The sequence below is a fragment of the Lebetimonas sp. JS085 genome (assembly GCF_000523295.1).
GTDB lineage: Bacteria > Campylobacterota > Campylobacteria > Campylobacterales > Nautiliaceae > Lebetimonas.
Genome location: NZ_ATHR01000001.1, coordinates 1,135,917 through 1,251,259, shown reverse-complemented (window position 1 = coordinate 1,251,259; position 115,343 = coordinate 1,135,917). Strand labels below are relative to the sequence as shown.

Genomic DNA, 115,343 nt, shown 5'->3' with positions numbered 1-115,343 from the left:
CTTTTACAGGTTCGGCCAGTCTTCTGTCGGAATTCCCCTGTCTTAATACCGGATTTACATTACTCCCTATACATTTAGCGTATTTGAGTTTAATTTTTTCTTCTTCGGCATCTTTAGGCTCTTCAGGATAATCAGGCAAAGGATAGCCTTGTGATTGAAGTTCTTTTACGGCATTTTTAAGCTGAACCACCGAAGCTGAAATATTAGGCAGTTTTATTACATTCGCTTCCGGTTTGTTTACAAGCTCTCCCAAATAAGCCAAATCGTTAGACTGCTTTAGGTTATCAGGTAAAATATCGGAAAACTCCGCTATTATTCTGCCAGCCAGTGATATGTCTCTGAGCTTTATATTCACATCTGCATCTTTGGTAAATGCTTCAACAATAGGTAACAGGCTAAACGTGGCAAGATACGGGGCCTCGTCAACTTTTGTCCATACAATCGTAGGTTTCATATATTCTCCTTTTTTTTATTTTAAATTTTAACCAAGTTTATACGAAAAGTAACAGTTTTTATTCAGTTTTAAAAACCATTGTAACATTAAGTAACAAACAAAGTTTAAACTGAAAAGTGAAAAGTGAAAAATTTTTGTTAATTTTACATTTTACATTTTTTAATTTTTCATTTATTTTTGCATTTTCCGATATTCCTTAAATGTGCTTTATAATTTGTAGCAAAAAGATGGTGTTTTCCGCATTTTACAAAATAAAGATAATTGACTTTTGCAGGAAAAATTGCAGCAATCACAGCCTCGGTTGAAGGAATACATACAGCAACTTTAGGAAGACCGTAAAATTTATAAGTATTAAATGAAGATTTGTCGTTTTTAATCATTTCAGGGGTAACTTTCATATGAGAATATTTTCCGTAATTTAATGCTCCGTCCATTTGAAGTTTCATATGTTTAAAAAGCCTGTTATATATTACAGCGGAAATATATTTCATTTCATTTGCATTTGCGGCTTCTTTTTGTATTATTGACGCAACAATCAAATATTTTTTATATTTGCTGTATTCAAATTTTCCGAAAATTTTATCTGAAATCTGTTTATGATAAGTTAAAGAAACATTATATAAATAATCACAAACCTTTTCAGGACTCATCCCAATAGGTAAAAAATAGGTATCAGGTTTTAAAAAGCCCTCGTCAATATTACAGTAAAAATTTTTTAAATGCAGTTTATTTTCTATCTGTTTGAATATAAAATAATTTGTTTCACCGGGAATAATTGTTATTTTTACAAGAGCCGCTTTAGATGTCGTTAATTTATATAAAAAATCTAATTTACTCATTTTTGTTTTTTTTAAATCTATCCAGCCTGCTTGCGGTTTACCCAAAAGATAAAGTATAATTTTATCTATTATTCCGGTATTAAAATTATTTTTTTCTAAATAATCGATTGTATGATTTACACTGCCTTTTGGAATATATACAACTCTATCGGAATGTAAAGGCAGGGCCAGATAAAAAAGGGTAAATATAATGAATATTATCAAAACTTCAATCCAGGCTGCAATTCTTACAATTTTTTTATTTTTATTCATATTCTTCATATCCTTATTCAAAGGTATAACATTATATAATATTAATTTTCAAAATATGCATATTAAAAAAATTTTTTTAAAAATAGAACATAACAGACTTCAAAGTAATATCGACATTTCATCTATTCCTAAAAATGAAAAAATAAAATTATATAAAATTATCGGATTTGTAAAATTTTTAAAATATATAAAAAAACTGAAAATTTCCGCCCCTTATCTTAACATTGTTTACAATAATCATTTTTTAAATATAAAATACAATAATTTAAACCTAAAAGCATATATAAAAAACATATTTCCAAAATCAAAAATTGTTGTTTATTCACTGAAATATAACGATATTGAAATAAAAAATATAAACCTGAGTTTAAGAAATTATTTAAAATATTTTTTTATAAAAGGTTTTTTTAATTATAAAAATTCATTAATCTATTTTAAAGGTAAACTTTACCCGATATCAAACAGAATAAAACTTGTTTTAAATTCCGATAATTTATTAATAACACAAAAAAATTTTATTATCTCTTTAAATGATTTAAATTCCAAAATAAGTATAAATTTAAATAAAAATAAAATTTTTTCCACAACCTATATTAAAAATTCTAAAATAAAATATAACAATATATCAATAGATACCAATTCTTCAACAATATCCCAAAACAATGAAAATTTTCAGTTTTCTATAAAACAACTGCATATTAAAAAGTTTAAAACATTAAAAAATATTTATGCCTATAATATCGAAATAAATACAAACTTTCTAAATTATTATACACAGATAACATCCAAAGCTTTAAAAGCAGATTATAAAAACTTATCAATAGCTTTAAAAAATATTCAAATAAAAATTCCTGATAAAACCTCCGCTTTAATAAATATTCAAAAAGGAGATATTAAAAACAGCGTTTTTTCTTTTTTATTAAATAAAATATACATTATAAAAAACAGTGATAAAATTTCTTATGATATAAATTCTACAAATTTTGTTTCAAAAAGAATAAAAGCGGTTTCTTCAAGCATAAAAGGGGATAAAAAAACAGTTTTAAACAAAATAATTTCAGGTATAGCGGATAATTTTGACTTTAAAATAGAAAATAACAAATTCGATATTACAAATAAAACTTTCACTTCCGAAAAAATCGTTTTTAACGGAGTAAAAATTAATAATCTGAAAATAGATTTTAATAAAAAATATGCACTTTTCAGCTCTAAAGAATATTTCAATAACAAGATAAACAATGTTTTAAAAAAAGAATTAAATATATCTATTCCTCTAAAACAGACAGGAGGGGAAAACAATATAAGAGGGATTGTCAAGTTTGATAAAAACATTTCATTCAATATAGATGTAATTTCTAAAAATCCTATTTTAAAGCTTGATTCTCTTCCCCTTCAGGCCCAAGAAGCCAATATAACCGTTACGCCGGATTATACCTCCTTTAAAATAAAAAAATCATTTTTGGAAATAGCGAGAGGAATTGATCTGTTTTTTACGGGTGTCGGCAAAATCAGTTATGAACCTCTTATTTTGACATTAAAAGGTGTAATAAACAATTTTGTTGTTTATCCTATTTTAGATGTTAAGAATTTCAAAGAAGAAGCAACAATGGATTTGAATTCACTTGAGCTGTTTTTAAAAAATTCTCATGTTTATATAAATTTGGATAAAGACAATATTATTATCAATAATTTAAAGCCGTTACTGCATTACACCCCTTTTAAAAATATGATTGACAACGGTATATTATTTATCTCTTTTGCAAAAAACATTAAAGCTTTAACCTATATAAAACCAAAACTTGCTATTCTTTACAGACACAGCAACCTTCCCGTGGAAAACAATTTATCAAAATTCGCTTTTAATAAAATCACGTTAAATCTGGAACTTAACAAAAATAAAATTATACTTTATAATAATTTCATACAGTTTTTTATGAATAATAACGATTTGTTTTTAAGCTTAAAAAATATAGATATAAATCTTTTCCCTTTGGAAAAATTTTATTATAAAAATTTTAATCAAAAAAACACTGAAAATAAAAATATAATAATTAATTTGAAAAATTCCAATATTTTATATAAAACACATAAGTTTCTCTCCCAAAAAGCATCATTAAAAGAGATTAACAATTCCGTTTCGCTTAATTCAACATATAAAAATTCAAAATTAACAGGCTATACAAAAAACGGTTATTTTTTATTGGAAGGTAAAAATTTTTCAAAAGAGGAATTCGGGGCATTTTTACCTAAATTTAACTTTTTTAAAAAAATAAATCTTGATTTTACGCTGGTTAAATCCCCGGATGATTATTATATAGGAAATGTTTATATAAACAATGCAATAATTACAAAATTAAAGGCACTAAACAATGTATTGGCTTTTTTAAACACAATTCCTTCAATACTTTCCCTTTCAAATCCCGGTTTTTCTTCAAAAGGATATAAAATAAAAAAAGGAAATATCCAATATCTTCTTTTCAATAAAATTTTATATATCAAAAAATCAGATATTGAAGGGGAAAATATAGATTTTTTTTCAAAAGGATATATAGATTTCAATAAAAATTATATCAATTTAAAAACTAAGGCAAAATTAAAATTAAAACTTAAAAAAATACCTGTTATAGGAAAAGGGTTAAGTTATCTGCTACTTGGCAAAGACGGCAGTATAGAAGTTAAAATGATAATAAAAGGAGATTTATACAATCCTAAAATCACAAAAGATATAGGAAAAGCACTTCTTCCTAATCCGTTTAATCTGTTTAAAAGAGTGTTAACCCTGCCGTTTAATATATTTTAAATCTCTTTATCGGGAACCAAAATAAGCTGATAGGTATCTTTTTTTATAACAACGCTTCTGTTTCTCGGAATCTGTCCCTGAGCTTTTTTTAATGCTTCCATTTCTTCTTGCAGGGCTTCTATCTCTTCTTTTAACTGAAGCACTATTTCAACACCGGCCAGATTAACCCCCAAATCCCTGACCAATGATAATATCAGTTTCAACCTGTCTATGTCTCTTTGAGAATAAAGTCTCATTTTACCTTCCGTTCTGTTAGGTTTAATTAAACCTTCCCTTTCATATTGTCTAAGGGTCTGCGGATGGATGTTTAACATTTTACTGACAACACTTATTAAATATACCGGTTCATCATAACTGTGCATTTTACACCTCCTTTTATAATTTTTCCTGCATCATTTTAGCAAGTTCCGGGTCCAGTTCTTCAATTTTAGGCAGTTTTGGAATAAGTTCTATATATAAATTACCGTTATTCACACCATAACCTTTAACCCTTAATTTTTGACAGCATTTGGAATTTTCGGGAACTTTTACATTAATATGCCCTTTAAATGTATCTACACCCACTTTTCCGCCAAAAATCATAGTTTTTAAAGGAACCTCAACTTTTGTATATAAATCGTCACCTTTTCTTTCCCAGTTAGGATTTGGGGTAACTTCCACTTCTAAAATCAAATCCCCTCTTTTACCCTTATGAGATTTACCTTTTCCTCTGATTCTTAATTTTTGCCCGGATTTAAGCCCTGAGGGAATTTTTACTTTTATAGCCTCTCCATTGTAATTAATGGTATAAACACCGCCTTTAATGGCTAAATCAAAAGGAATCTGAATTCTTGCATGAACATCCAAATCCGGCTCAAACCCTCCGCCGAAACCTTCGAATCCAAAACCGCCGAAGCCTCCAAAACCTCGACTTGCACCAAAACCTCCTCCGAAAATTTGTGAAAGAATTTCTTCCAAATCAACATCTTTATGCTGTCTGTAAAAATCCTGGAAGTTTTGACCGTTAAACATATTATCGCCCATTGCGTCATACTGCTTTCTTTTTTGGGCATCACCCAAAATTTCATAAGCTGTATTTATTTCTTTAAATTTTTCTTCACATTCGGGCTTTTTACAAATATCAGGATGATATTTTCGCGCCAATTTTCTATACGCTTTTTTAATTTCATCCTGAGAGGCGCTTTCAGAGACACCTAAAACTTCGTATAAACTTTTTGCCATATCCCCTCCTTTAAAAGTGAAAAATTAAAAGTTTAAAATTAAAAAAACAGTTTATTTTTATAATATTTTATAATAAATTTGAGTCAATGTCAATCAATTATTTTTAAAAAACCTAATATAATTTTTCATCATGGCCACTTTTGATAGCCAGATGAGCTTAATTCGCTTTGCTTATTTTCGCTCATTTTTCATTATTTTGAAGCCACCAAAGAAAGGCAAATTTAAGCCCAGGGGTTGTTGTAAATTTATCATTAAAAATTATTTTTTCAGCATCATCTACTTTTATAAAAACAGGCTCAATATCTTCATCATCTATTCCGCCGCCCTCACTTATTTTCATATTTTCGTCAATTACGGCATAATAAAGTATCTGTTTAGAGCCGCTGCTTCCCACACTGCTGTAAAATTCTGTAATTTTTTTAATATTTTTTATATCTACATCATATCCGCATTCTTCCAAAATCTCTTCTTTTGCAATTTCTACAGGGGATTTTTCTTTATCTATTAATCCAGCACAAAGTTCATAGGTACAACCGTCGCCGTTTTTTAAAAAAACCGGCATTCTAAACTGTTTGACTATTAAAAAAGAGTCAAAACTTTTATGATACAAAAGTATTGCCACACTGTTATTTCCCACACAGACTTCCCAAAATCTGTCTCTGTTTTTATATTTAAAGAAAACTTTTTTCAAAGATAAAAACCTGCCGGAGCAGAGATTTTCTATTTTTTCTATTTCAATCAAAAAGTTTCCTTTCTTTTTCTTTTGTTTTCATTTCAATTTCCATATCCACCAGCATTGCAAAATTAAAATATCCGTTTAAAATTTTTTTATTATATTTACCTACAATTATAGTTTTGGCATATTTAGTGTTTTCTATTAAGTAATTTAGTTCATTAAAAAAATTTTCATCATTTTCAATACCTAAAATCAATACTTTATCACTTTGCCCATATTCTACTTTTTCTAAAAATTTATTTACAAAAACGGGTTTAAACCTCTCCAGTTCAAAATCAAGGGAATATTTTAAATTTTTATTTTCAAAAAACATAAGCGCTTTTGCAAAATTTTTTTTATATACAAAAGGCAGATTTATATCTATCTGATTATATCTGGATTTAAACAGAGAAATTTGTTCTAACTTAATATTTACAGGTTTTAATTCTTCAGAATTTATAAAAATTTTTTTAAATTCTGGATTAGAACTTATTAAAAAACTTTCATTTTTATTAAGTGCCGTTAAAAAAGATTTTTCATTTTCCAAAACAACAACTTTTTTATCTATATTCATTTTTTTTATAATATGGGCGGTAATTTTATCAGTAAAATAAATTTTAGTTTTTATATTTTCATATTTGAATATGTCAAAAACGGCCTTTTTTATAGAAGAGACTAAAATCCAGGCTATCTCTTTATCTATTATTTCAAATTCTTTTTCACTTATTATGGCATAAGCCCCGTTTTTAACAGCTTTTTTTATATCATCAAAATTATTCGAAAAAAAACAGCTTCCTCTCAAAACTTCTTTGGGATTTTCTGTAAAAGAAGTAACTTCACTGATAAAGGGACGGTTTAGAAGTTCCCCTTTTATTAAATTAACTAATGTTTCTATTTTCATTTATTTTTACTTTCACTACTCACCGTTTTCACTATTTTCACTATTTTATCTGCGTTCCGACTTTTTTAGGTTTTTCAGGTCTGATAAGGGAAAAACCGTTTTCATCTTTAGCCCCGAGAAGCATTCCCTCACTAATCATTCCCATAAGTTTAGCGGGTTTTAAATTACTTACAACACACACATAAGTATCAATCAGCTCTTCTGGCGTGTAATATTCTTTAATTCCGGCAATAATCTGACGAGGTTTACCTTCTCCCAAATCAACTTCCAGCCTAAGCAGTTTTTTGGATTTTTTAACCTCTTCAGCCTGAACAACTTTTCCAATTCTTAGCTCGGTTTTAAAAAATTCGTCTATTGTTACCAAATTTTGGGGTTTTTGCTTAATTTCAGATTTTTTCATTAAAGGTTTTTCTATTTTAGGAAAAAGTGGAGGAATTTTTTCTATAATAAAATCTCCAATCAATTTCCCGTCCATTATTTCTTTAAAACTTTTTTCATTTATTTCAAATCCGAGTGTTGAGGCAATTTTTTGAGTGGTTTTTGGCATAAATGCATGCAGATTTACCGCCACAAGCGCCAATAAATTGGCAATAAGCCCAAGAAGTGCGCCTGCTTTTTCATTTTCTCCCGTTTTCATCAAATCCCAAGGTTTGTATGTATCTATTGCTTTATTTCCGATACTTAAAACTTTCCATAACTCTTCTAAAAATTTATGTATCTGCATTTTCCACAAATATGTTTTTTCCAAATCTTTGAGTATATTTCTCGCTTCATTTAATTCCCCTGAAAAATATTTTTCGACATTTTGGGAAGTTATTTTCCCGTCAAAATATTTATATGCCATTCCTATAATTCTATTTAGCAAATTTCCGAGATCATTTCCGAGGTCGTTATTGATTCTGTCTATTAACGCTTTTTCACTAAAATCACCGTCTGCCCCGAACGGCACTTCTCTTAGCATAAAATATCTGAAATTTTCAATTCCGTATGCATCGGCGACTTCTTTGGGGTTAATTACATTTCCTTTACTTTTGCTCATTTTTTCTCCGTCTCTTGTCCACCATCCGTGAGCAGCTATTACTTTCGGAAGGGAGTATCCTATACTCATCAGAAACGCCGGCCAGTAAACAGCATGAAATTTAAGTATATCTTTTCCCACTATATGAAGCTTTGCAGGCCAGTATTTTTTCATCAAACTTTCATCCCCGCTGCCGTATCCAAGTGCCGTTAAGTAATTAAACAATGCATCAAGCCATACATAAACAACATGTTTTGGGTCATTAATCTCTTTTGGAAGTTTAATTCCCCATTCAAAGGAAGTTCTTGTAATGGAGAGGTCTTTTAAACCGTCTTCGACAAATCTTATAATTTCATTCGCTTTTGCTTCAGGCAAAATAGGTTTTTTTGTTTTCAGCCAGTTTAGAATTTTATCCTGATACTTAGAGAGTCTGAAAAAATAACTTTCTTCTTTTATAATTCTTGTAGGCCTGCCGCAATCCGGGCACAATTCATCATTAACAAGCTGGCTAGGGGCCACAAAACTTTCACACCCCACACAATAATGCCCTTCATAATAATCTTTATAAATATCCCCGTTTTCATACATTGTTAAAAAAGCTTTTTGAACACCTTTAATATGCCCGGGGTCTGTGGTACGAATAAATTTATCATAGCTTATTTCAAATTCATCCCACAACTTTTTAAATTTTGCACTTATTTCATCTGCATATTCTTTTGGGCTCTTGCCTCTTTTTCTGGCGGCTTCCTCAATTTTTTGGCCATGCTCGTCAGTACCCGTTAAAAAAAAGGTATCAATTCCCTTAAGTCTTGCATATCTTGCAATGGAATCAGCGATTATAGTCGTATACGCATGCCCTATATGCGGAACATCGTTTACATAATAAATAGGCGTTGTTAAATAATATGTACTGCAGTCGCTCATTTTTTTCCTTTATAAGTATTTAAAACTTTTTCTATTTCATAATTACTTCCGAGAAAGCAGGAAGTAGTGTCATGATAATGCTCATATCCCAGAGTTAAAATATTATTTTCCCCGTCTATTGCAAGGCCTCCCGCACGTTCAAACACATATGCAAAAGGAAACACTTCAAAAAGCTTTCTGAGTTTGCCTTTCGGTTTATCGGTTGCGGCAGGATAAGCAAAAAGACCTCCACCTTTTAATAAAATCTGATGTAAATCCGGCACCATTCCTCCGGAATATCTGAGTCTGTAACCTTCTTTAAAAAAATTATCAATCATTTTTTTATGATACGGGTACCAGCATTTTTGAGTGCCCCCGGGCCCCAATATTTTTCCCTTTTCAGAAAGTCTTAATTCTTTTATATATTCAAATTCTTTTTTTTCTTCATTAAATCTGAAAAGTTCCACCGTATCCCTGGCTACAACAAGCTCCAATCTCGGACCGTATACAACATATGCGGCAGCAACAATATTTTCCCCTGCATAATCCCCTTTATAAATTCCGAAAATACTTCCGACACTTAAATTGACATCTATTAAACTGCTCCCGTCAAGCGGGTCATAAGCAACAAAATATTTACCGTTTTCATTTAACGTAAGGGCATCTTCTTTTTCTTCGCTTATTATCTGTGCCACACTTGAAACACAGCCTAAATGTTTTTCAACAATTTCATCGCTTATTACATCAAGTTTTGCCTGAACATCCCCGCTTATATTACATGTGTCCGCTTTACCGGTATCCTGTGTTTTAATAGCACTGCTTATTTCAATGGCTATATTTTTTATTCTATCCATTATTTCGGTCATACCCGCTCCTTTTTAATATTTTCACTACTCACCATTCACCTTTCACTACTTACTATTTTTACACTTCTTTTGCATTATTCAATACCCATTCGATTATCTGATCCGTATCATTTAAATTCAGTATTTCTATATTTTGGGGTATTTTACTTTTATCCACACTCTCATCAACGGCCACGGCTTTTATATATCTGAAATAACTTTCATCAACATCACCCCTGAATATCCCAATTCTCGGAAGAGGCAGATATTTAAGCCCTTCAACAAGCAAAATATCAAAATCGTTTATCATATTTATAATTTCATCAAGTGATTTTTGCCTGTGAGAAAAATAAGTGGTTCTGGTGGGGGATGTTACAACAACCTCCGCTCCTGTTGAATAAAATCTGTAACTGTCTTTACCCTCTTTGTCAAACTGCGCCTTGTCGGCCGGATCGTTTTTAATAATCGCTATTTTGTATGAACTGATAAGCCTTTTGGCAATTTTTTCAATCAATGTTGTTTTTCCCGAATTGCTCGGACCTGTAAATGCAACCGCTTTTCTCAAAACATGCCTTTTTTTTTATAATTTTAGCAAAATTTTAATATAATAATAAAAAAGGCTTAATTTTGGATTTGAAATTTTTAAAACTTTTATTAATTTCCATTATTATAGGTTTCAGCATAGGGCTTGAAAGGAGTATCAGATTTAATTCCAAAAACATAAATTCATTTGCAGGAAGCAGAACTTTTGCCCTTATTTCCCTTGCAGGATTTATAAGCGCATGGTTAAATGACAGATATCCTTATTTTTTATATATCAGTTTAATTATTATAGGAAGCCTTACTGTAAGTGCTTATTTATTAAAAGTTATTCATTATAAAAAACAGGGTTCAACCACACATTTTGCCGCCATTATTTCTTATTTTCTGGGAATTCTGGTTTATGCTGGAAAAGCGGAATACGCCATTTTTATAGGTGTTATAATAATTGTTGTTTTGTCTTTAAAACCAAAATTGGAAGAATTAGAAGCAAAAATTTCCGTAAATGATATCAATGCGGCGGTTTTACTTTTGGTTATGACATTTTTAATACTTCCCATATTGCCAAATAAAACAATAGACCCTTATAATTTATTCAATCCGTATAAAACCTGGCTTATGGCCGTATTAATATCTGCTTTATCATTTTTAGGCTACATTTCCCTTAAAATTTTAGGAAACAAAGGAATTTTAATTACTGCAACGGCGGGAGGCCTTTTCAGCTCAACCGCTGTTACTTTCGCACTTAGCAGAATGTTTAGAGAAAATAAAAAAAACCATTACCTTTATGCGGCAGGTATTTCAATAGCAAACGCTATAATGTTTGCAAGGGTTTATATTGAGACATTAATTGTAAATCAGGATATATCAAAAAAAATCTTAATTCCCTATCTTCTTGCCACGCTTTTCGGACTTTTTTATTCATATTATTTATATAAAAAATCAATTTCTGAAAAACTGACAATGCAGCTGAAATCAAAAAATCCTCTTGAAATTGACGAAGCTATTAAATTTGCAATTATTTTTGCGGTTATTTACGCAGCCGCGGAACTGGTCAGTAATAAATACGGAAATATAGGAATTTATATTTTATCGTTTTTTTCCGGAATTACCGATGTAGATGCAATAACTCTTTCGTTAAGTTCTCTTGCCCATAATAAAATTTCTTCCATCAGTGCTCTAAACGGTATTATTATCGCAAGTATCACAAATTCTATAGTAAAATTTTTTATTGCCGTTTTTATAGCAAGAAAATTAACAAAGGAGCTTTTTTTCTTTTTTTTATTATCTTTTGCAGGACTTGGGATAGGATATTTAATAGCAATTTAAACTCAGATTTGGTAAAATTTTGAAAAAAAGGGATTTTTATGAATGTAATAACTGGAAGAGTATGGAAATTCGGAGACAATATAGATACAGATTTGATTATTCCGGCAAGATATCTCAATACGTCAGACCCTCATGAACTTGCCAAACATGTAATGGAAGACGCCGATCCTGAATTTCCGGCTAAAGTAAGACCGGGCGATATAATTGTGGCAGGATGGAATTTCGGAAGCGGAAGCAGCAGGGAACACGCCCCAATAGCATTAAAAGCGGCAGGAATTGCGGCAGTGATAGCCAAAAGTTTTGCAAGAATATTTTATAGAAACAGTTTTAATATGGGGCTTCCTATTTTTGAACTGCTTGAAAGTGATGAAATAAACGAAGGCGATTTAATCAAAATAGAAATGGATAAGGGAATAATAAGCGACATTGATACAGGTAAGGTTTATAAATTTACACCAATTCCAGATTTTATGCAAAATTTAATTGCCGCGGGGGGACTTATCAATTATGCAAGGGAAATAAAGGAAAATAATGAAAACATATAATATTGCAGTTATCAAAGGCGACGGAATCGGCCCTGAAATAGTGGATGAAGCCATAAAAGTATTAAATGCGCTCGGTGAAGCGGAAAATATAAAATTTAATTATAAAGAATATCTGCTCGGTGGAAGTGCGTATGACGCCACCGGAACCCCCTGCCCTGAAGAAACAATAAAAGGAAGCCTTGAAAGCGACGCCGTTTTATTCGGTTCTATCGGAGGATATAAATGGGAAAATCTTCCTAAAGAAAAAAGACCGGAAAGCGGACTGCTAAGACTCAGAAAAGAACTGGGACTTTTTGCCAATATACGCCCTGCCATGATTTTTGACGAACTGATAAACGCTTCAACCCTGAAAAGTGAAATTGTCAAAGGTGTCGATTTTGTAGTTGTAAGGGAACTTACCGGCGGAATTTATTTTGGCCAGCCGAGATATAAAGATAATGAAAAAGCCTATAATACAATGATTTATACAAGAGGAGAGGTTGAAAGAATAGCACACGTTGCATTTAAAGAAGCAATGAAAAGAAACAAAAGGGTAACCTCTATCGATAAAGCAAACGTCCTCGAAGTAAGCGAATTTTGGAGAGAAATTGTTGAAGAAATTGCAAAAGAATATCCTGAAGTCAGTTTAAACCATATGTATGTGGACAATGCGGCAATGCAGATTGTAAGAAACCCTAAACAGTTTGATATAATCTTAACAGGAAATATTTTCGGAGATATTTTAAGCGATGAATCAAGTATGATTATAGGAAGCATCGGACTTCTTCCAAGTGCAAGCATTGGAGGAAAAGTCGGACTTTTCGAACCTATACACGGAAGTGCCCCTGATATTGCGGGAAAAGGGATAGCAAATCCTATTGCTACAATTTTAAGTGCCGCTATGATGATGGAATATTTAAACGAATTAAATGCCGCCGGAAGAATTAAAAAAGCAATAAAAAAAGTATTGGCCTTAGGTTACAGAACACCGGATTTAGCCGAATTTGACGCAAAAGAAGTGGTAAATACATCAAAAATGGGGGATTTAATTGCCGAATACGTTAAAGATTAAAACAAAAACATATGCAAAAATACTTGAATCACAGGGTTTTAAAAAAGAAGCCCTGGAGATTTATGAAAGCTTAGAAAAAAAAGACCAGGAAATAATAGAAGCCATTAAAAGACTGAAAAAAAGAAAAAAATTTAAAGGTGTAAATATTTTGAAATTAAAAGAATTTAACGAAATAAATCAAAAAAACAGATTCGAATTTGAAAAATGGCTTATATTTTAATTTTAAATGTTAAATCTTGAATGTTGGATTAAACAAGGTAAAAAAAATGGATATAAAAGAAACAATACTTGAAACATTGCAGGAACTTGAAGAAAATTCAATAGTTGTGGAAGATAATGCAAATAAAAACAGTTGCGAAGATAAAAAATTTCTTTCACATATTAAAGAAAGACTGCTTATTCTATTTGAAGGGCTTCAATCTCCAAACACCCAAAATCTTGATGTCAAACTTGATGTAACATTAAATTTTCTGGAATATTTATTGGTAAAAATCGATGAAAAACTGAAATAGTGAAAATAGTGAGCAGTAAGTAGTGAGGAGTGAAGATTTATATAAGGATTTAGAATTTTTAAAAAAATTTTTTGCACCTTACACTAAAAGAGTTTACATTGTAGGCGGCGCCGTAAGGGATGAGATTCTGGGCAAAGCTCCAAAAGAATTTGATTTAGAAGTTTATGATATAAAACCTCTTGAATTTGATAAATTAATGCAAAAACTCGGGGCAAAAGGAGTAGGTAAAAGTTTTTTTGTATACAAATGGAAAAATTTCGATATTGCCCTGCCCCGCATGGAAACGAAAACATCACCAGGCCACAGGGGTTTTGAAGTAAATTTAATCCAAAATGAAAAAGAAGCAAGTTCAAGACGCGATTTCACTATGAATGCATTGATGAAAAATATTTTCAGCGGAAAAATTTTGGATTTCTGGGGCGGAATTGAAGATATTAAAAACAAAACAATAAGACACATAAATAATGAAAAATTCAAAGAAGATTCCTTGAGGGTTTTAAGAGCCATGCAGTTTGCCTCAAGATTAAAATTTAAAGTGGCTTTTGAAACTGTAAAACTGTGTCAAGAAATAAAATTAAACGATTTGAGCAAAGAAAGAATATACAGAGAATTTGAAAAAATGTTTAATTCAAAATTTTTATACTACGGATTTTATTATTTTATAATATTAAAAATTGCAAAAAAATTATTTAATTTAGATTTTTCAAAAAAAGAATTTTTCCATTTGGCAAAAATTTATAAATCAAACCCCCTTGAAGGATATTTTTTGTATCATCTTCTTTATTATAAACATTTAAATAATAAATTTATAATAAAACAGCTAAATCCGCCAAATAAATTAAAAAGGGAAATAAAAATCAAAAAGTGTCCAAAAACCGTTACCAACAGGTTTTTATACGCCCTGGCTTTGAAATATCCGCTAAATACATTCAGCATATTAAACTTTAACTGCTGTGAAAAATGGTTGAAAAAAGAAAATTTATGGAATAAAAAATACAAACCAAAAAACATAAACCCGGACAATCCGAGATTTTCAATATTAAACGAAATAAGAAGTTATGATAAAATAATTATAAAAAAAGGTTAAAAATGCAATATACATTATTAATTGACTGTAATGATGAAAAAGGTCTTATTTATAAAATATCAAAAATTTTATATAAAAATGATTTCAATATCGAATCGCAACAGGAATTTGTGGATAAAGAAAACAACAAATTTTTCTTTAGGGCTGTAATAACCGGAAAAATAGACAAAGAAAATTTAAAAGAAGAAATTTTAAAAGAAGTTTCCTGTGCCAATGTCAGAATATATAAAAAAAGAAAAAAAAGAGTTTTCCTACTGGCTACTAAAGAGGCACATGCGTTGGGGGATATTTTAATAAAACAGTATTCAGGGGATTTGGATATAGAAATTATCGGGGTTATCGCAAACAGAAACAATTTAAAAGATTTGGTTGAAAAATTCAATATTCCTTTTTATTATGTACCTGCGGAAAATTTAAACAGAACCGAGCATGAAAATAAAATGCTTGAAATTATTATGCCAACAAATCCGGATTATATAATTTTGGCAAAATTTATGAGAATACTGACTCCAAATTTTGTTGAAAAATTTCCAAACAAAATAATAAACATTCACCATTCGTTTTTACCTGCATTTATAGGTGCAAACCCTTACAAACAGGCTTACGACAGAGGTGTGAAAATTATAGGGGCAACGGCACATTTCGTAAATAACAATCTTGACGACGGTCCGATAATAGAACAGGACGTCATAAGGGTAGACCATGAAATGAGCTGGGAAGAGATGAGAATCCAGGGAAGAGATATTGAAAAAATAGTTCTCTCACGTGCAATAAAAAAAGCTATAGAAGATAGAATTTTTGTTTATGCAAACAAAACAATAATATTATAGTGATTAGTGAGCTTGCCCGGCCGCTTGCAAAGCGGCGGGGTGGTGAGTGGTGAGTAGCCAAGAAGCCAAGTTCCAAGTTAGCAAGAAAGATAAAAAAAGAAGTAGGAAATGAAAAAAAATGTAGAAGAAATTAAAAAACAAATTATAAAAGAGAGGTTAAAAAACATTTTTTCAAAAAAACCAAAAGCTGTAGCAAAAATTTTAAGTTATTTAATCAAAAGGCAAAAAAATGTTTAATGTTGTACTTTTTAATCCTCAAATTCCGCCCAATACGGGAAATATAGGAAGACTTTGTGTAAATGCCGGGGCAAAGCTTCATATAGTAAAACCTATTGGATTTGATATCGGGGAAAAAGCCGTAAAAAGAGCCGGGCTTGATTACTGGTACAAATTAGATTTAACCGTATGGGAAAACACAGATGATTTTTTAAAAAATATTAATATTGACAAATGCCATTTTGCCACTACTAAAACAGATAAACCATATTTTAAGGCAAAATTTAATATGGGAGATTATATCATTTTCGGAAGCGAGACAAAAGGAATTGACGAAAATATATTAAATAAATATAAAAGCAGATGTATTACCATTCCAATGACAAAAGAAGGCAGAAGCTTAAATTTGGCCGTCAGCAGTGGAATTGTACTTTATGAAGCCATAAGGCAAAATTTTATTAATGGAAAATTGAGAATGGAAAATGGAAAATTGACTGGTATCAATGAATAAAACAGACTCTTTTTATATAATAAATAAAAAGGGTTCTTATGACTGAAGAAAAATTTAAAAGTGAGGTCGAAACATTAAAAAAATTTTTTCCTATTTACTGTAATGATAAACATACCGGCCAGTTTATAAAAAAATATAATGTAAATTATAAAAATTTAGAATTAAATTTTGAAATAAATTTATGTGAAGAATGTCATAATTTATTCTCTTATGCAATAGAAAGATTAACTGAATGCCCTCATAATCCAAAGCCGAGATGCAGAAAATGCCCCAATCCCTGCTATGAAAAAGAAAAATACAGACAAATGGCAAAAATGATGAGATATGCAGGAATGAAACTGGGGCTTACAAAAGCTGCTAAAAAATTTAAAAACTTATTTAAAAAGAGTGGTAATTCTTAAGCCAAATCATTGCTTCCCAAAAAAGAGCTTCTTTTTCTTTATCAGAGTTTCTCATTAACAATTCTTTATTTAACAGATAATCAAATAAATTTTTATAATCGTTTTCTTTTAGTTTAATTGCTATATTGACCCGCTTCTTTTCAATATCAAAAGGGAGCTGATAACCCAAAAAGTTTTTCAGGTTTGAAGAGCCTGTTTTTTTTATATAAAGATTGTACTGATAAAGATTGGTGATATAGTTTACAAAAGCCGGTATTATTCTTTTAAAATCTGTGGTTTCCAATATGATTTTCAAATCATCAAAAAAATCAGCTCCGCTCAAAATTTTTACAAACAAATCTTCAAAAGATTCCTCTTTGTATAAAAACACCAAATCAGTTACGTCATTTAAAGATATCTCATTTTTAAATGAGGCTAGTTTTTTTATTTCCTGGGCTAAAAACAGAGGTTCAATACTTTTGGCCAAAAAATTTTTTGCTTCATTTGAAAGAAGAACATTTTCTTTTTTTGATAACAAATTAATATATTCTATAATTTCTTTATAAGAAGGTGAAAAAAACCTTACAAAGTCGTTTTTAGAGAGTTTTATTTTTTTATTTACCGTATAAAAGATAAAACAGTAGTTGTTTTTTGAATAATTTTTAAGCTCTTCTATTTCTTTATTCCATTTATTTGTTTTTACAAATAAAATATTTTTACCGCCGAATAAAGAATTTTCCAATAAATGTGTTTTTGCAGTATTTTTATCAAATTCATCAAAATAGAGTTTTAATATATTTTCATCTTTAAATTTTTCTTCCAACTGTTTTTGATACATATCCAGATAAAATTCGTTACCGTAAAACACAACAAAATTTGGAATCTCTTTTAATAAATCAAACTCTTTTTTATTCATATAAACCTTTTTGTTAAAATTATACAATAACTTAAAAGGAGATTAAATGAAAAAAATTATAGCATTCTCATTAATTTCATCTGTTTTACTTTTGGCAAACGGTTATAAAATACCGGAACAATCCATTGACGGTATGGCTTTAAGTGCTGCAAACGTGGCTGACGCAAACGGGGCTGATGCCAATTATTACAATCCTGCCAATATGGCATTTAATGACAATAAAAATCATTATGAATTTTTAATGAGTTATATTCATTTATACCAGATAGAATTTGACAACAATAACGGAGACGTTTATAAATCAAGAAAAGAAGATTATTTTATTCCTCTGTTTCATTTCAGCTCAAAAGATTATAACAGTTTCAGATGGGGTATTTCAATAACAACCCCGGCCGGACTTTCAAAAAAATGGGATGATACAGTTCCAGAATTAGGAGCAAAAGAATTTACACTGAAAACACTTGAAATTAATCCAAATATTGCCTATAAAATAAATAACAACTTAGCAGTTGCGTTTGGTGTAAGGGCACTCAGAAGTGAAGGGACGACAAATGCTTTTAAAGCCGGATTATATTCCCAGTATTTAAACGGGGATTCTGTGGATTTTGGATGGAACAGTGCCGTTTCTTATCAAAACGACAGCAGAGATATTAAACTTGCACTTACTTACCGTTCCAAAATAGACATGAGCCTAAACGGAGATGCAAGCGGGTATTACAGTAAATATTTATTAACCAAAAATCCGTCCGACGCTTCCACTTTGATAACCTTTAATACCAAGGGAAGGGTAAAAATACCTCTGCCGGCAGCCTTAAATATTGCATTTGCAAAAACTTTTAACAATACAACAGTGGAATTTGTACTTGAGAGAACATTCTGGTCTAAATATAAAAATTTAGACTTTAATTTTGACGATCCGTATGTAGAAGCCATTTTCGGTACGCCAATTCCTAAAAATTGGAAAAATACAAACACTTACAGAATAGGACTTACACATAAATGCAGTGAAAAACTGACGGCAATGCTCGGTTATACTTATGATAAAACTCCGGTACCGGACTCTACATTGGATTTTTCTCTGCCTGACAGTGATAAAAATATTTTTTCAGGAGGCTTTAAATATAAAATGGATGAGAGAATGAGTTTGGGCTTTTCTATGCTTTACGCCAAACAAAAACAAAGAAGTGGAACTGTAAAAAACAATATTCAAACAGTTCAAGGAACATTTAAAAAAGGAGGGGCTTTACTTATGGCTTTTGGATTGGATTACGATTTTTAATCCAATACTTTTCCTTTTATTTTTGCTGTTGCAATATTTGAATCAATTATTTCAATATTGACTTTTTGCAGTAAATTAAATTTCTTTTTATCTTTCAAAAACACCCTTGCCCCAAGCAGTTTATCTTCCAAAATTTTTGCGATAGGAGGAATTTCGGTGTCTTCGATTATTCCTTTGTAAACTTTTCCGATATTAATTTTAGCAACTCTGGCATATTTTCTGTCATAAAAATCCCATTCGACTTTCATTGCCTCTCTTTCCAATTCGCTGATTTTTACGACCAGCGCCTCAATATTTCTTAAAATAAAATCTTTTATTTTTTCCTCTTTTTTCAAAACCGCTTTTAGCAGCCTGTGAAGGGTGAGATCGGAATATCTTCTTATAGGTGATGTAAAATGAGTATATTTATCAAAACCGAGTGCATAATGCCCTACATTCTCAGCATCGTAACGAGCCTGTTTTTGCGATTTTATTATTAATTTATCAATCTCTTTTTTTATGCCCATTTCTTTTGCCTGTTTTTGTATATCTTTTACATTTTTTACAAAATCTTCATTTTCATTTATTTCAATTCCAAGGGATAATAAATTATTATAAAGCTCATCTATTGAAGTACGTGAGGGTTTTTCATGAATTCTAAAAATACCGTAATCAATCATTTTTGCGGCTGCTTTATTTGCAAGAAGCATACAATCTTCTATCAAGGAATGCGAAGGTGTTTCTTTTTCTATTGTAACATCTTCAATCATTCCTTCTTCATCCAAATTCATTTTGATTTCATCACTTTCAAAATCGAGTCCGGTTTTTAATCTCTCACTTCTTATTTTCTGAATTTTATTCCACAAAGGCATCAGCCAGGATAAAATTTTTTTATCTGTTTCATCACTGTTTTCAATATTACCCTCTAAAAATTCATCTACTTTTTCATAAGAATATTTTCTTTTGGAGTTAATAATTCCCTCGAATAATTCTTCTTTAATTACATTATTGTTTTTATCTAAGGTTATTTTAAAAATAAATGCCAGCCTGTCTTCATTCTCTTTAAGGGAACATATATTTTCACTCAGCTCTCTTGGGAGCATCGGAACTGATTTATGGGGAAAATATATGCTAAAACCTCTTTCCTTTGCCTCTTTGTCAATATTTGAGTTTAAATAAACATATTCGCTCACATCTGCAATTGCAACATATAAAGCATTTTCCCCAATATCAAAATAAACAGCGTCATCGTGGTCTTTTGCACTTACCGGGTCTATCGTACAAAAATATTTTTCCGTTAAATCAATCCTTTGCGGATACATACTTTTATCTATAAAATTTCCAAAAGCTTTTGCCTCTAATATAGCGCTTTTTGAAAACTCTTCTTTTTTATTATAAAGAGCCAAAGATATTTTTTCATCCACCCACGCATCATCCAATACCCCCAAAACCTCCTCAATCGTAGAAGTATAATTATTTATTTTAAACACCGCATTTGGAGGAAGTTTTTTTAAGGCTTTCTTAGTAACATTTACACAAATCGGCAGATTGGTTTTAATGTTTTTTATAAGAAGAATTTTTTTAGCATTTTTAATTTCAAAAGTTAAATATCCCACACTGTAAGCAAAAGCTTTTTCAATAATGTAAATTACTTTTGCTTTAGGCCGGCCTTTTTTCTTAAAAAGCCTCTCCGCTATTACCAAATCGCCTTTAGAGGCCGAATTTAAATGATAAGATTCTATTAATAAATCTTTACCCTTTGAAAGGGGAATTAAAAAACCGTAACCTTTTTGTGTGATATCAACCTTGCCAGGTATATATTTGGACTTTAATTTTATTGTTTTTTTGTTTGTCACTATTTTTAAAGTTAGTAAATCATTAACTATATCTCTTTTATCCCTTGGAATATCTTTTCTGTCAATTCCTTTTATAAGTTTGTATATAAATTCCCTCAATCATTTCCTTTTAAAATTAAAGCAATAGCAACATTTAAAGAATCTGTATCTAAATTATATTTGTTGGCGATTTCTATCGCTTTTTTTTCATTTTCTTCATTAAATCCGTTTAAGAGATTTATTAATGTTTTTAAGCTCAGGAGTGATGCACTTTCTTTTTCATAAGTGCCGTTTGGAGCATCAATATTTTTCATAGAAAGGGTTAAATCTTCACTAAATCCCCAATGAGTAAAAATTTTTGCGTTTACTTCCGCTGTTGTCATTCCAACAAATTCTTTTTCTATTTCATTTCTGTTGTCAATAGTTAATTTTGATTTGAATTCATTATCTTTTCCAAGTTTTTTTAATACCAAAGATATAACAACGGCACCCAGGTCTATTAAAAATGAATTAGTAGCCAATATATCCAGATATTTTCTGTTTTTTTTATACCAGTAAAGAACCAGGGCGTTTCTTTTTGTTGAAACATCATGAAATCTATTTTCATCCACTCCGTATGCACTCAAATCAAATTTAAGCGTATTTTTTATTGCAAAAGAAACGGCGAAGCCTTTAACTGTTGCCATACCAAATAACGAAACAGCCTGATCAACACTTTTTATCTGTTTTGTAAATCCGTAAAGCGGAGAATTTGCGGCTTTAAGCAAATTTGCCGTAAGCATAGGGTCTTCTTTTACAACTTTTACCAAATCAGAAATTGAAGAATTTGCGTCATTTGTGATTCTCTGAATTTCCATTATACTTTTTGGCAAAGGCGGAAGTGATTTTATCTCTTTAAAAATATGTTCATTCATCAATACTCCTTAATAATTTTTCAATTTTCTCGTTATCCCCGTAATCATTTAAATATGTTTTTAACACTTCTTTTGCTTTTTGCTTTTGATTCTTCTTTAACAAAATAATAGCAAATATTTTCCAGCTTTCATATTTGGAAGGGCTCAAATTATTTGCTTTCAATGCCCATAATTTAGCCAAATCCAACATATTTTTATTTAAATATAAATTCGAAATCTGTATTGCAATATCATAATCCGGATTTTGATTATAAGATTTAATTAAATCGTTGATATTTACTTTTTCTTCGATTATTAAAGGTTTTTCTTTTATTTTCGCTTTTATTTCATTTTTAAGTTTCTTTTTATCATTTTTTTTCACTTTTGATTCAGTTTGTTTTTGTTTTGTTGTAATATTGTTTTCATTAAGATTTACTTTTGGGACTATAAAAGAGAGGACTTCTTTTTTAGTATTGGTATTATTTGTTTTTAATGTTGTGTTTTTGTCTTTTTTTTCTTTCTTAAGAGTTAGATTCTTTTCATAAAAAAGCGTTTTTTTATTAGTTAAATTTTTTTCTGTTATATTTTTATGACCATGAGTATTGTTTTCTTCTTTTTTTAAAACATTTATATTAAATATTGGCGATTTTTCCGGTTTTTTGTTTCTTTTTAGAAAAAATATAAAAATTAACAAAATAATTAATATAAAGAAAAAAATAAAAAAAATTTTTACATATTTTTTTTTATAATATAATTTTTCAAGTCTTTCATATTTATGCATTAAATGCCTTTTAAATCCATATGCGTTATTTCTATATATTTATTTATATTTTTAAAAATCTCATCATTATATTTATTATAAAAAAATTCCATTACATCAAATAATTTAAACATAAACTGATTAACGCCTCTTAAAGAGCCTTTTGTATATTTATAAATCATTTTATAATGTTTTGTATTGAATTTCTCGGCGAGTGGTATTAAATTTGTTCTTATCAATTTTGTATTAATAAAATATTCTATTTCATCTACATTAATAGGAACAGTTTTAAACAGGTAATTAATTCTCGTTTTAAAATGTTTTTTTTGCAGTAGTTTATTCAAATCTGTATCGTGTGTGGCAAAAACAACTGTTAAATTGCCTTTATCAGCATAAATTCTTAAATTTTCCAATACAGAATCTTCCAATAACTGCGCTTCGTCTATAAACAAAAAATAATGTTCATTTATATCCAACGTTTTAAGGATATTTAAAATAGCATTTATTTCCAAATAAGGATTCGATATATAAAAAAGATTTTTATCATTTTTCAATTCTTCATATATCGATTTTAAGACCATACTTTTACCGCTGCCTGCCTGCCCTGAGAGAAAAATCATCTTCTCTTTCTGATTAACGGCATTCAATAAATCAATTTTTAATTTTTCAATACTTGCCAAAGGAATATAATTATTTACATCAACCACATCTCTGAATAACTCTTTTGCTTCACTTAATTTGGCCAAAACCTAAATCCCTGAGCGTTTTTTTCTTACTAAAGTCAATTATATGAGGGGTTATCACAAATACAAGCTCTTTTCTGTTGGTAATTTTTTCTCTTGAAGAAAACAGATATTTAATTAATGGTATTTCTTTTAAAACAGGTACCCCGTTTACGTTTAATGTATCATCTTTTGTAATTAAACCTCCAAGAACCAATGTATCATTGTCTTTTAATTTTACAATGCTAAGCATTGTGTTGTCTCTTGTGTCCGGAGGCATGTCTCTATTAGGATTAGTCAACTGATTAGGATTTTTAAAAGAGCTGATTCTCGGTGCAATACTGAGAATAATATCTCCGTTGTCATTAATCTGAGGTGTAATATCAAGTACAACACCTACAAATTTTGAATCTATTGTATATTGAATAGATGGAGAGGCATTAGGATTGTTTACTACACTCGAAGCATATTTATAGTTTATTGTATCCCCTACGCTGATAATTGCTTTTTGATTGTTTAGTGTTACTATTTTAGGATTTGAGAGTGAATTTACGTTTCCGTTTTGAGCAAGGAAATTTAATAATCCATCTAAATTAAAAGTTGCAGAATTAAAAATAGATTCTTTTCCAACAAGTTGGCTAGCAAAATGATTCATAGGCACTGCTGCATTATTTAATGATATATTTAGTTTTGACCAATCAATACCAGTTTTATGAGAACGGGAAAGTTCAACAGTATAAATTTTCACATCTATTAAAACCTCTTTTGTAAGTCTGCTCATAAGATTATCAACATATTTGTCAATCTCTTTAATTTGTTTTTTTGTACCTGTTACAGTTATAAGACCGGCGGATTTATCTATTACCGGAGGTTTAAAATCTATAGATGTATTTTTTAAAATTGTTTTTATGTTATCTTCTATTTTATCCCAGAAATCAAAACTGTATGTATTTTTTACCTTGCTGTCTGTTGCGTCCAAATTAGATTCACCTGTTCTTGATGATGTGAGAAAATCCAGTTTGTAAGTTTTTGTTTTATAAAAACTTACTTCCAATATGTCATTGTCCACTGTATAAAACAAATCCCTTTTTGAAAGAAGCAAATCCAGTATTTGCTTTAATGTATAATGTTTTATTTTAACAAAAGGCATTTTCTCTGAAACAATTTTTTTGGCTTCCTCATCATCATACACAATATTTATACCACATTTTTGGGTGGCCAATAAATTTAAAAAATCTTTTATACTCATTCTTTCATTTTGATTAATGCTATTTGAATATGAAAAAAATTTATTATTACATTCATTTGCATTTGCAAAAATACTTAAAGCAATAAACACTATAATTATTAATTTTTTCATTTTTCAATCCTTATTTTTAATGTTTTCTCATTTAATTTTTTTACAAGTTTTTTATTATTACAGTTTAAAATGATTTTATCACTGTAAATATTTTCTACATTACAGTTTTCAACTTTACTGTTTTTTTTCACCCATTTTTTATATTCTTTTATCTTTTCATCACCCATAAATTCTTCTATTTTTATAAATGCACTGTTATTCAGTAAAGAAAGCAAAGTAATATGCACTATTTTTTTAACATTTTTGTTTATTTTTTTATTCATAAATAATAATTTTTTAGGTTTAAAAAACGGTGATTTTACGTCACCTATTTTGGTTAGTTCAAAATTATATGTAACCAATTTATTCGCATATTCCAAATATTCCTGCCTTGAGGCAAACGCTAAAACCGCTATTGTCAATAATAATACCTTTTTCATTTTCCGTATCCATACAATGTATATTTTATCATATATTCACCTTTATCGGTTGCATTTAATTCATTAACCCTTAAAAGTTCTTTTGTATTTTCATATTTGTAAATATAGTAAATCAAATTTTTATATTCGCCTTTTACATTCACTATAATATCCATCTTTTTATTAATATAACTGTGTTTTGTGTCTTTATATAAACTATTTGCAAAATTCATCAGTTTAAGACCTTCATTTTTTGCATCATATACAATATTTCTGACATATTCTGCCCATTTGTATTTATTAAATTCTGCAAAATCCAGCAATGAAATTAAATCATCGAAAAAAGTCTTTTGTTTATGTAAAGAATTTTTGCTTAATTCCAGTTTTTTTATTGTTTTACGCAAATTTGCAATTTGGGTAATATAAACATTTTTTTGTATTTTTAAATGATTTAAAGTCTGGACATTGTTTTGATAGTTTTTTTCCTCTTTTTTCTTAAAAGAAGAAGCCAACGGATAAATAAAATAATAAATTATAAATCCAAGCAGAAATATAGTAATTATATGAATATACAAAACATCTTTTTTTGTTTTGTTTTCAAAAAATTTGTCTAAAAAATTTTTATTTTTCATTCTTTTATCCTAATTTCAGAAATATATTTTTTATTTTTCAAAACAATACCCCCTGTATAAACATTAAATCCGTTGTTTGTCAAATCGTTTATCAAATTGGCGATATTGGAATCTTTATCGGCAAAAACATTAAAAATAAATTCATTTTCTTTATATGATAAATTTTTTATATATACTTTATTTTTATTTATAAACAGTGTTATATCTGTTAATTCCTGAGATTTAGGGATATAGGAGTATTTGAATTTATAAACTTCGTTTATTAATTTTTTATCTTCTTTTATATCATAGCTTAATTTTTTTATTACGGTTTCAATGGATTTCTTTTTATTATCCAATCCGTTTTTTTGTACTATAAGGACAGAAATTTCCTTGTTTAATTTATTAATCTGTAAATTTAACATATTGTTTTTATGATTATAAACCAGACCGTCGATATAGAGATATAACGGGGCGGCTGCAAAAATAACGGTAGCAACGCTTACACTCAATACAAATTGACCGCTAGGTCTGTAAAAAAATGTAGGTTCTCTCAAAAATAAAGAAAAATTATACGTAAAATCATTATATTTATAAGCATAATGTGTTTCAAGCATTCCCAAAAATAAAAGGGGATCAATTGGCAGTCTGTCAAGATTGTAATTTTCATAAAATTCAAAATCGAATGTATCTATATTGATATATTTTGAAAAATATGTGTTTAAACCTTCGACATTACCATATTTGGTAGTAATAAAAAGTCTGTCAATATTATCTATATTATATATATCTATCAGTTTTTTTATCTGATCCTCAATTATGCCTGCAAATATATTAAATTCTTTAATAAGCTCATTGTAAACCACAAATTCTTTTGAATTATATTTACTCTGGTCTACCCCTTTTTGTTTTAAAAGTTTTTGAAAAACAACAATATCAAAATTTGCAATATTTAATTTTGATATTTTTTCATATATTTTATCCAGTCCGCCGGAAATTGTAACAATTTTTACAATTTTACCTTCCGAATAGAATGTAATAAATATTTTGTCATCAAGAATTACGACAAACATATCATTTGCCAATGTAAGAATTTTTTCCTCATATAAAGATTTATAGGAAAACGCAGGAAAAGAAATATAATCTATATAACCTACTTTATTTAAAATTTGTTCAAAATGATTTTCTATAAAAGTCTGGGAAACAATTACCGTTTCAACCATTACTCTTTTTTCATCTTTTAACAAATCTACAATTTTATATTTAATTACATATTTTTCTGTTTCGTCAATACCTGTTTCTTCATATACTTTGGTTTCAATAAATTTGTCAAGTTCTATTTTTTCCAAAATATTTTTATCAATTTCAAAATTATAAAATATGGCATTTTCAATCGGAATATATGTATTTAATAAAGGGGTGGATTTTAAGCTGTCTCTATATATTCTTAATAATTTTTTATCTGCATATAAAATATAAGCTTCTTCGCCTTTTATACCGATAATTTTATCAACATCATAATTGTATTTTTTTAAAAACTTAACATTAGATGTAAAATTTTTTATTTTTTCTTTTAATTTCATGTTTCTACCTCATATCCAAGTTCTTCAAGCATTTTTTTATTTTTACTCCATCCTCTCACAACTTTTACAAAAAGCTCTAAATAAATCTTTTTAGAGCTGAATTCTTCTAAAAGATTTCGGGCGTAAATTCCGATTTCTTTTATCTTTTTCCCTCTTTTCCCAATAACCATTCCTTTTTGGGATTCTCTTTCAACAATAATTGTAGCATAAATTTTATCAAAATTTTCATATTCGTCTAATTTTTCTATTAAAATATCTGTTTCATAAGGAATTTCATCACCCAATTTTTCAAAAAGTGCTTCTCTTATCAGTTCTTTATATATATCCCTGATATTTTCTGTTGAAATAATTTCCGGGTCGTAATAATAAGGATGTTCCGGTAAATATTCAACAATATCGTCTAATAATTCCTCTCTTCCATTTCCAAGAGCGGCACTTACAGGGATAATTTTAAGAGCTTTTGAAATTTTTTCATAATCTTTTATTTTTTTTGCAATATCTTCTTTTGAAACTAAATCTGTTTTTGTAAGCACCAAAATATGCGGTATATTTTTTTTATTTAAGTCCAAAAACCATTCATAACCTTTTATATCGTCTCTGATGTCGGCTAAAAAAAGTATTAAATCACTGTCGCTTAAAGCTTTAAGCGCTTCATTTAACATAAATTTATTAAGGAGTTTTTCTTTTTCATGAAGTCCGGGTGTATCAAGAAGAATTATCTGATTGTCTTTATACATGACAATTGCATTTACTCTTTTTCTCGAAGCATTCGCCTTAGGGGAAACCAAAGCTATTTTTTCCCCTAAAAGCCAATTAAGCAATGTTGATTTTCCGGCATTCGGTTTTCCTATAATACCTACGAAGCCACTTTTTGGCATAAAATTCCTTATAAAATATATTTTGTTATTTCTTCATTTTCTACTATATCGTCCAATTTACTTTTAACATAAGCTTCATCTACAATAAATTCCCTTCCATTGTATTCATCGGCGCTGAAATTAATCTCTTCTAAGACTTTTTCAACTACGGTATGTAGCCTTCTGGCACCTATGTCTTCCGTTTTTTCATTTGCCAAAAAGGCATATTTTGCAATTTCTCTTAAAGCACTTTCAGTAAATTTAAGAGTAACACCTTCAACTTCAAGAAGCTTTTCATACTGTTTAATTAATGAATGTTTAGGCTTCGTCAGAATCTGATATAAAGCTTCTTCATCAAGACTTTGAAGTTCAACCCTCAGAGGAAATCTTCCCTGAAGTTCCGGAATCAAATCGCTCGGTTTACTTACATGAAAAGCCCCGGCCGCAATAAATAAAATATGGTCTGTTTTAACATATCCGTATTTTGTATTTACGGTTGAACCTTCTACTATCGGAAGCAAATCCCTCTGGACACCTTCTTTGCTGGGGTCCTGCCTCTGGTTTCCGGTGGCTGCAATTTTATCAATTTCATCTATAAAGATAATTCCGTTTTCCGCTCTTTTTAGAGCTTCTTTTTTAAGTTCTTCTTTACTTATTACTTTTTCGGCAGCCTCTTTTTTTAAAAGCTCTTTTGCCTCTTTAACCGTTACTTCCTTTTTTTCTTTATTCTTATTAAAAATTCCTATAATTTTTACAATGCTTTCCTGTGCCTTAACCATCTCCGGAGGCAGATTGTCATCCCCGTCAATACCTTCTTCAACCTCGATAGTTATTTTTAAATGATCGACATCACCGTTTTTTACTTTCTGTTTCATTTTTTCAAATGTGTTTTGATATTCCATCTGTTTGGATTCGGGCGCATTTTTGGGAAGTGGGGGCAAAAGTTTTTTTGTAATTTCTTCAATTATATTTTCTTCTATCAGTTCCTTGGAAGCCTCCTGCATTTCTTCTCTTACCAAATTAAAAGAATTATTAACCAAATCCCTGATCATACTCTCGACATCACGTCCTACAAATCCGACTTCTGTATATTTGCTCGCTTCCACTTTTACAAACGGGAGTTTCATCATCTTTGCCATTCTTCTCGCTATTTCTGTTTTACCGACGCCTGTCGGTCCTATCATCATTATGTTTTTAGGCATAATATCGTCTTGCCATTCTTTTGTAAGCTGTATTCGTCTGTATCTGTTTCTAAGAGCGATTGCTATTGTTTTTTTGGCGTCTTTTTGTCCTACAATATATTCGTCAAGGTATTTTACTGTCTCTTTTGGTGTCAAATTCATTTTTGCCCTTCTATTTTTAATATTTTAATATTATGGTTTGTATAAATACATATGTCCGCCGCAATACTCAGAGATTCTTTTACAAGCTCTTCAGGGGACAATTTTGAGTGTTTTGTCAGAGCCCTTGCAGCAGAGAGGGCGTAATTGCCCCCGCTTCCTATAGCTGCGAGTTCCCCGTCTTCAGGCTCAACCACGTCTCCGTTTCCGCTTAAAATAAAAATATGTTCGGGGTTAAGCACTATCATCATGGCTTCAAGACGCCTTAGGTATTTATCTTTTCTCCAGGCTTTTCCAAAATCTATTACCGATTTTACCAAATCACCTTTTCTGTTTTGAAGGTTGTTTTCAAACATATCGAATAAAATAAAAGCGTCAGCCGTACTTCCGGCAAAACCTGCCAGAATTTTACCGTTGTAAAGCGTTCTTATTTTTGTTGCGTTTCCTTTTAATACCGTATGTCCAAATGTAACCTGTCCGTCTCCGCCTATTACGGCCACACCGTTTTTTTTGTACCCGAGTATTGTTGTAGCTTTTAAGTTTATTTCCATTATTCGCCTTCAACAATAAGTTTTAAATTGGCATTTATACCGTGTCCCAATTTTATTTTAACATTAAATTCCCCCACGCTTTTAATCTGTTTGGCTTCTATATCTTTTTTATCCACATCTATTCCTTTTTCTTTTAAAACTTCAGAAATTTCTTTATTTGTTATAGCCCCGTAAAGCTGCCCGTTAGCCCCTAATTTATGTTTAATAACAACAGGTGTGTTTTCTATTTTTTTCTTTAATTCTCTTAATTTTTCAAGCTCCGTTTTTAAAGCTTCTTCTTTTATTTTCTGCTCTTCTTCCCACTCTTTTATAACTTCCGGGGTTGCAAGTTTTGCAAAACCTTTTGGAATTAAAAAATTTCTTGCATATCCGTCTTTCGCATTTTTAATTTCTCCTGCTTTTCCAAGTCCTCTTACATCTTTGATTAATAACACTTTCATTAAAAAACCTTTTTTTTTATTTGCATTTTACTAAATTTTAGTTAAAATAGCAAAAATAAAATTAACAAAGGTTTAATTATGAAACCTACCCCTATTGATGAAGAAGTCACATTCGAAGATGTTGGAGTATTTGGAAGACCTATAATAAGTAAAACAGATTTAAAAGGTATAATTACATATGCAAATACTGCTTTTTGTAAACTCTCAGGTTATTCAAAACAGGAATTGATAGGTCAGCCCCACAACATTATAAGACATCCTGATATGCCAAAAACCGTTTTTAAACAGATGTGGGATGCGCTGGAGAGAAATGAAAAATTCAGGGGATTTGTTAAAAATTTGAGAAAAGACGGCAAATATTACTGGGTGGAAGCTTTCATTGAACCGGTATTTGATGAAAACGGTATAAAAACGGGTTATATTGCCGCAAGAAGACCTGTTTCAAAAGAAGATAAAGAAAAATATGAAAAAATTTATAAAGAAATGAAAGAAAAGGAAAAATAATGCTAATTGTCTATGAAAACGGAAAAATAATTGCTCTTGGCAAAAATTTGTTAAACACATTAAATATAGCTTTGGAAGAAATGTCACAGGTTATAACGCAGCTGGAACTTGAAATGGCCGTTTTAAATAAAAATTCAATACAGATAAAAAACAATATTTTCAAAATTACAAAAGAAAATCTGATAACATTAAAAAATTTGGATATATTTCATCTGAAAAAAATAGAAGAATTTTCCTATAATGAAGAAAAAGAACTTTCCCATGCGACAATGGATAACGAATTAAACGAATTGAAAGTGCTTCCAAAAGAAGAAATAATGGAGGCTTTACAAACGCCGGAAGTAAACATTATCGAAGAAGAAGAGGAAGAAAAACCGATTGAACTTAATTTTGAAGACAACATAAGCGAATGCGAAAAAATATTTGCAAAAAAAGAAAACATTAAAGAAATAATTGAAAAAGAATTAAATACCGCTATGGAAGATTTGGGCATAGACCAAAACATGACCGATGAACTGTTTAACGATTTGCTAAAACAGTTTAAAGAAAAAAAAGACGCCTTATATAAAGCCATTGAAAAACATGATTATAAAGAAATACACGAAATAGCCCATTTTTTAAAAGGGGCCTCTTTAAATCTACGACTTTCAAATCTTGCCTTAATTTTTAAAACTATCGATGAAGAAGCTAAAAAAGAAACAGATATCAGCATTATTAAAAATCTGGCAGATAAATTTTATGATTTTATTTCACCCTTGACAAACAAGAAAAATACAGAAAAAGAAAATAAAAAATCAGAAAATAAAAATATTGAAATAGACCCGAAAATTAAAAATATAGTCTTAAACACCATAAGAGTTTATCTGGAAACACAGGACGAACAAAAATTTCAAAAAGATAAAAAATTTATCGAAAAACTGCTAAATACAAAAATTGATTCATTAAATGATTTGCAGTATATATTAAAGGAAAATAAATGAAAAAAATCATATTATTGATTTTAATTACTTTTGTCTTTTCTCAAAATTTATATTTTATTGCATTTAAAGATATTCAAAAAGCAAAACATCTGCTAAATTCAGACCCGCAAAAAGCAAATACGTTATTTATTGAAGCAGGCAGCTATTTAAAACAGATAATTAATTCATCCATAAATTCTAACAAACCTTCTTCGCAGGCGCTGAATTTACTCGGTGAATTATATTTAAACGGCTGGGGTGTTGAGAAAGACATAAAAAAAGCAAGACTTTTATTATGTGCGGCAAAAAATTTAGGCAATTTCAGAGCACAAATGTTAATTAAAAAAAACAGTTTAAAATGTCCCGCAAAAATCAATCTTAAGGAGTTAAAACAATGAAACTATCATTATCAAAACTACTGGCAATTGCAATATGGCTGCCGTCTTTAATTTTAATAGGTTGGAGCGGCTATAACCTCTATAATCAATTTCAAACATATAAATCAAACACATTAAACATTAAATATCTGCAACTGGGTAATAAACTTGAAAATTTACTTGTTTATCTTGGTCAGGAAAGAGGTATCAGCTCAATTTATGCTGTATCAAAGGGAAATTATCCCGAATCAAAAAAACTTTTAATGCAAAAAAGAAAACTTTTTGATACGGCAATATATGATTTGAAGAAATTTTTAAATAAAAATCCCGAATTTTACAGTGACAGCAAAAATATTTTGAATTTATTAAACAATTTACCAAACATAAGAAAAAAAATAGATTCGTTTTCAACTGATTATATTCACACATATTTTTTTACATATTATACAAATCTTGAAAATCAGATATTGAACACTGAAGCTAAAATATTTCAACATTTCCCTCAAACGGTAAAACTGAATTTTGCTTTAAAACTCGAACTTGACAAAATGATTGCATATTCAGGTATTACAAGAGGTTTCGGTTCATATTATATTACAGCGGACAAGCCTATGAGTGACAAGGATTATGAAAACATTTTAATGAAATATTATCATGATTCAAATATATTAATTACCAATTTGAGCAAAAATCCAAAGGCAAAAGAATTTTTTAAAGATAAACAGTTTAAAAGAATAGAAAAAGCCATTAAAGATACTATTTTTTACATTCAGCAAACAAATATGGGTTATTATTTAAATAATGACTTTGAAGGTTATCCTATTGACGCAATTGACTATTTCAATATTTTCACAAAAAGAATTTCTTATTTTAAAAACAGCGTAAATATGATAAACGGTGATATTAATAAACAAATTGACAATCTGATTTCAAATTCTATAAAAAAAAGGAATATTGCAATAGTGATTTTTATTATTGCCATATTGATTTTAATTTTAGGTTTTTATATCGATAAAACTATAAGGTCACATATTAAAGCATTATCAAACACATTAAACAAATTGGCACCTATTACAGGTGAAAATGTTCAAATAGATATCAATACCCCTAAAGGTATGAATGAAGCTTTGAAAATTACAGAAGAAGCCATCGCCATTACACAAGAAGCCGTTAAAAAATCCGAAGAAGCTTCAAAAGCAAAATCTTTATTCCTTGCAAATATGTCTCATGAGATCAGAACACCTCTTAACGGTATTTTGGGATTTTTGGAACTTCTTAAAACAACAGAACTCACACCCGAACAACAGGATTATATAAACACTATCGCTCAAAGTGCCGAAAACCTATTGCAAATAGTAAATAACATTCTGGATGTTTCAAAAATCGAAAGTAATAAATTAACATTAGAAGAAATAGATTTTAAAATAGAAGATGAAATAGAAAATACATTGGAAGTATTTACGACCCCTTGCGCACAAAAAGAAATCGAATACGTGTCATATATTTCGCCTGACATTCCTTCTGTTGTAAGAGGAGACGTATTAAAAATAAAAGAAATTTTAACCAACTTAATAAACAACGCCATTAAATTTACACATAAAAACGGAACTATAGAAGTAAATGTCAGACTCCAGGAAATCAGGGAAAACAGGGCAAATATTTATTTTGAAGTAAAAGACACCGGTATAGGAATGAGCGAAGAGCAGAAAAACAAAATATTTGAAGCATTTGCCCAGGCTGACGAAAGCGTAACAAGAAAATACGGAGGAACAGGACTCGGTCTTACCATCGTTAAATCCTATATTGAAATGATGGGAGGAGAAATAAAGGTTGAGAGTGAAATAAACAGAGGAAGTAAATTTTATTTTGATTTATGGTTTAATATTGCCGATGCAACACCTAAATACAGAAAAAATATATTCTCAAATTTAACATTTGCTATTCTTAACACTTTTAAAGACACAAAAAGAAAAGATTTAAGCCTTGAATATTTAAACTTCTTCGGAATTAATAAAATCGGCTTCAATGATGTCAATGAACTGAACAAATTGTCAAAAAACGAAATTATTGACGCTGTAACAATCTTTTATGAAGAAAGTGAAAAAGATAAAATTAAAGAATTGGAACATGTAAATTATCCCGTAATTTTAATTTCTTCCCTGGCTTATAAAAAAGAAATAGACAATCTTGATTTTAAACAGTTTAATATTTATGACCCGAACGTTCCTTCAAAATTCTATAATGCAGCATTGTTTACAAAAGAAAAAATACAAAGAGAAGTAAAAAAAGCTGAAATTGAAAAACCTATTTATGAACTTCATGCATTAATTGCAGAAGATAATCCGATTAATATGAAATTATTGGAAACTACTTTAAAAGGGCTTGGCGTAAAAACAGATTTAGCCCATAACGGATTGGAAGCGTTTAATAAATATTCTTCAAATTCTGATAAATACGACGTTATATTTATGGATGCACAAATGCCTGTAATGGACGGTATTGAGGCGACTCAGGAAATACTTGAATTTGAAGAAGAAGAAGAAATACCTCATACTCCTGTTATTGCCGTTACGGCCAATGTATTAAAAGGAGACAGGGAAAGATTTTTAGGCGCCGGTATGGATGATTATATTTCAAAACCGATAAAAAAAGAAGAACTCTTAAGAGTGATTGAAAATGTCTCCAAAAACAAATATTCAAAAACTTTTGAAAAAGAAGAAAATTTACAAAATTATAAAGGTTTGGAAACAGAAAAAACAAATGAAAAAAATATTGAGGAAAATCCACAAAACATTCAAAAAGAAGAAAATATTATAATTGCTTCGGATACAGATTTACTTGCCCAGTATTTAAAAAGCATAATTCCTGAAGCTAAAATTGCAAAAAGTATTAAAGAATTGTCAAATTTACTTAATTCAAATGCTAAAAATATTGTATTGATAGAAAACGGGTTCAATAATTCTGATATTAAAAAATTAATATCAACCTTAAAAAACAACAATACAAAAATCATTGCTTTAAGCGATACAGATATAGAAGCAGACGTAATAATAAAAGATTTGTTACCTGAAAATATTCTAAATTCTATTAAAAAGGTTAAATAATGGCAAAAAAAATTCTTATAGTGGATGATGACGCCACAAACAGAAAATTATTGGAAGCTATATTAAAAAAAGGAGATTATGAAATTATCGAAGCAGAAAACGGGATAGATGCATTAAATAAATTAACCCCGGACATAGATATCATCCTTTTAGATTTGGTAATGCCGTTAATGGGAGGATTGGATTTTTTGGAAATTCTTCCTTCCAAAAAACCGGAATACATGAACATACCGGTTATTGTTTTAACTACAGACGATTCAAAAAGAGTTGAAGCATTAAACAAAGGTGCAAAGGAAGTAATAATAAAGCCTATCAATCCGTCTATTCTTTTAGATAAAATCGCCTCTTATTTATAAATTTTCAATTCGTTATATAAACTATCCCTCTCTACGGGGATATATCCGCTGTCTTTTATAAGATGCACAAGTTCGTCAAGTTTCAAACCGTTTGCCGAATTAGCGCCGGCCGCTGAATTAATTGATTCTTTTTCAATCGTTCCGTCAATATCGTTTGCCCCGTAATTTTGCGCCACAAGAGACAAATTAAGCGTCGTAGTGACCCAATACGCTTTAATATTAGGAACATTTTCAAGTAAAATTCTGCTTATTGCCATAGTTTTTAAAATTTCCACCCCGCTTAAAAATTTTTTTACATTTAAATAATTGTTTTTTCGCTGATAAACAAGAGGTATAAATGCGTTAAAACCGCCTGTTTTTTCCTGTAAATCCCTTATTCTTAATATATGATCAATCCTGTGGGCTCTGTTTTCAATATGTCCGAACAGCATGGTTGCATTTGATTTTTTCCCGCGTTTATGCCAAAGTTCATGAATTTTAAGCCAGTTTTCACTGCTCACTTTGTCTTTGCAGATTTTAGCCCTAATTTTTTCATCAAATATTTCAGCCCCGCCCCCGGGCATGGAATCAACGCCGGCTTCAATCATATCATCAAGCACTTTTTCATAACTTTTTCCACTTAGTCCGCTAAAAAAATTAACCTCAGCGGCCGTAAACGCTTTTATATGAATATCTGGAAGTTCCCCTCTTATGGCTTTTACTATATTCATATAATACTCATACCCCACATACGGATTATGCGCCGATACTATATGAACCTCTTTTGCCCCTTTGGCATAAGCGTTTTTAGCAATTTCAACACATTCTTCAATACTTAACGTATAGGGATTGGGATTTTTTCTATGGGCGGAAAAAGCACAGAATTTACAGACATCTTTACAAATATTGCTCGGATTTATATGCCTGTTGATATTAAAATATGTTTTTTTGCCAAATTTTTTTTCCCTTATTGTATTAGCCGTTTCCCCTAAGGTAAAAAGGTCCATATCATATAATTTAGCCGCTTCTTTTAAAGACAATTTTTCACGATTTTTCAATTTTTTCAAAATCAACACCAATCCTTTTTATTTTTTTGTTAAAATATCACAAAAAAGGCAAAAATGCAACTGGAAGAGCTGATTTATTCAAGTAACGATGATTTTGAAATATCAAAAATTTTAAAAAAAGAGATAAAAAATTATCTTCAAAATATAAAAATTGAAGGCGGGAAAGATTTCTTTGTAAAACACACAAAAAAAATGGATTATTATATCTCGCTGATTTATAAATATTTAATGAAAAAAACTTTCGATGATTATTCACCCCCTGTGAATTCAATTCCTATTACCGTTATAGCGCTCGGAAGTTACGGAAGGGAACAGCTCTCCATTTATTCCGATATAGATATAATGATAGTTTATAAGAATATCAAAGGCTACAATATAAATTCAATAATAGAAAATTTCATTATAATGCTTTGGGATTTGGGGCTAAAAATAGGACACAGGGTTCATGAAATAAAAGATTTATTTCCTGCAAGCAACGAAGATATAACCATTAAAACCGCAATGCTTGAGAGCAGATTTATAACAGGTAGCAAATTTTTATGGGTTGAAACCCAAAATGAATTAAACAAAATAAGAAATTACAACAAAAAAGATTATATTCTGGCCAAATACGAGGAAATGCTGGAACGCCATAAAAAATATCCTGTTACAATGGAGCCTAATATAAAAGACGGATTCGGTGGAATAAGGGATTCAAATACCCTTCTATGGATAACCAAAGTACTTTTTAATTATCCCAACACATCATATTTAATACCGAAATATATTAATGAAAACGATTTCAAAGAATACAGAAGCTCACTTGAATTTTTATTTAAAACAAGAGTATACCTTCATTTAACAGCCAGGAAAAAAACTGATAATGTTATTTTGGAATATCAAAGGGAAATAGCCCTGAATTTAGGATACACCGATTCCCCAAGGTTAAAAGCGGAAAGAAAATTTATAAAAGATTTGTTAAAAGCTTTATGGAAAATAAATCTTATTACAAATATAACAATAAAAAGACTGATAAAGCCTTATTTATATAAATATCCTGTTTCGAAAATCAAAGAAACAAGAATTAAAAAAAATTTTTATTTATGTGAGGAAACCTTATATACAAGGTTTAATGTAAAAATAAAATTTAACGATTTAATAAAAACACTGATTGATACGGATTTTAAAAAATGGGATATTTCTTTAATTTCACTTTTAAAAGAAACAAAATTTCAAAAAATAAATGTTAAAAAACTTTTTTACAAAGAAAATTTATATCCTCTGTTTTTTGCACTTTATAAAGCGGAAAAACTGAGAAAACTTTTTCCGCCTTTTGAAAAAGTAAAATTTTTAGCACAGTTTGACGGATATCATCACTATCCTGTGGATATCCATTCATTATATACGTTAAAAGAAATAGAATGTCTGGACGAATTTAAAAGGCTATCAAATAAAGATAAAGCGATTCTTAGATTCAGTGCATTTTTTCACGACCTCGGAAAAGGAAGAAGCGGAGACCACTGCATAATAGGTGCCAAAATAGCAAAAAATTTTGCCCAAAATTTAGGGTTTGAATCCGACACTGTTTTTAAACTTGTAAAATATCATACATTAATGTCAAATGTGGCCCAAAGAGAAGACATATATAACGACAAAGTAATCCTTTCTTTTGCCCAAACAATGGAAAACGAACGTTTTTTAAAACTTTTATATATTTTAACCATTGCCGACATCAAGGCCGTGGGTAAAGACGTATACACCCCTTTTAAAGCAAGCCTGCTTAAAAGCCTTTATGAAAATACATTAACGGCACTAAAGCATAAAGAATTAATTAATGAAATAGCCATAAGAAAAAGAAAAGAAAATATTCTTAAAAATAAAGAAGAATTTAAAAAACTCCCAAAATCTTTTCAAATTCAGCTTTTGACTTCCCCGTCCAATCAGCTGTTTTTACAAAATGGCATTAATGAAATTTTATTAACAGCCCTGTGGCTCAAAGATACACAGAATTTTAAGTATAAAATCGAAAACAAAACACATTTGACAATTCATTTGGCAAAAGAAGACAAATTAAATTTTTCCATCGGATGGTTTTTGGAAAAAATAAAACTGCCGCTTAATCACCTTAGCATATATAAGATAGGGGAAATTAAATATTTCAAAATAGAATTTAACGATAATGTGGAAGATTTTGATATCCCTTTAATTGAAAATTACATAAAAAAAGCTTTTGAAGAAAATCAGCAAATTAAAACAAAAGTAAAATTTAAAAAAAGGGAAATAAAAATAGACTGCTTTCACTCCCCCAATTACGCTTCGATGAAAATAAAAACAGAAGATAAAAAAGGAATAGTCTCTACAATTTTACAGGTTTTGGACGATTTTAAAATAAGAGTCGAAGATGTTAAAATATCCACACAAAAAAATATAGCAAGAGATTTGTTTATCATTTCCAAAGAAAACGGCTTTTGCGAAAAAAAAGAAAATATATTAAAGGCGTTAACATGAAAAAAAGAATTTTACTTATTATTGCCTTAATTATGATTATTACCACCACTTTAAGAACCGTTGCAATTACCTACTCGTTTTTAAATTTTTCAAATACCGTAATTCAAAATGAAAATAACTTTATAAAAAGTCTTTTTCTAAATTCAAAACCCCAGGATTATAATAAACTTATAAATATAATAAACAATTCATCGCATATAAAAAACATAGCAATATTAAAAACATATAAGAATTTAAAGACAATTTACGATAAAAAAGATAAAACAATAATTTCTTACATTAAATTAAACAAAAAAAATATTATAAAAATTACATACGATGCAAAAGAATATTATGAAAAATTATTTATTGCCTTAATAAAATTAATTACAATAGGTCTAATTTCTTTAGTAATTATTATATTGACGGTAAATTATTATTTAAATCCCTATCTGGAAATTTTTGAAAATATAAATAAAAGCACAAAAGAAATTTTAAAAGGTAAATTTGACCAGCAGATATCGACTAAATTAAAAGGAGAAGCAAAAGATTTTGTAAATTCGTATAATTATTTTTTAAATAAACTCAAAGAAAGTTTCGGCGTTATAGAAAACAAATATACAACCCTTATAGAAAAAGAAAAAAGTTCCGACCCTTTAAACGATGCAAAAGAGACAATTGAACAGTTGAGTGAAATTTTTAAATTCAAAAGACTTATAGAGGAAGATTTAAATATCGAAAGTGTATTAAACAGATTAATTAATGTAATTAAAAATCAAGGAATTAATAATTTTATCTTAATAGGAATAGACAGCAATAAAAAAGAAATAATATATGAAAAAACAGAAGAAGAAGAATGCTGCGATGTAAAAGAGAATTTTCTTTTATGCAGAGCCTACAGAACTAAAAATGAAATAAATTCTTTAAAATATCCGGGTATCTGCCAAAGACATTTTTGTGAAAATAATTATATCTGCATTCCTTTTTCAAACAGCGGCAATTTTAACGGAATATTAAAAATAATGATAAATAATGAAAATGAAAAAAATAGCATAAAAAACATGCTGCCGTTTTTAAAGGCGTATTTAAATGAAATTTCATCTATTTTAGAATCTAAATATACACTTGAACTCCTCCATCAGCAGACCATCAAAGATCCCCTTACAGGACTTTTTAACAGGAGATATTTAGAAAATACGCTTCCTATTTTAATAGCTTCTGCAAACAGGGAAAATAAAAAGCTTGGATTCTTAATGATAGACATAGACCATTTCAAACAGGTAAACGATACTTACGGACATAAATCAGGAGATATAACATTGGAAAAGTTATCAGAAATTTTAAAAAAATCAATCAGAAAAAGTGATATAGCCGTACGTTACGGAGGTGAAGAATTTTTAATTATTTTACAAAACATAAAATCTATCGATGATGCAAAAAAAGTTGCCGAAAAAATAAAAAACACTATGGAAAAAACAGAAATTGAACTTGACAACGGAAAAAGTATCATAAAAACCGTAAGCATAGGTATCAGCATTTATCCTGACCAATGCAAAAAAGGGTGGGAGTGTATAAAACTGGCAGATATAGCCCTTTATGAAGCTAAAAACACAGGAAGAAACAAAGTGGTATTATTCAACAAAGAAATAAAAGAATATCAAAATTATATCAGTTCTTAAGCTTATTTTTATTTTTTCTTGGTTTTGCAAATTCAATCAAATCTTCCGCACTGAGTATCTCTTCTGGCAGATTTTCCAGACATTTTAAAAACACCCTCGCAGTTGTCCTGGCATCTCCAAGAGCCCTGTGATGGGTTTCTTCAGGCAAATCAAGCTCTTCCATCAAATATTTAAGACCGTAACGGCTGGCTTTAATGGTTTTTTGAGACAGAGTTAACGTACATACACATCTGTTGAGAAGTTTGCCTAAATTCTCTTTTTCAAACTGATAAACCAAAAAATTAAAATCAAAATCCGCAGGATGAGCCACAAAAACAGAATCTCCCAAAAAAAGCCTGAATTTTTTAAGTATTTCTTTTTGAGACATCTCATTTTCCAGCATTTTTTGGCTGATTCCAGTCACTCTTTCCACAAAAACAGGAACATCATCTGCATAAATTAAAAAATCAAAACTGTCGGTTATTTTTAAATTTTTAATTTTAACCGCTCCTATTTCAATAACCTGCCCTCTTTGGGGCTTTGAATTGTTTACTTCAATGTCAACAACCACATATTCAGTATCTTTAAAAGAAATTAAAGCTGTTTTTAAAAAAACTTTTTCATCTTTTATTATTAAGGGGAGACCCTGAAACTTTAAAACATCAAACATACTCTCAAAATCAAACCCCGGATAATCTTTTTGAAAAATTCTTAAAAATTTTTCTTTACTCACTCCGTTTTTTAACAATTTAATTTTATCCATTTTTATCTTTTTTATGAAATTATATCAATTAAAATATTAAAATAACACTAATTTGGAAAAAAATTATTAATTAATAGTTTTTTTTATTGACAATACTGAAAAACTTCATTATAATTGCAAAAATTATTTTTAAAGGAATATTTATGGTATTGGTAATGAGGGTGGGAGCCAGTGAAGAAGAGATTAATAAAACAATTGAACAGATTAAAAACTGGGGTCATGAGGTAAGCGTAGCCCCGGGTGAAAAACAGGTGGTTATAGGAATTATAGGGGATAAAACAAATCTCTCCGGAAAACCTCTTAACACACTTCCGGGTGTTGCAAAAGTTTTGGAAGTATCGGCACCTTTTAAAAGGGCAAGCAGACAATTCCATCCTGAAGACAGCGTATTTGACATTGAAGGCGTAAAAGTCGGCGGAGGAAACAAAGTAATTATAGCCGGGCCTTGCAGCGTTGATACGGTAGAAAATGTGGTATATTTGGCAAAAGTTGCAAAAGAAAACGGAGCCCATATGCTAAGAGGAGGAGCGTATAAACCGAGAACTTCGCCTTATTCGTTCCAGGGACACGGCGAAGATGGTCTTAAAATGCTTATGGAAGCAAAACAGCAGACAGGACTTCCAATTGTAACTGAGCTTATGAGCATAGAAGATATCGATGTTGTATATAAATATGCCAATGTTATCCAAATAGGGGCTAGAAATATGCAAAATTTCCCGCTTCTTAAAGCAATTGGGAAACTTGATAAACCTGTTATTCTTAAAAACGGTATTGCATCGACTCTAAAAGAGCATTTAATGAGTGCCGAATACATTATGAGTGAGGGTAATGAAAAAGTAATCCTCTGTCTAAGGGGCACAAGAACATACGAACCGAGTGTTAGAAACACCATTGATGTAACACTGGTCCCTATAATGCAAAAAATGACACATTTGCCTATAATAGTAGACCCGAGTCATGCGGCCGGAAAAAGGGAATTCGTAAGCGCACTTGCTTATGCGGGTATGGCTGTCGGAGCCGACGGACTTATTGTTGAGATGCACAACTGTCCGAAAGAAGCCCTAAGCGACGGAGACCAGGCTTTATTACCAAGGGATTTTGAATTTTTAATGAAAAAACTAAAAACCCTTATTCCTTGGAGCCAAAAAGAGTGGTGGGAATTTGACGCACAAAAAGAAACAGACTGCATAAAAGTAAAATAACCTTTTTTTCTTCTTTTTTTTCATAAATTTTTGATATCAATCTGTTAAAATTTTTTGTTATAATATCTGTTATGTAAAGGAGTCTGTGATGGAAAAGGAAATTTTAACAGATTCAATAATCACCGCAAAAGAAGCACTGAAAAAAGCTCCTGAACCAAAGAAATACTTATTAAAGAAATTAAAGAATATCTGCAAATGAAAGGCCTTTAATGAAAAAAGCAAAGATAGTAGCGACACTCGGCCCTGCTTCGATAGATAAAATCGGAGATTTAATAAAAGAGGGGGTTGATGTTTTCAGACTTAATTTTTCCCATGCCGACCATAAAACCCATAAAAATTCCATTTTAAAAATAAGGGAAACTGCAAAAAAACTAAATTCTAAAACAGCCATACTTCAGGACATAAGCGGCCCCAAAATAAGAATAGGCGAAATTAACGGTTTGCTTGAGCTTAAAAGAGGCGATAAAATAAGACTTGTCAAAAAAAACCCAAAAACAGTTTATGATTTAACAATCAGCTATCCTCAAATAATCGATGACGTAAAAACAGGAGAATATGTATTTTTTGCGGACGGAAGCATCCGTACAAAAGTAATAGATAAAGATAAAAATTCCATTACTCTGGAAGTAAAAAATGAAGGAGTGCTTTCAAGCAGAAAAGGGGTTAATTTTCCTCATTCCGACCTTAAAATTTCAGCTATTACCGAAAAAGATAAAAAAGATTTGATTTTTGGTGCAAGAAATAAAGTAGATATTGTCGCCATTTCATTTGTAAACTCTAAAGATGATATATTAAAAGCAAAACAGATTTTAAAACAAAACAATGCCTCTCCTTGGGTTTTTGCAAAAATTGAAACAAAAAAAGGTGTTGAAAACATAGATGAAATAATCGAAGTCGCAGACGGAGTTATGGTGGCAAGAGGCGATTTGGGAATTGAAGTGGGACTTGAAAAAGTCCCCGTTATCCAAAAGAAAATAATAAGACGTGCAAATAAATTAAAAAAACCTGTAATAACGGCAACGCAAATGCTTTTATCGATGGTAAATTCCCCTTTTCCGACAAGAGCCGAGGTTAGTGATGTGGCAAATGCGGTAATGGACGGAAGCGATGCGGTAATGCTCAGTGATGAAACCACAGTCGGGAAATATCCTGTTAATGCGGTTGAAACATTGAAAAAAGTAATAATTGAAACCCAATATATTTATCCGTATAATAAAAGATACGAAATCCAAGACATCGACGCCATTGCGGCAAGTATTTCTGATTTAGACAAAGGTATAAACCCCAAGGCTATTGTATGTTTCACAAGTTCAGGAACAACTGTAAAAAGTATTGCAAAATACAGGCCGAAATCCCCTATTATCGCTGTAACGCACAGTAGAGTTACAAGCAGAAAATTAAAAGTTGTCTGGGGGGTTGAAAATATAATTGAAGTCCCTAAAATAAAAAATCCTGAAAGATTGATTGGTAAATTCCGTGAAATTGCCTTACAAGACAACATTCTAAAACCCAAAGACAAAATTATTGTCACAATGGGAAGTATTGTAGGAAAAGAAGGAACTACAAATATGATAAGGATTATTGAAATTTAAATAATTTCAATATCAAAATAAAATTCTATTTCCGGAAAATTTTTATATAAAAACTCTTCTATTGTTTTTCTGATTTCTCCGGCTAATTTTTCATTATGGGAAGCATAAACAATTGCAAAAGCTTTATTTATTTTTCATTTCTTTTTTGCATTCTTCACAAATACCGTAAATATAAAGCTCTTTTTGTGTATCAGGGAATTTTTCCTCTATATCGTTTATAATACTTTTATTCAAAGGCACATCTATAACTCTGCCGCAGTTTTTACATATAAAATGAGCATGGTCTTCTTTGCTTAATTCGTATTTTGGCTTTTGATGCAGGCAAACTTCGCTTATAATACCCTCTTCTTTTAAAGAGGTAATATTTTTATAAATAGTTGCAAGAGAAATGCTTGGAAACATCTCTTTTATTTTTTCATAAATTTCCTCAATACTTGCATGTCCCTGATTTTCAAGTTCTTTTAAAATAGCGAGTCTTTGAGGTGTTGTCTTGAGAGTGGAATTATCAAGAATATTTTTTATATTTTTCATATTAACCTTTCTTTCTGTTTTTTAAAAAACATATAAAGAAATATTTTTTAAAAAACAGAAAAAGAAGAAATTAAGCGTTTTTAAACGTTTTTACCATTTCTTCCATTTCTTTTACATCATTTTCATCTATTAAATCTTCTAGTGTTACATAACCTCCGACATTTCCTGTCATTGGTTCTACATCAGTGTTAACAGGAAGTGTTTTTTTACCGGGTTTCCAGTTTGCAGGGCAAACTTCGCCGGTTTTATATGCATGCTGATGAGCAATAATTTGTCTTAAAAATTCTTTTACGCTTCTACCTACAGGTGGAGCTTGAACTTCTTCAGCTACAATTTGTCCATCTGGATTGATTAAGAATCTACCTCTAAGTGCAAGTCCCGCACCTTCAATCATTACACCGAATTTTCTTGTAATTTCACCGGTTGGGTCCTGAGCAATTGTAAGTTTAAGATCTTTCAAAAGTGGTTCAGTTTCCACAAATCTTTTATGTGAAAATTTAGTATCTGTTGAAACAGCCAATACCTCTACCCCAAGTTCTTTTAAAAACGGAAGTGCTGCATTCATTGCTGCAATTTCAGTTGGACATACAAATGTAAAATCTGCCGGATAAAAACATACTACTGTCCATTTTCCTTTGTAATCTTCGCTGCTGACTTCTGTATAATGACCTGATTGTGCATTATAAGCTTCTGCTTTAAATTCAGGCATTTCTTTTAATACCAATACTCCACTTTGTGTTTGAACATTTTCCATGTTTATCTCCTCTTTTTGTGTTTTATTTTCAGCTTCTTTAGCCAATTGTTTTGTATCTTTTTCACATGCCATTTGGCACTCCTTTATTACTTTTTCTTACATTGCAATTATAATTAAAAAATATTTATTTGTCAAGGAAAAAATAAAAAAAAGGAAAAATTTTTTCTTTTAGAAGATATTATCTACATTTATATCATAAAACAAATTCGGATGTTCTGTTTTTATTTTTCTAACAACATCATTAATATTTTTATCTGGATATTCTTTCATCTCTTCCAAAACCACTGCTTTTACATCGTCATAATCAATCGGAAACTCGCTAAGAATTGCTTTTTCAAGTTTTAAATCAAAATTTTCTTTTAACAGTTTTTTCATTCCCTCTATTAATGATATATATTCTTCAAAATTCAGGGCCACTTTTATTTTATCGTCTATTTCTATAATCCAAAGAGAACTTTTTTTATCCCCTTCTTTTAATTCATAATCCATACATTTTATTATTGCCGGATTGGGAGAAATTTTTTTTATTTTTTCAACCATACCATTAAACCTTTTTGTGCATGAAGTCTGTTTTCCGCTTCATTAAATATTGCTTCTTCATATTTTTCAAACACCTTTTCGCTTACTTCATATCCCCTGTATGCCGGAAGACAATGTAAAAATATTGCGTCTTTTTTAGCCATAGTCATTAATTCATTATTTACCTCATATCCTTTAAAATCTTTTATTCTTTTTTCTTTTTGCTGTTCCTGACCCATACTGACCCATGTATCGGTGGTTACCACATCTGCGTTTTTTACGGCAAGTTTAGGGTCATTATAAAAATTAATCAAGGCACCGCTGACTTTGGCGAATTCAAGCGCTTTATTTTTAATAAAATTATCCACTTCATAGCCTTTTGGTGTCGCTATATTCAAATTAAATCCTAAAATACCCGCTAAAATTACCCAGGAATGTGCCATATTGTTACCGTCCCCCACATAAGAAACCAACATTTTTTCAGGACTGCGAAAATCAAATTTTTCAAATTCAATCACAGTCATTAAATCAGCAAGTAACTGCACAGGGTGACATAAGTCCGTAAGCCCGTTTATTACAGGCACACGTGAGTATTTTGCAAATTCGCTAAGCCTTTCCTGTCCGAAAGTTCTTATCATCACCAGATCGACCATTCTTGAAATAACCCTTGCAGTATCTTTTATAGGCTCTCCCCGTCCAAGCTGAATATCGCGGCTGCTTAAAAATAATCCGTTTCCGCCGAGCTGGTTTATTCCCGCTTCAAAAGAAACCCTTGTTCTGGTTGAACTTTTTTCAAAAATCATGGCAAGCTGGGTATTTTTTAAATAAGGTTTAAAAATTTTGGCTTTTGTCTCTTTTTTTATCTGAAACGCCAGTTTTATTATTTCTTCTATTTCCTCTTTTTTATAATCTATAAACCACAAAAAATGTCTCATTTTTATCCTTTATCTGAATTAAGATATAATTTTATCAAAAAAAGGAGTTTTTTTGAAAATTTCGCAAACAGCCAATCTCCCGACAAAATACGGAAAATTTAAAATACGTTCATTCATAGAAAACGATAAAGAACATCTGATTATTTTTACCCAGAATTTACCCGAAATACCTATTGTAAGGATTCACAGCGAATGTTTAACAGGCGATGCGTTGGGAAGCCTTAAGTGCGACTGCGGGGAACAGCTTGAAGAGGCTCTCAAAACAATAAATAAAAAAGGGGGAATGGTAATATACCTAAGACAGGAAGGAAGAGGAATAGGGTTATTTAACAAAGTAAACGCCTATGCCCTGCAAGACAGGGGGCTTGACACCGTGGAGGCCAATCATCAGTTGGGATTTGAGGCGGATATGAGAGATTTTGGTATAGTGGAAAAAATCCTAAAAGATTTCGGTATTAATAAAATAAGGCTTTTAACAAACAATCCAAAAAAAGAATTTGCTTTTAAAGAAATAGAGGTGGTTGAAAGAATTCCTATAATTGTAAAACCAAACCCTTACAACGAATTTTATTTAAAAACAAAAAAAGAAAAACTCGGACACAAACTGTGAAATAGTGAGTGGTGATAATGGAAAATGAAAAATGAAAAAATGGAGAATAAAAAATGAATAAAAAATACGAAATATTTGCAAATGAGCTGTTAAAATGGAACAAAACACATAAATTTACCAATTACACCACAAAAGAAGAAATTTTTGCCCAAATCGAAGATTCCCTTTTTCCACTAGAATATATCAAAAATGCAAAAACCGCTGCTGATGTGGGCACGGGAGCCGGATTTCCCGGACTTGTCTTAGCAATTGCCTTGCCTCAAACAAAATGGTATTTAATTGAACCTTTAAAAAAAAGATACAGTTTTTTAAATTATATAAAAATACTCTTAGATTTAAACAACGTTGAAATAATTCCAAAAAGAGTGGAAAAATCGGATATCGGCAAAGCGGATTTAATCACAAGTCGGGCGGTTATGAAAACAGACGATTTTTTAAATTTAATAAATCCTTTTTTGGATAAAAATGGTACAATACTTTTATATAAAGGTTCCAATGCTTTAGAAGAACTGGGGGGAATAAATGCTAAAATTATTAATAAAAAAAACAGAAATTATGTTTTTATAAAGGCAAACCAATGGGAAAAATAATAATATTTTTAATTATAATAGGTGTAATTTATTATATGTTTAGACCAAATAAAAAAATTAAAAAAGACAATAATGATGAAAATGAATTTGTCCAGTGTGAAAAGTGTAAAACATTTGTATTAAAAAAAGACGCAAAATTTAAAAACGGAAAATATTACTGCAGGGAATGCGATGCTGATTCTTGAAAAACCGTTTAGCAATGAAAATTTTATAAAAGTAAACTTAATTGAAGAAATAAAAAACACCCCTTCAAACACAACAATAATTTTTGAATATAACGATAAATTAATTGACACATTTATTTTTTGCAAAAATAATAATATTCCTTATGGCGTTATAATCAATTCGGTAAAAGAGCTGATTTTTATTACCAATTTAAATGCAAAATACGCATTTACAGACAGTTTGCAAAAAGCTAAAATTTTTCAGAAAACCGCTGAAAATTATTTATTGGATACAAAGATAATTTTTTTGGCAGATTCTTTTGAAAAAATAGAAGTTTTGGTAAAATACCGAATAGACGGAATTAAACTAAAGGATGAAAAATGAAAAAGCCAAGAATTACCCCTATAGAAAAAGAGTATATCTTAAAAGAAGAGGATTTTATTGTAAGTAAAACAGATTTAAAAAGCAGAATTTTATACGGTAATGAAATATTTATAAAACTGTCCGAATATGGCGAAAACGAATTATTGGGCTCACCCCATAATATACTGAGACATCCGGATATGCCGAGATGTGCATTTAAAATTTTGTATGAGCATATTCAAAACGGAAAAGAATGGTTCGGATATGTCAAAAATTTAAGAAAAGACGGCGCATATTACTGGGTAATGGCAAATATTTCCCCGACATTTGACGATAACGGAAACCATATAGGATATTATTCCGTAAGAAGAAAGCCAAGAGATGGATTTAAAAATATAATTGAACCGCTGTATCAAAATCTGCTCTCCATAGAAGCTGCTTCCGGGATGGAAGCCGGAGTCGATGCCGTAAATGAACTTTTGAGCTCAAAAAATATGAATTTCAATGAATTAATGATAAAAATTCAAAAAGGAATAATAAATGAACTCTAAAATATTAAATTATCTGGCCGCATTGTTATTTTTGATAATGGGAATAATAGGATATGTTTATCATGACTACATAAACACTGGTATCGCCGTTGTGGGAATAATTATTGCAATTTACATTACAACCTTAAATAAAGAAAAAACCGACCCGTTAAAAGAAAAAATTAAATCAGTTTTGAAAGAAGCCGAAAACGGGAACTTTCAGCCGAGAATCACCAATATAAACAAAGAATCCGGTTTTTTTGAAGAGGCATGGGCACTAAACAATCTGCTTGACCAGCTTGAGGCGTTTGAAAAAGATCTTTCATATTCCATAGAAGCGGCGGAAAACGGAATCGATTACAGGGATATTCCGATTGAAGGATATAAGGGAAAATTCAAATTTACCGTTGAAAAGGTAAACAAAGCGATTAAATCCATCTCAACGGCAATAAAAGAAACCAAAAGAAACGAACTTGCAATAGAACTTAACAATTTAGGGGGAGGAATAAATAAACAGTTAAACGAAATTAAACTCTCTCTTGATGAAAAACTGAAAGAATTTATGCAAAAAATAGATTCCCTTTCAACCGAAATTTATGAAGGAGCGGATAAATCCTCTCAAAAAACAATTAACCTTTCAAATGTATTAAATGAATTAATTGATTTTATTTCCCATACAAACGAAGCCATTAATATGCTTTATAACAGAACGGAAGAAATAGGCAAAATTGTTGAACTAATTACCGACATTGCCGACCAGACAAATTTACTTGCGCTCAATGCGGCAATAGAAGCGGCAAGAGCCGGTGAACACGGAAGAGGTTTTGCGGTAGTTGCCGACGAAGTCAGAAAACTGGCGGAAAAAACCCAAAAGGCAACAAGTGAAATATCCATAACAATCAAAACCCTTCAACAGGAAACCAGCGAAATTCAGTCAAATTCCGAAAAAATAACATCTATGGCAATAGAGTCAAAAGACGATGTGGATGAAGTTTCTGCAATGATTGAAGGATTCAGGGATAAATCGCTTGAAAACAAAAAATATGTGGATTTGGCAAGTTTGAGATTATTAATGGATTTAGCCAAATTATCACATTTGATATATAAGTTAAATGCCCATGATTCAATTATAGAAGAGAAAGAGATTCCTTTAATAAAAGATAATGAATGTGAATTTGGAAGATGGCTGCTAATGCAAGGCACTGTAAACAAAATAGGCTGTTATCCTGAATATAAACAGATTAAAGACACACTGCATAAAAAAATCCACAATTTAACAAACAAAGCTTTGGAATGTATTCCTGAACACTTATGCATAAACCAAAAAGACAAAATTATAGAAATTTTCAAAGAAATAGAGTATGCCTCCAAATCACTCGAAAAAACAATGGATATATTGTTTGAAAAATATTCCGAAAAACCATGCAATACTTAAAAAAATTCGATTTTTTTCTTCTTTTTTTAATACTACCTTTTATAATAATAAGCCTCGTTTTAATAAACGAAATTTCGCATAAACTTTTTTATAAAGAGCTTATTTATATAGGCATAGGTTTTTTGGTGTTCGTAACGGTATATCTGATACCGATAAGAAAACTTTTATGGCTTATTCCGGTAATATACTGGCTAAATGTAGTGTTGCTTATTACCGTTGATATTTTCGGCGTAAAAATTCTGGGAGCCAAAAGATGGCTGAGAATACCACTGGTAAATGTAACAATTCAACCTGCAGAATTTATGAAAACAACACTTTTGCTTATGCTGGGGTACTTAATTTACAAATACCCTCCCAGAGCTTTTTATTCATTTAAAGAATTTTTAAGGCTGTCCGTTTACATAATAATACCTTTTATTTTAATTGTAAAAGAGCCTGATTTGGGAACCGCTCTTATTACTTTAATAATAGGTTTCGGTGTTCTTTTTATAATAGGGGTAGATAAAAAAGTGTGGCTCGGCATTGGAATTTTCAGTATTTTATTTGTACCTGTTTATTATAAGTTTTTTATGAAGGATTATCAAAAAGAAAGAATTGAACATTTTCTAAATAAACCCGGTTACCATGTAAAACAGTCGATTATTGCCATCGGAAGCGGAGGGCTTAAAGGCAAAAGCAAAAAAAACGCCTCGCAGGCAAATTTAAAATTCCTACCCATTGTAAGCAGCGATTTTATTTTTGCTTATCTTGTTGAAAGATTCGGATTTTTAGGCGCACTGTTTGTAATATGCTTGTATTTTCTGCTTATAGCTTATCTAATTGACAAAGCGGAAAAATTAAAAGACGATTATTTTGCGAAAGTAATGTACGGAGGGGTTGGAATAATGATTTTTACCTATGCTTTTATTAATATGGGAATGACTATGGACCTGGCTCCCGTGGTAGGGGTCCCTCTTCCGCTTATAAGTCACGGTGGAACAAGTTTTATTAATTTTATGATACTTTTTGCTATACTTGAAAATTTAGTTTCAAGAAAAGAATTTATTCACACATACGGGGTGAAATAATTAATGGAAAATGGATAATGAAAAATGTAAAATTGAATCTATTAACTAATGTAAAAATAAAATTATTATACTTTACAAATTAAAAATATTAAATATCCATACAACCATAAAAATTATTAATCATTATTAATTATACAGTGCCAGACACTATATTGACACTAATTCTATTTATATTATTCATTTTCCATTATTAATTATTTATTATTCAATATACAGTGCCAGATACTATATTAAATAATAATTTTACATTTTTCACTTTTCATTTTACATTATAATGATGGTGCCCAGGGACGGAATCGAACCGCCGACACAGGGATTTTCAGTCCCTTGCTCTACCGACTGAGCTACCTGGGCAAAATGGTGGGCTCGGCAGGACTCGAACCTGCGACCAACCGGTTATGAGCCGGTTGCTCTAACCAACTGAGCTACGAGCCCAAACGGATTGAAATTATATCGATTTTTTTTTTTAAATGCAAGGGTAAAAATAGTATAATTTTAAAAAAAGGAAGTTTATGAAATTTTATTCTTATGAAGAGATGAAAATTGATTTGCAAAAAAATCAAATCCCAAAACCGGATGCAATAGTGGCAATAATCAGGGGCGGAATGACTTTGGCTCATCATTTGGCTGAAATTTTCAATCTTAAAGAAGTTTTTACAATAAATGCAAGTTCTTACGATAAAACTACAAAACTTTCAAAACCAAAAGTCTGGAATATTCCAAATTTGGAAAATTACAAAAATATTTTAGTGGTGGATGACATAAGCGACAGCGGCGATACTTTTTTGGAAGTTATGAATAAATTAAAAACAAAATATCCCGATAAAATTTTCAAATCTGTTTCTATTTTTTATAAACCTGCATCAAAATTCAAACCTGACTTTTATTTTCATGAAACAAAAGAGTGGATAGAATTTTTCTGGGAAAAATATTAAGGCTTATATTTTCTGACAAATTCAGCAGTTTTTTTTATATTTTCATCTAAATCGTAATATTTTTCATATTTTTCAAAATTTTTCCAAACCAGCTTATATCCGTCTCTTTTTCTCTTTTTAAGCTCCATCGCCACGGCCGCGTTTATTAAGCCTTTTAAAGCCCATTTTAAATCATTGTCCATTTTTCTAATTTTATGCCACTCTGCTTCTAATATTTCATGTGCTTCGAAATATTTTTCTTTAATTATCAGTTCTTTAAAAATTTCAAGTTTTTCCATATAATTCCTTTAAAAAGGTTTTTTAATGCTAAACATCATAACCGCTCTTTACATAGAAGCAAAAGAGATTATAAAACATTTCAGTTTAAAGCCTGATTCCTCTTTGTTTCGAAACGGTTACATCAATCTTGCCGTCACAGGAAGCGGCAAAATAAATTCCGCTGTTTCCACAGCACTTGTTTTACAAAAAAATCGTTATCCCAGCATTAATTTCGGTATTGCGGGAAGTAATTGTTACGAAATAAACCGCGGGTTTTTTATTTATAAAATCAAAGATTTATGTTCTCAAAAAGAATATTATCCGGATTTCTTTTCAGAACCCTCCTCTGAAATAATATGTGTGGATAAAACAGGAAATTATTATAATCTTGTGGATATGGAAAGCAGCGGTTTTTTCGAAGCGGCTTACAAATTTTTAAATGTTGAGGAAATAATGCTTTACAAAATCGTAAGCGACACGCCGTTAAAACAACCTGATGAAAAAGAAATACCGTTTTTAATAAAAAACCATCTGATTACAATAGAAAAAATTCTTGATACGCTTCCCAAAAAAGAAGATTTTTTTAAAGATATTTATACAGCGCTCAGCGAAGCGGAAAAAAAAATGAAACTTACAAAATCACAAAAAGAAAAATTAAAACAGATTTTAACCTTTTATAAAATCAAAGAAAAAAATTTCCCTGATTTTCCGGTATTAAAAAACAAAAAAGAGGTTCAGGAATTTATTACCAGTTTAATTTTTTAACCTCTTTTTTAGAAACATTTTTCTCTGATGTGCCGACTTTTGAGGTTCTGTTTGACTCATTGAATTTATTTCCCACAGCATTGGAACTTATTCCTCCCCATCCGGTAGAATTAGTTAAAAAGTTAACTTTCATACAAGGATGTGTTAAACACTCAAGATTTGAAGAACTTGGATCTTTATACGGTTTGGCCAACGGATGATACCATAGCCAGCTTGGTATTGATAAATGTATTTTAGCACCATAAGGTAAAGAGTGAGTAGTTAAAAATGTTATGTTCTGCTCACCGTTTACAATATTATGTTCATTAGCAGAAATTTTAGAATCAGAGAGTTTTGTTGTATTTATATAACTTTTATCAAAATAAACTTTTCCAAAAGTATCATTATGCTCTTTATTTTCAACCCATCCTTTGTTTTTATCCCAATATTCATATTTAAATGTTGTATTTATTTCTCTACCTATTCCTGTAGCATCATTAACTTTTATTCTTCCGTATAAAAATTTAATAGTTTTATTTATATCTTTTCCTATAAATTTATTTGTAGCTCCCGGATTATTCATCCAAGAAGTGGATGTGTTTATGTCATTTATTGTAATATTTATTTCATTCACAGGAATTTTATAATTTTTGTTTATATTAAAATATACCTTCGCATTACCCTCCCCGTTTTCAAAATTAGTTGCGCCAATCCACTCTTGTAATGAATTATTACCGTCTGTTAAATTAATTTTTTTATTAGGTGTCCATACAGCAGTGTCATAATTATCTGCTGTATAAGCTGAAATAGTTGCATTTTTTGTAATATTTAAATCAGAATCTAAAAATAAATCAAATGTTGTATTCAATTTTAAACCGTTTCTTCTTGGAGCATTAGCTTCATCAACATCCGGAAAACATGTTTTTGTATAATTTTTAACAACATCACCGTTTTTATTTTCAGCTTTTATAATATATTTAATATAAGCTGCCATTTTCGGTATTTGATAAGTAGTATTTGATTTATTGACTTCATTTGACATATAAACCCAGTTATTTGGATTACCCGGAATTGTTAAATATTCCCCGTCAGTTACAAATTTATAAGGAATAAACATCAATAAATCTGTTTTATTTATATCATTTATATCATAAATTATTGTAGCAGAATTAATATATCTTTGAGAATCAGGAGTGTCTTTTTCATCTACTTTAGCAAATTCATTTCCCGGTTTTTCGCTTACATTAATTTCTAAAATTCCTGATTCAGAAAATTGAAGTGTCGCATTTACTTCACCATTATTAAATGATGGATTTCCTACAACACTAAATACCCCCGGGTCTGGACAATAAGCCACTCTACTTTTATTTGTATCGTCAATTCCATAAACATCTACATTCATTTGGCGTGTTTCTTCATCAGTAGGGATATAAAATTTAGAATTTATATTTAAATCATTTAAAGAAACATTATAATCTTTAACTCCTTTAACATCATCAACTGTACCAGAATTAATAGAATTATTATTTTCATCAACCGCTTTTATTGTAATATTAAAATCTTCCCCCGCTCTTTTATACTGGTTGTTTCCAAAAACTCTGAATGCATATGGACGTATAGCAAAATTGTCAGAACTAAAAGTAGAAGTGTTATATTCATAATTCTTAGAATCATTAACACAATTAGACAAAGGCTCAATTACAACAGGATATTGTCCTTTTTTCTGACAAAATTTAAACTGAACCCTTACATTTCTTACAGCTTTTGAAACATTAAATTTATCTTGTTTTGTAGATAAATTTGAAGCATTAAATTCTCTCCAAGAAGTTATAGGCTTATTATTATTCATATCATAAAGTCTATAATAACATTCTTTACCTTCTTTACCTTTTTCTGTAGCATTATTATCAGGATTAATAGATGCAATTGTCAAATTAAATTTTTGATTTACAATTTTAGTAGTAATATTTCTATCATTTATATTTCCATTTACATCCCATGCATCAAAATAACCTGTTTCGTAGTGTTCTTCATTATTTGTTGCACAGGCTCCAACCAATGAATCATAATGTTTTCCGTCTTTTTCATAATGTGCCACATATGTTAAACTTTGATACCATTTACAAAAATCAAAGCCAAATAATGTATAAGTATATAACTGCTGATAATTACCATCATTAGTAGGACCGTAATTTCCATTATTATCTCCTAATTGATAACTGACTACCTTATCATCAAACAAAGATGTATCAAGTCCTAAAGCACTTACATTAAGAAGACCGTTATCATTTTGATTTGCATCTCTCACATCATTTCCGTCTTGATCTTTGACTTTATTTGTATTAAACATACTAAAAGAAAAAATAGATTTTTTATGTGCTTCGTCTATTACCACATTTTCTAAACTGTCACTTGATTGTATAGGAACATAAATACTTGAACCCATATTTATAGAAAATCCTGGACAAGAACCTAAATTAAAAGACATTCCATTTACTTTAGGAGTATCATAACACATTGAACATTCACCATAACCTAAATCATCGGCATCGCTTCCACCGATAAAATCTGGATTATTTCCTTCAATTGTAATAGTTCCTTCTGTTGTTAAACTTCCGTAAATTTTCCAATTATTTGAATTATTCTTAAGATATGTGTTTCCTTTTACATAAATAAACCCTTTAAGAGTTGTTGTTCCTCCCCCATTTCCTAAAGAATTGAAATCGCCTCCGACATATATAAACAAATTACTTGCATTTCCATCACTTCCATCACTGTTTAAACTGTTTAAATGGAAATTATTAAGACTTACATTAAAATCTTTTTTTATAAATATTCTTACAGGTCCACCGTTTAAAACTATATTATTATTGTTATTTTCAATTGTAAGTGAATCAAAATAATAATCACCTGGTTCAAACTGTAATGTTGATTTTTCAACTTTTACATTTCCTAAAACCATAACTTTAATATGGTTATTGTTATCATATGTATATTGAGGGTTAAAACGAACTATTTTTTGATTAAATTTATCAAAATTACCGTAATATTCATCTTGTAATTCAGTTATAGAAGTATCCTCATTTATACCTGAATGTTTATTAATTGGAAAAGTATAAGTATATTTATTAAGAGGAGGATTTTCTCTCTCGCAGGTATTCCCTCCATTATCACACTCCTGCGGGTTACATTTTATATTACCGTCCAATTCACCTTCAGGATAAGCTATTTTAGTGGTAAAACAGGCTCTTGGATTATTCCCGTTTGCTGTAATATGTGTATAAGAATTAAGAGGAGTAGGGAAAATTCCGCAGACATAGTGATTTTGATAATTTACACATTTTCCATAATCGCTAAAATCAATTCTATCATCCCAATAAAATTTAGAACCATCACCAATTGTTATATCATCATAGCTTGAAATAGCTCCTCTTACATAAGTAGAAGAACCAATATCAACTTCACCTGTAACATAAACCAATGCATTTATAGTTGTACCGCTATTAGAATTCCCATTACCAATACTCATATCTCCATGTACAAAAATTCTGAAATTCGCAGGATTATAATCTCCAAAATCTCCTCCTGTCCCGTTGGAATTTATTCCATAATTACTTCCTATTTCAAAATCGTGATTTTCACTTGCAGGGTCTAAAATAAGATTAATTACTTGATTTTCATCACTTGCTTTAAATAAGACATCATTATCTCCGCTATCTGGTATATCCACATCTTTTATATGATAATCTCCGCTGTCCATTATAATTGAAGAACTTGAAGAAAAATTAATTTGCCTTATATGTACATCTACTTTATGCCCAGGTGTAAAAGGATGGATCACTAAAGTATTATTCTGACCAAAATCAATTTCTCCAATATACAATTCATCAGCATATATTACAATGTGATTATTATTATTTTGCAAATTCATTTTGTTATTATTTTCTTTTGTAATTCTAACTATAGGAGCTTTTAAAGTAACAGTATCATTTACACTGCTTGTTACATCAAATTCTGTAATATCTATAGCATCATTTGCTTCAAAATTGCTACTAAAACTATTGCTACCGGTTACACTTAATTTTCCTATTTCAATTTTATTTGGAGTTTCATTAAAAATCAATTTTGTATCATCATAACTTGCTGTAATAAATTGGCCTATTTTTACATCTTTTCCTGAAACATTAGCAATAGTTACTGTGCCTATTATAGAATCAAATTTATAAACTCCTATATTATTACCGTTTGGTGACCAAGTAAAGTCATAATGATTAGAGTCTTGTGAAACTACATTATATTTATTTTTAGTTAAAACTTCATTATTTTGTGTAATTTCATAAGAATCTCCACCACCAACATTTTTAGTAGCTTGTGAATTATGAAATTCCCATGTAAAAATTTCACTATCATTTAAACCTTTGGCAGTTGTTCCGCTTGCTTTTGCCTTTTCTTCGCTGCCATCTTCTTTTTCGCATCTTAAAGCATTTGAGCTCCAAAAATTACCATTTTTTATTTCAGGAGTAATTAAAGTGCAAGATGGCGAATTATAAATATAACTGCTGCCAGATGATGAATCAATTTTACTTCCATCTTTTCTTGTCTGAAGCACATTTGTAAAAATTCCACATTCACTTGCAAAAATAAAATTAAAAAATATCAATAAATAAACAATTCTTTTCATAACACACCCCTTTTAAGTTATGCTATTATTATAACATAAATTATTAATATATATTTAAGGAAAAGGATGATTGTTTATCTTGAAAAAAGAGCGGAAAATTATAAAATAACGAAGCATATAATCAAAAAATACAATCCGAAAATTATAACAATCACACATTATAAAGATATTTTCAACAGAAGCCGTCAGAATTTTAACTGGCAAAAATCCCAAAACAGGCTGATTCTGGCAGTAAAAGAGAATGTTTCCTTTTATAAAGGAAGCAAATTCTGCAATTCAAAAGGTTATGAGAATTTTTATTACTCCACCCAGATTCTCGGATGCGTTTATAACTGCGAATACTGCTATATAGGGGGAATGTATCCGAGCGGTTATCCTGTAATTTTTGTAAACGAGGAAGATTTTATAAAAGAAGCCAAAAAACTAAAAAACGCATTTATCCCCATAAGTTATGAAAGCGATTTGGCGGCATTTGAAGGAATATACCCGTTTCATAAAAAATGGGTTGAACTTGCAAGAAAAAGAAACGATTTACTGATAGAAAGCCGCACAAAATCGGCAAATGTTTCAAAACTTCCTGACAATCCGCCAAAAAATTTTATTTTGACGTTTTCACTTTCTCCGAATGAAATAACAAAATTTGAAAAAAAAGCACCGAATCTTGAAAAAAGGATAAAAGCCCTGAATGCAGCCCTTAACAAAGGGTATAATGTGGAAATTGCAATAGACCCTGTCGTAAAAACAGAAAACTTCAAAGAAATTTACAAAAATTTTATAAAATATCTGAGCTCAAATATAAATTTAAATAAAATAAACAATATAGAAACAGGCACCTTCAGGATAAATAAAGATTTTTTAAAACGTCTTAAAAAGATTCATTTAAGCGAGATAACATGGTATCCGTATGAAATAAAAAACAATGAAGCAAGATACAAAGACGAAAAAGAGCTGGTTGAATATGTAAAAAACCTGATTTTATCATTTAATTAAATTTTTTATTCATTAATTATATCAAGCCATTCTTTTGCTTTGTTTCTCAGACCCTCCGGGTCGTCGCTTGCAAGAAGGTTTATTGAAGAGGATTTTTTAGGGGTAAGATTATATTCATTTTTTAAAAGCTCAACTATTGCCTGACCAGAATGAATCAGTTTTGCATTAGGGAAATATTTTTGAAGAGAATATGACAAAAATGGATAATGTGTGCAGCCAAGGATTACAATATCTATTTTTTCCCTGTCGATATTTTTGAAATAAAGCTCAAACACATCATTTACTATTTTTCCATCCGTTATACCCTCTTCTACCAAGGGCACAAAAAGTGACGTTGCAATTGAAGTTATGTTTTTAAAACCTTTCTTTTTAAGCAGTTTTTCATATTTTCCGGAACTGACGGTTCTTTTTGTACCTATAAGCAGAATGTTTGAATTTCTGTTTTTATTCTCCAGAGCCTTTACACCGGCTTCTATTACACCCACCACAGGGAAAGAAGCCTCTTTTTTAAGCTCTTCCACAGCAGTAGCGCTTGCAGTATTACATGCCACAACTAAAAAATCAATATCAAAATTTTTAAGAAATTCCATGGCTTCAAGGGAATAGCGGATTATTGTAGATTCGTTTTTGTTTCCGTAAGGAACCCTTGCAGTATCACCATAATATATTATTTCATCGAAAAGTTTTGCTTTCAAAATAGAAGAGGCAACGCTTAAGCCACCTATTCCGCTGTCAAATATACCGCATTTACTCATTAATTACGCTTAAAAATTCCCGATTGTTTTTAGTTTTTAACATTTTTGAATACATAAGCTTAAGCGCCTCAATCTCATCCATTTCGCTTATAATATTTCTTATAGCCCAGACTTTTGCAAGCTCTTCCGGAGTTAATAAAAGTTCTTCTTTTCTTGTTCCGGATTTAAGTAAATCAATTGCAGGATATATTCTTCTGTCGGCAATTCTGCGGCTTAATACCGCTTCCATATTACCGGTACCTTTAAATTCTTCAAAAATAACCTCATCCATTTTACTTCCGGTATCAATTAAAGCAGTTGCAATTATTGTTAAACTTCCGCCCTCTTCTATGTTTCTTGCGGCTCCAAAAAATCTTTTTGGTTTATGAAGTGCATTTGCATCAACCCCACCGCTTAATACTTTACCACTTGCCGGTGTAACGGTATTGTAAGCCCTTGCAAGTCTTGTGATTGAATCAAGTAAAATTACAACATCTTTTCCCATCTCAACCATTCTTTTGGCTTTTTCAATCACAAGCTCAGCAACCCTTACATGATTTTGTGCTGGTTTATCAAATGTTGAGCTGAACACTTCACCTTTTACACTTCTTTGCATATCTGTAACTTCTTCGGGTCTTTCATCCACCAAAAGCACCATAAGAGTCACTTCTGGGTGGTTTTTTGTAATTCCGTGGGCAATTTCCTTTAAAAACACTGTTTTACCGCTTCTGGGCGGTGCCACTATAAGTCCCCTCTGACCTTTTCCAATAGGTGCAAACAAATCAAGCACTCTTCCTGTCAGTTTTGTGGGCTCATATTCGAGTTTTAGTTTTTCGTTTGGATAAAGAGGTGTTAAATTGTCAAAAAGAGGTCTTTTTTTTGCATCTTCCGGAGGCAAATAATTAATCGCCTCTATTTTTAAAAGGGCGTAATATTTTTCCTGATCTTTCGGAGGCCTTACCTGACCTGTTACAATATCCCCGGTTCTAAGCGCAAATCTTCTAATTTGTGTTTGAGAAACATAAACATCATTTACAGAATTTTCAAAATTACCACCAATACTTCTTAAAAAGCCGTATCCGTCGGGCATTACTTCCAAAATACCGGTAAAAAGCAGATATCCGCCTTTTGCAACCTGTGTTTTAAGTATTTCGAACATTAAATCTTGTCTTTTGAATTCCTGAGGATTTTCCACCTCCAAATCGTTTGCAATTTTTATAAGCTCGCTTGTAGGCATACTTCTAAGCTCTTCAATCGTATAACCTTCAACAGGTATATGGGTTCTTTGTTTATTACCGTTATGATTGGTAACATTGTTCTGATTGCTCATTAATATCCTTGCATGGTAGTAGTAATGTAGTTTTTCAGGATTTTAATTAAAATTAATTTTTTTGTCAAGTTTTGGTAAAATTAAAAAAAAGTGGGTAATGAAAATGGTAAGTAGTGAAAATGAAAAATTATTACATTTCACAGCAGATAAAATTGAAAGGCTTGATAAATTCTTAAGTGAAAAATTAGATGTTTCAAGAAACCAGGTTGAGGGTTTAATAAAAAAAGAACTTGTTAAAATAAATAAAAAAACAGCAAAAAAAGGCGGCATTAAATTAAAACAAAACGACAAAATAGAAGTAACTATTCCTAATTTAAAAGAAAAAAAAACAAAAAAAGCCGATTTTGACATACCGGTTCTTTATGAAGATGATGATTTGATTGTTATAAACAAGCCTCCGGGAATTGTGGTCCATCCGGCACCGAGCGTAAAAGAGGCGACTCTTGTAGACTGGCTGAAACAAAATAATTATTCGCTTTCAACCATAGCCGGGGAAGAGAGATTCGGAATAGTCCACAGAATCGATAAAGAAACAAGCGGAGCTTTGGTGATAGCAAAAAACAATAAAACACACGCATTTTTAAGCGCCCAGTTAAAAGACAAATCAATGGGAAGATATTATCTTATGCTTCTAAACGCCCCTTTAAAAGAAGCAAAATGCATTGACGCCCCGATTGGAAGAAATCCAAAAAACAGAATAAAAATGGCTGTGGTAAACAACGGAAAAAACGCCAAAACGCTTTTTGTGCCTTTTTTTGAAAATTTAACCGCCGCAAAACTTTTTACGGGAAGGACACACCAGATAAGGGTTCATCTGAGCCGAATTGGACGATATATAATAGGAGACACGACATACGGGGCAAAAAATCAAAACTCAAGGGTTATGCTTCACGCATATGAATTATACCTGACTCATCCAAACGGTAAAAAACTTAGTATAATTGCACCTATATTTGATGATTTTAAACAAAACCTACCAAAAGGATTTAATTATGAAAAAATGGGCTCTGTTGCTGATATCTTTAATGATTATAACCGGATGTGCAGTAAATAAACCAGCACCAAAATCAAATCCTAATTTACCAAAAGTCACAAATTTCAAAGCTTATCCGGACAGAAACGCCATGGCTTTAAAATGGAATACGGTTAAAGGAATAAAAGGATATTTTTTACAAAAATTTAATTTCAAAACAAAAAAATGGGGAAAAATTATCACTGTAAAAGACCCTTATCAAACGCTGTATGTAGATACCAATTTAAAACCAAATACTCTTTATAGATACAGAATTGCAACATTTGACAAAAACAAAATTCCTTCTTTAGCAATAGAAACTGAACAAAAAACACTTCCGAGCGTAGCTCCTGTAATTCCTCTTGAAATCAGGCCTTTAACAAAAGGGGAAGTAAAAATCATATTCAGACCGCACCCTAATGAAAGAGTGAATTCTTATATAATACAGCGATTTAACGATACAAACGGAAAATGGGAAAATATCGCGACACTCAAACCGAGATATAATGTGGAATATATAGACAAAGGCCTAAAAGACGGTAAAATTTACAAATACAGAATTATTGCGGTAACTTTCGATGATTTAAAATCTTCTCCTTCAAAAGAGCTCATAATTTCAACATATCCCAAACCACCGATAGTCATGAATATAAAAGCAACAGTCGATTTACCTAAAAAAATTCAGCTTTCATGGTCACCGGTAAAAGGTGCAGCATATTATAAAATATATAAGAAAAAATTTTTAATTTTTGTGCCAATCGCAAAAACAAAAAATACTTTTTATATCGATAAAATCGATAAAGACGGAGATACGGAATATTATAAAGTAACGGCGCTAACCATTCATCAGACAGAATCCCTGCTTAAAAAAACCCCGGAAGTTATGGGCCAAACCCTGGATATACCGGCAAAACCGCTTGTTTCGACAAATATTACAAACAGCGGGGTGGAATTTATTTTTAGCTCACCCGACAACAGGGCGGAGAAATATCTGGTAGTTAAAGAACTCGGAAATTTACTTAACAAAAAAGAAAAAAAATATATAGTAAATGGCAACAGATTTACAGACACCCAAATAGATAAAAACAAGACACTAACGTACTATATTTATGCAATAGACAAATACGGGCTTATTTCAAAACCGTCCAAAGTGGAGGTTTCTTTTTAATGCCCCATATCGTAGTTGAAAGTTTAAAAGAGATAAAATACCCTCAAAAAACCGGTGATACGGAATTTTTGTTTCAGGCTGAAAATTTAATAGGGGTAAAAACAAAAAATGCCCAGTTTTTGATAAAAATTTCAAAAAAAGAAAACGGCTTTTTAATAAAATACGATAAAATCACAAGACCACTTATAAAAGAAATAAAAAAAGCGTATTTAGCATTTGTAAAATTACATAATTCAAATATAATTTTTGAAAATATAACAGGAATAAAAGAAAAACTCCCCAATATTAATCTTTTAAAAATTACGGATGATTTAAGCGGTATTGATATTGTGGAAGTGGGATTCGGAAGCGGCAGACACCTGCTTTATTTAGCAAAAGAAAATCCGGATAAAACAATACTTGGAATTGAAATTCACAAACCCTCAATCGAGCAGGCTTTAAAAAGACTGACATTGGAAAATATACAAAATGTGAAAATTTTAAACCACGACGCAAGAATAATCCTAAGTAAAATCCCTTCAAACAGACTTGATGCAATATATGTCCATTTTCCTGTTCCGTGGGACAAAAAACCCCTTAGACGCGTAATAAACAAAAATTTTATAAACGAATCTGTAAGAACTCTAAAACCGCATGGATTTTTACATCTGAGAACAGACAGCGGAAATTATTTTAATTATTCTTTGAATGAATTTTTAAATTTTGAAAAAACCGAACTAAAAGTTAAAAAAAACATACCTTATTTCATATCAAGCAAATATGAAGACAGGTGGATTAAACAGGGAAAAAATATTTATGATATTTATATGTATTCTTTGGAAAATTCCCCGAAGCTCAACGAAAATTTTGATTTCAGTTTCGAAAAAAAACTCAGAAATATCGATTTTACCCCAAAAATATACAATAATACAGTTATTCATATAGAAAAAGAATTTAAAATAGATAAAAATTCATCCCTGCTGAGGGCAACCATAGGAAATTTCAATAAACCCGAACATTTATATATCCTGAATAAAGAAAAACCTGAGTATTTTAAACTTCCCGCCCCCATAAAAGACAATTATATCGCACATTTAAAATTAAAAAGGCTGTTTCATGGGTAAACTTGTTCTTGCAAAAAATCTTACTCTCGGATATAAAAACGAAATTGTTATAAAAAACGCCTCTTTTTCAATAAGAAGCGGGGAGTTTGTATTTTTAACGGGGGTTAGCGGAAGCGGAAAAAGTACTTTAATTAAATCAATGTACGGGGAAATTAAACCGATAAGCGGATTTTTAAACATAGGGGGGTTTGAGCTTCATAAAATAAGAAAATCAAAACTCTCCCAGCTCAGAAGATATATAGGAGTTGTTTTTCAGGATTTCAGATTAATACCGGAATGGAACATCCTAAAAAATGTCTCCCTGCCCCTTTTGATAGCCGGTTTTTCAAAAGAAGACGCAGAAGAGAAAGCCATGCATCTGCTCTCGAAAGTAAAACTCTCCCACAAAGCCGACAGATATCCGCTTGAACTCAGCGGAGGTGAACAACAGCGTGCGGCAATTGCAAGGGCGATAATACACGAGCCTGTTATGATTCTGGCGGATGAGCCTATCTCTGGACTTGATGAATATTCGGCAAATTTAGTAATGGAACTTTTCATAATGGCAAACAAACTGGGAATTACCGTTATAATAGCATCCCATTCGCTTCCCCAGACATTCAATATAGAATATAAACATATCCATCTGGAAAAAGGAAACGTTTATGAACTCTCTTAAAAGCCATATAAGCCTGATTTTAGCTTTAATTTCAATACTGCTGAGTATATTTTTTTATGTGACATTTTCCGAAATTTTAAAAAAATACCAAAAAAGCATAGTAAATAATTATTCCATTGCAATAGTAACCGACAGTCCCGTCGAGTCCTTAAAAATAAAAGAAATTGAGAAAATAGAGCCTATAAATATAAACTCCTATATTCAAAAACTTAAAAAAAATTTTACAAACATAGATTTTGACAGCATTAAATTCCCGTATTTTTATTCTCTAAAACTAAAAACGCTTCCAAGCCCTAAAAGGCTTGAGGAAATTGAAAATTATTTATCCCGTCAGCCGTTTATAAAAAGAGTGCTTACATACCGTTCCGCCCAAACAAAAATATACAATCTTCTGTTTTTGTTAAAAATTGTTTCAAATGTTTTTATGATAATAGTCGGTATTTTGGGATTTTTACTTATTATCAAGCAGCTTGAAGTATGGAAATTCGAGCACAGTGAGAGAATGTATATAATGGAGCTTTTCGGTGCTCCATTTTGGTTTAAAGGTGCGGCGCTTTTTAAAATAGCTTTTGTAGATTCGTTTATTTCATTTTTAATAAGTGCCGGAATAATTTATTATTTCACAAATTCGGCACTTTTTAATGAAATAATAAAAGATTTGTCCATAAATTACAATATTGGTTTTACAGATATTTTATTAAAGCTGTTTGCAGTGTCTTTATTAATTTCAGTTTTATCATCCATTATAGTGATTATCGGAAGGAAAAAATGAGATTTTTATTAATTTTTCTTTTTATATTTTTACAGGCAACAAATCTGAGCCAGACCAAAAAAGCCCTTAACCATACAAAATACACAATAAAAAAAATGAATCTCAAACTGGATTCACTCGCAAAGGCTATTATAAACACACAAAAAAAACTAAATAATATAAATAAAAAAATATCTTCTTTAAACATACAGATAGGAACTTTGCAAAATTCTCTTAAAAATTCCTCCAAAACTTTAAATGAACTTAATGACCTGAAAAAAGGGCTGTTGGAAAAACAGAAAAATATAAATAACGAAATAACCTCTTTTATAAGCCAGAATTATTATATAGATTCAAAAAAAATAAATACGCTAAACGATTTGATTTACACTTCGCTTACGTTAAAAATTCTGAAAAAATATTCAAAAAAAATTAATAACTTAATAAAAGAAAACAGAGACATCCAGAAAAACATCAATATGATTAATAAACAAATCAGTGACATTTCGGCAAAGAAAAAAGAGCTAGAGCAGAAAAAGCAAAAACTGCTTGTTTTAAAAAAAACACAGTTAAAAATTCTTTTCTCTTTGAAAAAACAAAAAAAATTGTATTGGACAAAACTCCAGAATATGTTTAAAAAACAAAAATTTTTACAAAAAAAACTGGCCGAACTCAAAATTATAAAAAAAACGAGAATTATACCTGAAAAAATACCGCTAAACACCAATATTGAAATTTCAAAACCTTTAAACGTTAAAAAAGTGGGAAGTGCCTATTTCAGACCAAAACTTACAAGATATAGAGGCCCTAAAACAATCCCCCCTGTAAAAGGCAGAATAATTAAGAAATTCGGTTCATACATAGACCCTATTTACAAAATAAAAATTTACAACGATTCAATAACCATAAAAACACAGCCAAATTCCCTTGTAAGGACTATTTTCCCGGGTAAAGTGATATATGTCGGGAAAGACGGCGACAAAAAAATAATTTTTATTAAGCACAAAGGAAATTTATTCAGTATTTATGCAAATTTAACAAAAATATCCCCGCTTATAAAAAAAGGGAGTTATGTGAAAAAAGGCGAAGTCATAGCAAGGGTCAAAAATTCACTTGAATTTGAAGTCACATACAAAGACAGAGCTATTAATCCGCTGCAGGTAATAAATTTAAGATAAAAAAATGTAAAATTATGATAAAATACACTTTTAAAAAGGGCCCCCGATGAAAAGAATAACAAAAAGAATTTTAATAAAATTTTCAGGTGAAGCATTGGCCGGAATTGACGGCTTTGGTATAAACACAAAAATACTGAAATATCTTGCAGATGAAATAAAAAGCGTAATAAACGAAGGCTTTGAGGTTGCTATTGTTATAGGCGGAGGTAATTTTATACGCGGGGTAAGTGCGGCAAAAGACGGTATTATAAGAAGAACATCCGGCGATTATATGGGTATGCTTGCCACTGTAATTAATGCTGTTGCAATGCAGGAAGCCCTTGAAAACAATAGACTTGAAGTCAGGGTTCAAAGTGCCATTAAAATGGAGGAAATTGCAGAAAATTTTATAGTAAGACGCGCTATCAGACACCTTGAAAAAGGAAGAGTGGTAATTTTTGCCGCAGGTACGGGAAACCCTTTTTTCACAACGGACACGGCCGGGGTTTTAAGGGCCAGTGAAATAGGGGCAAGTGCAATTATAAAAGCCACAAAAGTTGACGGCATTTACGATAAAGACCCCAATAAATTTTCCGATGCCAGACTTCTAAAAGAGATAAATTACGAAGAAGCCCTAAAAGAAAACATCAGGGTAATGGACGATACGGCAATCGCCCTTGCAAGGGAAAACTCCCTTCCTATTATCGTATGCGATATGTTTAAAAAAGGAAATCTCTTAAAGATATTAAAACATGATAATGACGCAAAATATTCTATAGTAAAACAGTAAAAGGAGAAAAAAATGAGAATAGAAAAAATAAACGCCGAGGCGCTTGAGAAAGTAAATTATGACAGATTTTTATTATCACAGGCTATTGCAAAAAGAGTAAAAGAACTCATCAACGGTGCAAAACCGCTTGTAAATTTACCTAAAAAAAATATACAATACACAGAAATAGCTATACTTGAAATAGCCAAAGGCGCTTTAAAGGTTAAAGAAATTTGAAAGAAGATTTCCTAAACCTTGTTGAAAATGCAAAAAATATAAAAGATGTAAACAGAGCAAAAAAACTTTTATTATCCAAAAAAGACACACCGCTAATAAGAAAAGCCCTTGATTTCGCAATAAAAGCGCATTCAGGGCAGAAAAGAAAAAGCGGTGAGGATTATGTTGTACACCCTATACTGGTGGCTACTTTGGTTGCTTACTTTATAAATGAAGAAGTGCCTATTATCGCTGCGATTTTACATGACGTTGTAGAAGATACAGATTATACCATTTATTATATAAAAGATGAATTCGGTAACGAAATTGCTAAACTTGTGGAAGGATTAACCAAAATAGTTGAAATCAGGGGAAACTCCCTTGCCCCTTCCACTTCAAATGAAAAACTTGCAAAATCCGCCCTGACATTTAGAAAAATGATTTTAACTTCTGTTAACGATATAAGGGTTCTGATTATCAAACTCTGCGACAGACTCCACAATATGCTAACCCTCTCGGCCCTGCCACACCATAAACAAAAAAGAATAGCGGAAGAAACACTCGTGGTTTACGCTCCGATTGCCCACAGACTCGGAATTGCCACTATTAAAAACCTCATAGAGGATTTGTCTTTTAAATATTTACTACCCGAAGAATATAATAAAATAGACGAATATATAAAAAAACACAAAGAAGAGTTTCACGAAAAACTTAACTCTTTTACATTTAAAATTAGAGAATTAATGTATAAAAAAGGGTTTTTAAAAACGGATTTCGAAATTAAAAGCAGAATAAAGCATTATTATTCAATATTTTTAAAAATGCAGAGAAAAGGCATTTCCATTGAAGAAGTTCTTGATTTACTGGCTGTGAGGGTTATTGTAAAAGAGCCTATTGAATGCTATGAGACACTCGGAATTATCCATCTTAATTTCAGACCTTTAATTTCAAGATTCAAAGATTATATTGCAATTCCAAAAGAAAACGGATACCAAACCCTTCATACCACCGTATATGACGGCACATCTATAATAGAAGTTCAGATAAGAACCCAAAAAATGGACAAAAAAGCGGAATTTGGGATTGCGGCACACTGGAAATATAAACTGAACACCGATTTGCCGAATGTAAAATGGCTTGAGGATTTGAAATTCAACGAAAACATAGAAGATTTTTACGAACTCGCCAAAAACGACCTGTTCAGCGAAGACATTGTTGTTTATTCCCCGAAATTTGACACATTCACCCTTCCAAGGGGGGCCACGGCACTTGATTTTGCGTATGCCGTACACACGGATATAGGCAACAAGGCTCTTGAAGCCTATATAAATAAAAAAAGGGTTTCTTTGTTAACAGAGCTTAAAACCGGCGACATTGTAAATATAAAAACAGCCGATAACCCGATTCCAAGATGCAGCTGGATAAATTCGCTTAAAACAAGCAAGGCAAAATACGAACAAAAAAGACTTTGCAATGCCAAAGAAAAAGAGATAGACAGAAAGCTTGCCATTGCCATGCTAAAAGGCATATTTGATTTAGACACTATTAAAATAAGGGCTTTGATAAAAGCAAACGGCTTATGCGAAAATATAGGAAAAATTGTAGATGACGAAAGTTTTTTAAAAGACGTAAGTAAAAAAATATATAAAACAATAAGAAAAAGAAATATGCTTTATTTTAAAAATATTACATTAAAAGAATATATTTTCGGCAATATACGTATTCTTTCAAACAAACATATAAACGAAATTTCTTTTAATTACTGCTGCCATCCGAAATACGGTGATAAAATTTTAGGCCTACTTAACAAGAAAGAAGTTGAAATTCATCACAGATTTTGTAATAATGCCGAAAAAAAACTGGATAAAGCCGTTTTTACGGAATGGATACAAAAAGAACAAAACAGATATATTTTGGTTGTAAATTTACAAAATAAAAAAGGGGAACTTGCAAAATTTATAAATTTTTTAACAAGTTTCGGGATATTTATTCATTCCATCCATCTTGGAAATGAATCAAATAACTGTAAAGTCGAAATAGTGTTTGACGAAAAAAATTTTGATACAATAAAAGAAAAATTAAGCAAATATTACAATATAATAGAATTTGTTTCAAAAAAGGATGCCTATAATAAATAGTGAAAATGGTGAAAGTCTGCCCGGCCGATTGCAAAGCGGCGGGGTGGTGAGCGGCCATGATGACAAATGCAAAGTGAAAAAAGGAGAGATTAAATAATGAATATTGATAAAAAAGTGGAAAACGCCATAAAAGAAATACAAAGAGGAAGTGACGAAATAATAGGACTTGAAAGAATAAAAGAACATCTTAAAAACTATTTTGAAAAAGGTGAAAATTACACCATAAAAGCCGGATTTGACCCGACTGCCCCGGATTTGCATCTTGGACACACGGTACTCCTGCAAAAACTGAGGGTTTTTCAAAATTACGGCGCTATCGTTCAATTTTTAATTGGTGATTTTACAGCCCAGATAGGAGACCCGAGCGGAAAAAACAAAACAAGAAAAATGCTGACACCCGAAGAGGTTAAAAAAAATGCCGAAACATACAAAGAACAGGTATTTAAAATCTTGGATAAAGACAAAACCAAAGTTGTTTTTAACTCAGTTTGGCTCAACGGACTCGGTGCAAAAGGATTAGTCGAACTTACCACAACATACACGGTCGCAAGAATGCTTGAGCGTGATGATTTTGAAAAAAGATTTAAAAACAATGCCCCTATCGCCATAAGCGAATTTATTTATCCACTGCTCCAGGGATATGACAGCGTTGCACTTAAAAGCGATATTGAAATAGGCGGGACAGACCAGAAATTCAACCTTCTTATGGGAAGAGGGCTTCAAAAAGTATACAATGTAGGCAAAGAGCAAAGCGTAATAATGATGCCTCTTTTGGTAGGACTTGACGGAATTAATAAAATGAGTAAATCTCTTGGAAATTATATAGGAATAACCGAAGATGCAAATACAATTTTTGCAAAAGTTCTTTCAATAAGCGATGAGTTGATGTGGGATTGGTATGAGCTGTTAAGCAACAAATCAATTGAAGAAATTGAAAACTTAAAAAACGAAGTAAAAAACGGAAGAAACCCAAAAGAAATTAAAGAAATGCTTGCAATTGAAATAGTTGACAGATTTCACGGAAACGGAGCCGGAACCAAGGCAAAAGAGCATTTTGACAAAGTTCACAAAAAAGGTGAAATTCCCGAAGACATACCGACATTTGAATTAGATCCTACTGATGTGGTCGGTGCACTTACACAAACAAAACTGGCCTCTTCAAAAAGTGAGGCGAGAAGACATATAAAAGGCGGCGGAGTCAGAGTAAATTCTGAAAAAATAAATGACAATATAAATTTACAAAACGGGGAATTTATACTTCAGATAGGAAAAAGAAAATTTGCAAAAGTGAGAATCAAATGAAATTAAAGCCTCTTAAAATAGGTAAATGGGAAATAAAACATCCTATTATCCAAGGCGGTATGGGACTTGGTATCAGCTGGGACAAACTTGCCGGAAATGTAAGCAAAGAAGGCGCTCTTGGGGTTATAAGCACTGTCGGTACAGGATATTATGAAAACAAAAAATATGCAAAAGAACTGGTTGAAGGAAGGCCTTTAAATGAAAAAAATTTTTATTCCAAAGAAGGTCTGATTAAAATTTTTGAAAACGCAAGAAAAATATGTGGGAGTAATCCGCTTGGGGCAAATGTGCTTTATGCTATTAACAATTATGGAAGAGTTGTAACCGATTCATGCATTGCCGGGGCCAATATAATAATAACAGGGGCGGGGCTTCCGACAGATATGCCAGAATTTACAAAAGATTTTCCTGATGTTGCGCTTGTGCCTATAGTTTCCACTGGAAGGGCATTCAGACTGATAGCCAAAAGATGGGAAAAAAGATATAAAAGAATCCCTGATGCGGTAATTGTGGAAGGGCCTCTGAGCGGAGGACACCAGGGATTCAAATATGAAGACTGCTTTAAAGAAGAATACCAGCTTGAAAATCTGGTTCCGGATGTTAGGGAAGAAGTCGACAAATGGGATAAGAATATTCCTATTATTGCGGCCGGGGGCATATGGGATAAAAAAGATATTGAAAAATTTTTAAATTTAGGTGCAAACGGCGTTCAGATGGGGACTAGATTTGCCCTCACGTATGAATGTGACGCAAGTGAAAACTGGAAAAAAATACTTTTGAATGCAAAAAAAGAAGATATTGTTTTAATGAAATCACCTGTCGGATACCCGGCAAGGGGAATCAGAACAAAACTTATTGAACTGGTTGAAAAACAAAAAGGGCCAAAAATTAAATGTATATCAAACTGTGTTTTTCCGTGCCACAGAGGTGAAGAGGCAAAAAAAGTGGGGTACTGTATTGCAGACAGACTTGCGGACGGATACCTCGGTGATGAAAATTTAGGACTTTTTTTCAGCGGTGCTTACGCATATAAAACCGATAAATTAATTCATGTAAAAGATTTGATAAAAGAGCTCACTCAAGAATGAAATTTATTTTGATATTTCTTTTTTCTTTTCTTTTCGCCTGTAACACCTCTTCTGTAAACAGCGCATACAAAGATTATTACAAATATCAGCAGCTTTATATTTCCTCTATACTTGATAATAATAAAAAACAGGAAATCAAAGCCCTTAAAAACTTGATTGAATGCGGAAAATATTTGAATTTTGACGTAAAAGAATATGAAAACAAATATAAAAGACTCTACCAAAAGCCAAAAGTTATTAAAAAATCAAAAAAAGAAGATATTACACCAAATAACAGACCAAAAAAAAATTATATAAAAATTATATCTTCAAATCCTTTTATAATTACTTTACCGGCCAATAAGGTAAAACATTTTATTTTAAAAAAATATATTAATGTTTTCGATATCCCAAATGCTGTTATTTCAAAACCTTTTTCAAAAAAAATAAAAAATATAAAAATAAAAACGGCGCAGTTCAATAAAATTACGGTAAGAGTGGTCATTTATTCAAAAAAAATCAAATATAAAATAGAAAATAAAAAATTAATTATCTATTTAACAGACAATAAAAAGCAAAAAATGAAAACACTTGTTATGCCAAAAGCATTCAGACAAAAAATTATAGTAATTGACCCGGGACACGGGGGGAAAGACAGCGGGGGAATAGGAATCGGCCACAGAATGGAAAAAATTGCGGTTTTGAAAATAGCAAAGTATTTATATAATGATTTAAAAAAAATGGGTTACATTGTATATCTGACCAGACACGGAGATTATTTTATCCCTTTAAGAGACAGAACACATTTTGCAAACACCCATCACGCGGATTTATTTATTTCCATTCACTGTAATATTACGCCTGATCATTCTTTAAGCACAAAAGGGGTGACAACGTATTTTCTCTCCCCTACCCGTGACAAACGTTCTATTTCGGTGGCAAAAATAGAAAACAAAGGGGTAAAAGGTCTTAATTATCTTGACCAAAATGTAATTTTGGGGTTTTTAAATCATGACAGAATAATAGCGTCTCAAAAGTTTGCCATAGACGTTCAGGCGGGGGTTTTATATTCATTAAGAAAAAAATACAAAGACGTTATAGATAGAGGCGTAAGGCCCGCACCTTTTTGGGTGTTAGTCGGAACCCAAATGCCTGCTATTCTCATAGAAACAGGTTTTTTAACAAACCCCTTGGAAGCCAAAAGACTTTTTGATCCTACTTATGAACAGTATCTTGCAAAAGGAATCGCAATGGGGATATATAATTATTTCAGAAAAAACCCTTAAACTATGAGCTCAAATTCTTCTTTTTCAAAATTATAATTGTAAACTTCACCTGTCTCAATTATATAATACCAGCCAAAAATTTTGAGTTTTCCCTCTTTAAACCGTTTTTCAACAAACGGATAGGTTGTTAAATTGTCTATCTGTTTTAAAATATTCAAATGCTCTATTTCCCATTCCCTAAAAGCTGTATCTTCAATATGTTCCACACTTTTTTTCACATCATCAAGCAGACTCAGCCATTTTTTAACAATAGGAAGTTTGTTTAATTTTTCCTCATCATAAAAGAGAGCCTTTAAACCTCCGCAGTTACTGTGCCCGCAAACCACAATATTTCTGACTTCCAGATACTCTACCGCATATTCAAGTGCACTTGCCGTACATTTGTAAGCAGTTTCACCGCTTGCCTTATAGGGGGGAATAACATTTGCAATATTTCTTACTACAAAAAGCTCACCGGGAAGCGTTTTAGTAATTACATTCGGCACTACCCTGCTGTCGCTGCACCCGACAAAAAAAGTATGGGGATTCTGGCCTTTTTTTAATTCATTAAAAAGTTTTTTATGGGATTCAAAATCCTCTTTTTTAAATTCTTTTACCCCCTGAAAAAGTTTAGTTGCCATTTTTTCTCCTTTTTTTAATTTTATTCTCCAAGAACGTATTCAAGCTCATAAATATTATTTATGATATATTCAAAATCTTCCAGATTTTCATTATCGGAAGCAATCAGCAGTTTGTCGTTTTCCTGAATTTCCGTATCGGGGCTCGGCATAAGAATAATATTCTCACCCCTTTTCAAAAGCAGATAAACAATATGTAAAAGTTCGTTTCTGTTTTCCCTTGATTTTCTAATATCGCCTAATGTAATTTTTCTTTTTTGAAGTTTTAACATAAGGGCGTATGCATTCTCTTTATTTATTGTGATTTCGTAATAAAGAGGGTCGTCCCCCGCTATGTTTCTTAACATATTAACTATTACCTCGGCCCAGCTGTTTTCTTTTTTTCTTATTTCATTAATAAAAGAGTCCACCAAAGGCCTGGAAATATTTGTAATTGTATATTCGGCCGTAATTTTTTCCAAAACATAGATTCTGTCAATTTTAGCAGCCTGAAAAATAGTAATATCATCCAGGGAATTTTCCCTTGCAATAGTATATATGGACGGATTTAATTTTTTTGCTTTGTTAATAATAGTTAAATTCAATAAATCGTTATTGGTAGCGGCGATTATAGCCTGTGTATTTTTAATATCTAATTTTTCAAGTAATTTTCTGTCTTCTTCATCTCCAAAAATTACCGTTCCTTTTTCTTTTTCATAATTTTCTGTTTCTATTTTTAAAATATCAAACTGCATATTCGCTCTTTTTAATCCGTTTTCCAAAGCCTGTCCCATCCTTCCGTATCCGCAAATCAGATATTTGCCTTTGGGTAAAAAATCATTTTTTTCCAACATTAATTTATGCCCGAAAGCCCAAAGTTCCAAAAGCCATATATACGGTTTGGTGAGATTCAGAAAAATCCTTTCTGAAATTATTTTAAAAGGATTTTTAATATATTTAATCCCAAGTGATTTATAATAATCCTCCTGACTTTTTGAAGTGGCTTTTACAATTAAATCAACATTTGGATTTAATAGTTTACATATTGTGGCTATTTGCATATTTTTTGCATCATTTTCAAAAAGAGATATAACGCCCCTGCAGTATTTTGACTCTATTCCTGCATATTTTAAAATAATTTCATTTGTAGCGTCTCCGGCAATAGCAGGCACAATCGGATTGAAATTTTCCAAATTCAGTTCATCTGTTTTAACTTCACTTTTGTCTATAACAACAAATCTAAAATCTGAATTGTTTATAATCTCTTTTGTAATTCTGTTATATCCCAAAACAATAAAAAACTCTTCCCTTAAAGATTTTACCTGTTTAATAAATTTTCCTATATTAATAGCCTTTTTAAGTGATTCGTCCTGAATCAGCGCCACAATGGTTCCTATTGCATAAAACCATCCAATAACCGTTAAATATATTGAAAAAGTCACCCACAGTTTCTGAGGATATGTAAAAGCATACGGACCTTCCCCGAATCCTATGGTAGTAGCCATATAACTTACAAAATAAAACGCATCGAAAAAATTAAGATGATAAATATGCCCCTGATTATCCACCGCAGGAATTAACATAAGCCCTGCTATAGAAATGGAAAAGGTAAGCAGTAAAACCAGAAAAGGAGCCCTTAATTTTTTTAAAATAATCCAGATTGCCTGATTATTCATTTTTATCTTTTTGATTTAATGGTATCAGCCATAAATAAAATAACAGAAACAATATTTGCAAGCAGTGCTCCTCCTGATAGTGACACTATTGTAACTGCAGTCGTGACATCAAAATTTTTAAAACCGTAAAGTGATACAGCCCAAACCACGGATGAAAGTATAAGCTGTAAATCAGCAACCAGACTTGTTGCAAGCAAAACAGCTCCTAGCTGAGTTTTATCACCCAGTTTCATTGTCGTGGCGACTAAATTTACAATAATTGCAAAAAAAAGCTCCCAGGCGCTGTGCTGCTCAATTACAGTGGGGTCACCGTAAAAAAACCCGAAATTGATGGTCATGGCAAGAATAAAGAAAAATCCGGAAATAATTTTATACATATTCATTTGCAACCTTTTTTATTTTCTATTATTATCATACTCTTTCAGATAAAAAAGGTCGTTTTTTATTAATTTTTATTTAATTTTTTGTAACTTTTTGTAACAGTTTTTCTACCGTAGCCACAGTTTTTTGAATTGATTTTATATTTACCCTTTCTCTTACTGAATGCGGATTTTCTATGACAGGACCTATTGATGCCATGGAAACGTCTGGAAATTTATTTTTAAGCACGGCACATTCAAGCCCGGCGTGTATAACCTTAAAATCAAAATTTGTAAGTTCTTTTAGCATTTCGGCAAGCTTGCTGATTTCAGGTTTCCATGCAGGATATTCTCCTTCAAATTTAATTTCAGCCCCTCCTGCTTTGGATTTTAAATATTCTTTTACCTCATCTAAAGCTTCATTTGAATTGGCACGCAGGGAGAGGTTTATTTTTTCATTTTCAACTGTTGCTAAATTAATTGATTTATTTACGACATTAAATTCAAAGTCATATTCCAAAACCCCGTGAGGCAGATTTTTTAAAAATTTTATATAATCCCCGTCAAAAATTTCTGTTTCTCTGCCGTAACTGTTTTCAAAAAATTCTTTTGCCTTCGCGCTTTTGGCAATGGAGTTTCTCCTTTCCCCTCCCCTAATTTCCGCAACTTCATTTACATCAAAAGCCAGCTCTTTAATGGCGTTGGGTATATTTTTGTGTATATCAACCCCGCTGTGACCACCTGGGAGATTATCTATACTGATATCGGCTAAAAAGCCTTTCTTTTTTACCCTCTTTAAAGGATAGTTTATAACAGCGTCAACCCCTCCGGCACATCCTATATAAATATTTTCATCTTCGCTGTCAAAATTAAGAAGATATGGGGAATTTATTTTAAGTTCTAAATTAAACGCCCCGATAAGTCCTATTTCCTCGTCATTAGTAAAAAGATATTCGATATTTTTATATTTTTTCATTAAATAAAGCATAATTGCCACACCTATTCCGTTATCAGCCCCGAGTGATGAGTTTTTAGCACATATCCATTCTCCGTCACTTTCAATTTCAATATCCGGAGCTTTTCCAACACATACCATATCTATATGGGACTGTAGACAAATAACAGGTTTTTCACTGAAAGCCAAAATATTTCCCGCTTTATCCACTTTTACACAATAACCCTGTGTTTTTGCATATTCAATAATAAATTCTCTTAATTTTTCTGTTTTACCGCTGCAATGGGGAATTTTTGTTATTTTTTCAAATATTTTAAGCACTTCCATTTTTATCCTTTGGTATAATTTAAAAAAAGGTTTTTTTATGAAATATCTATTGATTATATTACCATTTTTTTTCCTTGGATGTGTAAATAAAGAGGGAGTTTCTTTGAATTATTATCCTCAGTGTCACGAAAATTATGATTTATATGGAGTATATTATAAAAAATGCGATAACAATATATATAATTTCAAACATAAAAAGAAAAAAATATGTCTAAACTGCAATTAATGGAGAATGTATAATGGATAATAAATTAAATATTGAAGATATACTAAAAGAAAGGCAAAAATGGTTTGAATGGAAAAATATAAAACCGATTTATGAAAAAGTAGCCAAGTTTCAAGTTCCAAGCTCCAAGTATATATTAGATGATGTAATTAAAATTGAAACTGAAAAAGATGATAAAGAAATTTTAGAAATAGCAAAGATGCTAAAGCCCTGGAGAAAAGGGCCGTTTAAAATAAACGATATTTTTATAGATACAGAATGGAAAAGTTATATAAAATGGAATATTATTAAACCTTATCTACATTTAGAAAATAAGGACATTTTAGACGTTGGGGGAAACAACGGATATTATGCTTTTAGAATGCTTGAAATGAATCCTAAAAGTATAGAAATATTTGACCCAAGTGCTTTATTTAATCTTCAATTTGAATTTATAAACAAATTTATAAAAAGCGATATTTCATATAAACTATTAGGAGTGGAACATATCCCATTATATAATAAAAAATTTGACACTATATTTTGTATGGGTGTTTTGTATCACAGACCCGACCCTATTACAATGCTAAAAGAATTAAAAAAAGGACTAAAGGAAAAAGGAGAGGTTATTTTGGATACCCTTATTATTGAAGGAGAAGAAGAAATCGCCCTAAGTCCCGTAAGATATGCAAAAATGAAAAATGTTTATTTTATACCTACTTTAAAAACGCTTTATAACTGGCTAAAAAAAGCAAAATTTAAAAATATAGAATTTTTAGGGAAAAGATACACAACTACTAAAGAACAGCGTAAAACTGAATGGATTGAAGGTGAAAGTTTAAATCATTTTTTGAGTATTGATCAAAGTAAAACAATAGAGGGGTATCCACCCCCCTTGCGCGTATATTTAAAACTGAAAAATTAATTTTCTGGCGAACTTTTAAAAAGTAAAACATACATTATAACAACAAAAGCTAAAGCTGTAATAAATGCACTTGATAAAACTGTTCCAAAACCCATAACTTCTCCTTTTTTTAAAGATATAGTAAAATTATACAAAAAAGGAATTAAATGTCAAAACATTTAACTCATACAAAAGATTTAAAAAAAGATGAAATATTACAAATATTCACATATGCGAAAAATTTTTTAGATGAAAAAAAAAGAGACGATTTAAAAGGCAAACTGATTATAAATATTTTTTTTGAAAATTCCACCCGTACAAGAAGTAGCTTTGAAATTGCAGCAAAAAGATTAGGTGCTGATGTGGTTAACCTGGATGTGGCAAGAAGTTCAACTGCAAAAGGAGAAACTTTATACGATACCGCTGCAAACCTTGATGCTATGGGACCAGATGCAATTGTGGTAAGACACAACCGATCAGGTGTTCCAAAAATTCTCTCACGTTATGTTAAATGCTCCATTATCAATGCGGGCGACGGAGCCCACCAGCATCCCACCCAGGGGCTTCTTGATTTGTTTACATTGCTTCAAAGATGGAATTCACTTGAAGGCAAAACAATATCAATCGTAGGGGATATCAGAAATTCAAGGGTTGCAAATTCCGATATTGAACTCTTTAGTAGGTTTGGGGCAAATGTTATTTTAGTGGGTCCCCCTCAGTTTTTACCAAAAACACATTTAAAAACTACATATAATTTAAAAGAGGCAATTGAAAAAAGTGATGCAATAATCAGTCTTAGAACCCAGACTGAAAGACATCAAAACGCCACATTTGCTTCTCTTGAAGATTATGCCCAGAATTTTAAAATTACAAAAGAATTAATTAAAGATAAAAATATCTTTATAATGCATCCGGGGCCTGTTCACAGAAATATAGATATTGATGATGAAGTGTTGAGAGATAAAAGATGTTTGGTGCTTGAGCAGGTAAAAAACGGTGTTGCGGTGAGAATGGGAATACTTAAATATTTGTTAAGTTAAATAAAAAATGAAATTTTTTTTAATAGATTTTGACGGAAATATTTTTATTGATGAAGTTAAAAATTTAAAAAATATCTATTTTACTTTTCCTAATTTTAAATTACTGCCTAAAAAACCTGAAAAAAAAGAACTTATTTTTAAAAAATATCCGATAAGTTTTGATAGATACAAAAAAGCTTTCAATGAAGTAATTGAAGAAATTAAAAACGGAAACACATATCTTTTAAACCTTACATTTCCTACAAAAATTCAGACAAACTGGGATTTATTAAGCATATTTTACTGGGCAAAAGCCCCTTTTAAATTATATTTTAAAAATAAATTTGTATGTTTTTCTCCTGAAAGATTTATAAAAATAAAAAATAACAAAATATATACATACCCTATGAAAGGTACAATTGAAGCCCATATTCCACAGGCAAAAAAACTTATATTAAATAATGAAAAAGAGATGGCCGAACATACCATGGTTGTAGATTTATTAAGAAATGATTTAGGTATTATTGGAAAAAATATAAAAGTAAATAAATTCCGCTTTATCGATAAAATAAAAGCAGGAGATAAAGAACTCTTGCAGGTTAGCAGCGAAATCGAAGCGACATTAAATAACTGGCAGAAAAACTGGCTTGAAATGATTTTAAAAATACTTCCTGCCGGCAGTATAAGCGGCACACCAAAGAAAAAAACCGTTGAAATTATAAAAAGGATTGAAGGTTACGAAAGAGGTTTTTATACCGGAATTTTTGGGATTACTGATGAAAAAACATTTCTTGAGAGCGCCGTAATAATTCGTTATATTGAAAAACCAAGCTCACAACCCACTACTCACAACTCACAACTCACCACTCACTATTCACTACTCACTACTCACTATATATATAAAAGCGGCGGCGGAATAACAATAGACAGCAATATAAAACAAGAATATGAAGAGATGATTAATAAAGTTTACATTCCGCTTTAAAAAAGAAAAAAAGGAGAAAATTAGCATGAGTATGAAGTTATAAATTCATACGGATGCGGTCTTCCTTCAATTGGAATAATTTCTGTTTCGTATTTGTAATCAATATATGTTTTTATAAATTCGTCGCTGAATACCTGTGTTCCGTCTTTTAGTTTTGCTTTTAAAAAGCTATCGGGATTTTTAAGTTCGTCTTCAACGGCATAAATAGCTTCTCTTAAAGTCGCTGGAAGCGTTCTTATTCCCCTCTCTTTGATTTCATCAAGACTAAGTTCAAACAAATCTTCATTTAAAGGTTCTTTTGCCGCATCATAAATTTCAAGATTATTTTTAATTCCGTCAAGTCCGGCCAACATCATTACCGTAAATGCCAAATAAGGGTTTGAGGTACTGTCAGGGAATCTGAATTCTGTTCTTACAGATTTTTCACCTGCACCCCACGGAATTCTGCAGCTTGCGCTTCTGTTTTTTGCACTGAAAGCCAAAATATTAGGCGTTTCAAATCCAGGTTGAAGTCTTTTGTATGAATTCATAGAAGCGTTTGTAAACGCAGCAACCGCATTCGCATGTTCGAACACACCCGCTATATATTTTTTAGCCACATCGCTTAAATGTGCATATCCGTTGGCGTCATAGAAAAGATTTTTACCGTTTTTCCATAAAGACTGGTGCGTATGCATTCCGTTACCGTTATCTCCGTATAAAGGTTTTGGCATAAATGTGGCTGTTTTTCCGTTTAAATGGGCAACCATTTTTACAACATATTTAAGTTTTTGAACATTGTCCCCAGCTTCTACCAATGTTCCGAATTTAACACCTATTTCTCCCTGAGCCTGTCCGACTTCATGGTGAACAACGAATGTTTCAAGTCCTACTTCTTTTAAAACTTTCACCATTTCAGCTCTTAAATCCATCATGGAATCAACCGGTGGCACCGGAAAGTATCCTCCTTTTGTTCTCGGTCTGTGACCAATATTCAGTTCATCTCCAAAATCTGCATAGTCATTCCATACACCCTCACTGCTATCAACTTCGTAGCACTGGGAGTTGATTTCATCTCTGATAATTACATTATCAAACACAAAAAATTCATTTTCAGGGCCGAAATAAGCCGCATCCGCAATACCCTGCTCTTCCATATATTTTAATGCGTTTTTTGCAATGCTTCTAGGACATTTTTCATATGGAGTCCCGTCTGTATTTAAAACATCACAAAAAACAACCATTGTAGGGTCAGCTGTGAAAGGATCCACAAAATGTGTTCCTATTTCAAAATCCGGTTTTAAAATCATATCTGAATTGTTAATAGGCTGCCATGCAGGAATTGAACTTCCGTCAAAAGGAATACCGTGTGTCAACACTTCAGCATCAATGCTGTCTATGTCATAAGCCACATGATGCAACACCCCTTTTATATCTGTAAATCTGAAATCGATAAATTCTATCTCTTTTTCTTTGCATTCTTGTAAAAATTTTTTTGCGTTTTCCATTTGCTCTCCTTTTTTGTTTTTAGTATTATACTTTAAATAAAATTTAAAGTGAAAAATTTTTTGTATAAATTTTAATCAATGGAGAAAAAATGGAATTTATTGAAACAGTTTTAGTTAAAAACGGAAAAATTCAAAATTTAAATTATCATCTAAAAAGAATGGAAAAAACACTTAAACATTTTTTTAATAGTGAAAAATTAAAAATTAAAAGTGAAAAGTTAAATTTTAATGATTTAGATAATGCAAGAGTAAGAATAACATATTCATATGATGGAATAAGAAATATTGAAGTTTTTCCAATAAAAAAAAGAAATTTTAGAAAATTTAAAATTGTAGAAATTGGTTTTAATTATCCTTTTAAATATAAAAACAGAAAAGCATTTTCCATTCTCCACTCTACATTTTCCATTGATTTTGATGAATTTATTTTAGTAAAAAACTCTCTTATAACCGATACCACCATTTCAAATCTCGCTTTTTTTACGGGAAGTGAATGGATAACACCAAAATATCCTTTGCTAAAAGGCACAAAAAGGCAAGAGCTGCTTGAAAAAGGATTAATAAAAAAAGAAAATATTCATATTTACGATTTGCTTTATTTTAAAAAAATGGCAATGATCAATGCAATTTTGGGATTTAAGGAAATAGAGGAATTTGATATAATTAGATAAAAAAGGATAAAAATGAACTGGGATTTAAGTGCACTATTTAATTCAATACCCGAAGCCGAAGAATTTTTAAAAGAGGCTTCTTTCAGGGCGGCGGATTTTGAAAAAAAATATAAAAACAGACTTTATACATTATCCGCCGATGAATTTATTGAGGTCTTAAAGGAATACGAAGATATTCTGGAAAATATAGGAAGAAGTTTAACTTATATATATCTTATATTTGCAACCGATACAAGTAAAGGGAGTTTTTTATCAAAATTTCAGGAAATTGCCACAAAAGCACAGGAACATCTGGTTTTTTTTGAGCTTGAATTTATTCATCTCCCTATTGATAAACAGCAAAAATTTATTGATAATTCGGGAATTTACAAATATTATTTAATTCATTTGCAAGAAGAAAGTTATTATAAACTAAGTGAAAAAGAAGAAAAAATATTAATGAAAAAAGATTTGACAAGCTCTTCGGCGTTTTCCAGGCTATTTGATGAGCATTTAAGCAAACTTAAATTCTTTTTTGACGGCAAATATCTGAGCGAAGAAGAAATATTAAGCAAACTCTATTCACCTGAGAGAAATGAAAGAAAAAAGGCACAAATCGCCCTTACACTCGGACTCAAACCCCATCAGCATATTTTAGCCTATATTTACAATCAGATAAAAAAAGACTGGAAAATAGAATATGTGGAAATCAGGGGATATGAAAACATCGAAGCTCCGAGACATTTAAGTAACAGAGTTTCTAAAAAAAGTGTTGACGCTTTGGTTAATACGGTTAATGAAAACACATGGATTGTGGAAAAATATTACAGTATTAAAAAACAGCTCCTCGGTTTAGATAAACTTTACGATTATGACAGATACGCCCCTTTGAATATAAAAGAAAAAGAAATTACTTTTGATGAAGCCAAAAATTTGGTGCTTGAGAGTTTCAAAGATTTTTCGGACACTTTTTATGAAATTGCCAAAAAAGCGTTCGAAGAAAAATGGATTGACGTATATCCAAAAGAAGGCAAAAGAGGAGGTGCGTTTTCCCACTCGGCCACACCAAAAGCGCATCCGTATGTACTTCTTAATTTCACTTCCCAAAGAAGGGATGTATTTACGCTTGCTCACGAATTAGGCCATGCAATTCATCAATATCTCTCACGGGAAGTCGGATATATCAATCAGGACACACCCCTTACAACGGCGGAGACTGCAAGCATTTTTTCTGAAATGCTTTTATTTGAAAAAATTAAAAATTCACTCACAAAAGAAGAGTTAATCGGGGTTTATGCAGGTAAACTCGAAGATATTTTTGCCACACTTTTTAGACAGATTGTATTTACAAATTTCGAAAGAAAAGTACATGAAGCCGATGAATTATCCGAAGAAGAATATAATAAATTATGGATGGAAGAAAATAAAAAAATGTTTAAAGAGAGCGTAACACTTACCAAAAATTATGAAATCTGGTGGAGTTATATCCCTCATTTTATTCATTCCCCGTTTTACTGCTATGCTTATTCATATGCCCAGCTGCTTGTTCTTACACTGTTTAAATTAAATAAAGAGGGATTTAATAATTTTGAAGAAAAATATATTAAATTCCTCTCCCAGGGGGGAAGCATACCTCCGAAAAAACAGCTGGAAATGTTTGATCTGAATATAGAAGATGAAAGTTTCTGGCAAAACGGAATTGAATTCGTAAAAGATATGTTAAACGAATTTGAAAGGCTTATAGATGATAATTGAAACACGGGAATTTAGAAATTTAAAAACAAAACATGCAAAAGAAATTTTATCTCTTTTGCTTGAAATAAACAGACCTTTTAATATCTTATGCTCTTTAAACGGCATAAACTTTAATCCTGCCCTTCCGGAACATATCTCAAGTGTATTTAAAGAGGTAATAATATTTACTTTGGCAAATTATACACTCGAAAGTTCATATATCGAAAATGAAAAATTAATTTTCGAAGCCGGATTCGGAGAAGAGAATTTCGGAAGTGTTGTAAGCGTTCCTGTTGAAAATATTATTCAAATAACCGAAGGGGAATCTCCTTTATTTATAAATATTGCCGCCACGCTTCCAAAACCGCAAAAGCCGAAAAATCCGTTTGCAATAAATCCGAGAAATAAAAAATTTATTGATGAATAAAATTTAAAATAGCTTCTATTTCTTTTGTTTTTTCCCTGTATGCAACATATGTTTTTCTTTTTAGATTCATATCTTTTATTTTTGAAGCAAACAATTTTTTATTTTTAAGCTCCCCTTTGATAACCGATTTCGAAATAATGGAAACTACCTGCTCGGATGAATTTAAAACCGTGTATTTTAAAGCTGTGGAATTATGAACAACGCTTATAATATTTAACATATCGCACTCAAATTCCTTAGCTTCAAACATTTTTTTCACAAACTCCCTCGTAGAGGAATTTGGCTCCCTGCATATCATTTTATATTTTTTAAGTTCATCAATACTTATTTTGGGAGGAAGCGGTTTATTGGAAAAAACAACCAGTTCATCTTCTATCCATTCTTCATAAAAAAGAGAGTTTTTATTCTTTTTGGTAACAAACGCCAAATCCAGAGCTTTTTTTTCCACATCTTCCAATAATTCATTATTGCTTTTAATAATCAGATTAATATCTTTGTTTATTAAAGACTGAAAATATTTAATACATTCAGGCAGATTATAATTACCAACAGTAGGGGACGCACCTATCAAAAAAGGTGTATCCATTTTTTTGAATTCTTTAATTTTTTTTTCAAAATTATTTAAAAATTTTTCAAAATCCCTGGCATATTTTAAAAATTCCTGACCTTCTTTTGTAAGCAGAACGCCAGTTTTTTTTCTTTCAAAAAGACTCACACCCAAAAAATCTTCCAAAATTCTTATCTGCTGTGTAACCGCCGGCTGGGAAATCCCCAAAACCCTGCTTGCTTTTGAAAACGAAGACTCTTTGTAAATAACCAAAAAAGTATATATTTTGTCCAAATATTTAATGCTCATACTTTTCCTTTAAATATAATAAAAAATTATAACATAATAAAAATTAAATTATAAATTAATTTTTTATTTTTTTATAAAAATTTGTTATAATTAATAAAAAAAGGCAAATTTTGTATTTTTTAGAAGAATTAAACGAAGAACAGAAAAAAGCCGCAACACATATCGACGGGGCATTACTGATACTTGCGGGTGCCGGAAGCGGAAAAACAAAAACGCTTACAACGCGCCTTGCTTATCTGCTCTCTTTGGGAATAGACCCCGCAAACACACTCACACTCACTTTTACAAACAAAGCCGCCGCGGAAATGAGAGAGAGGGCTTTAAACATGGTCGGAGAAAACATAGCACATCCGCCGCTGCTCGTAACTTTTCATAAATTCGGACTGATGTTTTTAAGACTGTATATATATTTATTAAACAGAGACAATAATTTTGTAATAATAGACACAGACGACCAGAAAAAAATAATAAAATCCATCTCCAACGATCTGCCGGCAAATTTTATCAGTAAAGAAATAAGTAAATATAAAAATTCCTTTCTTAATCCGGATGAGGTTTTTTCGCTTGCAAACGACACCACTTATAAAAAACTCGCTTATATTTATGATAAATATCAAAAATATTTGCTTGAAAACAATCTGGTTGATTTTGACGATTTACTGCTTTTACCTTTTGACATTTTACATAACAATGAAGATTTATGCTCCGAAATTTCAGACAAATATCAGTATATAATGGTGGATGAATATCAGGATACAAATGAAATACAGCTTCTTTTATTAAAAAAACTCTGCATTAATCACAATAATATCTGTGTGGTTGGAGACGACGACCAGTCAATTTACGGATTCAGGGGGGCAAACCACAAAAATATTTTAAATTTCGAAAAAGACTTCAGGGCAAAAGTCGTCAAACTTCAGATAAATTACCGCTCAACCAATCAAATACTCGAAGCAGCCAATAATTTAATAAGCTACAATAAACAAAGATACGGTAAAAAACTTATTTCGGCAAACGGAGACGGAGACGGTGTTGAAATAATTGCCAGCTACAATGAAATCGCCGAAGGAGAAGAAATAGCGAAAAGAATAAAAAAGTTGATTGAAAACGGGGTAAGCCCAAGGGAAATAGCCGTTCTTTACAGAATTAACGCACTTTCACGCTCAATTGAAGACGCTCTTAGAAGTTACGGCATAGTTTACAAACTTGTGGGAGGTATGAAATTTTATGAAAGAGAAGAAATAAAAGATTTAATAAGCTATTTAAGACTTATAGTAAATTCCCATGATGAATACTCTTTTAAAAGAGTGGTAAACAAGCCCAAAAGGGGTATAGGAAAAGCTACAATACTTAAAATTGAACAAAGAAAGGGCGATAAAAGCTATATTGAATTTATAAAAGAGGACAATCTGGAATTTTTGAGTAAAAAAACAGCCAAATCATTAAAAGATTTCGCATCTTTTCTTGAAATGCTTTCAAAACAAAATATTGATGAAATTCCTGAGATTCTGGAAGAAATTATTGATTTTAGCAATTCTTACAAAGATGAAGACAAAAAAAGAAATGTTGAAGAATTTTACGGAACAATGAGGGATAAAAAAGATTTGAATATAAGAGAATTTTTAAACGAACTTTCCCTTGAAAGCGACCAGGATAAAATTACCAATGAAATGATAAACGTAATGACTATCCATGCAAGTAAAGGATTGGAGTTTGACCATATTTTTGTTATAGGTTTGGAAGAAGGATTTTTCCCGCTTAGCGATGCTGATATAGAAGAAGAAAGAAGACTTGCTTATGTAGCATTCACAAGAGCCAGAAAAAAACTGACATTATCTTACACCCAAAGCAGATATGTAAGAGGTTCAAGAAGCCATGTCCAAAAAAGCAGATTTTTAACTGAAGCAGGCTTGATTAAAGGAGAAAGGGTAAATTTAAAAGAAAGCAGCGGAATAAAAAACGGCACCCTTGTCAAACATAAAGTATTCGGAACCGGAAGAATCATAGGAATAAATAAAGCGGGAAACAAAACAAAACTTAAAATAGATTTTGGTGGAAGTGTCAGGGAAATATTAAGCGACTTTGTGGAAAAAGCGTAAAAAATAGTAAGTAGTGAAAATGGTGAGTAGTGAGTGCAATAATTTGTTGTTTGTGGCTAAAAAACCAAGTTTCATAAGTTCAAACAAATTTTTAAATCAATTAAAAAGAAAATACGGCATTAAAAAAATGGGATTTTCCGGAACGCTTGACCCGTTTGCATGCGGCAGCCTTATTATTGCCACGGGTCAGTATACAAAACTGTTCAGATTCCTAAAAAAAACTCCAAAAACATATATTGCTTCGTTATTGCTCGGAGCCTATTCCCCCTCCCTTGATATAGAAAAAATTGAAAAAATTGAAAATGTTGAAAAATTAGAAATTGAGAAAATAAAACAAGTTTTAAATTCATTCAAAGGCAGGCAATTTCAGTCTCCGCCCCGTTACTCAGCAAAAAAAATAAACGGGATTAGGGCATATAAACTAATGGAAAATGAAAAATGGAAAATGAAAAATGATGAATTTTTGGATAAAGAAATTCAAATAAAAATTTTTGACATAGAGCTAATTAATTATTCACATCCGTTTATTACGTTTAAAGCAAGTGTAAGTGAGGGGACGTATATCCGAACGTTAGGATATGATATTGCCGAAAAATTAGGAACTGTTGGAAGCTTAACATATCTTGAAAGAGTAAATGAGGGTAAATTTTTTTATGAATGCGAAAAAAAATTAAATCCTCTTGAATATTTAAATGTAGAAGAAAATTTTTATTTAAATGATATAAATAATTTGTTACTTGGTAAAAAATTAAATAAAAATGATTTTAAAATTCAAAAAAACGGTATTTATTTTGTGACATATGATAAATATTTTGCTATTATTGAAATTAACGAAGAAGTAAAATATATCTTAAACAGGATTGAATTATGTTAGTAATATCAAGAAAAGAAAACGAAAGAATAAAAATAGGAGACGATATTGAAATTGTAATAGTTTCAATAGATAAAAATCAGGTTAAAATAGGAATCCAGGCTCCGAGAAATAAAACTATATTAAGAAGCGAACTGATTGAAGAGGTGAAAGAGCAGAATTTAAAAGCGGCAGGTAATAAATTAGAAGATATTAAAAATCTTTCAAAGGTTATTAATGAAAATTAAAGCATATGCAAAAGTAAATATTTTTTTAAAAATAGTGGGATTTGACGGATATTATCATTTATTAAAATCAAGATTTATGAGAGTAAAAAATCTATATGATGAAATAGAAATAATTGAAGCTGATAAATTTAATATTGTGGGGGATATAAACTGCGTTTTAAGAGACAACAGTGTATTCAAAGCCTATGTTGAATTAACAAAAACCTATCCCGAGATTAAAAAATTTTTTATTGGAAAAGAGATCAGAATCCATAAAAAAATTCCAGAAATGGCGGGACTAGGAGGAGGCAGCAGCGATGCGGCCGCATTTTTACTTTTGGCAAACAAAGCTTTTAATTTAAACCTCTCCACCAAAGAACTGGTTGAAATTGGTAAAAAAATAGGAAGCGATGTCGCTTTCTTTTTATATGATGTGGACACGGCAAATGTTTACGGAAGGGGCGAAACAGTTGAACCGGTTGAAGAAAAAAGTTTTGACATAGAAGTTTTTACACCTCCCGTTGAATGTTCAACCCCAAAAGTCTATAAAATCTATAAAGAAAATTTTTTCAATCCCAAAGACAGCGACTTTGACAAAATTTCCACACAGAAATTATTATCATCAAAACACCCTGCTGAGCTTAATGATTTATTAATGCCGGCTCTTACAATTTACCCTGAACTTAACAAATATAAAGATTTTGGATTTTTCAGCGGAAGCGGCAGCAGTTTTTTTAAAATTCCCGGAGAAGGGAATTAATTAAAACTGGTCTAAAATAACAGGTTCTTTTACTTTTCCTGCTTTCTTCAAACCTTTGAATCCTCCAAACTCTGTAACTTTGTTAACAACTGAATATCCTGAATTAAGCCATCCGTTGATACCGCCTCTTAAAACATAAATGTTCTTTTTAGGAAAATTAAACCATTTAACAAGTTCCGCTCCGGCCAATACCGCCCTGTGGCCTGTTGCACATACAAAAACATAAACATTATTTTTTTTCAAACCGCCCATTGCTGCATAAATGGCAACATCCCCTCTTGGATATTCGTCATAATCCGGCCAGTCTATTTCTCCGCCTTTCATTTCGTCAACGCTTCTTACATCAACAATTGTAAAATCTTTGTCTTCATCAATCCATTTTTTAAGCTCATCAGGCGTAATGTAATTTATATATTTTTCATAATAATGGCATTCAGCATTGAATTCTTTAACCATAGGGCCTGCACCTTTTATAGTGTCGGCAAGTTTAAAAGTGTGTGCAAACATAAAAGAAGCTGCAATTAATGATAATCCTAAAATTCTTCCAAGTTTCATTTTATTCTCCTTAATTTGATTTTTATTTCATAATGAATTATAATTCATAATGAATTTTAAAAATGTCAGGAGTCTGACAAAAAAGGAATTTTATGCCAAATTGCAGAATATTGATAGAATCAAAAGATATAGAAAAAATTTTGAAATCAGACTATTTTGACAATATTCCCAAAAGATATCTTAAAAAAAATGAAATATGTTTTCCAAATAGCGAACGTATTTTAATTATTAAAAAAGGTAAAATCAAAGTAACATATTATAATAATGAAAAAGAAATAACGCTATATTATCTATGCAAAAACAATATGGCCTACTGTAATCAAAACAATATAATAAAAGCAAAAGAAAACAGTGAATTTTATTTTTTAAAAGCAGATGAATATTATGAATTATTCAAAGACCCTAATTTTTGTAATTTATTATTAAATTCTTTAACCAAAAACATAAATATAGAAAGGGAGCTTATATTTGATTTGGCATTTAAACCCTGTTCCCAAAGGGCAATTGAATTTTTAACATCCGCCGCAATAGCCGCTGGGGAAAAAACACCTAAAGGTTTAAAAATAAATTTAAACTGTACAATCGATGAATTCGCCACTTTCTTGGGAACTTCCAGACAGACATTATCGATGTTTTTAAATATGCTTATAAAAAATAATATCATGGAAAAAAAAGGTCAAAAAACATTTTTTATAAAAGATATAAAAGCTCTAAGAAATTTCAAATTTTAAAATTAAACAAATCGTTTTTCTTTTGAATATTAAATTTTTGAAGTTTTTTAATTTTTTGCATTTCATGTGAAAGTTTTTCTTTTTCTTTTTTCAGAATTTTTACCGCTTTTTTAATATATGCATTAATCTCTTCAGCCTCTTCAATGGAAGAAAATGTAATATCTTCTTTTACTAATTTTTTTAATTTATCAAAATCTTCATTAATTACAGCAATTTTCAGCTCATTCAAATAATTTTCCATCTACTCCCACTTTCACAATTCACAACTCACCTTCCTAACTTATCCCAGTTTCTTCTTTCCAGGCTTCAATTAAACCTTTTAACACCCTTATTACGTCTTCAAGATATTTTTCGTCATTTTCCAAATTTGCTTTTGCCAATAACTCCAGCTGATATCCGTAAAGCCCGTTTAAATAATATGCGATATCTCCTCCGTTTTCATAGTCAAGAGAATTAATAAGTTCTATAAATATATTTGACACTTTTATAATATATTTAACTTTTTTCTCTATATCTCCCTCTTTTATGGCTTTTTTTGCAAAATTAACAAATCTTAATGCTCCTTCATAAAGCATAAGAACCAGTTTTTCAGGCTTGTCAATTTGAACATTCATTTGATTATAGCTTTCAAGGGCTTTATTATATGTCATTATTTATCCTTTATTTTTTTGCATTTATTGCCTGTTGAATCATCATTGTAAGACTCTGGCTTTTTGCATTAAATTCATTTATCATCTCATCATAGGCGGCAAACTGTTTAGACATTATTTCGTATTTTGTTTCAAGAAACTGATTCATGGCATCCATTCTTTGTTCGTAACTTTTTTCATCTGTTTTAAGCTCCTGGCTTAAAAGATTCAAAGAGCTGTTATCACCGGTGATTTTGGAATCAAAATCCACTTTAAGGTTTGTAAAAGCGGTAGTGGTAAATCTTTCAACCAGATCAGGATTTTTATTATAGGCGTCTTTAAATTTATCTGCATCAAAGCTTATCATGCCTGTTCTGTTGTAATCAAATCCCAAATCAGTGGCACTAAAAGTTATATCGGTTGTGTATTTGTTTCCGTTTCTGTCACTTGCCTCACCCTTATCGCTTAAAACCACACCGAAAATATCGGAATAAAAACTGCTCCCAAGAGAGGTAAATTCGCTTTCGCCCTGAAACAACCCCACGTTACCGGTATCTTTATCAAATGCCGTAAGACTTTGAAGATTTGAAATCATTTTATTGTAATCTGCTACAAATTTTTGAATAGATTTTGTAATTTCATCAATATTTGATGTTATATTAACCGTTGAATTTCCGGTAGAACTAAGATTTATTGTAACCCCCGGGATTAAATCGTCTATTTTATTGGAACTTCTGTTTATTTCCACACCATTATATATAAAATCGGCATCTCCGGCTTTTTGTATCCTGTTTGAATTTGTAAAAGCAGTATTACTGTTAAAATCGCTCAGTAAATTCGTATCGTCTATGGAAATATCACCGACAGCCTCCATTTTAAATTTTATCTGCCCGTTATCATAAGTCGCATTTATTCCTAAAGAATTCCCGTCACTGTCTTTAAGATTACCGTTATTCAAAGCATTTATAAAATCACCAACACTCTCCCCGTCAGCCACATTCATTGTATATTCATCCCCGTTAACGGTAATTTTAAATGTCTGGGCAGTCCCGCTGTTATTTATGCTGTCTGTATCTGAATTAAACGAAGCGGATGTATAATTTATGGCATTTAAGCCCAAATCTTCTATTCCTGAATAATTGAATTTAATAATATTCTCAGCCCCCGTATCATTGGCTTTTAAAATAAGTTTATAAGGATTATTGCCTATTCCCGTATCTATAATAGAAGCGGTAATTCCGATATTTGCATTATTGATGGTGTCTTTTAAATCATTAAGCGTTGAGCCGGCTTTCAGGGTTATGGTGGAAGAAACACCTCCTACGCCTATATTTAAAACCTGGTCTTTTCCGCTTGTGTTAATCACTTCGTCGCTTCCGCTAAAACCGTTTGATTCATATATGTCGTTTTGAGCCAAATTATTGACATTTATATCAAAAGTTTGGGGCTTAACCCCGTCACTGGCGCTTACGCTGACACTGCTTCCGCTCACAGACGTATTTACTTTTGCAAAAACAGAGCCGCTTGCAAGGTCTATCATATCAGTTTTTACAATAGCGCCGATTGCCTGAAATTCACTTAAAGCCTTTTCCTTTTTTTTCGCCAGCTCAAGTTTGCTTTCAATCGGTTTAACCATTATTTCCTTATCTGCATTTTTTAATTTATCGATTACATTTGATGTTAAAACACCGCTTCCTATTCCAAGGGAACTTAAGCTTCCGAAATCACTGCCCATTTTTATCCTTTTTTATCAAATAATATTCCCACCACTTCTTTCATTTTTTCCATAAGTCTCAATGCTTCGTCACTCGGGAATTTTCTTATTACATCGTTTTTTTTGGTATCAACCACTTCGACCGTTAAAAAATCAATTTTATCATTAAATTTAAATTTTAAAGAGGTATTTAAAGGATTTATAGCCCTGTTCAGCTCTTCTGTCAATTTTTGCAGCTCTTTTTTTAAATGCTCTTTATCCATTTTATTATCGGTTTGAGTGGCTTTTTGGGTTAATGTTTTTTTATTTTCATAATCATTTGTCTGATTTAGTTTTTGCATTTCAATTTTATTCTGATTTATATTTTTATTTATATTGTCATAATTTTGTGTTTTTTGAATATTGTTTTTAACTGAAGAGAAAACATCCATTTTTTACCCCTTTAAATTAACTGTAATTATATCGTCAAATTTTTAAAAAATTTTATGTTAAAATTATAAAAAAGGTTTTAATTGAAAGTAAAAGTCGAATGTGATTCTCCTCTTTTACAATATACGCTTGAATATTTTTTAAAAGATTACATAGATAACAGCGGTATTTTAATAACAGACAACCCCGAAAAAAACGGGATAACAATAGGAAAAGAAATAAAAAAGCCTTTTACAAAAACATCTCTTTTATTACAGTTGGAAAAAATTCTGAATATAAAAAACAATGAAGAAACAATAGAAGATAAAATAGAAAAAATTCTTGAAAACTGTAAAAAAGAACTTATAAAAACAATTAAGGAACATTATGGAAAAGAGTAATATAAAAATAATAGGCGGAAAATACAGAGGAAAAAAACTTTTTATGGGAAACAAGGGAACTACAAGAAGTACTAAAAACATACTTAAAGAAAGTGTTTTTAACACCCTTCAGTGGGAAGTGCCCGATTCAAACTGGGTGGAAGTTTTCAGCGGGGTTGGAAGCATTGGACTTGAAGCTGTAAGCAGAGGCGCAAACAAAGCTTATTTTTTGGAAAAAGACCCCGAAGCCGCCAAAGTTTTAAAAAGAAACATTGATTCCCTAAAAGTTGAAGACGCATCAAAATGCTCGATTATTTTGGGAGACAGCTTTGAAACTATATGGGATGTTATAGAAGAGCTTAAAAGAAACAAACAAAAAGCGTTTTTCTATTTCGACCCGCCGTTTGCTATAAGGGAAGGTTTTGAAGATATTTACGATAAAGTCCAGACTTTAATAAAACAGCTTCCGAAAATCAATGTTGAAAAAATTATAATAGAGCATCAAAGCAATTACGATTTCCCGGAGACTCTTGGAAATTATAAAAAAATAAAAACAAAAAAATTCGGTAAAAGCTCGGTGACATATTATGAATAAAATTAAAAATGAAAAATTAAAAATGAAAAATTTTTTGAAAATTTTTATTATTATAATGCTGTTTTTTGCAGGGTGTACCCAAAATCAAATTCCGTTGCAAAAAGCAAATCCGAAAACAGATATAAAATTATTGAAAAAATACGGAGTAACAGAAAACAGCCTAATTTTTTATAAAGATTATTATTATTTTTCTAAAACGCAGCCAAACGGAATCAGTATAAATAAATTAGACAAAAATTACAATTTAATTACTAAAAAAATTATTAATTTATTAATTGACCCTAAAAAATATCTAATTAAAAACAATCATTTTTATATCTTAGGATATGACAACATCAAAGAAATGCCTGTAATTTTAACTTTTTCCTTAAAAACATTTAAATTGATAAGCACTGTTTATATAGGGAAAAAATATGCCGCCCCCGCTGATTTTTTTATAGATAAAAACGACGTTTATACAGCTATTAATGTTTATAACAATAAAACCCAATCAGATATTTATATCTATAAAAACGCTTTATTATATTCAAAAATAGCATCTGTAAAAAAAGAAAATGCAAAATTTATAATTCCTTTTAATAAAGGAATGCTGGTTTTAGGGAGTATCACTTATACAAATGACGACATTTTAATCGTATATATATCAAACAAAAAAATTGTCTGGGCAAGAAGAATAGATTTAGGAATGGATGACTATCCAACTTCAATTTATATCAAAAATAACAACATTATTTTAAATGCAACTTCAACTGATGAAATGGGAGCTGAAGTAGATTACACATTTGAAATCGATAAAAACGGAAATATTTTAAAAAGCAGAAAAAATCTGGAATTTAAAGAACTGCCTGTAAAATTCAGGACATAAAAATTTAATTTCTCGCAGAATAAAATTCTTTTTTAAATTCTTTAAATTTTTTATTTATGATAGCTTCTCTGGCTTTATTTACTAAATTCAAATAATAATGCAGATTATGAATTGTGGCAAGTCTGAAATAGGTAAGCTCTTTTGCCCTAAATAAATGATTTAAATACCCCCTTGAAAAATTTCTGCAGGTATAACAGTTGCATTTTTCATCAATCGGCCTACTATCTAGTTTGTATTTTGCATTTTTAATTCTTAAAATCCCAAAAGAGGTAAACAGATAACCGTTTCTTGCATTACGGGTTGGCATCACGCAATCAAACATATCAACTCCTCTCTCAATTGCTTCTATTATATCTTCCGGGGTTCCTACCCCCATTAAATATCTTGGTTTATTTTCGGGAAGAAACGGCACAGTATATTCTATTGTGTCATACATAACCCGGTTCTCTTCCCCGACACTTAAACCCCCTATTGCAAATCCGTCAAAACTTCTTCCCTCAATTTCGGTTTCCACAAGGCTTTCGGCACTAATTTTTCTAAACTCAAAATCCACTCCGCCCTGAACAATGGCAAAAAGATTGTTTTTTGCCCCTTTACTAATATGATGAATCAGACTTCTTTTGGCCCACTGGGTTGTTCTTTCTATTGATTTTTTTATTCTCTCTTTTGTATTCGGAAGAGCTATCAAATCATCCAAAACCATCATAATGTCGCTGTTTAAATTATATTCTATATCAATAACTTTTTCTGGTGAAAAAAAATGGCTGCTTCCGTCAATATGACTTTTAAACCAGATACCCTCATCGCTAAATTTTACATTCTCCCCCAGCGAAAAAGCCTGAAATCCACCGCTGTCTGTCAGAAAACTTCTGTTATATCCGCTAAATCCGTGAAGACCTCCAAAACTCTTAACAGTCTCATCACCCGGCCTTAAATACAAATGATATGTATTAGCGAGAATTATTTTTGCATCCAAAATATTCATTAAATCAACAGCATCAAGGCTTTTCACGGCCGCCGCCGTACCCACAGGCATAAATATAGGTGTTTTAATTTCACTGTGGTCTGTTTTTATTGTAGCCGCTCTTGCATTTGAATCAATGGCATCAATTTTAAATTCCATAATTTTCCTTTTTTATTTTTTACCACTCACTACTCACTAATTATATATGATATAATTACTGAAATTTTATCAAAGGTTTTATTTGAATAAAATAGTTTTGTTTGCCGGCGCAAAGGAATCCAAAATATTAATAGAAAAAATAGCCTCTTCTTATGTTCAAGAAGCTGAGTATTATATAATATATGAAAAAGAAGATGAAATAACAAAAATTGAAAAAGAAAATTTTTTTTATTATAAAATACCCTTTTTTGCATTCGAATTATACCGCTCGCTTTTTTTTAAAGATATAAATAAAATAATTGTTTATATAAAAAACAAAAAAACAGCTGAATTTGTAATAAATAAAATAAAAAATTACTCTTCAATCGTATTTGCGAAATTTTGGGAAAATATTGAAATTCCTTTACAAAACAATATTGAGATAATAGACAATATTGAATTAATTACAAACAAAATTTTAGACCATCTTCCGGATGTGCCCCTTTTCGCAAGGGATATAGGCCTTGGAATCGGTGAAATACTTGAAGTGGAAATTCCTCCCCATTCTGTTTTTGCTTATAAAAACCCCAATTTTATCCAAAGATGGAAAAACATAAAAATTGCCGTAATTTACAGAGAGAACAAATTCATTATTCCCAGCAGACACACACTGATTCTTCCCAATGATAAACTTTTACTTATAGGAGAGCCTGAGAAATTAAAATCCTTCTTTATAGAAAGCAAAAAAAACCTGGGAGCTTTCCCGGCTCCTTACGGAAGAAACATTTATCTTTTAATCGATATGCAAACGGATAAAAAAACTCTTTATAATCTTTTAAAATCAGCACTGTTTTTACATAGAAAATTAAAAAATCAAAAATTAATTATTAAACTTATCAATCCTAAATTAAATTTTAAAATTTACAAACTTTATAAATTCAAAAACATAGACATATACACAGATTATTTTTCATCGGATTATGAAAAAACATTAAAAAATGATACAAATATATATAATATAGGACTGGTAATTACCAATAACGGATATTTTTATAAATATAAAAAAACTTTTTTCGACATTAAAATCCCTGTTTTTAAACAGGGGAACGAGTCAATTAAAAAATGTAAAGAATTTGTAATCCTTTTACAGGATAAAATGCTTGATCGGATTGCACCGAGTATTTTTGATTTGTCTTTTCAATTAAATTTGGGTATAAATTTTTTAGAACCTTTTATAGAAGAAAAAGACCTGAAAGAATTAAAAGAATATCTGGAAAAATTTGCAAAAGTTTATAATTTTAAAAAAATTACATTTACCAAAACACAAAAAAATCCGATAATAAAATTAAAAACAAAAGAAAACATCTGTATAATTGAACCGTTTATTTCACCGCCGGTTTTAAAAATTTTCCAAATTTTCAATCCGAAAATATACAATGCATATATAATGCTTGATAAATTTTCCCAGTTTTTAATCCCGGTAAAATAAGGAGAAAAATGAAAGTAAATATAAAAACACCAAACAAAACATACGACATAACAATTAAAAAACTTCCACAATTAACGCTAAATGAAAAAACGGCCGTAATCACAAACCCTACAGTTGCCGGATATCATTTAAATTATCTGTTAAATCATTTAAAAACAGATGAGCTTAAAATAATTACACTCCCGGACGGTGAAGAGTATAAAAATTTTGAGAGCATTGAATACGCACTTGAGAGATTGTTTGATGCAAAATATGACAGAAACTCTGTAATTATAGCATTTGGGGGAGGAGTAATAGGAGATATGAGCGGATTTGCGGCTTCAATATTTCTTAGAGGCATTAAATTTATTCAAATTCCAACTACACTCCTTGCTATGGTTGACAGTTCTGTAGGAGGAAAAACAGGAATAAACACTAAATTTGGAAAAAACTTAATAGGAAGTTTTTATCAGCCTGAAGCTGTTTATATAGATACCCATTTTTTAACTACTTTACCAAAAAGGGAATTTGCGGCAGGAATGGCTGAGGTTATTAAAATGGCCGTAATGTTTGATAAGGAATTTTTTAAAAATTTAGAAAATGATAAATTAAGTATTGAAGAAATTATAAAAAGAAGCGTAGAAATAAAAGCAGATGTCGTAAACGAAGATGAAAAAGAAAAAGGAATAAGAAGCGTACTCAATTACGGCCATACATTCGGACACGTAATAGAAAACCTGACAAATTACAAAACATACCTCCACGGGGAAGCTGTGGCAATAGGCATGATTATGGCAAATGAATTATCAATTGAACTTGGATATTTAACAACTGAGGAAAATGAAAGAATTAAAAACTTACTGAAAAAATATGATTTACCTACAAGTTTTAAAATAAAAGACGAAGAAGAATTTTATGAGCATTTTTTTGCAGATAAAAAAACTATGAACAATAAAATTAAATTTATAATTCCGGAGCTTATCGGAAAATATAAAATAATTGAAAATATAGATAAAGAAACTGTTTTAAATATTTTAAGGAAATTTAAGTGAAAATATTTTTTTTAATAATTTCTTTTATTTTTTTATATGCAAACGATAATAATTTAACTGAACTTAATATGACTAAAGAAAAAATATTAAAATTAAATACCGAACTGTCAAAAAATTCTTTTTACTTAACATATAAAAACTATATAGATTACCAAAAATTACTCAATACATACAATAAATTAAAATATCTCTCTAAAAAAAATCCCAGATATAAAAAAAAGCTTTTGACTATACAGACACAGCTTGATTTGTTAAAAGAAAACGAAAATATTTTCAACACATTGATTAAATTAAAAAATATTCCAAAAGCACCACAGATAGAAAACCCGTTTGAAATATTTTCCGCAATTAATTATGAAAAGCAGATAAAAAATGTTCTTTTGCAGAACATTCAGACATATCAGCAGTTTAAAGAAACATTAAACAATTTAAAAAAATTATATAAATTAAAAAAAGAAGTAAAAATTAAAGATAACCAATTAGAAAATATGATAAATGATTTTGAATTAATTAATACCATTTATAAAAAAAAGCTTGAAACATTAAAAACATTTATTCTAAACCAGCAAGAAAAAATTAAAAAAGAGATTAAAAACCAGCTAAATAAATTGGCCGTTTTAATTGCAATAATTATATTTTTAATTATTTTTTCGTTTATTTTAAAATTTATACTTAAAAAATACATTAAAGAAGAAAATTTATATATATCAAATAAAATTATCAATATTCTCACAATATTTATTATTGTTTTAACTTCCCTTCTTTTTTATATTAATAATGCAACATATATTATAACCATTTTGGGATTTATTTCAGCCGGTATTGCAATTGCCATGAAAGACTGGTTTATGAATATTTTCGGCTGGTTTGTTATTATGATTAACGGAAATATTAAAGTCGGGGACAGAATTAAAATGTATCTTCAAAACGGAAATGTTCAAATAGTCGGAGACGTTATCGATATAACCCTTACAAGAATAGTAATTTACGAAGATGTAACATATACAACATACCACAAAAACAGACGGGCCGGAAGAATAGTGTTTATTCCCAACAATGTTGTTTTTAACAACCCCATTTTTAATTATACACATAAAAGACTGGCAACTGTATGGGACGGAATAGATATAACGCTTACGTTTGATTCAAATTATAAAAAAGCCGTGGATATTATTAAAAACATTTTAACTAACCAGACAAAAAGACAATCCGCCGCCACAAAAACCAGAATGCAGAGGCTTAAAATTGAATATAATTTTAAATCATACAATTTAGAACCGCGTGTATTGACATTAATAGAAGAAAACGGAATTAGAATCAGCGCCTGGTATTTAGTTATTTCAACTTCCCCTCTTATTTACAGAAGCCAGATTTCTGGTGAAATATTGGATGCCCTTTTAAAAGAAAAAGACATAAAAATAACATATCCTACATATAAAATTAACGGTAATATTAACATTCAAAAGGAAAAAGTTGAAAAACCTTATTAAATTAAAATATCTCTATAAATTAAAAGAATCCGGAGAGCAATATTTCGAGGGTTTCAGTTCAAAAGAAAACAAACTCCCCATGCCGGACGAATTGGAAGAGCTTAAAAAAACATGTTTAAACTGCACCCTTTGCGATTTATCAAAAACAAGAACAAATGTAGTGTTTGGAGAAGGGAACCTCAAAGCAAAGCTTATGTTTATAGGTGAAGGACCCGGAGCGGAAGAGGATAAAACAGGAAGGCCTTTTGTGGGAAGAGCGGGAAAACTGCTTACAAAAATAATTTTAAACGTTTTGGATATGACAAGGGAAGATGTATACATAGGAAATATTGTAAAATGCCGACCGCCAAGCAACAGGGTCCCGAGTATAGAAGAAGCCCAGACCTGTAAACCGTATCTTCTCAAACAAATTGATATAATAAATCCAAAAATACTGGTATGCCTCGGAAAAACGGCTTTTATGTATTTAATGGATATAGATTTGCCTATAAGCAGAGTCAGGGGGCAGATATTCGAATATAAGGAGAAAAAAGTGATACCGACATTCCATCCGAGTTATTTACTCAGAAACCCTTCGGCAAAAAAAGAAGCTTATTCTGATTTTCTTTTAATAAAGAGTATGTTATGAAAAGAATAATTATCTTTTTTGCCGTATTGCTTTTTTCTCAGGAAACAATATTTCAAAATTCTTTCATGGATATAAACAGTACTGAAAACAATACCACTTCTTCAGAAATTAATTCCACTCAAACAACTGAAGAAAATTTTAATGAAAAATTTTATCCTCAAAATTCAAAAGCCGATTTTGCAATTATTATAAACAAACAGAAATTTTTTAAGTTTCTTCCTTCTGTTTTAAACGCCATAAACGCTTATCTTATCCAAAAAGGGGTGGATTTTAATATAACACTTTATAACAATGATGTAAATATTTCAAATTTACCTCAGCATTATGTAATAGACATAGAAACCAACCGCTCAAAAATTTTGACTCTGGGGGATTATAATAAAACTTTTTTTGTACCAACTTTTAATAAAAACGATTTTAATGAAACATTTAAAAATATATATTTCGGAGGAATAAATTTCAAAAATCAAATACAAAAATTTACCGCATTTATCAATGACAGACTTTTTACAATTTCACAAAATACCCAAATATCAAATCAATTGCTTGCATATGAAAAAACAAATCCGTTTTTTGTCAGAAATTATAATTTTCCTGATATAAATTATGCCGATTTAAACAATTCTTTTATAATTTTAAATACCGATGTGTCAAAAAGTGCGGAAGTGCTTTCAAACATAACTTCAAAAGAAATTGAGCCGTTTTTAGTTTTTTCGCCCCAGTTATGTTATTCCCCATCCATTATATTTTTAACCCAGCCAAATGACATAGATAAACTGATAATTGCAAATTCCATTATCCGTCCGCCTTTAATGATAAACGATTACGCCCTTCTTTTAAATTCGGATATCAGATACAACTGGCTAAATTATGCCGCCGATATTTTAGTAAATAAAATTTATAATATGCAAAACAGTGAAGATTTATTTTATATGAATGATTTTTATATTTATATATTCAACCATCAGATAAATTACAAAACAAAATTATATAAAATACTAAACAATTCTTTTAAAGAAGTGGAATAACTGTTATAAAAAAACAAAAAATATAAAAATCGCAGGCAGGTAAATTTATAAATTTGTTATAATTTCGCTAAAAAAAGGAAAAATATGGCGACTTATGTTATTGGATTCCCGAGAATTGGGGAACAAAGGGAGCTTAAAAGAGCGTTGGAAAGTTATTGGGGAGGTAAAATTTCTCAGGGTGAATTAAAACAAACAGCTGCTGATTTAATAAAAAGACATTTAATTTATCAAAAAAATGCCGGTATAGATATGATAAGTGTCAATGATTTCAGTTTTTATGACAATATGCTTGATACCACGGTAATGCTTAATGCTGTTCCTGAAAGATATCAGGATATAGAAAACTGTATGGACAGATACTTTGCAATGGCAAGAGGTGATAAAAACCATAAAGCAATGGAAATGACCAAATGGTTTAATACAAACTATCATTATATTGTGCCAGAACTTGATGAAAACATGGATTTCAGAGCTGATACAACAAAAATAGAAAATGAAATTGCATTGGCAAAAGAAGTCGGAATTACTCCAAAAATAAATTTAATAGGGCCTGTTACTTACGTAAAACTAAGCAAAATCGAAGGCAATGAAAAAAATATAATTGAAAAACTACTTCCTGTATATAAAGAGATTTTAAATAAATTTAAAAATTATACTATCCAGATGGACGAACCGTATTTCGTAACAAATCCGGATGAAGAAGATTTAAAAATATTAAAAAAAGTTTATGACGAACTTGGAAACACTGCAAATATTTACGTTGCCACATATTTCGAGCATTCAAACGAAGCAAATGAAATTCTCGCCTCAACACCTGTAAAAGGAATGTTTTTAGATTTTGTTTTAGGAAGCGAAAATTCAATTAAAGCATTAGTTGATGCCGGTAAAGAAGTGGGGATTGGAATAGTCAACGGAAGAAATGTATGGGTTAACGATATTGAAAAATCCGCCGCATTTGTAAAAGGGCTTACCGAAGCTGTAGAACAAGACAAAATCCACATAGGAAGCAGCTGCTCTTTACTTCATGTCCCATATACATTAAAATATGAAACAAAAATGGATGAAGATATCAAATCCTGGATAAGCTACGCTCTTGAAAAACTTGATGAAATAAGAGTAATTGATAAACTTTTTAGAAACGAAACTTTAAGCGAATACGAAAAAGAAGTGCTTGAAAGCAATAAAATCGCAATTGCAACAAGAAAAACCTCTTCTAAAATTCACGATACAATCGTTCAGGACAGAGTTTCAAACTTAGGTGAAAAAGATAAACACAGAAATGTACCGTTTGTTGAAAGAATCAAACTTCAACATGAAAATTTAAAATATCCTGTTTTACCTACCACAACAATAGGCAGTTTTCCTCAAACACCTGAACTTAGAAAACTAAGACGTGATTATAAAAACGGCGCAATCAATGAAGAAGAGTATAAAACAAAAATTAAAGATATGATTAAAGATTTGGTTAAATTTCAAGAAGAAATAGGACTTGACGTATTGGTACACGGTGAATTTGAAAGAAACGACATGGTTGAATATTTCGGCGAGCAGTTAAAAGGCGTTGCATTTTCCAGCAACGGTTGGGTTCAGAGTTACGGAAGCAGATGCGTAAAACCTCCTTTGATTTACGGAGATGTTTCTAGACCTAAAGATATGACGGTTGAATGGATTACATATGCCCAAAATTTAACTAATAAACCGATGAAAGGAATGCTAACAGGCCCTGTTACGATGCTAAACTGGTCTTTTGTAAGAGACGACCAGCCAAAAAGAGACACAGCATACCAAATGGCCATCGCAATAAGAGACGAAGTGGAAGACCTTGAAGCTGCCGGGATTAAAGTAATTCAGGTTGACGAAGCGGCTCTGAGGGAAGGTTATCCTTTAAGAAACAGTAAAAGAAAAGAATATGAAGATTGGGCAATTACTGCATTTAGAATAACAACCTCAAGCGTAAAACCAGAGACTCAAATCCATACCCATATGTGTTATTCAGAATTCAGTGATATTATGGATGCCATTGAAGATATGGATGCGGATGTTATTTCTATCGAAAATGCAAGAAGTGACAATTCATTACTCAAAATCTTTAAAGAAAGAGGATATAAAGGCGAAATCGGTCCGGGAGTTTATGATATTCATTCTCCAAGAGTTCCAAGTAAAGTTGAAATAGTCAATCAAATTAAAGCGATTTTAGAAGTATTGCCGGCTGAGAAAGTATGGATTAATCCGGACTGCGGACTCAAAACAAGAAAATGGGAAGAAGTAAAACCGAGTCTAAAAAATATGGTTGACGCAACATTAGAGGTCAGAAAAACTCTTTAATGAAAAAACTGCTCGTTTTTTTACCTCTTTTTCTTTTTTCTTATAATTATCCGTTTGATTATCAGTTTAAATTTATTCATTCATGTATGCAAAACTCTTCTTTACCTAATAAATATAAATACTGCAGATGTGTTTTTGAAAAAATAAAATCAGCTTATCCGTATAATTATTTTATCTGGCATAAAACAGATAATGATGTATTAAAATTCATTGCTAAAGCTTCAAAAGAGTGTTTGAATAAATAATATTAATTTCATTTTACATTTTACATTTTCAATTGTATAATTACAATTGCATATTCTTGTCTTTTGAAAATGCTTTTTTAAGCACTTTCAAAATAGGAGTATGCAACTTAATGAAAAATGTAAAATGGAAAATGGAAAATGGAAAATGAAATAAGGAGAATTTATGAGAGAATATTTATTTAGCAGCGAAAGTGTAACTGAGGGCCATCCTGATAAAATGGCTGACCAAATCAGTGATGCAATACTTGATTATATAATTGAAAGAGACAAAAATGCAAAAGTTGCCTGTGAAACACTTCTTAGCAATGGATTTTGTATTATTGCGGGAGAGCTTAAAACTACAACTTACGCCCCTATGCAGGAAATTGCAAGAGAGGTGGTAAGGGAAATCGGATATACAGATGCAAGATTCGGATTCGATTACAGAACTGCTGGGGTATTAAATGGAGTTGGAGAGCAAAGTCCGGATATTCGTCAAGGGGTTGAAAAAGGAGAAGAAATAGGAGCGGGCGATCAGGGCATGATGTTCGGATATGCATGCAGCGAAACCCCTGAACTTATGCCTCTTCCCATAATGCTTGCCCATAAACTTACAAAAAGACTGGCGATTGCAAGAAAAGAAGCAATAGTTCCATGGCTGAGACCGGACGGAAAAGCTCAGGTTAGTGTAAAATATGTAAACGGAAAACCCGTAAGTGTTGAAAAAGTCGTTGTATCCACCCAACACGAACCAGACGTTAACTATTCTGAAATAAAAGAAGCTGTTATTGAAGAAGTTATAAAAAAAGTAATTCCTGCAAGTATACTAAGCAAAAATGTTGAGTATTTCATAAATCCGACCGGCAAATTTGTAATAGGAGGCCCTCAGGGGGATGCGGGACTTACCGGTAGAAAAATTATCGTTGATACATACGGGGGGGCGGCACCTCACGGCGGAGGGGCATTCAGCGGGAAAGACCCAACAAAGGTTGACAGAAGCGGGGCATATGCCGCAAGATATGTAGCAAAAAATTTGGTTGCTGCGGGGGCTGCCGAAAAAATAACTGTTCAGATTGCTTATGCCATAGGAGTTGTTGAACCTGTCAGTATTTATATTGATTCACACGGCACGGCAAAAGTAAATGAACAAAAAATTGAAGTTGCAGTTAGAAAAATATTTAATCTAACCCCAAAAGGAATAATTGAAACACTTGATTTACTTAAACCGATTTATAAAAATACAGCAGCTTACGGACATTTTGGAAGGGAAGAGTTTTCATGGGAAAAAACAGACAAAGTTGAAGAGATAAAAGAATTTTTAAATCTCCATTAATTTTTCTTTTTTATTAAAATAGACAAAAAGGACTGTTATGAAAAAATCACATTTACAAAAATATCCTGACAGTGAAGGTTTTTTCGGTAGATTCGGTGGAGCTTACATTCCTGATATATTAAAAGATGAATTTGACAAAATCACAAAAGCTTATCTTAAACTCAAACACTCTCATGATTTTATAAGTGAACTCAGAAGAATTCAAAAGCATTTTCAAGGCAGACCAACGCCAGTGTATCATGCAAAAAGACTCTCAGATGCCCTAAATGGAGCCCAGATATATTTAAAAAGGGAAGATTTAAACCATATGGGGGCACATAAATTAAACCACTGTATGGGAGAAGCCCTCTTGGCTAAATATTTGGGCAAGAAAAAACTGATTGCAGAAACCGGGGCCGGACAGCATGGGGTAGCACTGGCAACAGCGGCAGCATATTTCGGACTTGAATGTGAAATACATATGGGTGAAGTTGATATTGAAAAAGAACATCCTAATGTTGTAAGAATGAAAATATTAGGTGCCGAGGTAGTGCCTGCAACACACGGGTTAAAAACACTGAAAGAAGCGGTGGACAGTGCGTTTGAAAGTTATGTAAAACAGCTTGACACTTCTTTATATGCAATAGGAAGTGTTGTTGGTCCACATCCGTTTCCTATGATGGTTAGGGATTTTCAAAGTGTTGTGGGATTTGAGGCAAAAGAGCAGTTTTTGGAAATGCTTGGATTTTTACCCGATAATGTAGTTGCATGTGTAGGAGGCGGAAGCAATGCTATGGGAATATTCAGCGGATTTATTGATGATGAGGTTGAATTATATGCAGTCGAGCCTCTTGGAAAAGGTACAAAACTGGGAGAACATGCAGCCACATTAATGTATGGGGATGAAGGTGTGATTCACGGATTTAACACATTAATGCTAAAAGATGAAAACGGAAACCCGGCACCTGTTTATTCAATAGCAAGCGGACTTGATTATCCGGGAGTTGGACCGGAGCAGGCATTTTTAAAAGAAAGAGGCAGATTAAATATTGCAGCAATAACCGATGAAGAAACCGTTGATTCGTTTTACGCTTTAAGCCAGTATGAAGGAATTATTCCGGCCCTTGAAAGTGCACATGCCGTTGCATATGCTATGAAACTGGCAAAAGAAAAACCAAACGATACAATTTTAGTCAATCTTTCAGGAAGAGGTGACAAAGATATAGATTTTGTAGTGGAAAATTACGGAATAAGAAATATCAAACTATAATTTTCTGCTACAATTGCTTAAAAAAGGCAGTTTATGAAAAGTAAATTCAATGTTTTTTTACTATCTTTTGCCCATTTGACACACGATATTTACACTTCCTTTCTCGCGCCTGTTTTACCGCTTTTAATTCAAAAACTTGGAATCAGCGTTACTGAAGCGTCACTTCTTGATGTTGTGAGAAGAATTCCCGCTTTATTTAATCCGTATCTTGGTTTATTGGTTTCAAAAAAAGATTTAAGAATTTTTACAATTCTTACACCTGTTAGCACAGCTGTTTTTATGAGTTTAATAGGAATAGCACCAAATTATATTATTTTACTGATTTTACTTTTTTTAGCGGGAATTTCAGCCCAGATTTTTCATATAGCAACCCCGGGAATTGTAAAAGAGGTTACCCCTAAAATGGGTTTTGGTATGAGTATGTTTATGGTCGGGGGAGAGCTGGCAAGAACCATAGCTCCCTTGATTGCAACGGCGGCAATAAGTATCTGGGGACTTGAAGGACTCTTAAAAACCGTGTTTTTTGCTGTTTTTGCATCAGCTTTTTTATGGTGGAAATTAAAGGATATAAAAGGCAATTTCAAACCGAAAACAAAACAAAAAGCGAACTTTAAAATCTTTATAGAATATAAAAAATTTTTTCTGATAATTTCCGGTTTTATATTTTTCCAGAGTTTTGCAAAAATATTTTTCGCTTTTTATCTTCCTCTGTTTTTAACACATACGGGTGAGAGTTTAAACAAAGCAAATATATCTTTAAGTTTTTTTCAGTTTTTCGCAATTCTTGGTACTTTTCTTGCAGGAAACATAGGAGACAGATTAGGATATAAAAAAACATTGATTATTTCAACACTTATAGCAATATTTTCAATGCCCCTTTTTATTTATTTTCATTTAATTTATCTGCCTTTAATACTTTTGGGACTTAGCCTCTTTTCAACCGGGCCTGTGATGCTTTCTATCATCCACCACCAAAAAAATTCAACCGCTCTAAACGGTGTTTATATGATGCTTGCATTCCTGATACCGGCAATTGTTACATTTTTAATAGGTGTTTTCAGCGATTTAATAGGGCTTGAGAGAGTGGGAATTTTAAGTTTTATGTTTTTGATAATAAGCTTAATATTTGCGTATAAAATAAAAAGATAATTTTTGACATTAACTAATAAATAACGTAAAAGTAAAAATATGACAGCGTAGCGGAATTTAGCGAAAATTTTGCGTTTAAAAAATTGCACCGAGCCCTTAGGGCCTGCGTAGCTGTTTGCAATTTTTAGTAAAATTTGAGCGGTGCGTTAGCAAAATGAAGCTCTGAAGCTGTCATATTTTTATCTTTGTAGTTATTTTTTTATATTATAACCATTTAGTCAATATCCATTATCCATTTTCCGTTTAATTTAGTCGATTTTCAAAATACTTAAAAACGCCTCCTGAGGAATATTAACCTTTCCGATTGATTTCATTCTTTTTTTACCCTCTTTTTGTTTTTCAAGCAGTTTTCTTTTTCTGCTTATATCCCCTCCGTAACATTTGGCGGTAACGTCTTTTCTTAATGCTTTTACAGTTTCACGGGCAATGATTTTATTTCCCACACTTGCCTGAATAGCCACTTCAAATAATTGCCTTGGAATTAATTCTTTCATAACTTTAATTAACTCCCTTCCCTTCCTCTCAGCTTTTTCTTTTGGAACAATAATACTAAGGGCATCCACAATTTCCCCGGCCACCCTTATATCCATTTTAACCAAATCGCCTTCTTTGTATCCAATTGGTTCATAATCAAAACTTGCATATCCACGGGTGAGTGTTTTTAATTTATCGTAAAAATCCGTAACAATTTCATTCAAAGGAAGTTCATATTCCAAGAGTACCCTCTCGGGAGAGAGATAATCCATTTTTAACTGAACTCCTCTTTTGTCATTTAAAAACTGAATTAAATTTCCTATATACTCACTTGGAGTTAAAATGGTGGCTTTTACATAGGGTTCGTAAATTTTTTCTATTTTATTTGGCGGAGGGAGGTCTGATGGGTTTGATATTTCTATTTCACTTTTATCAGTCAGTTTTACTTTATATGTAACACTCGGAGCAGTAGCAATAAGTTCAATACCAAACTCTCTTTCAAGCCTTTCTTTTACGACCTCCATATGAAGTAGACCCAAAAACCCTACCCTGAACCCAAACCCGAGTGCATGTGAAGTTTCGGGCTCGTAAGTAATAGACGAATCATTTAATTTTAATTTTTCAAGTGCGTCTCTAAGTTCATCATATTTGTCGGTATCTATCGGGTAAATCCCTGCAAATACAAAACTTTTCGGCTCTTCAAAAGGGGCAGCCGGCTCGCCTGCAGGATTTTTGGCGTTTGTAATGGTGTCTCCCACCCTGATATCGGCTACATTTTTAAGCCCCATTACAACCACTCCGACTTCACCTGTTTTAATTTCGTCGGTTTTAAGTTTTTTAAGAGGATGTGGATAAAAAAGGTCTAATACTTTATGTTTTTTACCGGTCCCCATTACCAAAACTTCATCACCTTTTTTGATAGACCCGTCAAAAACCCTCACTAAACAAATCGCCCCTAAATAATTATCAAACCAGCTGTCATAAATCAAGGCTTTTGCAGGGGCGTTTTTATCCCCTTTTGGAGCAGGAATTCTTTCTATTATTGCATCAAGAAGCTCTTCTATTCCTATTCCTGTTTTTGCGCTTACAAATATCGCCTCACTTGCGTCAATACCTATGGTCTGCTCTATCTCTTCCGCCACTCTTTCTGGTTCGGCACTCGGAAGGTCAATTTTATTAATTACAGGAATAATTTCGAGATTATTTTCAACAGCCATATATACATTTGCAAGCGTCTGGGCTTCAACCCCCTGTGTTGCATCCACCACCAAAAGGGCACCTTCACTGCTTTTAAGTGATTTACTCACTTCATAAGAAAAATCCACATGCCCCGGTGTATCGATTAAATTTAATATATATCCTTTATATTCAAGCCTTACACTCTGGGCTTTTATAGTAATCCCTCTTTCTTTTTCTATATCCATTGTATCAAGAAGCTGATCTTCTTTTTGCCTCTCATTAATTCCGCCCGTAAATTCTATAAGTCTGTCGGCCAGCGTGCTTTTCCCGTGGTCAATATGGGCTATAATAGAAAAGTTCCTAATAATATCTTGCATCAAATGCCTTTTTTTAATGCAATTATATCATTAAAAAAACTTATTATTCAGATATCTTATAACTGAAAAAATAACAATTGAAACTATAATCATTAATGCGGCAACAGGCGCTGAATAATTCAGTCCGAAATTTATAAACCTGTCATATATCAAAACAGGCGCCACCATCGGATGATATGCAATAATAACAACAGCACCGAATTCTCCAAGCCCCCTCGCCCACATCAAAAGCATTCCGTTAATTAAATCCTTTTTAGCCAGAGGCAAAACTATTTTATAAAATGTATAAAAAAAAGAGGCTCCAAGAGAGCGGGACACATTTTCTATTTTAGGGTCAATATTTTTAAACCCCTCTTTTGCAGAATTAATCAGATACGGTGATGATAAAAACATCATAGCGGCCATTATACCCGTAGTGGAATCGACAAAACCGAGCCCCAGTTTATCCAAAAAATTTTCAATATTTCTTGTCCCAAACGTCATAAGCAGTGCAATACCGGCAGCGGTATGCGGCACCATTGTTGGAATGTCTATAACACTCTCAAGCACACTTTTTCCAAAAAAACTGTTTCTTGCAATCAGATAAGCTAAAGGCACCCCTGTAAAAAACACAAAAAGTGTGGAAAAAAATGAAACTTTCATTGTTAAAAAAATAGAATTTATCACTTCTTTATCGTTAATTGTTTGAATATACCCGGCTAAAGAAATACCAAAGATTAATTTACATAAAGGAAGCGTTAAAAAGAGTAATATAATAAGACTTAAAAATATAAAAACTTTTTTCATCCACACTCCTAAATAAATACAATATCTTTTTTATCAAAACATAAAAATACCTGCTCTCCTTTTTTCAAATCAAGTTCTTTAAAATAATTTTTAGATATTTTTATAAAAAACATTTCCCCATTAACATTTACATAAATTTTATAATGGTCGGTAATACCCATAATTTCATCTATCTGTCCTTTAAAACAGTAATCATATTCTTTTTTTTCTCTTGTTATATAAATCAAATTGGGATCAATCGAAAAATATTTATGAGAATTCTCAAAACCTAATAAAGACAGCTCAAAAATATTTTTAAATCCGAGAAATTTGGCAACTTCCAAAGAATCGGGAGAATTTAAAACTTTTTTGCTCTCATCAAACTGCAAAAGTTTCCCTTTTAAAATTATTCCTATTTTATCGGCTAAATAAGAAGCTTCCCTGAAATTATGCGTTACATGAATTACAGAAATATTGTATCTATTTGGCAGCTGTTTTAAATTTTTCATTATTTCATTTCTTAAAGTCGGGTCAATCGCACTCAAAGGTTCGTCCAGAAGCAGTATTTTAGGCCTTGAATATATTGCCCTTGCAAGTGCAATTCTCTGTTTTTCACCTCCGCTTAAATTTACAATTTTTCTTTTTAAAAGATGCTTTAAATTTAAAAAATTAATTAAATCATTAAACAGTTTATTGTCTTTTCCTTTAAATTTTTCAGAAAAACGGATATTTTTTTCAACATTTAAATTTTTAAAAAGCTGAAAATCCTGATATAAAAACCCGAAATTTCTTTTTTCAGGAGGAAAATTCGTAATATCCCTGCCTTCAAAATAAATTTTTCCCTCAATTCTGTGAAAACCGGCGATGGATTCAAGAAGCAGGGTTTTCCCGCTTCCTGTTTTTCCAAGCATAACAACATATTCTTTATTATTTACATCAAAAGAAACCTGATTTAAAATAAAATCGCCTTTTTTTAAAAAAAGATTTTCAACCTTAAGCATTTTTATCCTAAAAATTTATTTTTAATCCACTCTTTGGCTTCTCCCACATTTTTAAATCTGTGTGATTTTGCAATCTGCTCGTTTCCTTCATAAAATCTCACTCTTATTCCGTCCTGAACTTCATCTATTTTAATTCTTGATATCCTGTTTTTATTTATATAAACCCTGTCATTTAATTCTACAAACATTTCATCTCCTTTAATATTTTTTGATTAACCAAAAGCACATATAAAAACATATACTTCACAAATAAAACTATACCATAAACACCGGCCGTAATTTTTTTTTATTTTGAAAAATAAAAATATTATTTTTCATCGGTAACCTTTTTATATAGGCAGTTTTTTATAATTATACATTTTATTTAAAATATATGCACATTTGATGCTTTAAAAATTAAATATACGTTTGTTTTTTCTTGTAAATTCAATTTCTCATATGAATTTAATGTAATAAGCACAACAAATTTTATATCATTTACATTAACTATTAAATCCACTAAAAAACCTTTTTTTTCTAACTTTTCAATAAATCCGTAAATACAGTTTTTTGCGGATTCTTTTTCACAGCCGGATTTGGATACTATGATATCTTCCGGACGAATAGAAATTTTTACATTTTGCCCTATATCTGCATCATCTATGGAATACAGCTTGAATCCGTCTATTTCTAATACGCTCAAATTATCTTCTTTATCAATAACTTTGGCATTTAAAATATTTGTTCCTACAAAATCGGCAACTTTTCTGTTTTTCGGTTTTGAAAACACTTCTTCGGGAGTACCAACCTGTAACACTTCTCCAAATCTCATCAATACCGTTTTATCAGCCAGTGTCCATACATCTTCAAAATCATGGGTTACATGCAATACGGTGGTATTATATTTTTTAGCCGCCTCTTTAAGCAACTGTCTCATTTCTTTTTTAATTTTATAATCGAGAGCGCTGAAAGCCTCATCCATTAAAAGAAGCTGTGGTTTTACTATTAAAGCTCTTGCTATACTTACCCTTTGCATCTCTCCCCCGCTAAGTGTTAAAGGTTTTCTTTTTAATAAATGGTCTATTTTTAAAAGTTTGCTTATTTCATTAATATCTTTATCGTTTTGTGTTTTATTTTTATTGTGTTTTTTCAATCCGTACATTATATTTTCGTATACACTCATATGGGGAAAAAGAACATAATCCTGATAAACGATACTGATGTTTCTGGATTCAATCGGCTTATCGGTTATATCTTCATTATTCAAATATACTTTTCCGCTTTGAGGCTTATAAAATCCCGCAACTGTTTCAAGCAAAATGGATTTACCGCTTCCGCTTGGCCCTATTATTGTTACATATTCCCCTTTTTTTATGCCGAAATCAACGTTTGTTAAAGTAAATTTTCCTAAAGTTATATTTATATTTTCAATCTTTAAAAACATTTTCTTTTCCTTCCATATATTCAACGGACAATATTGCAACAAATGAAATAACAATAAGCACAATACCGCTGGTAATAGCCATTCCCATATTTCCATAAGAAATATTTAAAAACAGCGTTATAGGAAGTATTTCCGTTTTCATATAAGAACCCCCCGCTAAAATCAAAACCGCTCCGAATGCCCCCATTGACCTTGCAAAAGTTATAATTGCCGAAGCGTATATCCCGTTTCTTATCAAAGGGACCAATACATTTTTAAATGTTTCAAATTCGCTATATCCCAGACTTCTTGAAACATATTCATATCTTTTGTTAACACTTTCAAACGATGAATAAATAATTCTGATTCCGTAAGGCAAAGCGGTAAAAAATTGCGCTACTACAATGCCCGCTTTTGTAAAAACAATCTGAATCCCCAATTCATCAAAAAAATCTCCGACAAACGTTTTGCTGAAAAGTAAAAGTAAAGAGAGTCCCAATACAAGTTCGGGGAAAGCCATCGGTAAATTTATTATTGTCTTTAAAATAGATTTGCCAAAAAAATCATATCTTGACAAAGCGTAAGCGATAGGAACAGAAAAAATCAAAACAAAAAAAGTTGATAAAAGAGACGTTATAAGAGATAATTTAATAGAATAAATCATTTCCCCAGAACGCAAAGCATTGATGATGTCTCCGATTTTAGGAACAAAAAACAGGCTCAAAACAGCAATCAAAAGCAAAAAAGTAATCAATAAAGACATACTTATGCTAATTGTTTTAAAACTGAATATTTTCATATTTCAA

Annotated in this window: 118 protein-coding genes and 2 tRNA genes (2 of these 120 cut by a window edge); 67 read left to right on the top strand and 53 right to left on the bottom strand. The window is 31.0% G+C overall.

Annotated elements, in window-relative coordinates; all coding sequences use genetic code 11:
- Positions 1-454: the beginning of an NADP-dependent isocitrate dehydrogenase gene (locus tag DZ68_RS0107035; protein ID WP_024787917.1), read on the bottom strand. Its footprint begins 1,763 nt before the window's first position; only the first 454 of its 2,217 coding nucleotides appear in the window; its start codon is at positions 452-454; its stop codon lies off the left edge, out of view.
- A 167-nt stretch (positions 455-621) separates the two neighbouring features.
- The gene (mltG, locus tag DZ68_RS0107030; RefSeq protein ID WP_051428199.1) at positions 622-1,545 is read right to left on the bottom strand and encodes an endolytic transglycosylase MltG; all 924 of its coding nucleotides are present in this window, start codon (positions 1,543-1,545) and stop codon (positions 622-624) included.
- A gap of 55 nt (positions 1,546-1,600) precedes the next feature.
- Between mltG and DZ68_RS0107025 the strand changes: the two genes are divergently transcribed.
- The gene (locus DZ68_RS0107025; protein WP_162147228.1) at positions 1,601-4,345 is read left to right on the top strand and encodes an AsmA-like C-terminal domain-containing protein; all 2,745 of its coding nucleotides are present in this window, start codon (positions 1,601-1,603) and stop codon (positions 4,343-4,345) included.
- Here DZ68_RS0107025 and DZ68_RS0107020 read toward each other — a convergent pair.
- From DZ68_RS0107020 to mobB, 7 genes are all read right to left on the bottom strand, one after another.
- Entirely contained in the window at positions 4,342-4,707 is a 366-nt protein-coding gene (locus DZ68_RS0107020) for a heat shock protein transcriptional repressor HspR (RefSeq protein ID WP_024787913.1), read from the bottom strand. The two genes, DZ68_RS0107025 and DZ68_RS0107020, sit on opposite strands and share 4 nt — an antisense overlap.
- A gap of 13 nt (positions 4,708-4,720) precedes the next feature.
- Entirely contained in the window at positions 4,721-5,566 is an 846-nt protein-coding gene (locus DZ68_RS11305) for a DnaJ family protein (protein WP_024787912.1), read from the bottom strand.
- A gap of 181 nt (positions 5,567-5,747) precedes the next feature.
- On the bottom strand, positions 5,748-6,308 hold the full coding sequence (locus DZ68_RS0107010) for an NUDIX hydrolase (RefSeq protein WP_024790931.1): 561 nt from the start codon (positions 6,306-6,308) through the stop codon (positions 5,748-5,750).
- Complete coding sequence (locus tag DZ68_RS0107005) at positions 6,301-7,182, bottom strand: hypothetical protein (protein WP_024790043.1); 882 nt, start codon at positions 7,180-7,182, stop codon at positions 6,301-6,303. The genes DZ68_RS0107010 and DZ68_RS0107005 overlap by 8 nt, the downstream gene beginning before the upstream one ends.
- Positions 7,183-7,222: 40 nt before the next feature.
- On the bottom strand, positions 7,223-9,124 hold the full coding sequence (gene metG / locus DZ68_RS0107000; protein WP_024787909.1) for a methionine--tRNA ligase: 1,902 nt from the start codon (positions 9,122-9,124) through the stop codon (positions 7,223-7,225).
- Positions 9,121-9,969 carry a class 1 fructose-bisphosphatase gene (locus DZ68_RS0106995; RefSeq protein WP_024787908.1) on the bottom strand — a complete coding sequence of 283 codons (849 nt, stop codon included), beginning with the start codon at positions 9,967-9,969 and terminating at the stop codon, positions 9,121-9,123. Before DZ68_RS0106995 ends, metG begins: the two co-directional genes overlap by 4 nt.
- Before the next feature lie 58 nt (positions 9,970-10,027).
- Positions 10,028-10,513, bottom strand: coding sequence for a molybdopterin-guanine dinucleotide biosynthesis protein B (mobB, locus tag DZ68_RS0106990; protein WP_024787907.1), 486 nt, complete (start codon positions 10,511-10,513; stop codon positions 10,028-10,030).
- 62 nt (positions 10,514-10,575) lie between these two features.
- Here mobB and DZ68_RS0106985 point away from each other — a divergent pair, with 62 nt between their 5' ends.
- The 10 genes from DZ68_RS0106985 (at position 10,576) to DZ68_RS0106940 (ending at position 16,970) form a co-directional block, all read left to right on the top strand.
- Positions 10,576-11,817, top strand: a complete 1,242-nt coding sequence (locus tag DZ68_RS0106985; protein ID WP_024787906.1) for an MgtC/SapB family protein — start codon at positions 10,576-10,578, stop codon at positions 11,815-11,817.
- 38 nt (positions 11,818-11,855) lie between these two features.
- On the top strand, positions 11,856-12,362 hold the full coding sequence (locus tag DZ68_RS0106980; RefSeq protein WP_024787905.1) for a 3-isopropylmalate dehydratase small subunit: 507 nt from the start codon (positions 11,856-11,858) through the stop codon (positions 12,360-12,362).
- A complete protein-coding gene (leuB, locus tag DZ68_RS0106975) occupies positions 12,349-13,413 on the top strand; it encodes a 3-isopropylmalate dehydrogenase (protein ID WP_024787904.1) in 1,065 nt (354 codons plus the stop codon). Before DZ68_RS0106980 ends, leuB begins: the two co-directional genes overlap by 14 nt.
- Positions 13,391-13,633, top strand: a complete 243-nt coding sequence (locus DZ68_RS0106970) for a hypothetical protein (RefSeq protein WP_024787903.1) — start codon at positions 13,391-13,393, stop codon at positions 13,631-13,633. The genes leuB and DZ68_RS0106970 overlap by 23 nt, the downstream gene beginning before the upstream one ends.
- A gap of 46 nt (positions 13,634-13,679) precedes the next feature.
- A complete protein-coding gene (locus DZ68_RS0106965; protein ID WP_024787902.1) occupies positions 13,680-13,925 on the top strand; it encodes a hypothetical protein in 246 nt (81 codons plus the stop codon).
- 22 nt (positions 13,926-13,947) lie between these two features.
- Positions 13,948-15,012 carry a CCA tRNA nucleotidyltransferase gene (locus DZ68_RS0106960; RefSeq protein ID WP_024790036.1) on the top strand — a complete coding sequence of 355 codons (1,065 nt, stop codon included), beginning with the start codon at positions 13,948-13,950 and terminating at the stop codon, positions 15,010-15,012.
- Between the two features lie 2 nt (positions 15,013-15,014).
- Positions 15,015-15,842 carry a formyltetrahydrofolate deformylase gene (gene purU, locus DZ68_RS0106955; RefSeq protein WP_024790930.1) on the top strand — a complete coding sequence of 276 codons (828 nt, stop codon included), beginning with the start codon at positions 15,015-15,017 and terminating at the stop codon, positions 15,840-15,842.
- Positions 15,843-15,950: 108 nt separating this feature from the next.
- Positions 15,951-16,079 carry a hypothetical protein gene (locus DZ68_RS0106950; protein ID WP_024787900.1) on the top strand — a complete coding sequence of 43 codons (129 nt, stop codon included), beginning with the start codon at positions 15,951-15,953 and terminating at the stop codon, positions 16,077-16,079.
- Positions 16,072-16,569 carry a tRNA (cytidine(34)-2'-O)-methyltransferase gene (locus tag DZ68_RS0106945; protein ID WP_024787899.1) on the top strand — a complete coding sequence of 166 codons (498 nt, stop codon included), beginning with the start codon at positions 16,072-16,074 and terminating at the stop codon, positions 16,567-16,569. Before DZ68_RS0106950 ends, DZ68_RS0106945 begins: the two co-directional genes overlap by 8 nt.
- A gap of 38 nt (positions 16,570-16,607) precedes the next feature.
- Positions 16,608-16,970: a nitrous oxide-stimulated promoter family protein gene (locus DZ68_RS0106940; RefSeq protein ID WP_024787898.1), complete on the top strand. Its 363-nt coding sequence runs from the start codon at positions 16,608-16,610 to the stop codon at positions 16,968-16,970.
- Here DZ68_RS0106940 and DZ68_RS0106935 read toward each other — a convergent pair.
- Positions 16,948-17,865 (bottom strand): DNA polymerase III subunit delta, encoded by a 918-nt coding sequence (locus DZ68_RS0106935; RefSeq protein WP_024787897.1) that lies wholly within the window; start codon positions 17,863-17,865, stop codon positions 16,948-16,950. The two genes, DZ68_RS0106940 and DZ68_RS0106935, sit on opposite strands and share 23 nt — an antisense overlap.
- A 46-nt stretch (positions 17,866-17,911) precedes the next feature.
- On the opposite strand from DZ68_RS0106935, the gene DZ68_RS0106930 reads away from it, so the two are divergent.
- Positions 17,912-19,144, top strand: coding sequence for an OmpP1/FadL family transporter (locus DZ68_RS0106930; protein WP_024787896.1), 1,233 nt, complete (start codon positions 17,912-17,914; stop codon positions 19,142-19,144).
- Here DZ68_RS0106930 and DZ68_RS0106925 read toward each other — a convergent pair.
- From DZ68_RS0106925 to rplI, 12 genes are read right to left on the bottom strand one after another with little or no spacing between them, the layout of a single operon-like run.
- The gene (locus DZ68_RS0106925; protein ID WP_024790929.1) at positions 19,141-21,078 is read right to left on the bottom strand and encodes a ribonuclease R family protein; all 1,938 of its coding nucleotides are present in this window, start codon (positions 21,076-21,078) and stop codon (positions 19,141-19,143) included. The two genes, DZ68_RS0106930 and DZ68_RS0106925, sit on opposite strands and share 4 nt — an antisense overlap.
- On the bottom strand, positions 21,075-21,872 hold the full coding sequence (locus DZ68_RS0106920; protein ID WP_024787895.1) for an HDOD domain-containing protein: 798 nt from the start codon (positions 21,870-21,872) through the stop codon (positions 21,075-21,077). The genes DZ68_RS0106925 and DZ68_RS0106920 overlap by 4 nt, the downstream gene beginning before the upstream one ends.
- Positions 21,865-22,632, bottom strand: coding sequence for a hypothetical protein (locus DZ68_RS0106915; protein ID WP_024790928.1), 768 nt, complete (start codon positions 22,630-22,632; stop codon positions 21,865-21,867). The genes DZ68_RS0106920 and DZ68_RS0106915 overlap by 8 nt, the downstream gene beginning before the upstream one ends.
- A complete protein-coding gene (locus DZ68_RS0106910; RefSeq protein WP_024787893.1) occupies positions 22,632-23,357 on the bottom strand; it encodes an AAA family ATPase in 726 nt (241 codons plus the stop codon). Before DZ68_RS0106910 ends, DZ68_RS0106915 begins: the two co-directional genes overlap by 1 nt.
- Entirely contained in the window at positions 23,341-24,693 is a 1,353-nt protein-coding gene (locus DZ68_RS0106905; RefSeq protein ID WP_024787892.1) for a type II secretion system protein GspD, read from the bottom strand. Before DZ68_RS0106905 ends, DZ68_RS0106910 begins: the two co-directional genes overlap by 17 nt.
- On the bottom strand, positions 24,690-25,112 hold the full coding sequence (locus DZ68_RS0106900) for a hypothetical protein (protein WP_156919581.1): 423 nt from the start codon (positions 25,110-25,112) through the stop codon (positions 24,690-24,692). Before DZ68_RS0106900 ends, DZ68_RS0106905 begins: the two co-directional genes overlap by 4 nt.
- The gene (locus DZ68_RS0106895; protein ID WP_024787890.1) at positions 25,109-25,723 is read right to left on the bottom strand and encodes a hypothetical protein; all 615 of its coding nucleotides are present in this window, start codon (positions 25,721-25,723) and stop codon (positions 25,109-25,111) included. The genes DZ68_RS0106900 and DZ68_RS0106895 overlap by 4 nt, the downstream gene beginning before the upstream one ends.
- A complete protein-coding gene (locus DZ68_RS0106890) occupies positions 25,720-27,285 on the bottom strand; it encodes a hypothetical protein (protein WP_024787889.1) in 1,566 nt (521 codons plus the stop codon). Before DZ68_RS0106890 ends, DZ68_RS0106895 begins: the two co-directional genes overlap by 4 nt.
- Positions 27,282-28,163, bottom strand: coding sequence for a GTPase Era (gene era / locus DZ68_RS0106885; RefSeq protein WP_024787888.1), 882 nt, complete (start codon positions 28,161-28,163; stop codon positions 27,282-27,284). The genes DZ68_RS0106890 and era overlap by 4 nt, the downstream gene beginning before the upstream one ends.
- 8 nt (positions 28,164-28,171) lie before the next feature.
- A complete protein-coding gene (hslU, locus tag DZ68_RS0106880; RefSeq protein ID WP_024790926.1) occupies positions 28,172-29,485 on the bottom strand; it encodes an HslU--HslV peptidase ATPase subunit in 1,314 nt (437 codons plus the stop codon).
- Positions 29,482-30,033, bottom strand: coding sequence for an ATP-dependent protease subunit HslV (gene hslV, locus DZ68_RS0106875; protein ID WP_024787886.1), 552 nt, complete (start codon positions 30,031-30,033; stop codon positions 29,482-29,484). The genes hslU and hslV overlap by 4 nt, the downstream gene beginning before the upstream one ends.
- Positions 30,033-30,473, bottom strand: coding sequence for a 50S ribosomal protein L9 (gene rplI, locus DZ68_RS0106870; RefSeq protein WP_024787885.1), 441 nt, complete (start codon positions 30,471-30,473; stop codon positions 30,033-30,035). Before rplI ends, hslV begins: the two co-directional genes overlap by 1 nt.
- Positions 30,474-30,551: 78 nt before the next feature.
- Between rplI and DZ68_RS0106865 the strand changes: the two genes are divergently transcribed.
- Genes DZ68_RS0106865 through DZ68_RS0106845 form a run of 5 tightly spaced genes read left to right on the top strand, consistent with a single transcriptional unit; the run spans position 30,552 to position 35,773 of the window.
- Positions 30,552-30,977 carry a PAS domain-containing protein gene (locus DZ68_RS0106865; RefSeq protein ID WP_024787884.1) on the top strand — a complete coding sequence of 142 codons (426 nt, stop codon included), beginning with the start codon at positions 30,552-30,554 and terminating at the stop codon, positions 30,975-30,977.
- Positions 30,977-31,957: an Hpt domain-containing protein gene (locus DZ68_RS0106860; protein WP_024787883.1), complete on the top strand. Its 981-nt coding sequence runs from the start codon at positions 30,977-30,979 to the stop codon at positions 31,955-31,957. Before DZ68_RS0106865 ends, DZ68_RS0106860 begins: the two co-directional genes overlap by 1 nt.
- Complete coding sequence (locus tag DZ68_RS0106855) at positions 31,954-32,334, top strand: SEL1-like repeat protein (RefSeq protein WP_024787882.1); 381 nt, start codon at positions 31,954-31,956, stop codon at positions 32,332-32,334. The genes DZ68_RS0106860 and DZ68_RS0106855 overlap by 4 nt, the downstream gene beginning before the upstream one ends.
- Positions 32,331-35,417 carry an ATP-binding protein gene (locus DZ68_RS0106850; RefSeq protein ID WP_024787881.1) on the top strand — a complete coding sequence of 1,029 codons (3,087 nt, stop codon included), beginning with the start codon at positions 32,331-32,333 and terminating at the stop codon, positions 35,415-35,417. The genes DZ68_RS0106855 and DZ68_RS0106850 overlap by 4 nt, the downstream gene beginning before the upstream one ends.
- Positions 35,417-35,773, top strand: coding sequence for a response regulator (locus tag DZ68_RS0106845; RefSeq protein ID WP_024787880.1), 357 nt, complete (start codon positions 35,417-35,419; stop codon positions 35,771-35,773). The genes DZ68_RS0106850 and DZ68_RS0106845 overlap by 1 nt, the downstream gene beginning before the upstream one ends.
- Here DZ68_RS0106845 and mqnE read toward each other — a convergent pair.
- A complete protein-coding gene (gene mqnE / locus DZ68_RS0106840) occupies positions 35,764-36,828 on the bottom strand; it encodes an aminofutalosine synthase MqnE (protein ID WP_024787879.1) in 1,065 nt (354 codons plus the stop codon). The genes DZ68_RS0106845 and mqnE overlap by 10 nt on opposite strands.
- Positions 36,829-36,873: 45 nt before the next feature.
- Between mqnE and DZ68_RS0106835 the strand changes: the two genes are divergently transcribed.
- Positions 36,874-39,306, top strand: coding sequence for an HD domain-containing protein (locus tag DZ68_RS0106835; RefSeq protein ID WP_024790925.1), 2,433 nt, complete (start codon positions 36,874-36,876; stop codon positions 39,304-39,306).
- Positions 39,303-40,964 (top strand): GGDEF domain-containing protein, encoded by a 1,662-nt coding sequence (locus DZ68_RS0106830; RefSeq protein WP_024790924.1) that lies wholly within the window; start codon positions 39,303-39,305, stop codon positions 40,962-40,964. Before DZ68_RS0106835 ends, DZ68_RS0106830 begins: the two co-directional genes overlap by 4 nt.
- Here the strand turns inward: DZ68_RS0106830 and DZ68_RS0106825 are convergent.
- Complete coding sequence (locus DZ68_RS0106825) at positions 40,954-41,706, bottom strand: 3'-5' exonuclease (protein ID WP_035908210.1); 753 nt, start codon at positions 41,704-41,706, stop codon at positions 40,954-40,956. The two genes, DZ68_RS0106830 and DZ68_RS0106825, sit on opposite strands and share 11 nt — an antisense overlap.
- 143 nt (positions 41,707-41,849) lie before the next feature.
- Between DZ68_RS0106825 and aroF the strand changes: the two genes are divergently transcribed.
- Positions 41,850-42,908 (top strand): 3-deoxy-7-phosphoheptulonate synthase, encoded by a 1,059-nt coding sequence (gene aroF / locus DZ68_RS0106820; RefSeq protein ID WP_024787877.1) that lies wholly within the window; start codon positions 41,850-41,852, stop codon positions 42,906-42,908.
- A gap of 209 nt (positions 42,909-43,117) precedes the next feature.
- Positions 43,118-44,500, top strand: a complete 1,383-nt coding sequence (pyk, locus tag DZ68_RS0106810) for a pyruvate kinase (protein ID WP_024787876.1) — start codon at positions 43,118-43,120, stop codon at positions 44,498-44,500.
- A 123-nt stretch (positions 44,501-44,623) separates the two neighbouring features.
- Here the strand turns inward: pyk and DZ68_RS0106805 are convergent, their stop codons facing one another.
- The 4 genes from DZ68_RS0106805 to argF all read right to left on the bottom strand — a co-directional run bounded on the left by DZ68_RS0106805 (position 44,624) and on the right by argF (position 47,239).
- The gene (locus DZ68_RS0106805; RefSeq protein WP_024787875.1) at positions 44,624-45,031 is read right to left on the bottom strand and encodes a Fur family transcriptional regulator; all 408 of its coding nucleotides are present in this window, start codon (positions 45,029-45,031) and stop codon (positions 44,624-44,626) included.
- Between the two features lie 70 nt (positions 45,032-45,101).
- On the bottom strand, positions 45,102-45,857 hold the full coding sequence (locus DZ68_RS0106800) for a peroxiredoxin (RefSeq protein WP_024787874.1): 756 nt from the start codon (positions 45,855-45,857) through the stop codon (positions 45,102-45,104).
- 96 nt (positions 45,858-45,953) lie between these two features.
- Positions 45,954-46,325: a DUF2603 domain-containing protein gene (locus DZ68_RS0106795; protein WP_024787873.1), complete on the bottom strand. Its 372-nt coding sequence runs from the start codon at positions 46,323-46,325 to the stop codon at positions 45,954-45,956.
- Positions 46,310-47,239, bottom strand: a complete 930-nt coding sequence (gene argF / locus DZ68_RS0106790; RefSeq protein ID WP_024787872.1) for an ornithine carbamoyltransferase — start codon at positions 47,237-47,239, stop codon at positions 46,310-46,312. Before argF ends, DZ68_RS0106795 begins: the two co-directional genes overlap by 16 nt.
- A gap of 52 nt (positions 47,240-47,291) precedes the next feature.
- On the opposite strand from argF, the gene ribA reads away from it, so the two are divergent.
- The 7 genes from ribA to DZ68_RS0106755 are packed head-to-tail and all read left to right on the top strand — an operon-like array spanning position 47,292 to position 51,999.
- Positions 47,292-47,849, top strand: a complete 558-nt coding sequence (gene ribA, locus DZ68_RS0106785) for a GTP cyclohydrolase II (RefSeq protein WP_024787871.1) — start codon at positions 47,292-47,294, stop codon at positions 47,847-47,849.
- A gap of 53 nt (positions 47,850-47,902) precedes the next feature.
- Positions 47,903-48,439, top strand: a complete 537-nt coding sequence (rsmG, locus tag DZ68_RS0106780; RefSeq protein ID WP_024787870.1) for a 16S rRNA (guanine(527)-N(7))-methyltransferase RsmG — start codon at positions 47,903-47,905, stop codon at positions 48,437-48,439.
- The gene (locus tag DZ68_RS0106775; protein ID WP_024787869.1) at positions 48,427-48,624 is read left to right on the top strand and encodes a PP0621 family protein; all 198 of its coding nucleotides are present in this window, start codon (positions 48,427-48,429) and stop codon (positions 48,622-48,624) included. The genes rsmG and DZ68_RS0106775 overlap by 13 nt, the downstream gene beginning before the upstream one ends.
- On the top strand, positions 48,611-48,988 hold the full coding sequence (locus tag DZ68_RS0106770) for a hypothetical protein (RefSeq protein ID WP_024787868.1): 378 nt from the start codon (positions 48,611-48,613) through the stop codon (positions 48,986-48,988). The genes DZ68_RS0106775 and DZ68_RS0106770 overlap by 14 nt, the downstream gene beginning before the upstream one ends.
- Positions 48,985-49,518 (top strand): PAS domain-containing protein, encoded by a 534-nt coding sequence (locus DZ68_RS0106765; RefSeq protein WP_024787867.1) that lies wholly within the window; start codon positions 48,985-48,987, stop codon positions 49,516-49,518. The genes DZ68_RS0106770 and DZ68_RS0106765 overlap by 4 nt, the downstream gene beginning before the upstream one ends.
- Positions 49,508-50,932 carry a methyl-accepting chemotaxis protein gene (locus tag DZ68_RS11300; RefSeq protein ID WP_024787866.1) on the top strand — a complete coding sequence of 475 codons (1,425 nt, stop codon included), beginning with the start codon at positions 49,508-49,510 and terminating at the stop codon, positions 50,930-50,932. Before DZ68_RS0106765 ends, DZ68_RS11300 begins: the two co-directional genes overlap by 11 nt.
- Positions 50,920-51,999, top strand: coding sequence for an FtsW/RodA/SpoVE family cell cycle protein (locus DZ68_RS0106755; protein ID WP_035907735.1), 1,080 nt, complete (start codon positions 50,920-50,922; stop codon positions 51,997-51,999). Before DZ68_RS11300 ends, DZ68_RS0106755 begins: the two co-directional genes overlap by 13 nt.
- Positions 52,000-52,277: 278 nt before the next feature.
- Here DZ68_RS0106755 and DZ68_RS0106750 read toward each other — a convergent pair.
- Positions 52,278-52,353: transfer RNA gene (locus DZ68_RS0106750), tRNA-Phe, on the bottom strand.
- Between the two features lie 4 nt (positions 52,354-52,357).
- A tRNA-Ile gene (locus tag DZ68_RS0106745) sits at positions 52,358-52,434 on the bottom strand.
- A gap of 77 nt (positions 52,435-52,511) precedes the next feature.
- On the opposite strand from DZ68_RS0106745, the gene DZ68_RS0106740 reads away from it, so the two are divergent.
- Positions 52,512-52,934 (top strand): phosphoribosyltransferase, encoded by a 423-nt coding sequence (locus DZ68_RS0106740; protein ID WP_024787864.1) that lies wholly within the window; start codon positions 52,512-52,514, stop codon positions 52,932-52,934.
- Here DZ68_RS0106740 and DZ68_RS0106735 read toward each other — a convergent pair.
- Positions 52,931-53,212, bottom strand: a complete 282-nt coding sequence (locus tag DZ68_RS0106735; protein ID WP_024787863.1) for a DUF309 domain-containing protein — start codon at positions 53,210-53,212, stop codon at positions 52,931-52,933. The genes DZ68_RS0106740 and DZ68_RS0106735 overlap by 4 nt on opposite strands.
- Positions 53,213-53,237: 25 nt before the next feature.
- On the opposite strand from DZ68_RS0106735, the gene DZ68_RS0106730 reads away from it, so the two are divergent.
- Positions 53,238-53,957, top strand: a complete 720-nt coding sequence (locus tag DZ68_RS0106730; RefSeq protein ID WP_024787862.1) for a hypothetical protein — start codon at positions 53,238-53,240, stop codon at positions 53,955-53,957.
- On the opposite strand, the gene DZ68_RS0106725 is transcribed toward DZ68_RS0106730, so the two are convergent.
- Positions 53,938-58,617, bottom strand: a complete 4,680-nt coding sequence (locus DZ68_RS0106725) for a hypothetical protein (RefSeq protein ID WP_024790922.1) — start codon at positions 58,615-58,617, stop codon at positions 53,938-53,940. The two genes, DZ68_RS0106730 and DZ68_RS0106725, sit on opposite strands and share 20 nt — an antisense overlap.
- 66 nt (positions 58,618-58,683) lie before the next feature.
- Between DZ68_RS0106725 and DZ68_RS0106720 the strand changes: the two genes are divergently transcribed.
- On the top strand, positions 58,684-59,607 hold the full coding sequence (locus DZ68_RS0106720; RefSeq protein WP_024787860.1) for a radical SAM protein: 924 nt from the start codon (positions 58,684-58,686) through the stop codon (positions 59,605-59,607).
- A gap of 5 nt (positions 59,608-59,612) precedes the next feature.
- Here the strand turns inward: DZ68_RS0106720 and murI are convergent, their stop codons facing one another.
- Together murI and rho are read right to left on the bottom strand one after the other, a co-directional pair.
- A complete protein-coding gene (gene murI, locus DZ68_RS0106715) occupies positions 59,613-60,362 on the bottom strand; it encodes a glutamate racemase (RefSeq protein ID WP_024787859.1) in 750 nt (249 codons plus the stop codon).
- Positions 60,355-61,671 carry a transcription termination factor Rho gene (rho, locus tag DZ68_RS0106710; protein ID WP_024787858.1) on the bottom strand — a complete coding sequence of 439 codons (1,317 nt, stop codon included), beginning with the start codon at positions 61,669-61,671 and terminating at the stop codon, positions 60,355-60,357. The genes murI and rho overlap by 8 nt, the downstream gene beginning before the upstream one ends.
- 97 nt (positions 61,672-61,768) lie before the next feature.
- Here rho and DZ68_RS0106705 point away from each other — a divergent pair, with 97 nt between their 5' ends.
- From DZ68_RS0106705 to DZ68_RS0106645, 12 genes are all read left to right on the top strand, one after another.
- Positions 61,769-62,725: an RluA family pseudouridine synthase gene (locus DZ68_RS0106705; RefSeq protein ID WP_024787857.1), complete on the top strand. Its 957-nt coding sequence runs from the start codon at positions 61,769-61,771 to the stop codon at positions 62,723-62,725.
- A complete protein-coding gene (locus DZ68_RS0106700) occupies positions 62,664-63,851 on the top strand; it encodes a fibronectin type III domain-containing protein (protein ID WP_024787856.1) in 1,188 nt (395 codons plus the stop codon). Before DZ68_RS0106705 ends, DZ68_RS0106700 begins: the two co-directional genes overlap by 62 nt.
- Positions 63,851-64,954, top strand: a complete 1,104-nt coding sequence (gene trmB, locus DZ68_RS0106695) for a tRNA (guanosine(46)-N7)-methyltransferase TrmB (protein WP_024790921.1) — start codon at positions 63,851-63,853, stop codon at positions 64,952-64,954. The genes DZ68_RS0106700 and trmB overlap by 1 nt, the downstream gene beginning before the upstream one ends.
- On the top strand, positions 64,947-65,612 hold the full coding sequence (locus tag DZ68_RS0106690; RefSeq protein WP_024787855.1) for a cell division ATP-binding protein FtsE: 666 nt from the start codon (positions 64,947-64,949) through the stop codon (positions 65,610-65,612). Before trmB ends, DZ68_RS0106690 begins: the two co-directional genes overlap by 8 nt.
- The gene (locus DZ68_RS0106685) at positions 65,599-66,384 is read left to right on the top strand and encodes an FtsX-like permease family protein (protein WP_024787854.1); all 786 of its coding nucleotides are present in this window, start codon (positions 65,599-65,601) and stop codon (positions 66,382-66,384) included. The genes DZ68_RS0106690 and DZ68_RS0106685 overlap by 14 nt, the downstream gene beginning before the upstream one ends.
- Positions 66,381-67,541 carry a murein hydrolase activator EnvC gene (locus DZ68_RS0106680; protein WP_024790920.1) on the top strand — a complete coding sequence of 387 codons (1,161 nt, stop codon included), beginning with the start codon at positions 66,381-66,383 and terminating at the stop codon, positions 67,539-67,541. The genes DZ68_RS0106685 and DZ68_RS0106680 overlap by 4 nt, the downstream gene beginning before the upstream one ends.
- 46 nt (positions 67,542-67,587) lie before the next feature.
- Positions 67,588-68,310: a UMP kinase gene (gene pyrH / locus DZ68_RS0106675; protein ID WP_024787852.1), complete on the top strand. Its 723-nt coding sequence runs from the start codon at positions 67,588-67,590 to the stop codon at positions 68,308-68,310.
- 12 nt (positions 68,311-68,322) lie between these two features.
- Entirely contained in the window at positions 68,323-68,526 is a 204-nt protein-coding gene (locus DZ68_RS0106670) for a DNA-directed RNA polymerase subunit omega (RefSeq protein WP_024787851.1), read from the top strand.
- On the top strand, positions 68,523-70,643 hold the full coding sequence (locus tag DZ68_RS0106665) for a bifunctional (p)ppGpp synthetase/guanosine-3',5'-bis(diphosphate) 3'-pyrophosphohydrolase (protein ID WP_024790919.1): 2,121 nt from the start codon (positions 68,523-68,525) through the stop codon (positions 70,641-70,643). Before DZ68_RS0106670 ends, DZ68_RS0106665 begins: the two co-directional genes overlap by 4 nt.
- A 96-nt stretch (positions 70,644-70,739) precedes the next feature.
- Positions 70,740-71,945, top strand: a complete 1,206-nt coding sequence (tyrS, locus tag DZ68_RS0106655) for a tyrosine--tRNA ligase (RefSeq protein ID WP_035907202.1) — start codon at positions 70,740-70,742, stop codon at positions 71,943-71,945.
- Positions 71,942-73,033, top strand: coding sequence for a nitronate monooxygenase (locus DZ68_RS0106650; protein ID WP_024787848.1), 1,092 nt, complete (start codon positions 71,942-71,944; stop codon positions 73,031-73,033). Before tyrS ends, DZ68_RS0106650 begins: the two co-directional genes overlap by 4 nt.
- Positions 73,030-74,298 carry an N-acetylmuramoyl-L-alanine amidase gene (locus tag DZ68_RS0106645; RefSeq protein WP_024790918.1) on the top strand — a complete coding sequence of 423 codons (1,269 nt, stop codon included), beginning with the start codon at positions 73,030-73,032 and terminating at the stop codon, positions 74,296-74,298. The genes DZ68_RS0106650 and DZ68_RS0106645 overlap by 4 nt, the downstream gene beginning before the upstream one ends.
- Here DZ68_RS0106645 and DZ68_RS0106640 read toward each other — a convergent pair.
- The 4 genes from DZ68_RS0106640 to DZ68_RS0106625 form a co-directional block, all read right to left on the bottom strand.
- Positions 74,295-74,918: a carbonic anhydrase gene (locus DZ68_RS0106640; protein ID WP_024787846.1), complete on the bottom strand. Its 624-nt coding sequence runs from the start codon at positions 74,916-74,918 to the stop codon at positions 74,295-74,297. The genes DZ68_RS0106645 and DZ68_RS0106640 overlap by 4 nt on opposite strands.
- Positions 74,919-74,938: 20 nt before the next feature.
- Positions 74,939-76,570, bottom strand: a complete 1,632-nt coding sequence (locus tag DZ68_RS0106635; RefSeq protein WP_024790917.1) for a TrkA family potassium uptake protein — start codon at positions 76,568-76,570, stop codon at positions 74,939-74,941.
- A 2-nt stretch (positions 76,571-76,572) separates the two neighbouring features.
- Positions 76,573-76,953, bottom strand: coding sequence for a DUF6394 family protein (locus DZ68_RS0106630; RefSeq protein WP_024787844.1), 381 nt, complete (start codon positions 76,951-76,953; stop codon positions 76,573-76,575).
- A 73-nt stretch (positions 76,954-77,026) separates the two neighbouring features.
- Positions 77,027-78,211, bottom strand: coding sequence for a M20/M25/M40 family metallo-hydrolase (locus tag DZ68_RS0106625; protein ID WP_035907196.1), 1,185 nt, complete (start codon positions 78,209-78,211; stop codon positions 77,027-77,029).
- Positions 78,212-78,450: 239 nt separating this feature from the next.
- Here DZ68_RS0106625 and cmoB point away from each other — a divergent pair, with 239 nt between their 5' ends.
- The 3 genes from cmoB (at position 78,451) to DZ68_RS0106605 (ending at position 81,324) form a co-directional block, all read left to right on the top strand.
- Complete coding sequence (gene cmoB / locus DZ68_RS0106620) at positions 78,451-79,341, top strand: tRNA 5-methoxyuridine(34)/uridine 5-oxyacetic acid(34) synthase CmoB (RefSeq protein ID WP_024787842.1); 891 nt, start codon at positions 78,451-78,453, stop codon at positions 79,339-79,341.
- 146 nt (positions 79,342-79,487) lie between these two features.
- Positions 79,488-80,360 (top strand): aspartate carbamoyltransferase catalytic subunit, encoded by an 873-nt coding sequence (locus DZ68_RS0106610; protein WP_024787841.1) that lies wholly within the window; start codon positions 79,488-79,490, stop codon positions 80,358-80,360.
- A 7-nt stretch (positions 80,361-80,367) separates the two neighbouring features.
- A complete protein-coding gene (locus DZ68_RS0106605) occupies positions 80,368-81,324 on the top strand; it encodes an aminodeoxychorismate synthase component I (protein ID WP_024787840.1) in 957 nt (318 codons plus the stop codon).
- A gap of 20 nt (positions 81,325-81,344) precedes the next feature.
- On the opposite strand, the gene glnA is transcribed toward DZ68_RS0106605, so the two are convergent.
- On the bottom strand, positions 81,345-82,811 hold the full coding sequence (gene glnA / locus DZ68_RS0106600) for a type I glutamate--ammonia ligase (RefSeq protein ID WP_024790916.1): 1,467 nt from the start codon (positions 82,809-82,811) through the stop codon (positions 81,345-81,347).
- An 89-nt stretch (positions 82,812-82,900) separates the two neighbouring features.
- On the opposite strand from glnA, the gene DZ68_RS0106595 reads away from it, so the two are divergent.
- The 3 genes from DZ68_RS0106595 to DZ68_RS0106585 are packed head-to-tail and all read left to right on the top strand — an operon-like array spanning position 82,901 to position 85,622.
- On the top strand, positions 82,901-83,482 hold the full coding sequence (locus DZ68_RS0106595; protein WP_024790915.1) for an aminotransferase class IV: 582 nt from the start codon (positions 82,901-82,903) through the stop codon (positions 83,480-83,482).
- A 12-nt stretch (positions 83,483-83,494) separates the two neighbouring features.
- Positions 83,495-85,216 carry a M3 family oligoendopeptidase gene (locus tag DZ68_RS0106590; RefSeq protein WP_024790914.1) on the top strand — a complete coding sequence of 574 codons (1,722 nt, stop codon included), beginning with the start codon at positions 83,495-83,497 and terminating at the stop codon, positions 85,214-85,216.
- Positions 85,206-85,622 (top strand): hypothetical protein, encoded by a 417-nt coding sequence (locus DZ68_RS0106585; RefSeq protein ID WP_024787836.1) that lies wholly within the window; start codon positions 85,206-85,208, stop codon positions 85,620-85,622. Before DZ68_RS0106590 ends, DZ68_RS0106585 begins: the two co-directional genes overlap by 11 nt.
- Here DZ68_RS0106585 and DZ68_RS0106580 read toward each other — a convergent pair.
- Positions 85,609-86,478: a LysR family transcriptional regulator gene (locus DZ68_RS0106580; RefSeq protein ID WP_024790913.1), complete on the bottom strand. Its 870-nt coding sequence runs from the start codon at positions 86,476-86,478 to the stop codon at positions 85,609-85,611. The two genes, DZ68_RS0106585 and DZ68_RS0106580, sit on opposite strands and share 14 nt — an antisense overlap.
- Positions 86,479-86,585: 107 nt before the next feature.
- Between DZ68_RS0106580 and DZ68_RS0106575 the strand changes: the two genes are divergently transcribed.
- The 4 genes from DZ68_RS0106575 to DZ68_RS0106560 are packed head-to-tail and all read left to right on the top strand — an operon-like array spanning position 86,586 to position 90,414.
- Positions 86,586-88,577, top strand: coding sequence for a UvrD-helicase domain-containing protein (locus DZ68_RS0106575; RefSeq protein WP_035907193.1), 1,992 nt, complete (start codon positions 86,586-86,588; stop codon positions 88,575-88,577).
- A gap of 19 nt (positions 88,578-88,596) precedes the next feature.
- A complete protein-coding gene (truB, locus tag DZ68_RS0106570; protein WP_024787834.1) occupies positions 88,597-89,451 on the top strand; it encodes a tRNA pseudouridine(55) synthase TruB in 855 nt (284 codons plus the stop codon).
- Positions 89,445-89,675 carry a carbon storage regulator CsrA gene (csrA, locus tag DZ68_RS0106565; RefSeq protein WP_024787833.1) on the top strand — a complete coding sequence of 77 codons (231 nt, stop codon included), beginning with the start codon at positions 89,445-89,447 and terminating at the stop codon, positions 89,673-89,675. The genes truB and csrA overlap by 7 nt, the downstream gene beginning before the upstream one ends.
- Complete coding sequence (locus tag DZ68_RS0106560; RefSeq protein WP_024787832.1) at positions 89,665-90,414, top strand: 4-(cytidine 5'-diphospho)-2-C-methyl-D-erythritol kinase; 750 nt, start codon at positions 89,665-89,667, stop codon at positions 90,412-90,414. The genes csrA and DZ68_RS0106560 overlap by 11 nt, the downstream gene beginning before the upstream one ends.
- Here the strand turns inward: DZ68_RS0106560 and DZ68_RS0106555 are convergent, their stop codons facing one another.
- Positions 90,415-90,969, bottom strand: coding sequence for a rhodanese-like domain-containing protein (locus tag DZ68_RS0106555; RefSeq protein ID WP_024787831.1), 555 nt, complete (start codon positions 90,967-90,969; stop codon positions 90,415-90,417).
- Between the two features lie 92 nt (positions 90,970-91,061).
- On the opposite strand from DZ68_RS0106555, the gene DZ68_RS10495 reads away from it, so the two are divergent.
- Positions 91,062-91,700, top strand: a complete 639-nt coding sequence (locus DZ68_RS10495) for a Crp/Fnr family transcriptional regulator (RefSeq protein ID WP_024790912.1) — start codon at positions 91,062-91,064, stop codon at positions 91,698-91,700.
- Here DZ68_RS10495 and DZ68_RS0106545 read toward each other — a convergent pair.
- From DZ68_RS0106545 to DZ68_RS0106530, 4 genes are read right to left on the bottom strand one after another with little or no spacing between them, the layout of a single operon-like run.
- Positions 91,690-91,941: a hypothetical protein gene (locus tag DZ68_RS0106545; protein WP_024787828.1), complete on the bottom strand. Its 252-nt coding sequence runs from the start codon at positions 91,939-91,941 to the stop codon at positions 91,690-91,692. The genes DZ68_RS10495 and DZ68_RS0106545 overlap by 11 nt on opposite strands.
- Before the next feature lie 34 nt (positions 91,942-91,975).
- Positions 91,976-92,350, bottom strand: a complete 375-nt coding sequence (fliS, locus tag DZ68_RS0106540; RefSeq protein WP_024787827.1) for a flagellar export chaperone FliS — start codon at positions 92,348-92,350, stop codon at positions 91,976-91,978.
- Between the two features lie 10 nt (positions 92,351-92,360).
- Positions 92,361-94,064, bottom strand: a complete 1,704-nt coding sequence (gene fliD / locus DZ68_RS0106535) for a flagellar filament capping protein FliD (RefSeq protein WP_024787826.1) — start codon at positions 94,062-94,064, stop codon at positions 92,361-92,363.
- Between the two features lie 2 nt (positions 94,065-94,066).
- A complete protein-coding gene (locus tag DZ68_RS0106530; protein WP_024790911.1) occupies positions 94,067-94,474 on the bottom strand; it encodes a flagellar protein FlaG in 408 nt (135 codons plus the stop codon).
- An 81-nt stretch (positions 94,475-94,555) separates the two neighbouring features.
- Here DZ68_RS0106530 and DZ68_RS0106525 point away from each other — a divergent pair, with 81 nt between their 5' ends.
- From DZ68_RS0106525 to DZ68_RS0106515, 3 genes are read left to right on the top strand one after another with little or no spacing between them, the layout of a single operon-like run.
- The gene (locus tag DZ68_RS0106525; RefSeq protein ID WP_024787824.1) at positions 94,556-94,852 is read left to right on the top strand and encodes a hypothetical protein; all 297 of its coding nucleotides are present in this window, start codon (positions 94,556-94,558) and stop codon (positions 94,850-94,852) included.
- Positions 94,839-95,426, top strand: a complete 588-nt coding sequence (rsmD, locus tag DZ68_RS0106520) for a 16S rRNA (guanine(966)-N(2))-methyltransferase RsmD (RefSeq protein ID WP_024787823.1) — start codon at positions 94,839-94,841, stop codon at positions 95,424-95,426. The genes DZ68_RS0106525 and rsmD overlap by 14 nt, the downstream gene beginning before the upstream one ends.
- A 22-nt stretch (positions 95,427-95,448) precedes the next feature.
- Complete coding sequence (locus DZ68_RS0106515) at positions 95,449-96,291, top strand: hypothetical protein (protein ID WP_156921113.1); 843 nt, start codon at positions 95,449-95,451, stop codon at positions 96,289-96,291.
- Between the two features lie 4 nt (positions 96,292-96,295).
- Here the strand turns inward: DZ68_RS0106515 and tgt are convergent, their stop codons facing one another.
- Positions 96,296-97,414 (bottom strand): tRNA guanosine(34) transglycosylase Tgt, encoded by a 1,119-nt coding sequence (tgt, locus tag DZ68_RS0106510; protein WP_024787821.1) that lies wholly within the window; start codon positions 97,412-97,414, stop codon positions 96,296-96,298.
- An 82-nt stretch (positions 97,415-97,496) separates the two neighbouring features.
- Between tgt and DZ68_RS0106505 the strand changes: the two genes are divergently transcribed.
- From DZ68_RS0106505 to DZ68_RS0106460, 10 genes are all read left to right on the top strand, one after another.
- Positions 97,497-98,882 (top strand): potassium transporter TrkA, encoded by a 1,386-nt coding sequence (locus DZ68_RS0106505; RefSeq protein WP_024790909.1) that lies wholly within the window; start codon positions 97,497-97,499, stop codon positions 98,880-98,882.
- An 8-nt stretch (positions 98,883-98,890) separates the two neighbouring features.
- Positions 98,891-99,913, top strand: a complete 1,023-nt coding sequence (gene aroB, locus DZ68_RS0106500; RefSeq protein ID WP_024787819.1) for a 3-dehydroquinate synthase — start codon at positions 98,891-98,893, stop codon at positions 99,911-99,913.
- Positions 99,910-101,403 carry a mechanosensitive ion channel family protein gene (locus DZ68_RS0106495; RefSeq protein WP_024787818.1) on the top strand — a complete coding sequence of 498 codons (1,494 nt, stop codon included), beginning with the start codon at positions 99,910-99,912 and terminating at the stop codon, positions 101,401-101,403. Before aroB ends, DZ68_RS0106495 begins: the two co-directional genes overlap by 4 nt.
- Positions 101,387-102,031 carry a uracil-DNA glycosylase family protein gene (locus DZ68_RS0106490; RefSeq protein ID WP_024787817.1) on the top strand — a complete coding sequence of 215 codons (645 nt, stop codon included), beginning with the start codon at positions 101,387-101,389 and terminating at the stop codon, positions 102,029-102,031. Before DZ68_RS0106495 ends, DZ68_RS0106490 begins: the two co-directional genes overlap by 17 nt.
- The gene (locus DZ68_RS0106485) at positions 102,028-103,059 is read left to right on the top strand and encodes a hypothetical protein (RefSeq protein ID WP_024787816.1); all 1,032 of its coding nucleotides are present in this window, start codon (positions 102,028-102,030) and stop codon (positions 103,057-103,059) included. Before DZ68_RS0106490 ends, DZ68_RS0106485 begins: the two co-directional genes overlap by 4 nt.
- 84 nt (positions 103,060-103,143) lie before the next feature.
- Positions 103,144-105,384: a 5-methyltetrahydropteroyltriglutamate--homocysteine S-methyltransferase gene (gene metE, locus DZ68_RS0106480; RefSeq protein WP_024787815.1), complete on the top strand. Its 2,241-nt coding sequence runs from the start codon at positions 103,144-103,146 to the stop codon at positions 105,382-105,384.
- On the top strand, positions 105,384-105,629 hold the full coding sequence (locus DZ68_RS0106475; protein WP_024790908.1) for a hypothetical protein: 246 nt from the start codon (positions 105,384-105,386) through the stop codon (positions 105,627-105,629). Before metE ends, DZ68_RS0106475 begins: the two co-directional genes overlap by 1 nt.
- Before the next feature lie 163 nt (positions 105,630-105,792).
- Entirely contained in the window at positions 105,793-106,941 is a 1,149-nt protein-coding gene (gene metK / locus DZ68_RS0106470; protein ID WP_024787813.1) for a methionine adenosyltransferase, read from the top strand.
- 37 nt (positions 106,942-106,978) lie between these two features.
- On the top strand, positions 106,979-108,190 hold the full coding sequence (gene trpB, locus DZ68_RS0106465; RefSeq protein ID WP_024787812.1) for a tryptophan synthase subunit beta: 1,212 nt from the start codon (positions 106,979-106,981) through the stop codon (positions 108,188-108,190).
- 33 nt (positions 108,191-108,223) lie between these two features.
- A complete protein-coding gene (locus DZ68_RS0106460; RefSeq protein ID WP_024790907.1) occupies positions 108,224-109,339 on the top strand; it encodes an MFS transporter in 1,116 nt (371 codons plus the stop codon).
- A gap of 248 nt (positions 109,340-109,587) precedes the next feature.
- On the opposite strand, the gene lepA is transcribed toward DZ68_RS0106460, so the two are convergent.
- The 7 genes from lepA to modA all read right to left on the bottom strand — a co-directional run.
- Positions 109,588-111,369 carry a translation elongation factor 4 gene (lepA, locus tag DZ68_RS0106455; RefSeq protein ID WP_035907190.1) on the bottom strand — a complete coding sequence of 594 codons (1,782 nt, stop codon included), beginning with the start codon at positions 111,367-111,369 and terminating at the stop codon, positions 109,588-109,590.
- A gap of 30 nt (positions 111,370-111,399) precedes the next feature.
- Positions 111,400-112,155 carry an ABC transporter permease gene (locus DZ68_RS0106450; protein WP_024787809.1) on the bottom strand — a complete coding sequence of 252 codons (756 nt, stop codon included), beginning with the start codon at positions 112,153-112,155 and terminating at the stop codon, positions 111,400-111,402.
- 8 nt (positions 112,156-112,163) lie between these two features.
- Positions 112,164-113,135 carry an ATP-binding cassette domain-containing protein gene (locus DZ68_RS0106445; protein WP_024790906.1) on the bottom strand — a complete coding sequence of 324 codons (972 nt, stop codon included), beginning with the start codon at positions 113,133-113,135 and terminating at the stop codon, positions 112,164-112,166.
- Positions 113,136-113,137: 2 nt separating this feature from the next.
- Positions 113,138-113,323, bottom strand: coding sequence for a hypothetical protein (locus tag DZ68_RS0106440; RefSeq protein ID WP_024787808.1), 186 nt, complete (start codon positions 113,321-113,323; stop codon positions 113,138-113,140).
- Positions 113,324-113,499: 176 nt separating this feature from the next.
- On the bottom strand, positions 113,500-114,558 hold the full coding sequence (locus DZ68_RS0106435) for an ABC transporter ATP-binding protein (protein ID WP_024787807.1): 1,059 nt from the start codon (positions 114,556-114,558) through the stop codon (positions 113,500-113,502).
- On the bottom strand, positions 114,542-115,336 hold the full coding sequence (locus tag DZ68_RS0106430) for an ABC transporter permease (RefSeq protein WP_024787806.1): 795 nt from the start codon (positions 115,334-115,336) through the stop codon (positions 114,542-114,544). Before DZ68_RS0106430 ends, DZ68_RS0106435 begins: the two co-directional genes overlap by 17 nt.
- A protein-coding gene (gene modA, locus DZ68_RS0106425; RefSeq protein WP_024787805.1) for a molybdate ABC transporter substrate-binding protein crosses the window boundary here: on the bottom strand, positions 115,333-115,343 show its final stretch. It continues 736 nt past the right edge of the window; only the last 11 of its 747 coding nucleotides appear in the window; its start codon lies off the right edge, out of view; it ends in the stop codon at positions 115,333-115,335. Before modA ends, DZ68_RS0106430 begins: the two co-directional genes overlap by 4 nt.

Coding starts and splice junctions, on each gene's coding strand:
- mltG (WP_051428199.1), bottom strand. CDS start 1,545: ATGAATAAAAATAAAAAAATTGTAAGAATTGCAGCCTGGATTGAAGTT.
- DZ68_RS0107025 (WP_162147228.1), top strand. CDS start 1,601: ATGCATATTAAAAAAATTTTTTTAAAAATAGAACATAACAGACTTCAA.
- DZ68_RS0107020 (WP_024787913.1), bottom strand. CDS start 4,707: ATGCACAGTTATGATGAACCGGTATATTTAATAAGTGTTGTCAGTAAA.
- DZ68_RS11305 (WP_024787912.1), bottom strand. CDS start 5,566: ATGGCAAAAAGTTTATACGAAGTTTTAGGTGTCTCTGAAAGCGCCTCT.
- DZ68_RS0107005 (WP_024790043.1), bottom strand. CDS start 7,182: ATGAAAATAGAAACATTAGTTAATTTAATAAAAGGGGAACTTCTAAAC.
- metG (WP_024787909.1), bottom strand. CDS start 9,124: ATGAGCGACTGCAGTACATATTATTTAACAACGCCTATTTATTATGTA.
- DZ68_RS0106995 (WP_024787908.1), bottom strand. CDS start 9,969: ATGACCGAAATAATGGATAGAATAAAAAATATAGCCATTGAAATAAGC.
- DZ68_RS0106980 (WP_024787905.1), top strand. CDS start 11,856: ATGAATGTAATAACTGGAAGAGTATGGAAATTCGGAGACAATATAGAT.
- leuB (WP_024787904.1), top strand. CDS start 12,349: ATGAAAACATATAATATTGCAGTTATCAAAGGCGACGGAATCGGCCCT.
- DZ68_RS0106965 (WP_024787902.1), top strand. CDS start 13,680: ATGGATATAAAAGAAACAATACTTGAAACATTGCAGGAACTTGAAGAA.
- purU (WP_024790930.1), top strand. CDS start 15,015: ATGCAATATACATTATTAATTGACTGTAATGATGAAAAAGGTCTTATT.
- DZ68_RS0106950 (WP_024787900.1), top strand. CDS start 15,951: ATGAAAAAAAATGTAGAAGAAATTAAAAAACAAATTATAAAAGAGAGG.
- DZ68_RS0106945 (WP_024787899.1), top strand. CDS start 16,072: ATGTTTAATGTTGTACTTTTTAATCCTCAAATTCCGCCCAATACGGGA.
- DZ68_RS0106940 (WP_024787898.1), top strand. CDS start 16,608: ATGACTGAAGAAAAATTTAAAAGTGAGGTCGAAACATTAAAAAAATTT.
- DZ68_RS0106935 (WP_024787897.1), bottom strand. CDS start 17,865: ATGAATAAAAAAGAGTTTGATTTATTAAAAGAGATTCCAAATTTTGTT.
- DZ68_RS0106930 (WP_024787896.1), top strand. CDS start 17,912: ATGAAAAAAATTATAGCATTCTCATTAATTTCATCTGTTTTACTTTTG.
- DZ68_RS0106920 (WP_024787895.1), bottom strand. CDS start 21,872: ATGAATGAACATATTTTTAAAGAGATAAAATCACTTCCGCCTTTGCCA.
- DZ68_RS0106915 (WP_024790928.1), bottom strand. CDS start 22,632: ATGCATAAATATGAAAGACTTGAAAAATTATATTATAAAAAAAAATAT.
- DZ68_RS0106905 (WP_024787892.1), bottom strand. CDS start 24,693: ATGAAAAAATTAATAATTATAGTGTTTATTGCTTTAAGTATTTTTGCA.
- DZ68_RS0106900 (WP_156919581.1), bottom strand. CDS start 25,112: ATGAAAAAGGTATTATTATTGACAATAGCGGTTTTAGCGTTTGCCTCA.
- DZ68_RS0106895 (WP_024787890.1), bottom strand. CDS start 25,723: ATGAAAAATAAAAATTTTTTAGACAAATTTTTTGAAAACAAAACAAAA.
- DZ68_RS0106890 (WP_024787889.1), bottom strand. CDS start 27,285: ATGAAATTAAAAGAAAAAATAAAAAATTTTACATCTAATGTTAAGTTT.
- era (WP_024787888.1), bottom strand. CDS start 28,163: ATGCCAAAAAGTGGCTTCGTAGGTATTATAGGAAAACCGAATGCCGGA.
- hslU (WP_024790926.1), bottom strand. CDS start 29,485: ATGAATTTGACACCAAAAGAGACAGTAAAATACCTTGACGAATATATT.
- hslV (WP_024787886.1), bottom strand. CDS start 30,033: ATGGAAATAAACTTAAAAGCTACAACAATACTCGGGTACAAAAAAAAC.
- rplI (WP_024787885.1), bottom strand. CDS start 30,473: ATGAAAGTGTTATTAATCAAAGATGTAAGAGGACTTGGAAAAGCAGGA.
- DZ68_RS0106865 (WP_024787884.1), top strand. CDS start 30,552: ATGAAACCTACCCCTATTGATGAAGAAGTCACATTCGAAGATGTTGGA.
- DZ68_RS0106860 (WP_024787883.1), top strand. CDS start 30,977: ATGCTAATTGTCTATGAAAACGGAAAAATAATTGCTCTTGGCAAAAAT.
- DZ68_RS0106855 (WP_024787882.1), top strand. CDS start 31,954: ATGAAAAAAATCATATTATTGATTTTAATTACTTTTGTCTTTTCTCAA.
- DZ68_RS0106850 (WP_024787881.1), top strand. CDS start 32,331: ATGAAACTATCATTATCAAAACTACTGGCAATTGCAATATGGCTGCCG.
- DZ68_RS0106845 (WP_024787880.1), top strand. CDS start 35,417: ATGGCAAAAAAAATTCTTATAGTGGATGATGACGCCACAAACAGAAAA.
- DZ68_RS0106835 (WP_024790925.1), top strand. CDS start 36,874: ATGCAACTGGAAGAGCTGATTTATTCAAGTAACGATGATTTTGAAATA.
- DZ68_RS0106830 (WP_024790924.1), top strand. CDS start 39,303: ATGAAAAAAAGAATTTTACTTATTATTGCCTTAATTATGATTATTACC.
- DZ68_RS0106825 (WP_035908210.1), bottom strand. CDS start 41,706: ATGGATAAAATTAAATTGTTAAAAAACGGAGTGAGTAAAGAAAAATTT.
- aroF (WP_024787877.1), top strand. CDS start 41,850: ATGGTATTGGTAATGAGGGTGGGAGCCAGTGAAGAAGAGATTAATAAA.
- pyk (WP_024787876.1), top strand. CDS start 43,118: ATGAAAAAAGCAAAGATAGTAGCGACACTCGGCCCTGCTTCGATAGAT.
- DZ68_RS0106805 (WP_024787875.1), bottom strand. CDS start 45,031: ATGAAAAATATAAAAAATATTCTTGATAATTCCACTCTCAAGACAACA.
- DZ68_RS0106800 (WP_024787874.1), bottom strand. CDS start 45,857: ATGGCATGTGAAAAAGATACAAAACAATTGGCTAAAGAAGCTGAAAAT.
- DZ68_RS0106795 (WP_024787873.1), bottom strand. CDS start 46,325: ATGGTTGAAAAAATAAAAAAAATTTCTCCCAATCCGGCAATAATAAAA.
- argF (WP_024787872.1), bottom strand. CDS start 47,239: ATGAGACATTTTTTGTGGTTTATAGATTATAAAAAAGAGGAAATAGAA.
- rsmG (WP_024787870.1), top strand. CDS start 47,903: ATGAATAAAAAATACGAAATATTTGCAAATGAGCTGTTAAAATGGAAC.
- DZ68_RS0106775 (WP_024787869.1), top strand. CDS start 48,427: ATGGGAAAAATAATAATATTTTTAATTATAATAGGTGTAATTTATTAT.
- DZ68_RS0106770 (WP_024787868.1), top strand. CDS start 48,611: ATGCTGATTCTTGAAAAACCGTTTAGCAATGAAAATTTTATAAAAGTA.
- DZ68_RS0106765 (WP_024787867.1), top strand. CDS start 48,985: ATGAAAAAGCCAAGAATTACCCCTATAGAAAAAGAGTATATCTTAAAA.
- DZ68_RS11300 (WP_024787866.1), top strand. CDS start 49,508: ATGAACTCTAAAATATTAAATTATCTGGCCGCATTGTTATTTTTGATA.
- DZ68_RS0106755 (WP_035907735.1), top strand. CDS start 50,920: ATGCAATACTTAAAAAAATTCGATTTTTTTCTTCTTTTTTTAATACTA.
- DZ68_RS0106740 (WP_024787864.1), top strand. CDS start 52,512: ATGAAATTTTATTCTTATGAAGAGATGAAAATTGATTTGCAAAAAAAT.
- DZ68_RS0106735 (WP_024787863.1), bottom strand. CDS start 53,212: ATGGAAAAACTTGAAATTTTTAAAGAACTGATAATTAAAGAAAAATAT.
- DZ68_RS0106730 (WP_024787862.1), top strand. CDS start 53,238: ATGCTAAACATCATAACCGCTCTTTACATAGAAGCAAAAGAGATTATA.
- DZ68_RS0106725 (WP_024790922.1), bottom strand. CDS start 58,617: ATGAAAAGAATTGTTTATTTATTGATATTTTTTAATTTTATTTTTGCA.
- DZ68_RS0106720 (WP_024787860.1), top strand. CDS start 58,684: ATGATTGTTTATCTTGAAAAAAGAGCGGAAAATTATAAAATAACGAAG.
- murI (WP_024787859.1), bottom strand. CDS start 60,362: ATGAGTAAATGCGGTATATTTGACAGCGGAATAGGTGGCTTAAGCGTT.
- rho (WP_024787858.1), bottom strand. CDS start 61,671: ATGAGCAATCAGAACAATGTTACCAATCATAACGGTAATAAACAAAGA.
- DZ68_RS0106705 (WP_024787857.1), top strand. CDS start 61,769: ATGAAAATGGTAAGTAGTGAAAATGAAAAATTATTACATTTCACAGCA.
- DZ68_RS0106700 (WP_024787856.1), top strand. CDS start 62,664: ATGAAAAAATGGGCTCTGTTGCTGATATCTTTAATGATTATAACCGGA.
- trmB (WP_024790921.1), top strand. CDS start 63,851: ATGCCCCATATCGTAGTTGAAAGTTTAAAAGAGATAAAATACCCTCAA.
- DZ68_RS0106690 (WP_024787855.1), top strand. CDS start 64,947: ATGGGTAAACTTGTTCTTGCAAAAAATCTTACTCTCGGATATAAAAAC.
- DZ68_RS0106685 (WP_024787854.1), top strand. CDS start 65,599: ATGAACTCTCTTAAAAGCCATATAAGCCTGATTTTAGCTTTAATTTCA.
- DZ68_RS0106680 (WP_024790920.1), top strand. CDS start 66,381: ATGAGATTTTTATTAATTTTTCTTTTTATATTTTTACAGGCAACAAAT.
- pyrH (WP_024787852.1), top strand. CDS start 67,588: ATGAAAAGAATAACAAAAAGAATTTTAATAAAATTTTCAGGTGAAGCA.
- DZ68_RS0106670 (WP_024787851.1), top strand. CDS start 68,323: ATGAGAATAGAAAAAATAAACGCCGAGGCGCTTGAGAAAGTAAATTAT.
- tyrS (WP_035907202.1), top strand. CDS start 70,740: ATGAATATTGATAAAAAAGTGGAAAACGCCATAAAAGAAATACAAAGA.
- DZ68_RS0106650 (WP_024787848.1), top strand. CDS start 71,942: ATGAAATTAAAGCCTCTTAAAATAGGTAAATGGGAAATAAAACATCCT.
- DZ68_RS0106645 (WP_024790918.1), top strand. CDS start 73,030: ATGAAATTTATTTTGATATTTCTTTTTTCTTTTCTTTTCGCCTGTAAC.
- DZ68_RS0106640 (WP_024787846.1), bottom strand. CDS start 74,918: ATGGCAACTAAACTTTTTCAGGGGGTAAAAGAATTTAAAAAAGAGGAT.
- DZ68_RS0106635 (WP_024790917.1), bottom strand. CDS start 76,570: ATGAATAATCAGGCAATCTGGATTATTTTAAAAAAATTAAGGGCTCCT.
- DZ68_RS0106630 (WP_024787844.1), bottom strand. CDS start 76,953: ATGAATATGTATAAAATTATTTCCGGATTTTTCTTTATTCTTGCCATG.
- DZ68_RS0106625 (WP_035907196.1), bottom strand. CDS start 78,211: ATGGAAGTGCTTAAAATATTTGAAAAAATAACAAAAATTCCCCATTGC.
- cmoB (WP_024787842.1), top strand. CDS start 78,451: ATGGATAATAAATTAAATATTGAAGATATACTAAAAGAAAGGCAAAAA.
- DZ68_RS0106610 (WP_024787841.1), top strand. CDS start 79,488: ATGTCAAAACATTTAACTCATACAAAAGATTTAAAAAAAGATGAAATA.
- DZ68_RS0106605 (WP_024787840.1), top strand. CDS start 80,368: ATGAAATTTTTTTTAATAGATTTTGACGGAAATATTTTTATTGATGAA.
- glnA (WP_024790916.1), bottom strand. CDS start 82,811: ATGGAAAACGCAAAAAAATTTTTACAAGAATGCAAAGAAAAAGAGATA.
- DZ68_RS0106595 (WP_024790915.1), top strand. CDS start 82,901: ATGGAATTTATTGAAACAGTTTTAGTTAAAAACGGAAAAATTCAAAAT.
- DZ68_RS0106590 (WP_024790914.1), top strand. CDS start 83,495: ATGAACTGGGATTTAAGTGCACTATTTAATTCAATACCCGAAGCCGAA.
- DZ68_RS0106585 (WP_024787836.1), top strand. CDS start 85,206: ATGATAATTGAAACACGGGAATTTAGAAATTTAAAAACAAAACATGCA.
- DZ68_RS0106580 (WP_024790913.1), bottom strand. CDS start 86,478: ATGAGCATTAAATATTTGGACAAAATATATACTTTTTTGGTTATTTAC.
- truB (WP_024787834.1), top strand. CDS start 88,597: ATGGTGAGTAGTGAGTGCAATAATTTGTTGTTTGTGGCTAAAAAACCA.
- csrA (WP_024787833.1), top strand. CDS start 89,445: ATGTTAGTAATATCAAGAAAAGAAAACGAAAGAATAAAAATAGGAGAC.
- DZ68_RS0106560 (WP_024787832.1), top strand. CDS start 89,665: ATGAAAATTAAAGCATATGCAAAAGTAAATATTTTTTTAAAAATAGTG.
- DZ68_RS0106555 (WP_024787831.1), bottom strand. CDS start 90,969: ATGAAACTTGGAAGAATTTTAGGATTATCATTAATTGCAGCTTCTTTT.
- DZ68_RS10495 (WP_024790912.1), top strand. CDS start 91,062: ATGCCAAATTGCAGAATATTGATAGAATCAAAAGATATAGAAAAAATT.
- DZ68_RS0106545 (WP_024787828.1), bottom strand. CDS start 91,941: ATGGAAAATTATTTGAATGAGCTGAAAATTGCTGTAATTAATGAAGAT.
- fliS (WP_024787827.1), bottom strand. CDS start 92,350: ATGACATATAATAAAGCCCTTGAAAGCTATAATCAAATGAATGTTCAA.
- fliD (WP_024787826.1), bottom strand. CDS start 94,064: ATGGGCAGTGATTTCGGAAGCTTAAGTTCCCTTGGAATAGGAAGCGGT.
- DZ68_RS0106530 (WP_024790911.1), bottom strand. CDS start 94,474: ATGGATGTTTTCTCTTCAGTTAAAAACAATATTCAAAAAACACAAAAT.
- rsmD (WP_024787823.1), top strand. CDS start 94,839: ATGGAAAAGAGTAATATAAAAATAATAGGCGGAAAATACAGAGGAAAA.
- DZ68_RS0106515 (WP_156921113.1), top strand. CDS start 95,449: ATGAAAAATTTTTTGAAAATTTTTATTATTATAATGCTGTTTTTTGCA.
- tgt (WP_024787821.1), bottom strand. CDS start 97,414: ATGGAATTTAAAATTGATGCCATTGATTCAAATGCAAGAGCGGCTACA.
- aroB (WP_024787819.1), top strand. CDS start 98,891: ATGAAAGTAAATATAAAAACACCAAACAAAACATACGACATAACAATT.
- DZ68_RS0106485 (WP_024787816.1), top strand. CDS start 102,028: ATGAAAAGAATAATTATCTTTTTTGCCGTATTGCTTTTTTCTCAGGAA.
- metE (WP_024787815.1), top strand. CDS start 103,144: ATGGCGACTTATGTTATTGGATTCCCGAGAATTGGGGAACAAAGGGAG.
- DZ68_RS0106475 (WP_024790908.1), top strand. CDS start 105,384: ATGAAAAAACTGCTCGTTTTTTTACCTCTTTTTCTTTTTTCTTATAAT.
- metK (WP_024787813.1), top strand. CDS start 105,793: ATGAGAGAATATTTATTTAGCAGCGAAAGTGTAACTGAGGGCCATCCT.
- trpB (WP_024787812.1), top strand. CDS start 106,979: ATGAAAAAATCACATTTACAAAAATATCCTGACAGTGAAGGTTTTTTC.
- DZ68_RS0106460 (WP_024790907.1), top strand. CDS start 108,224: ATGAAAAGTAAATTCAATGTTTTTTTACTATCTTTTGCCCATTTGACA.
- lepA (WP_035907190.1), bottom strand. CDS start 111,369: ATGCAAGATATTATTAGGAACTTTTCTATTATAGCCCATATTGACCAC.
- DZ68_RS0106450 (WP_024787809.1), bottom strand. CDS start 112,155: ATGAAAAAAGTTTTTATATTTTTAAGTCTTATTATATTACTCTTTTTA.
- DZ68_RS0106445 (WP_024790906.1), bottom strand. CDS start 113,135: ATGCTTAAGGTTGAAAATCTTTTTTTAAAAAAAGGCGATTTTATTTTA.
- DZ68_RS0106440 (WP_024787808.1), bottom strand. CDS start 113,323: ATGTTTGTAGAATTAAATGACAGGGTTTATATAAATAAAAACAGGATA.
- DZ68_RS0106435 (WP_024787807.1), bottom strand. CDS start 114,558: ATGTTTTTAAAGATTGAAAATATAAATATAACTTTAGGAAAATTTACT.
- DZ68_RS0106430 (WP_024787806.1), bottom strand. CDS start 115,336: ATGAAAATATTCAGTTTTAAAACAATTAGCATAAGTATGTCTTTATTG.